This window comes from Enterobacter sp. PI-10 (genome assembly GCF_027947695.1).
Classification (GTDB): Bacteria; Pseudomonadota; Gammaproteobacteria; order Enterobacterales; family Enterobacteriaceae; genus Enterobacter; species Enterobacter vonholyi.
This window is the reverse complement of sequence record NZ_JAJNOG010000008.1, coordinates 57,672-170,483: the sequence shown is the minus strand read 5'-3', so window position 1 is coordinate 170,483 and position 112,812 is coordinate 57,672. Positions and strand designations below refer to the sequence as shown.

Annotated in this window: 111 protein-coding genes, 2 tRNA genes and 1 other RNA gene (2 of these 114 running past the window's edge); 54 read left to right on the top strand and 60 right to left on the bottom strand. The window is 55.9% G+C overall.

All coding sequences use genetic code 11. The features are described 5' to 3' along the window. The 4 genes in view from lsrB to lsrA are tightly spaced (at most 1 nt apart) and all read right to left on the bottom strand, a layout consistent with a single transcriptional unit that may run on beyond the window. On the bottom strand, positions 1 to 10 hold the beginning of the coding sequence (lsrB, locus tag LRM19_RS17150) for an autoinducer 2 ABC transporter substrate-binding protein LsrB (RefSeq protein WP_115876313.1). 992 nt of this gene lie to the left of the window's left edge; only the first 10 of its 1,002 coding nucleotides appear in the window; its start codon is at positions 8 to 10; its stop codon lies beyond the left edge, outside the window. A 1-nt stretch (position 11) separates the two neighbouring features. Beyond that, the gene (lsrD, locus tag LRM19_RS17145) at positions 12 to 989 is read right to left on the bottom strand and encodes an autoinducer 2 ABC transporter permease LsrD (RefSeq protein ID WP_271369499.1); all 978 of its coding nucleotides are present in this window, start codon (positions 987 to 989) and stop codon (positions 12 to 14) included. Next, entirely contained in the window at positions 990 to 2,021 is a 1,032-nt protein-coding gene (gene lsrC, locus LRM19_RS17140; protein WP_111964928.1) for an autoinducer 2 ABC transporter permease LsrC, read from the bottom strand. Further along, positions 2,018 to 3,505 carry an autoinducer 2 ABC transporter ATP-binding protein LsrA gene (gene lsrA / locus LRM19_RS17135; RefSeq protein WP_271369520.1) on the bottom strand — a complete coding sequence of 496 codons (1,488 nt, stop codon included), beginning with the start codon at positions 3,503 to 3,505 and terminating at the stop codon, positions 2,018 to 2,020. The genes lsrC and lsrA overlap by 4 nt, the downstream gene beginning before the upstream one ends. 215 nt (positions 3,506 to 3,720) lie before the next feature. Here lsrA and lsrR point away from each other — a divergent pair, with 215 nt between their 5' ends. The 3 genes from lsrR to LRM19_RS17120 all read left to right on the top strand — a co-directional run bounded on the left by lsrR (position 3,721) and on the right by LRM19_RS17120 (position 8,513). After that, positions 3,721 to 4,692, top strand: coding sequence for a transcriptional regulator LsrR (lsrR, locus tag LRM19_RS17130; protein WP_003862617.1), 972 nt, complete (start codon positions 3,721 to 3,723; stop codon positions 4,690 to 4,692). A gap of 33 nt (positions 4,693 to 4,725) precedes the next feature. Next, a complete protein-coding gene (gene lsrK, locus LRM19_RS17125) occupies positions 4,726 to 6,306 on the top strand; it encodes an autoinducer-2 kinase (protein WP_271369498.1) in 1,581 nt (526 codons plus the stop codon). A 185-nt stretch (positions 6,307 to 6,491) separates the two neighbouring features. Next, a complete protein-coding gene (locus LRM19_RS17120; RefSeq protein ID WP_271369497.1) occupies positions 6,492 to 8,513 on the top strand; it encodes an NADPH-dependent 2,4-dienoyl-CoA reductase in 2,022 nt (673 codons plus the stop codon). 41 nt (positions 8,514 to 8,554) lie between these two features. Here LRM19_RS17120 and rlmG read toward each other — a convergent pair whose 3' ends face one another. Continuing rightward, a complete protein-coding gene (rlmG, locus tag LRM19_RS17115) occupies positions 8,555 to 9,691 on the bottom strand; it encodes a 23S rRNA (guanine(1835)-N(2))-methyltransferase RlmG (protein WP_271369496.1) in 1,137 nt (378 codons plus the stop codon). A gap of 83 nt (positions 9,692 to 9,774) precedes the next feature. On the opposite strand from rlmG, the gene LRM19_RS17110 reads away from it, so the two are divergent. The 4 genes from LRM19_RS17110 to sstT all read left to right on the top strand — a co-directional run bounded on the left by LRM19_RS17110 (position 9,775) and on the right by sstT (position 14,027). Then, positions 9,775 to 10,278, top strand: coding sequence for a YgjP-like metallopeptidase domain-containing protein (locus LRM19_RS17110; RefSeq protein WP_023309281.1), 504 nt, complete (start codon positions 9,775 to 9,777; stop codon positions 10,276 to 10,278). 70 nt (positions 10,279 to 10,348) lie between these two features. Further along, complete coding sequence (locus LRM19_RS17105; RefSeq protein ID WP_271369495.1) at positions 10,349 to 11,347, top strand: Gfo/Idh/MocA family protein; 999 nt, start codon at positions 10,349 to 10,351, stop codon at positions 11,345 to 11,347. A 251-nt stretch (positions 11,348 to 11,598) separates the two neighbouring features. Continuing rightward, entirely contained in the window at positions 11,599 to 12,567 is a 969-nt protein-coding gene (locus LRM19_RS17100) for a TerC family protein (RefSeq protein WP_023309283.1), read from the top strand. 218 nt (positions 12,568 to 12,785) lie between these two features. Further along, positions 12,786 to 14,027 carry a serine/threonine transporter SstT gene (sstT, locus tag LRM19_RS17095; protein WP_271369494.1) on the top strand — a complete coding sequence of 414 codons (1,242 nt, stop codon included), beginning with the start codon at positions 12,786 to 12,788 and terminating at the stop codon, positions 14,025 to 14,027. Between the two features lie 86 nt (positions 14,028 to 14,113). Here the strand turns inward: sstT and LRM19_RS17090 are convergent, their stop codons facing one another. Then, on the bottom strand, positions 14,114 to 15,601 hold the full coding sequence (locus LRM19_RS17090; protein ID WP_271369493.1) for a UxaA family hydrolase: 1,488 nt from the start codon (positions 15,599 to 15,601) through the stop codon (positions 14,114 to 14,116). A gap of 17 nt (positions 15,602 to 15,618) precedes the next feature. Beyond that, entirely contained in the window at positions 15,619 to 17,031 is a 1,413-nt protein-coding gene (gene uxaC, locus LRM19_RS17085) for a glucuronate isomerase (RefSeq protein ID WP_115876322.1), read from the bottom strand. A 475-nt stretch (positions 17,032 to 17,506) separates the two neighbouring features. Between uxaC and LRM19_RS17080 the strand changes: the two genes are divergently transcribed. From LRM19_RS17080 to LRM19_RS17030, 11 genes are all read left to right on the top strand, one after another. Beyond that, positions 17,507 to 18,805 (top strand): MFS transporter, encoded by a 1,299-nt coding sequence (locus LRM19_RS17080; RefSeq protein ID WP_024906406.1) that lies wholly within the window; start codon positions 17,507 to 17,509, stop codon positions 18,803 to 18,805. A gap of 115 nt (positions 18,806 to 18,920) precedes the next feature. After that, the gene (gene exuR / locus LRM19_RS17075; protein WP_023615584.1) at positions 18,921 to 19,697 is read left to right on the top strand and encodes a transcriptional regulator ExuR; all 777 of its coding nucleotides are present in this window, start codon (positions 18,921 to 18,923) and stop codon (positions 19,695 to 19,697) included. Between the two features lie 344 nt (positions 19,698 to 20,041). Next, a complete protein-coding gene (yqjA, locus tag LRM19_RS17070; protein ID WP_008503144.1) occupies positions 20,042 to 20,704 on the top strand; it encodes a DedA family general envelope maintenance protein YqjA in 663 nt (220 codons plus the stop codon). A 2-nt stretch (positions 20,705 to 20,706) separates the two neighbouring features. After that, complete coding sequence (mzrA, locus tag LRM19_RS17065) at positions 20,707 to 21,090, top strand: EnvZ/OmpR regulon moderator MzrA (RefSeq protein ID WP_127732377.1); 384 nt, start codon at positions 20,707 to 20,709, stop codon at positions 21,088 to 21,090. A gap of 143 nt (positions 21,091 to 21,233) precedes the next feature. Then, the gene (locus tag LRM19_RS17060) at positions 21,234 to 21,602 is read left to right on the top strand and encodes a DUF1090 domain-containing protein (protein WP_023309291.1); all 369 of its coding nucleotides are present in this window, start codon (positions 21,234 to 21,236) and stop codon (positions 21,600 to 21,602) included. A gap of 31 nt (positions 21,603 to 21,633) precedes the next feature. Continuing rightward, the gene (locus LRM19_RS17055; protein WP_008503141.1) at positions 21,634 to 21,939 is read left to right on the top strand and encodes a DUF883 family protein; all 306 of its coding nucleotides are present in this window, start codon (positions 21,634 to 21,636) and stop codon (positions 21,937 to 21,939) included. Between the two features lies 1 nt (position 21,940). Continuing rightward, positions 21,941 to 22,339: a phage holin family protein gene (locus LRM19_RS17050; RefSeq protein WP_014885329.1), complete on the top strand. Its 399-nt coding sequence runs from the start codon at positions 21,941 to 21,943 to the stop codon at positions 22,337 to 22,339. Then, positions 22,336 to 22,632 (top strand): YqjK-like family protein, encoded by a 297-nt coding sequence (locus LRM19_RS17045; RefSeq protein WP_111964937.1) that lies wholly within the window; start codon positions 22,336 to 22,338, stop codon positions 22,630 to 22,632. The genes LRM19_RS17050 and LRM19_RS17045 overlap by 4 nt, the downstream gene beginning before the upstream one ends. 207 nt (positions 22,633 to 22,839) lie before the next feature. After that, a complete protein-coding gene (locus LRM19_RS17040; RefSeq protein ID WP_023309292.1) occupies positions 22,840 to 23,232 on the top strand; it encodes a DoxX family protein in 393 nt (130 codons plus the stop codon). A gap of 71 nt (positions 23,233 to 23,303) precedes the next feature. Next, on the top strand, positions 23,304 to 24,290 hold the full coding sequence (locus tag LRM19_RS17035) for a glutathione S-transferase family protein (protein ID WP_133295179.1): 987 nt from the start codon (positions 23,304 to 23,306) through the stop codon (positions 24,288 to 24,290). 106 nt (positions 24,291 to 24,396) lie between these two features. Continuing rightward, the gene (locus tag LRM19_RS17030) at positions 24,397 to 24,762 is read left to right on the top strand and encodes a DUF805 domain-containing protein (RefSeq protein WP_023294635.1); all 366 of its coding nucleotides are present in this window, start codon (positions 24,397 to 24,399) and stop codon (positions 24,760 to 24,762) included. A 41-nt stretch (positions 24,763 to 24,803) separates the two neighbouring features. Here the strand turns inward: LRM19_RS17030 and yhaJ are convergent, their stop codons facing one another. After that, a complete protein-coding gene (yhaJ, locus tag LRM19_RS17025) occupies positions 24,804 to 25,706 on the bottom strand; it encodes a DNA-binding transcriptional regulator YhaJ (RefSeq protein ID WP_008503135.1) in 903 nt (300 codons plus the stop codon). A gap of 104 nt (positions 25,707 to 25,810) precedes the next feature. Between yhaJ and LRM19_RS17020 the strand changes: the two genes are divergently transcribed. Continuing rightward, positions 25,811 to 26,512 carry a pirin family protein gene (locus LRM19_RS17020; RefSeq protein ID WP_271369492.1) on the top strand — a complete coding sequence of 234 codons (702 nt, stop codon included), beginning with the start codon at positions 25,811 to 25,813 and terminating at the stop codon, positions 26,510 to 26,512. Positions 26,513 to 26,601: 89 nt separating this feature from the next. Here the strand turns inward: LRM19_RS17020 and LRM19_RS17015 are convergent, their stop codons facing one another. The 9 genes from LRM19_RS17015 to garL form a co-directional block, all read right to left on the bottom strand. Next, positions 26,602 to 27,012 (bottom strand): Spy/CpxP family protein refolding chaperone, encoded by a 411-nt coding sequence (locus LRM19_RS17015; RefSeq protein WP_271369491.1) that lies wholly within the window; start codon positions 27,010 to 27,012, stop codon positions 26,602 to 26,604. 146 nt (positions 27,013 to 27,158) lie between these two features. Next, entirely contained in the window at positions 27,159 to 29,453 is a 2,295-nt protein-coding gene (gene pflB, locus LRM19_RS17010) for a formate C-acetyltransferase (protein ID WP_271369490.1), read from the bottom strand. 15 nt (positions 29,454 to 29,468) lie between these two features. Further along, on the bottom strand, positions 29,469 to 30,677 hold the full coding sequence (gene tdcD / locus LRM19_RS17005; protein WP_271369519.1) for a propionate kinase: 1,209 nt from the start codon (positions 30,675 to 30,677) through the stop codon (positions 29,469 to 29,471). Between the two features lie 30 nt (positions 30,678 to 30,707). Next, positions 30,708 to 32,039, bottom strand: a complete 1,332-nt coding sequence (gene tdcC, locus LRM19_RS17000; RefSeq protein ID WP_127732383.1) for a threonine/serine transporter TdcC — start codon at positions 32,037 to 32,039, stop codon at positions 30,708 to 30,710. Positions 32,040 to 32,048: 9 nt separating this feature from the next. Continuing rightward, entirely contained in the window at positions 32,049 to 33,038 is a 990-nt protein-coding gene (gene tdcB, locus LRM19_RS16995) for a bifunctional threonine ammonia-lyase/L-serine ammonia-lyase TdcB (protein WP_111965010.1), read from the bottom strand. Positions 33,039 to 33,138: 100 nt separating this feature from the next. Beyond that, positions 33,139 to 34,059, bottom strand: a complete 921-nt coding sequence (gene tdcA, locus LRM19_RS16990) for a transcriptional regulator TdcA (protein ID WP_008501504.1) — start codon at positions 34,057 to 34,059, stop codon at positions 33,139 to 33,141. A gap of 687 nt (positions 34,060 to 34,746) precedes the next feature. Then, an RNA gene (gene rnpB, locus LRM19_RS16985) (RNase P RNA component class A) lies at positions 34,747 to 35,123 on the bottom strand. A gap of 59 nt (positions 35,124 to 35,182) precedes the next feature. Beyond that, positions 35,183 to 36,073, bottom strand: coding sequence for a 2-hydroxy-3-oxopropionate reductase (garR, locus tag LRM19_RS16980; RefSeq protein WP_149367584.1), 891 nt, complete (start codon positions 36,071 to 36,073; stop codon positions 35,183 to 35,185). A gap of 21 nt (positions 36,074 to 36,094) precedes the next feature. Further along, a complete protein-coding gene (garL, locus tag LRM19_RS16975; protein ID WP_271369489.1) occupies positions 36,095 to 36,865 on the bottom strand; it encodes a 2-dehydro-3-deoxyglucarate aldolase in 771 nt (256 codons plus the stop codon). A gap of 374 nt (positions 36,866 to 37,239) precedes the next feature. Here garL and garD point away from each other — a divergent pair, with 374 nt between their 5' ends. Next, positions 37,240 to 38,811 carry a galactarate dehydratase gene (garD, locus tag LRM19_RS16970; protein ID WP_271369488.1) on the top strand — a complete coding sequence of 524 codons (1,572 nt, stop codon included), beginning with the start codon at positions 37,240 to 37,242 and terminating at the stop codon, positions 38,809 to 38,811. Between the two features lie 155 nt (positions 38,812 to 38,966). Here garD and rsmI read toward each other — a convergent pair whose 3' ends face one another. Next, on the bottom strand, positions 38,967 to 39,830 hold the full coding sequence (gene rsmI, locus LRM19_RS16965) for a 16S rRNA (cytidine(1402)-2'-O)-methyltransferase (protein WP_111964947.1): 864 nt from the start codon (positions 39,828 to 39,830) through the stop codon (positions 38,967 to 38,969). Positions 39,831 to 39,892: 62 nt separating this feature from the next. Between rsmI and LRM19_RS16960 the strand changes: the two genes are divergently transcribed. Genes LRM19_RS16960 through dolP form a run of 4 tightly spaced genes read left to right on the top strand, consistent with a single transcriptional unit; the run spans position 39,893 to position 43,620 of the window. Further along, positions 39,893 to 42,070 carry a penicillin-binding protein activator gene (locus LRM19_RS16960; RefSeq protein ID WP_271369487.1) on the top strand — a complete coding sequence of 726 codons (2,178 nt, stop codon included), beginning with the start codon at positions 39,893 to 39,895 and terminating at the stop codon, positions 42,068 to 42,070. Further along, positions 42,028 to 42,423: a YraN family protein gene (locus LRM19_RS16955; RefSeq protein ID WP_111964949.1), complete on the top strand. Its 396-nt coding sequence runs from the start codon at positions 42,028 to 42,030 to the stop codon at positions 42,421 to 42,423. Before LRM19_RS16960 ends, LRM19_RS16955 begins: the two co-directional genes overlap by 43 nt. Before the next feature lie 21 nt (positions 42,424 to 42,444). Beyond that, positions 42,445 to 43,035: a DnaA initiator-associating protein DiaA gene (gene diaA, locus LRM19_RS16950; RefSeq protein WP_003861754.1), complete on the top strand. Its 591-nt coding sequence runs from the start codon at positions 42,445 to 42,447 to the stop codon at positions 43,033 to 43,035. 9 nt (positions 43,036 to 43,044) lie between these two features. Beyond that, positions 43,045 to 43,620 carry a division/outer membrane stress-associated lipid-binding lipoprotein gene (gene dolP / locus LRM19_RS16945; protein WP_111964950.1) on the top strand — a complete coding sequence of 192 codons (576 nt, stop codon included), beginning with the start codon at positions 43,045 to 43,047 and terminating at the stop codon, positions 43,618 to 43,620. Positions 43,621 to 43,670: 50 nt separating this feature from the next. Here dolP and LRM19_RS16940 read toward each other — a convergent pair whose 3' ends face one another. Together LRM19_RS16940 and LRM19_RS16935 are read right to left on the bottom strand one after the other, a co-directional pair. Continuing rightward, positions 43,671 to 44,708: a permease gene (locus LRM19_RS16940; RefSeq protein ID WP_271369486.1), complete on the bottom strand. Its 1,038-nt coding sequence runs from the start codon at positions 44,706 to 44,708 to the stop codon at positions 43,671 to 43,673. A 39-nt stretch (positions 44,709 to 44,747) separates the two neighbouring features. After that, positions 44,748 to 45,392 carry an NAD(P)H-binding protein gene (locus tag LRM19_RS16935; protein WP_271369485.1) on the bottom strand — a complete coding sequence of 215 codons (645 nt, stop codon included), beginning with the start codon at positions 45,390 to 45,392 and terminating at the stop codon, positions 44,748 to 44,750. Positions 45,393 to 45,520: 128 nt separating this feature from the next. On the opposite strand from LRM19_RS16935, the gene LRM19_RS16930 reads away from it, so the two are divergent. Continuing rightward, positions 45,521 to 46,039: a type 1 glutamine amidotransferase domain-containing protein gene (locus LRM19_RS16930; protein ID WP_115876340.1), complete on the top strand. Its 519-nt coding sequence runs from the start codon at positions 45,521 to 45,523 to the stop codon at positions 46,037 to 46,039. Here the strand turns inward: LRM19_RS16930 and LRM19_RS16925 are convergent. Beyond that, positions 46,019 to 46,453, bottom strand: coding sequence for a YhbP family protein (locus tag LRM19_RS16925; RefSeq protein ID WP_008501485.1), 435 nt, complete (start codon positions 46,451 to 46,453; stop codon positions 46,019 to 46,021). The two genes, LRM19_RS16930 and LRM19_RS16925, sit on opposite strands and share 21 nt — an antisense overlap. Positions 46,454 to 46,467: 14 nt before the next feature. On the opposite strand from LRM19_RS16925, the gene LRM19_RS16920 reads away from it, so the two are divergent. Then, entirely contained in the window at positions 46,468 to 46,797 is a 330-nt protein-coding gene (locus LRM19_RS16920; protein ID WP_115876341.1) for a GIY-YIG nuclease family protein, read from the top strand. On the opposite strand, the gene LRM19_RS16915 is transcribed toward LRM19_RS16920, so the two are convergent. Together LRM19_RS16915 and ubiT are read right to left on the bottom strand one after the other, a co-directional pair. Then, the gene (locus tag LRM19_RS16915) at positions 46,784 to 47,287 is read right to left on the bottom strand and encodes a GNAT family N-acetyltransferase (RefSeq protein ID WP_111964955.1); all 504 of its coding nucleotides are present in this window, start codon (positions 47,285 to 47,287) and stop codon (positions 46,784 to 46,786) included. The genes LRM19_RS16920 and LRM19_RS16915 overlap by 14 nt on opposite strands. Continuing rightward, entirely contained in the window at positions 47,281 to 47,805 is a 525-nt protein-coding gene (gene ubiT, locus LRM19_RS16910) for a ubiquinone anaerobic biosynthesis accessory factor UbiT (RefSeq protein WP_271369484.1), read from the bottom strand. The genes LRM19_RS16915 and ubiT overlap by 7 nt, the downstream gene beginning before the upstream one ends. A 211-nt stretch (positions 47,806 to 48,016) precedes the next feature. Here ubiT and ubiU point away from each other — a divergent pair, with 211 nt between their 5' ends. From ubiU to LRM19_RS16895, 3 genes are all read left to right on the top strand, one after another. Further along, positions 48,017 to 49,012, top strand: coding sequence for a ubiquinone anaerobic biosynthesis protein UbiU (gene ubiU, locus LRM19_RS16905; protein ID WP_021242249.1), 996 nt, complete (start codon positions 48,017 to 48,019; stop codon positions 49,010 to 49,012). A gap of 7 nt (positions 49,013 to 49,019) precedes the next feature. Then, entirely contained in the window at positions 49,020 to 49,898 is an 879-nt protein-coding gene (locus LRM19_RS16900; protein ID WP_115876343.1) for a U32 family peptidase, read from the top strand. Positions 49,899 to 49,976: 78 nt separating this feature from the next. Beyond that, positions 49,977 to 50,984, top strand: a complete 1,008-nt coding sequence (locus tag LRM19_RS16895; RefSeq protein ID WP_271369483.1) for a luciferase-like monooxygenase — start codon at positions 49,977 to 49,979, stop codon at positions 50,982 to 50,984. A gap of 84 nt (positions 50,985 to 51,068) precedes the next feature. Here LRM19_RS16895 and mtr read toward each other — a convergent pair whose 3' ends face one another. The 12 genes from mtr to LRM19_RS16840 form a co-directional block, all read right to left on the bottom strand. After that, complete coding sequence (mtr, locus tag LRM19_RS16890) at positions 51,069 to 52,313, bottom strand: tryptophan permease (protein ID WP_115876390.1); 1,245 nt, start codon at positions 52,311 to 52,313, stop codon at positions 51,069 to 51,071. Between the two features lie 142 nt (positions 52,314 to 52,455). Continuing rightward, complete coding sequence (locus LRM19_RS16885) at positions 52,456 to 54,351, bottom strand: DEAD/DEAH family ATP-dependent RNA helicase (RefSeq protein ID WP_111964959.1); 1,896 nt, start codon at positions 54,349 to 54,351, stop codon at positions 52,456 to 52,458. Beyond that, positions 54,344 to 54,424 (bottom strand): protein YrbN, encoded by an 81-nt coding sequence (gene yrbN / locus LRM19_RS21240; RefSeq protein WP_100122156.1) that lies wholly within the window; start codon positions 54,422 to 54,424, stop codon positions 54,344 to 54,346. Before yrbN ends, LRM19_RS16885 begins: the two co-directional genes overlap by 8 nt. 107 nt (positions 54,425 to 54,531) lie before the next feature. Next, positions 54,532 to 55,416, bottom strand: coding sequence for a lipoprotein NlpI (gene nlpI / locus LRM19_RS16880; RefSeq protein ID WP_023309331.1), 885 nt, complete (start codon positions 55,414 to 55,416; stop codon positions 54,532 to 54,534). Between the two features lie 108 nt (positions 55,417 to 55,524). Then, entirely contained in the window at positions 55,525 to 57,663 is a 2,139-nt protein-coding gene (gene pnp, locus LRM19_RS16875) for a polyribonucleotide nucleotidyltransferase (protein ID WP_111964960.1), read from the bottom strand. 242 nt (positions 57,664 to 57,905) lie between these two features. Beyond that, a complete protein-coding gene (gene rpsO / locus LRM19_RS16870; RefSeq protein ID WP_003861789.1) occupies positions 57,906 to 58,175 on the bottom strand; it encodes a 30S ribosomal protein S15 in 270 nt (89 codons plus the stop codon). 154 nt (positions 58,176 to 58,329) lie between these two features. Continuing rightward, the gene (gene truB, locus LRM19_RS16865; protein WP_271369482.1) at positions 58,330 to 59,280 is read right to left on the bottom strand and encodes a tRNA pseudouridine(55) synthase TruB; all 951 of its coding nucleotides are present in this window, start codon (positions 59,278 to 59,280) and stop codon (positions 58,330 to 58,332) included. After that, positions 59,280 to 59,684, bottom strand: a complete 405-nt coding sequence (rbfA, locus tag LRM19_RS16860) for a 30S ribosome-binding factor RbfA (RefSeq protein WP_003024988.1) — start codon at positions 59,682 to 59,684, stop codon at positions 59,280 to 59,282. The genes truB and rbfA overlap by 1 nt, the downstream gene beginning before the upstream one ends. Before the next feature lie 89 nt (positions 59,685 to 59,773). Then, positions 59,774 to 62,461, bottom strand: coding sequence for a translation initiation factor IF-2 (gene infB, locus LRM19_RS16855; protein ID WP_271369481.1), 2,688 nt, complete (start codon positions 62,459 to 62,461; stop codon positions 59,774 to 59,776). A gap of 24 nt (positions 62,462 to 62,485) precedes the next feature. After that, entirely contained in the window at positions 62,486 to 63,988 is a 1,503-nt protein-coding gene (gene nusA, locus LRM19_RS16850) for a transcription termination factor NusA (protein ID WP_003861798.1), read from the bottom strand. 28 nt (positions 63,989 to 64,016) lie between these two features. After that, a complete protein-coding gene (gene rimP, locus LRM19_RS16845; RefSeq protein ID WP_014833432.1) occupies positions 64,017 to 64,469 on the bottom strand; it encodes a ribosome maturation factor RimP in 453 nt (150 codons plus the stop codon). A 207-nt stretch (positions 64,470 to 64,676) separates the two neighbouring features. Beyond that, positions 64,677 to 64,753: transfer RNA gene (locus tag LRM19_RS16840), tRNA-Met, on the bottom strand. 287 nt (positions 64,754 to 65,040) lie between these two features. On the opposite strand from LRM19_RS16840, the gene argG reads away from it, so the two are divergent. Continuing rightward, the gene (gene argG, locus LRM19_RS16835; protein WP_121932126.1) at positions 65,041 to 66,387 is read left to right on the top strand and encodes an argininosuccinate synthase; all 1,347 of its coding nucleotides are present in this window, start codon (positions 65,041 to 65,043) and stop codon (positions 66,385 to 66,387) included. Positions 66,388 to 66,573: 186 nt separating this feature from the next. Here the strand turns inward: argG and LRM19_RS16830 are convergent. The 6 genes from LRM19_RS16830 to rlmE all read right to left on the bottom strand — a co-directional run bounded on the left by LRM19_RS16830 (position 66,574) and on the right by rlmE (position 72,166). Beyond that, positions 66,574 to 66,660 (bottom strand) — tRNA-Leu (locus LRM19_RS16830). A 9-nt stretch (positions 66,661 to 66,669) separates the two neighbouring features. Then, a complete protein-coding gene (gene secG / locus LRM19_RS16825; RefSeq protein WP_023309338.1) occupies positions 66,670 to 67,002 on the bottom strand; it encodes a preprotein translocase subunit SecG in 333 nt (110 codons plus the stop codon). 223 nt (positions 67,003 to 67,225) lie between these two features. Beyond that, positions 67,226 to 68,563 (bottom strand): phosphoglucosamine mutase, encoded by a 1,338-nt coding sequence (gene glmM, locus LRM19_RS16820; protein ID WP_023309339.1) that lies wholly within the window; start codon positions 68,561 to 68,563, stop codon positions 67,226 to 67,228. Next, positions 68,556 to 69,404, bottom strand: coding sequence for a dihydropteroate synthase (gene folP, locus LRM19_RS16815; protein WP_127732403.1), 849 nt, complete (start codon positions 69,402 to 69,404; stop codon positions 68,556 to 68,558). The genes glmM and folP overlap by 8 nt, the downstream gene beginning before the upstream one ends. A gap of 98 nt (positions 69,405 to 69,502) precedes the next feature. Further along, positions 69,503 to 71,437, bottom strand: coding sequence for an ATP-dependent zinc metalloprotease FtsH (gene ftsH, locus LRM19_RS16810; RefSeq protein ID WP_010436002.1), 1,935 nt, complete (start codon positions 71,435 to 71,437; stop codon positions 69,503 to 69,505). 102 nt (positions 71,438 to 71,539) lie between these two features. Beyond that, positions 71,540 to 72,166 carry a 23S rRNA (uridine(2552)-2'-O)-methyltransferase RlmE gene (rlmE, locus tag LRM19_RS16805; protein WP_003861812.1) on the bottom strand — a complete coding sequence of 209 codons (627 nt, stop codon included), beginning with the start codon at positions 72,164 to 72,166 and terminating at the stop codon, positions 71,540 to 71,542. A 127-nt stretch (positions 72,167 to 72,293) separates the two neighbouring features. Here rlmE and yhbY point away from each other — a divergent pair, with 127 nt between their 5' ends. Then, positions 72,294 to 72,587: a ribosome assembly RNA-binding protein YhbY gene (gene yhbY, locus LRM19_RS16800; protein ID WP_003861814.1), complete on the top strand. Its 294-nt coding sequence runs from the start codon at positions 72,294 to 72,296 to the stop codon at positions 72,585 to 72,587. Positions 72,588 to 72,738: 151 nt separating this feature from the next. Here the strand turns inward: yhbY and greA are convergent, their stop codons facing one another. Continuing rightward, positions 72,739 to 73,215, bottom strand: a complete 477-nt coding sequence (gene greA, locus LRM19_RS16795) for a transcription elongation factor GreA (RefSeq protein WP_014171793.1) — start codon at positions 73,213 to 73,215, stop codon at positions 72,739 to 72,741. Positions 73,216 to 73,443: 228 nt separating this feature from the next. On the opposite strand from greA, the gene dacB reads away from it, so the two are divergent. From dacB to pmrB, 3 genes are read left to right on the top strand one after another with little or no spacing between them, the layout of a single operon-like run. Then, positions 73,444 to 74,877, top strand: a complete 1,434-nt coding sequence (dacB, locus tag LRM19_RS16790) for a serine-type D-Ala-D-Ala carboxypeptidase (RefSeq protein ID WP_271369480.1) — start codon at positions 73,444 to 73,446, stop codon at positions 74,875 to 74,877. A gap of 2 nt (positions 74,878 to 74,879) precedes the next feature. Beyond that, positions 74,880 to 75,542, top strand: coding sequence for a two-component system response regulator PmrA (pmrA, locus tag LRM19_RS16785; RefSeq protein ID WP_115876349.1), 663 nt, complete (start codon positions 74,880 to 74,882; stop codon positions 75,540 to 75,542). Continuing rightward, a complete protein-coding gene (gene pmrB / locus LRM19_RS16780) occupies positions 75,539 to 76,582 on the top strand; it encodes a two-component system sensor histidine kinase PmrB (protein ID WP_271369479.1) in 1,044 nt (347 codons plus the stop codon). The genes pmrA and pmrB overlap by 4 nt, the downstream gene beginning before the upstream one ends. Positions 76,583 to 76,615: 33 nt before the next feature. Here pmrB and cgtA read toward each other — a convergent pair whose 3' ends face one another. The 4 genes from cgtA to rplU all read right to left on the bottom strand — a co-directional run bounded on the left by cgtA (position 76,616) and on the right by rplU (position 79,457). Continuing rightward, positions 76,616 to 77,791, bottom strand: a complete 1,176-nt coding sequence (cgtA, locus tag LRM19_RS16775) for an Obg family GTPase CgtA (RefSeq protein WP_021242261.1) — start codon at positions 77,789 to 77,791, stop codon at positions 76,616 to 76,618. 15 nt (positions 77,792 to 77,806) lie between these two features. Beyond that, complete coding sequence (locus tag LRM19_RS16770) at positions 77,807 to 78,772, bottom strand: DMT family transporter (RefSeq protein WP_271369478.1); 966 nt, start codon at positions 78,770 to 78,772, stop codon at positions 77,807 to 77,809. Between the two features lie 96 nt (positions 78,773 to 78,868). Further along, on the bottom strand, positions 78,869 to 79,126 hold the full coding sequence (rpmA, locus tag LRM19_RS16765) for a 50S ribosomal protein L27 (RefSeq protein WP_004385076.1): 258 nt from the start codon (positions 79,124 to 79,126) through the stop codon (positions 78,869 to 78,871). A 19-nt stretch (positions 79,127 to 79,145) separates the two neighbouring features. Next, entirely contained in the window at positions 79,146 to 79,457 is a 312-nt protein-coding gene (gene rplU / locus LRM19_RS16760) for a 50S ribosomal protein L21 (RefSeq protein ID WP_003025032.1), read from the bottom strand. A gap of 257 nt (positions 79,458 to 79,714) precedes the next feature. Between rplU and ispB the strand changes: the two genes are divergently transcribed. Both ispB and sfsB read left to right on the top strand, forming a co-directional pair. Next, entirely contained in the window at positions 79,715 to 80,686 is a 972-nt protein-coding gene (gene ispB, locus LRM19_RS16755) for an octaprenyl diphosphate synthase (RefSeq protein WP_136195031.1), read from the top strand. Positions 80,687 to 80,915: 229 nt separating this feature from the next. Continuing rightward, positions 80,916 to 81,203 (top strand): DNA-binding transcriptional regulator SfsB, encoded by a 288-nt coding sequence (sfsB, locus tag LRM19_RS16750; RefSeq protein ID WP_111964968.1) that lies wholly within the window; start codon positions 80,916 to 80,918, stop codon positions 81,201 to 81,203. Between the two features lie 61 nt (positions 81,204 to 81,264). Here the strand turns inward: sfsB and murA are convergent, their stop codons facing one another. The 7 genes from murA to mlaF form a co-directional block, all read right to left on the bottom strand. Next, positions 81,265 to 82,524: a UDP-N-acetylglucosamine 1-carboxyvinyltransferase gene (gene murA / locus LRM19_RS16745; RefSeq protein WP_115876352.1), complete on the bottom strand. Its 1,260-nt coding sequence runs from the start codon at positions 82,522 to 82,524 to the stop codon at positions 81,265 to 81,267. Between the two features lie 50 nt (positions 82,525 to 82,574). After that, the gene (gene ibaG / locus LRM19_RS16740) at positions 82,575 to 82,829 is read right to left on the bottom strand and encodes a BolA family iron metabolism protein IbaG (protein WP_008501458.1); all 255 of its coding nucleotides are present in this window, start codon (positions 82,827 to 82,829) and stop codon (positions 82,575 to 82,577) included. 126 nt (positions 82,830 to 82,955) lie between these two features. Beyond that, complete coding sequence (gene mlaB / locus LRM19_RS16735; protein ID WP_048028841.1) at positions 82,956 to 83,249, bottom strand: lipid asymmetry maintenance protein MlaB; 294 nt, start codon at positions 83,247 to 83,249, stop codon at positions 82,956 to 82,958. Further along, complete coding sequence (gene mlaC, locus LRM19_RS16730) at positions 83,249 to 83,884, bottom strand: phospholipid-binding protein MlaC (RefSeq protein WP_045910107.1); 636 nt, start codon at positions 83,882 to 83,884, stop codon at positions 83,249 to 83,251. Before mlaC ends, mlaB begins: the two co-directional genes overlap by 1 nt. A gap of 18 nt (positions 83,885 to 83,902) precedes the next feature. Further along, a complete protein-coding gene (gene mlaD / locus LRM19_RS16725; protein ID WP_008501455.1) occupies positions 83,903 to 84,451 on the bottom strand; it encodes an outer membrane lipid asymmetry maintenance protein MlaD in 549 nt (182 codons plus the stop codon). 4 nt (positions 84,452 to 84,455) lie between these two features. Then, positions 84,456 to 85,238, bottom strand: a complete 783-nt coding sequence (mlaE, locus tag LRM19_RS16720) for a lipid asymmetry maintenance ABC transporter permease subunit MlaE (RefSeq protein WP_010436044.1) — start codon at positions 85,236 to 85,238, stop codon at positions 84,456 to 84,458. 7 nt (positions 85,239 to 85,245) lie between these two features. Then, complete coding sequence (mlaF, locus tag LRM19_RS16715) at positions 85,246 to 86,058, bottom strand: phospholipid ABC transporter ATP-binding protein MlaF (RefSeq protein ID WP_024906354.1); 813 nt, start codon at positions 86,056 to 86,058, stop codon at positions 85,246 to 85,248. Positions 86,059 to 86,285: 227 nt separating this feature from the next. Between mlaF and LRM19_RS16710 the strand changes: the two genes are divergently transcribed. The 11 genes from LRM19_RS16710 to npr all read left to right on the top strand — a co-directional run bounded on the left by LRM19_RS16710 (position 86,286) and on the right by npr (position 94,205). Further along, entirely contained in the window at positions 86,286 to 87,263 is a 978-nt protein-coding gene (locus LRM19_RS16710) for a calcium/sodium antiporter (protein ID WP_271369477.1), read from the top strand. A 13-nt stretch (positions 87,264 to 87,276) separates the two neighbouring features. Next, positions 87,277 to 88,263, top strand: a complete 987-nt coding sequence (gene kdsD / locus LRM19_RS16705; protein ID WP_032659705.1) for an arabinose-5-phosphate isomerase KdsD — start codon at positions 87,277 to 87,279, stop codon at positions 88,261 to 88,263. Between the two features lie 14 nt (positions 88,264 to 88,277). Next, positions 88,278 to 88,844 (top strand): 3-deoxy-manno-octulosonate-8-phosphatase KdsC, encoded by a 567-nt coding sequence (gene kdsC / locus LRM19_RS16700; RefSeq protein ID WP_271369518.1) that lies wholly within the window; start codon positions 88,278 to 88,280, stop codon positions 88,842 to 88,844. Beyond that, the gene (gene lptC / locus LRM19_RS16695; RefSeq protein WP_115876356.1) at positions 88,841 to 89,416 is read left to right on the top strand and encodes an LPS export ABC transporter periplasmic protein LptC; all 576 of its coding nucleotides are present in this window, start codon (positions 88,841 to 88,843) and stop codon (positions 89,414 to 89,416) included. The genes kdsC and lptC overlap by 4 nt, the downstream gene beginning before the upstream one ends. Beyond that, entirely contained in the window at positions 89,385 to 89,939 is a 555-nt protein-coding gene (gene lptA, locus LRM19_RS16690; RefSeq protein WP_271369476.1) for a lipopolysaccharide ABC transporter substrate-binding protein LptA, read from the top strand. The genes lptC and lptA overlap by 32 nt, the downstream gene beginning before the upstream one ends. A 6-nt stretch (positions 89,940 to 89,945) precedes the next feature. Then, entirely contained in the window at positions 89,946 to 90,671 is a 726-nt protein-coding gene (gene lptB, locus LRM19_RS16685; RefSeq protein ID WP_023309359.1) for an LPS export ABC transporter ATP-binding protein, read from the top strand. Between the two features lie 47 nt (positions 90,672 to 90,718). After that, complete coding sequence (gene rpoN / locus LRM19_RS16680; RefSeq protein ID WP_111964974.1) at positions 90,719 to 92,152, top strand: RNA polymerase factor sigma-54; 1,434 nt, start codon at positions 90,719 to 90,721, stop codon at positions 92,150 to 92,152. Between the two features lie 22 nt (positions 92,153 to 92,174). Continuing rightward, on the top strand, positions 92,175 to 92,462 hold the full coding sequence (hpf, locus tag LRM19_RS16675; RefSeq protein ID WP_111964975.1) for a ribosome hibernation promoting factor: 288 nt from the start codon (positions 92,175 to 92,177) through the stop codon (positions 92,460 to 92,462). Positions 92,463 to 92,544: 82 nt separating this feature from the next. Then, the gene (gene ptsN / locus LRM19_RS16670) at positions 92,545 to 93,036 is read left to right on the top strand and encodes a PTS IIA-like nitrogen regulatory protein PtsN (RefSeq protein ID WP_008501443.1); all 492 of its coding nucleotides are present in this window, start codon (positions 92,545 to 92,547) and stop codon (positions 93,034 to 93,036) included. Positions 93,037 to 93,081: 45 nt separating this feature from the next. Continuing rightward, positions 93,082 to 93,936 (top strand): RNase adapter RapZ, encoded by an 855-nt coding sequence (gene rapZ / locus LRM19_RS16665; RefSeq protein ID WP_008501442.1) that lies wholly within the window; start codon positions 93,082 to 93,084, stop codon positions 93,934 to 93,936. Further along, on the top strand, positions 93,933 to 94,205 hold the full coding sequence (gene npr, locus LRM19_RS16660; RefSeq protein ID WP_003861872.1) for a PTS phosphocarrier protein NPr: 273 nt from the start codon (positions 93,933 to 93,935) through the stop codon (positions 94,203 to 94,205). The genes rapZ and npr overlap by 4 nt, the downstream gene beginning before the upstream one ends. Positions 94,206 to 94,244: 39 nt before the next feature. Here the strand turns inward: npr and mtgA are convergent, their stop codons facing one another. The 5 genes from mtgA to lptF all read right to left on the bottom strand — a co-directional run bounded on the left by mtgA (position 94,245) and on the right by lptF (position 100,505). Beyond that, positions 94,245 to 94,970, bottom strand: coding sequence for a monofunctional biosynthetic peptidoglycan transglycosylase (gene mtgA / locus LRM19_RS16655; RefSeq protein ID WP_271369475.1), 726 nt, complete (start codon positions 94,968 to 94,970; stop codon positions 94,245 to 94,247). After that, a complete protein-coding gene (gene elbB, locus LRM19_RS16650) occupies positions 94,967 to 95,620 on the bottom strand; it encodes an isoprenoid biosynthesis glyoxalase ElbB (RefSeq protein ID WP_136195211.1) in 654 nt (217 codons plus the stop codon). The genes mtgA and elbB overlap by 4 nt, the downstream gene beginning before the upstream one ends. 233 nt (positions 95,621 to 95,853) lie before the next feature. Beyond that, the gene (gene arcB, locus LRM19_RS16645) at positions 95,854 to 98,187 is read right to left on the bottom strand and encodes an aerobic respiration two-component sensor histidine kinase ArcB (RefSeq protein WP_252093502.1); all 2,334 of its coding nucleotides are present in this window, start codon (positions 98,185 to 98,187) and stop codon (positions 95,854 to 95,856) included. Positions 98,188 to 98,322: 135 nt separating this feature from the next. Continuing rightward, positions 98,323 to 99,405, bottom strand: a complete 1,083-nt coding sequence (gene lptG / locus LRM19_RS16640; RefSeq protein ID WP_115876359.1) for an LPS export ABC transporter permease LptG — start codon at positions 99,403 to 99,405, stop codon at positions 98,323 to 98,325. Then, on the bottom strand, positions 99,405 to 100,505 hold the full coding sequence (lptF, locus tag LRM19_RS16635) for an LPS export ABC transporter permease LptF (protein ID WP_047650945.1): 1,101 nt from the start codon (positions 100,503 to 100,505) through the stop codon (positions 99,405 to 99,407). The genes lptG and lptF overlap by 1 nt, the downstream gene beginning before the upstream one ends. Before the next feature lie 266 nt (positions 100,506 to 100,771). Between lptF and pepA the strand changes: the two genes are divergently transcribed. From pepA to ahr, 5 genes are all read left to right on the top strand, one after another. Then, a complete protein-coding gene (gene pepA / locus LRM19_RS16630; RefSeq protein ID WP_023309366.1) occupies positions 100,772 to 102,283 on the top strand; it encodes a leucyl aminopeptidase in 1,512 nt (503 codons plus the stop codon). 86 nt (positions 102,284 to 102,369) lie between these two features. Continuing rightward, on the top strand, positions 102,370 to 102,813 hold the full coding sequence (gene holC, locus LRM19_RS16625) for a DNA polymerase III subunit chi (protein WP_008502815.1): 444 nt from the start codon (positions 102,370 to 102,372) through the stop codon (positions 102,811 to 102,813). Further along, complete coding sequence (locus LRM19_RS16620; protein WP_271369474.1) at positions 102,813 to 105,668, top strand: valine--tRNA ligase; 2,856 nt, start codon at positions 102,813 to 102,815, stop codon at positions 105,666 to 105,668. Before holC ends, LRM19_RS16620 begins: the two co-directional genes overlap by 1 nt. 123 nt (positions 105,669 to 105,791) lie before the next feature. Further along, complete coding sequence (locus LRM19_RS16615) at positions 105,792 to 106,295, top strand: GNAT family N-acetyltransferase (protein ID WP_271369473.1); 504 nt, start codon at positions 105,792 to 105,794, stop codon at positions 106,293 to 106,295. A gap of 83 nt (positions 106,296 to 106,378) precedes the next feature. Next, positions 106,379 to 107,398, top strand: a complete 1,020-nt coding sequence (gene ahr, locus LRM19_RS16610; RefSeq protein WP_021242270.1) for an NADPH-dependent aldehyde reductase Ahr — start codon at positions 106,379 to 106,381, stop codon at positions 107,396 to 107,398. 43 nt (positions 107,399 to 107,441) lie between these two features. Here ahr and LRM19_RS16605 read toward each other — a convergent pair whose 3' ends face one another. After that, positions 107,442 to 109,082, bottom strand: coding sequence for a dihydroxyacetone kinase subunit DhaK (locus LRM19_RS16605; RefSeq protein ID WP_127732420.1), 1,641 nt, complete (start codon positions 109,080 to 109,082; stop codon positions 107,442 to 107,444). Positions 109,083 to 109,219: 137 nt separating this feature from the next. Between LRM19_RS16605 and LRM19_RS16600 the strand changes: the two genes are divergently transcribed. Beyond that, a complete protein-coding gene (locus LRM19_RS16600) occupies positions 109,220 to 110,722 on the top strand; it encodes a helicase HerA-like C-terminal domain-containing protein (protein ID WP_115876361.1) in 1,503 nt (500 codons plus the stop codon). On the opposite strand, the gene LRM19_RS16595 is transcribed toward LRM19_RS16600, so the two are convergent. After that, positions 110,702 to 111,643 (bottom strand): TIGR01212 family radical SAM protein, encoded by a 942-nt coding sequence (locus LRM19_RS16595; RefSeq protein WP_271369517.1) that lies wholly within the window; start codon positions 111,641 to 111,643, stop codon positions 110,702 to 110,704. The genes LRM19_RS16600 and LRM19_RS16595 overlap by 21 nt on opposite strands. Positions 111,644 to 112,329: 686 nt before the next feature. On the opposite strand from LRM19_RS16595, the gene gltB reads away from it, so the two are divergent. Then, positions 112,330 to 112,812, top strand: the start of a protein-coding gene (gltB, locus tag LRM19_RS16590; protein WP_127732422.1) for a glutamate synthase large subunit. 3,978 nt of this gene lie beyond the right edge of the window; the window shows 483 of its 4,461 coding nt (coding positions 1-483); the start codon lies at positions 112,330 to 112,332; the stop codon falls past the right edge of the window.

Genomic DNA, 112,812 nt, shown 5'->3' with positions numbered 1-112,812 from the left:
TTGTTTTCATCTTACGCTCCGGATAGTTTTCTAAAGAGAGATCGCACCCATTCGAGGTGCAGACTCAGCGAACGTCCCATCACCACCACAACCAGCAGCGCCCCTGACAGCGCGCTCGACACCTGGTTGGGGATACCGACCATCTGTAAACCCTGCTGCAGATAGCCCACCAGCAGCGCCGCCAGCGCCGTACCGACAACCGAACCTGAACCGCCGTAGATATTGGCTCCGCCGAGCACGGCGGCGGTGAGCGCGGGCATCAGTAAATCGCGCCCAAGATCCGAACGCGCGGAGCCGAAATAGGAGACCATGACCAGCGCGGCAATCGCGGAGGCAACGCCCACCAGGCCGTACAGCGCGTAGGGCATGCCGTTCACCGACAGCGCCGCATAGCGTGCCGCACGCGGATTTTGGCCAATCAGGAACAGATGACGGCCAAAGCGCCCGCGGTGGGTAATGAGCCAGAAGAAGACGGTGATTACCGCGAACAAGACCAATGGGATCGGCAGGCCCAACACCGTGAGGTTAGCGAAGGCGGTAAAGCTGTCCGGGAAGCCGCCGATGCCCTCGTAGCCCGTGGCCCCCGCCATGCCGGAGAGCAGCAGCGCGCCGCCGCCGTAGAGGTAGAGCGTGCCGAGGGTGATAACTAAAGGGCTGATGCCGGTGTAGTGGATCAGCGCCGCATTCATCAGCCCGCACAGCAGGCCGAGCAGCAGCGTCAGCGGAACGGCGGCCGCCATCGGCCACCCCCCCTGCATCATCACCCCCAGCGCGATGGCGCACAGGCCAATGGTCGAGCCGAGGGAGATGTCGATCCCGCCGCTGACGATCACCAGCGTCAGCGGCAGCGCCACAATGCCGATGCAGATGAAGTCGCTGGTGCTGAACAGCAGCATGTTGATATCGAGCATGCGCGGGTTGATGGCGCCAAAGAGCAGGATCTCCAGCACCAGCAAAATCAGCAGCGCGCTTTCCCAGTTAAGCCTCATTTACGCCACCTCTTTTTTACGTTTGGGAAAGGGGGTGACGTGCTTTCCCCCTCTGTTACCCGGCTGGAAGCGACCGTACTTCAGCGCCCGCTGATGCCGCGCCAGCGCCTGGCGCAGACGCCCGTCGAGCACCAGCACGCCCAGCAGCACCAGCCCGGCGATAAAGTCGTTCCACCACGCCGGGAGCCTGAACAGCACCAGCACGGTGTCGATTTGCGTCAGGAAGAACGCACCGAGCAGCGCGCCAATCAGCGTCCCCGTGCCGCCCAACAGCGAAATGCCACCCAGTACGCAGGCGGCGATGGCCTTCATCTCCAGCCCGCTGCCGGTCTGGTTGGGCACAAAGCCAATCTGCGCGGCAAAGACGATCCCGGCGCAGGCCGCCAGCATGCCGTTGAGGGTGAAGGCGATCATACGGGTGCGGTTCACCGCCACGCCCAGCTGGCGCGCGGCGGCAAGGTTATCCCCCACCGCGTAGAAATCACGCCCGAACGCGGTGCGCGACAGCGTCCACGCGCCTGTGGCCGCGATGGTCAACACCACCATGCCAAGGGGCGACACGCCGACGGCGGCAGGCTCAGAGAGGGATTTCAACCCCGGCGGCAGCCCTTCAATCCACTTTCCTCCCGTCCAGAGCAGCATCGCCCCGCGGTACAGCCCCAGCGTGCCGAGGGTCGCGACAATCGCCGGAATGCGCAGCCCCACCACCAGAAAACCGTTGAACGCCCCGGCCAGCGCCCCGATCGACAGTGCGAAGAGAATGGAAACGGGCAGGCTGTAGCCGCCGTTCAGCGCCACGCCGACGGCGATGGCGGACAACCCGACCGTTGAACCGACGGACACGTCGATATTGCGGGTCAGCATTACCAGCGCCGCGCCGATGGCCAGCAGGATCAGGATCTGTGAGCTGGCGAAGATCATCCCCAGCGTCTGCAGGCTGAAGTAAGAGGGATTCAGCGCCACCAGCACGGCGAACAGCGCCAGAATGGCGAGAAACGCGCTCAGCTCGCGGTTTTTCAGTAAGGTCTTCATGATTGCCCTCCGAACGCCAGCGCCATCATGCGATCGAGGCTGACGGCGTGGCGCGGCAGTTCGCCGCTGAGCACGCCCTGGTGCATCACCAGCACGCGGTCCGCGAGGCCCGGAAACTCATCGAGATCGCTTGAGATCATCAGCACCGCCACGTTCTGCGCCGCCACGCTTTTGATAAGCTGGTAGATATCGGCGCGCGCCGAGACGTCCACGCCGCGCGTCGGCTCGTCGACGATCAGCAATAACGGGTTGGCCTCCAGACAGCGTGCAAGCAGCACCTTCTGCTGGTTGCCGCCGGAGAGCGTGCGCACGGTTTGATCCGCATGGTTGAGCTTGATCCCCAGCGCCCGGTGGTAGCGCTCCACCACCGCGGACTCTCTTTTCCGCTGCTGCCAGAGCGACGGCTCGTTCAGCGCCACGGTGTTCCAGCGGATCGGCGCGTCGAGGAACAGGCCGGATACCTGCCTGTCTTCCGGCAGGTAAACCAGGCCTTTTTCCAGCCGCAAACGCACCGGCTCGTTGGCGATCTCCTGGTTCTCCAGCCAGATGCGTCCCCCGCGTACCGGCCGCAGGCCGTAGAGGGTTTCGGCAAACTCGGTGCGCCCGGAACCCACCAGCCCGGCCAGGCCGACGATCTCCCCGGCGTAGATCTCAAGGCTCAGATCGATAAACCCTTCTCCGGTCAGGTCCTCTACCCGCAGCACCGGAAAATCCTGCGGCTGGGTGCGGCGGTTGCCCGGCAGCGCCAGCCACAGCTTTTGCGTATCGCTCAGGGATTTCTCGCGGCTCACCGGCGTCATGGCGGCGATCAGGGCGCTATCGTCAAACTGCGCGGTTTCGCCGCTCAGCACCACCGCGCCGTCGCGCATCACCGAGACGTGGCTCGAAAGCACGCGAATTTCCGGCAGCTTATGGGAGATAAAGACGATCCCGACGCCGAGTGCCTGCAGGGCGCGGATCTGACGAAACAGCCGTTCGGTTTCGCCCGGCGTGAGGGAGGCCGTGGGCTCGTCGAGGATCAGGATCCTGGCGTTGCGCATTAATCCGCGCAGGATCTCCACCATCTGCTGATCCGCCACCTCCAGGGTGCTGGCGGCGGCGTCGAGGTTGAGCTGGCACTGCAGCTGCTCAAGTTTCTCCGCCAGCCTTTTTTCCAGATCGCGTTCGCGCGGCAGGCGGAACAGGATGTTTTCCCGCACCGTAAGGTTGGGGAACAGCAGCGACTCCTGCGGCACCAGGTAAATGCCGAGCCTGTGCGCCTGCACGGGCGTCAGCCGCGCATATAACTGCCCCTCGACGGAAAGTTCACCGCTGTCCGGCGTCTCGACCCCGGCGATGATCTTCATCAGCGTCGATTTTCCCGCGCCGTTTCCGCCCATCAGCGCGTGCACCTGACCCGCAAGCAGCGTGAAATCAATGCCTTTCAGAACCGGCACGCCTGAGAACTGCTTGCTGATATTCCGCGCGTCGAGAAGTGGTGTCATCATCGCTCCGCTATTGAACAAATGATTTTTAGATTTAATAATGTTCAAAAGCGTAGACGGTGAACTATATTTACAACCGTGCAGGGATCACAGTTTTATCGATTGAGATTCAGATAAACCAGAAACGATCGAAATGATCCGTTTTGTCGCGTGGCTCACACTTTCCCTCTGCGTCATCACGAACATATGATCTAAATTTTTATAAGAGTTCAACTATGAGCGATAAACGCACTGCGGAAGAAGGACGGTTTGCCGGGCTGGCGCTGGCGGAAGAGGAGCTGGTGGCGCGCGTGGCCTGGTGCTACTACCACGACGGGCTGACCCAGAACGATATCGGCGAGCGGCTCGGGCTGCCGCGTTTGAAGATTTCTCGCCTGCTGGAAAAAGGCCGTCAGTCCGGGGTGATCCGCGTGCAGATTAACTCCCGCTACGAGGGATGCCTGGCGCTGGAAACCGAGCTACAGCAGCGCTTTGGCCTGAAGCTGGTGCGCGTGATGCCCGCCCTGAATACGCCGCCGATGAACGTGCGGTTAGGCATTGGCGCGGCGCAGTCGCTGATGGGCGTGCTGGAACCCGGCCAGCTGCTGGCGGTGGGGTTCGGTGAAACCACCATGAGCAGCCTGCAGCACCTGAGCGGCTTTATCAGCTCGCAGCAGATCCGCCTCGTGACGCTCTCCGGCGGCGTCGGGCCATATATGACCGGTATTGGACAGCTGGACGCCGCCTGCAGCGTCAGCATGATCCCCGCCCCGCTTCGCGTGTCTTCCGCCGAAGTGGCCGGGATCTTAAAACGTGAAACCAGCGTGCGGGACGTGATCCTCGCCGCCACCGCCGCCGATGTCGCGGTGGTTGGCATTGGTTCGGTCAACCAGCGCCGCGACGCTACGATACTGCGATCCGGCTATATCAGCGAAGGTGAACAGCTGATGTATGCCCGCAAAGGCGCGGTCGGCGACATTCTCGGCTATTTCCTCAATGCCGAAGGTGAATGCGTTGAGGAGCTGGAGATCCATAAAGAATTACTCGGCGTCTCGCTTGATGAGCTGGCGCAGCTGCCCACCATCGTTGGCGTAGCCGGAGGGGAAGAGAAAGCCGATGCGATTTATGCCGCACTGAAGGGTCGCCGTATCAATGGCCTGGTGACGGAGGAGACGACAGCCCGCGCGGTGCTGGCTCTGGCCAAATGAGAGCCCGCCCTGCGCTAACAGCGAGGCAAGCTCATGAGTTACCTTTTAGCGTTAGATGCAGGGACAGGCAGCGTTCGCGCCGTTATTTTCGATTTACAGGGCAACCAGATTGCCTTCGGTCAGGCCGAGTGGAAGCACCTGAGCGTTGAGAACGTGCCGGGGTCGATGGAGTTCGACCTTGAGACCAACTGGCAGCTGACCTGCAGGTGCATTCATCAGGCGCTGGAGCGTGGGCACCTGAGCGCGACAGATATTCAGTCCGTCGCCTGCTGTTCAATGCGCGAAGGGATCGTGCTGTATGACCGCAACGGCGAGGCCATCTGGGCCTGCGCTAACGTCGACGCCCGCGCCAGCCGCGAAGTGGCCGAACTCAAAGAGATCCACGATGACCGTTTTGAATCCGAAGTGTATGAGGTTTCTGGCCAGACGCTGGCGCTGAGCGCCATGCCGCGCCTGCTGTGGCTGGCGCACCATCGTCCGGATATTTACCGCAACGCCGCGACCATCACCATGATCAGCGACTGGCTGGCGGCGAAGCTCTCCGGCGAGCTGGCGGTCGACCCGTCTAACGCGGGCACCACCGGCATGCTGGATCTGTTTTCCCGCGACTGGCGTCCGGCGCTTCTCGACATGGCCGGGCTGCGCGCCGATATCCTCTCCCCGGTGAAAGAGACCGGCACCGTGCTGGGTGCCATCACCCATGAAGCCGCGCAGCAGAGCGGCCTGCGCGAAGGCACGCCGGTAGTGATGGGCGGCGGCGACGTGCAGCTGGGGTGCCTGGGGCTGGGCGTGGTTCGCGCCGGACAAACGGCGGTGCTGGGCGGTACCTTCTGGCAGCAGGTGGTCAACCTGCCGCAGGTGCGCACCGATCCTGAGATGAACATCCGCGTGAACCCGCACGTCATTCCCGGCATGGCGCAGGCGGAGTCGATCAGCTTCTTTACCGGGCTGACCATGCGCTGGTTCCGCGACGCCTTCTGCGCGGAGGAAAAGCTGATTGCCGAGCGGATGGGGATGGACACCTACTCCCTGCTGGAAGAGATGGCGAGCCGCGTGCCGGCGGGTTCCCACGGGGTGATGCCGATCTTCTCCGACGCGATGCATTTTAAGCAGTGGTACCACGCCGCGCCGTCGTTTATTAACCTCTCCATCGACCCGGAAAAATGCAACAAAGCGACGCTGTTCCGTGCCCTGGAGGAGAATGCGGCGATCGTCTCGGCCTGCAACCTGGCGCAGATTTCACGCTTCTCCGGCGTAACGTTTGAAAGCCTGGTGTTTGCGGGCGGCGGTTCCAAAGGCGCTCTGTGGAGCCAGATCTTAAGCGACGTCACCGGCCTGCCGGTGCGCGTGCCGGAAGTGAAAGAGGCGACGGCGCTCGGCTGCGCGATTGCGGCAGGTGCTGGCGCGGGGCTGTTTGCCGATATGGCCTCGACGGGCGAGCGGCTGGTGAAGTGGAGCCGCGAGTTCACGCCGAACCCGCAACACCGGGAGCTGTACGACGGCATGATGCAGAAATGGCAGGCGGTGTACGCCGACCAGCTCGGGCTGGTGGATAGCGGGCTGACGACGTCGATGTGGCAGGCTCCGGGGCTGGTGCGGGCAGCGGCGCCGTAAATAACGCCGGATGGCGCTACGCTTATCTGTCCTGGGGTTTTGTAGCCCCGGTAAGCGCAGCGCCACCGGGGAAGTTCTTTGAGATCTATCACAATCATTCGATCCCGCTTTTACCTTTCCGCTGCCGCTGGCTAAATTAGTAACTCATCCGACCACATAACAATAATTTTACACTGGAAGAGACTATGAGCCGCTACCCGTCGTTATTCGCCCCCCTCGATCTGGGGTTTACCACCCTTAAAAACCGCGTGTTGATGGGCTCGATGCACACCGGGCTGGAGGAGCATCCGGACGGGGCCGAGCGTCTGGCGGCCTTCTATGCCGAACGCGCCCGCCACGGGGTGGCGCTGATTGTCACCGGCGGTGTAGCCCCTACCCCTTCCGGCGTCGGCATGGAGGGCGGCGCGGTGCTGAACGATGCGTCGCAGCTGCCGCACCACCGCATTGTGACCGACGCGGTGCACAGCGAGGGCGGTAAAATCGCCCTGCAAATCCTGCACACCGGACGCTACAGCTACCAGCCTAACCTGGTCGCACCGTCGGCCATTCAGGCGCCGATCAACCGCTTTAAACCTCACGCCCTCACCCACGACGAGATCCTGGCGCTGATCGACGACTTTGCCCGCTGCGCGGCGCTGGCGCGTGAGGCGGGCTACGACGGCGTGGAGGTAATGGGCTCAGAAGGCTATCTGATTAACGAGTTCCTCGCGGCCCGCACCAACCAGCGCGACGACGAATGGGGCGGCGACTATGCCCGCCGGATGCGCTTTGCTGTAGAAGTCGTGCGCGCCGTGCGCGAACGTGCGGGCGCGGATTTTATTATCATCTTCCGCCTGTCGATGCTCGACCTGGTGGAGGGCGGCGGCACGTTTGACGAAACCGTGCAGCTGGCGCAGGCGATTGAAGCCGCAGGTGCGACGATTATCAACACAGGGATTGGCTGGCACGAGGCGCGCATTCCGACCATCGCCACGCCGGTGCCGCGCGCGGCGTTCAGCTGGGTAACGCGCAGGCTGAAAGGGAAAGTGTCTGTTCCGCTGGTCACCACCAACCGCATTAACGATCCGCAGGTGGCGGACGATGTGATTTCACGCGGCGATGCCGACATGGTCTCGATGGCGCGCCCGTTCCTGGCCGATGCCGAGCTGCTGTCCAAAGCGCAAAGCGGCCGTGCGGATGAGATCAACACCTGCATCGGCTGTAATCAGGCATGCCTGGATCAGATCTTCGTCGGGAAAGTGACCTCCTGCCTCGTCAACCCGCGCGCCTGCCACGAAACCAAAATGCCGGTGATCCCGGCGACAGCGAAAAAACGCCTGGCGGTTGTCGGCGCAGGGCCTGCGGGCCTGGCGTTTGCGGTCAATGCCGCCTCGCGCGGGCACAGCGTGACGCTGTTTGATGCGCTGGGGGAGATTGGCGGGCAGTTTAATATCGCCAAACAGATCCCCGGCAAAGAGGAGTTCTACGAAACGCTGCGCTACTACCGACGGATGATCGAGCTGACGGGCGTCGAGCTGCGGCTTAACCAGTTTGTCAGCGCGGCGGATCTGACTGATTTCGATGAGGTGATCCTGGCGAGCGGGATCGTACCGCGCACGCCTTCGATCGAGGGTATCGATCATCCAAAAGTGCTGAGCTATCTCGACGTGCTGCGTGACAAAGTACCGGTTGGCGAGAAGGTGGCGATTATCGGCTGCGGCGGGATCGGCTTTGATACCGCCATGTATTTGAGCCAGCCGGGCGAGGCGACCAGCCAGAACATTGCCGAGTTTTGCGTCGAATGGGGCATTGATACCAGCCTCAGCCAGTCCGGTGGCCTGCGCCCGGAAGGGCCGCAGCTGCCGAAAAGCCCGCGCCAGATCGTGATGCTGCAGCGTAAGGCCAGCAAGCCGGGCGAAGGGCTTGGCAAAACCACCGGCTGGATCCACCGCGCTACCCTACTCTCGCGTGGGGTGAAGATGATCCCGGCGGTAAGCTACGAGAAGATCGACGAAGAGGGTCTGCACGTCACGATCGGCGGCGAGCCGCAGCTGCTGCGCGTGGATCATGTGATTTTATGTGCCGGGCAGGAACCGAAGCGGGATCTGGCCGACCCGCTGCGCGAGGCCGGTAAAACAGTGCATCTGATTGGCGGGTGCGACGTGGCGATGGAGCTGGATGCGCGGCGGGCGATTGCGCAGGGGACGAAATTAGCTCTGGCGATCTAGGGCATTGCCCGGTGGCGCTGCGCTTACCGGGCAAAACAATCTTAACGACGACGTCCCAGCTTCACCGACTTCAGCACCACAAACTTGTTGTTCGTCGCAACGGTAACGCAGTTACCGAAAATCTTCTTCAGCTTGTGGAAGTAGTCCAGGTGGCGGTTGGCCACGATGTACAGCTCGCCGTTAATCTTCAGGCAGCGGCGCGCGTGGTGGAACATCTCCCACGCGACGTTATCCGTCAGGGCGTGCTTCTGGTGGAACGGCGGGTTGCAGAACACGGCGTTAAAGCGGAACGGCTCTACGCCGGACAGCGCGTTGTTGATCATAAACTCGCAGCGGTCCAGCGCGTCCGGCATGTTGGTTTCCACGTTCAGACGGCTGGAGGCCACCGCCATCGGCGATTCGTCGCTGAACACCACGCTGGCGTCCGGGTTCTTCGCCAGCAGCGTCAGGCCAATCACGCCGTTGCCGCAGCCCAGATCGACAATCTCACCTTCCAGATTTTCCGGCAGATGTTCCATAAAGAAGCGCGCGCCGATATCCAGACCGGTGCGGGAGAAGACGTTCGCGTGGTTGTGGATGGTCCAGTCGGTCCCTTCCAGCGTCCAGCTCAGGGTCTCTGGCGCGTCGGCCAGCTCCGGCGCGCTGAAGGTGCAGTTAATCAGGCGCGCTTTTTTCCACGCCAGCGTGGTGGTGGTTGGGCCGAGGACCTTCTCGAACAGCTCCAGCGTCGAGGTGTGAATATCGCGCGCTTTGGCACCCGCGATGATGCGGGTTTCTGGCGTCACGACCTTACGCAGCGCGCGCAGCTGCTGCTCCAGCAGCGCCATGGTTTTTGGCACTTTGATCAGCACCACGCCCGGCGCCTGCGGGTAGTCCGCGGTGCTGTCGAGGAACTTCACGCTGGACTCGTCGATGTCGTTATGGCGCAGGTTTTCACGCGTCGCCAGTTCGCTAAGGTAGGAATCGCCAATGCTGTAAGGCGTGTGCTCTGCCAGGGCGCAGCCCAGCGCGCCGAAGGCGTCATTCAGGATCAAAACCGGGCCGCGGATTTCAGTCTCATCCAACTGTTGCAGCAGATATTCATCCGCCGCTTCCCACGCCTGAAGCGGGTTAACGTCGTCCGTTTCCGGGAAACGTTTAAGGTTGAGTGAACGGAAACCGTTGTCTAAGTGGCTCATCGGCCCTCCTGAATGGTAAAATTTGGCGTATCCCTGAAAAGGGTGCGTGAGTATACCCGTTTTCGCATTAATTTGGGCTTTTGATGAACCAACTTACTTATCTCCAGGGCTATCCGGAGCATTTACTGACTCAGGTTCGCAGCCTGATTGCCGAGCAGAAGCTCGGCGCGGTGCTGGAAAAACGCTATCCCGGCACGCACGATTTCGCGACCGATAAGGCCCTCTGGCAGTATACGCAGGATCTGAAAAGCCGGTATCTGAAGAGCGCCCCGCCGATCAACAAGGTGATGTACGACAACAAGATCCACGTGCTGAAAAACGCGCTCGGCCTGCACACCGCCGTCTCACGCGTTCAGGGCGGCAAGCTGAAGGCCAAGGCGGAGATCCGCGTCGCGACGGTTTTCCGTAACGCGCCGGAGGCGTTTCTGCGGATGATCGTCGTCCACGAGCTGGCGCACCTGAAGGAGAAAGAGCACGACAAAGCGTTCTACTCCCTGTGCTGCCACATGGAGCCGCAGTACCACCAGCTGGAGTTTGATACCCGCCTGTGGCTTACGCATTTATCGTTAAATGGTAATGCGGAATAGCGCACGCGAATTGTCATGATGACGTGCTACAGTGGCTAAAGGTTCCCCGCTACGGAGTACGTAAACGTTTATGATACGTTTCGCAGTCATTGGAACGAACTGGATCACGCGCCAGTTCGTCGACGCCGCCCACGAAACCGGCAAACTGAAACTTACCGCAGTCTATTCCCGCAGCCTTGAGCAGGCGCAGAGTTTTGCCAACGATTATCTCGTTGAGCATCTCTTCACCTCGCTTGATGAGATGGCGCAAAGCGACGCCATTGACGCGGTCTATATCGCCAGCCCGAACTCCCTGCACTTCCCGCAAACGAAGCTGTTCCTCAGCCATAAAAAGCATGTGATTTGCGAGAAGCCGCTGGCATCAAATATTGAGGAAGTGGAGGCGGCCATTGCGCTTGCCCGCGAAAACCAGGTGGTTCTTTTCGAAGCGTTCAAAACCGCCAGCCTGCCGAATTTCCTGCTGCTGCAGCAGTCCCTGCCGAAAATCGGCAAGATACGCAAAGCCTTTATTAACTACTGCCAGTACTCGTCGCGCTACCAGCGCTATCTCGACGGCGAGAACCCAAATACCTTTAACCCGGCCTTCTCTAACGGTTCGATCATGGATATCGGCTTCTACTGCCTGGCCTCTGCCGTGGCCCTGTGGGGCGAGCCGCATGGCGTAACGGCCACCGCCAGCCTGCTGGAGAGCGGCGTGGATGCGCACGGTTTAGTGGTGCTGGACTACGGCGATTTCAGCGTCACGCTGCAGCACTCCAAGGTGAGCGATTCCGTGCTGCCGAGCGAAATTCAGGGCGAAGCGGGCTCGCTGGTGATCGAGAAGATCTCCGAGTGCCAGAAGGTGAGCTTTGTGCCGCGCGGCGGTAAAGCGCAGGAGCTGACGCAGCCTCAGCATATAAACACTATGCTCTATGAGGCAGAGGTCTTCGCCCGTCTGGTGGAAGACAACGAAGTGAATCACCCGGGTCTCGCGGTCAGCCGCACCACGGCGAAGCTGCAAACGGAGATCCGCCGTCAGACCGGCGTGGTGTTCCCGGCAGACGGCGTGAGCGCGGAAGCTATCGCGTAAAGCTGTGTAATGAAACGGCGCAGACCATTGACGAAACCAATGGTCTGACATATTTTGTTACCTGCAAAGGGGAGTAACTTCTTCGTCGGTGGATCGTCATTACGATGCGTGCAATACCGCATCCGGTCGCCGGGCAACCTTCGTGGTTGTAAGTGAGACCTTGCCGGAAGGCGAGGTCTATGCATAAAAAGCTAACGGCTATCGTCTTCTGACCATGGCCGTTTTTGTTTTTTATGTGTAAGGAAAATAGTATGCATTCTGTCGGCACTCCAATGTTGTGGGGCGGATTCGCGGTTGTCGTGCTCATCATGCTGGCGATCGACCTCTTTTTGCAGGGACGTCGCGGCGCGCACGGCATGACCATGAAGCAGGCCGCGGCCTGGTCTCTGGTGTGGGTTACCCTTTCCCTGCTGTTCTGTGCTGCCTTCTGGTGGTATCTGGCCTCGACCGAAGGCCGCGCGGTGGCCGATCCTCAGGCGCTGGCCTTCCTCACCGGCTATTTGATTGAAAAAGCCCTGGCGGTTGATAACGTCTTCGTCTGGCTGATGCTGTTCAGCTACTTCGCCGTGCCTGCTGCCCTGCAGCGCCGCGTGCTGGTCTACGGCGTACTGGGCGCGATTATCCTGCGTACCATTATGATCTTCGCCGGCAGCTGGCTGATTACCCAGTTCGAGTGGCTGCTGTACGTCTTCGGCGCGTTCCTGCTGTTCACCGGGGTCAAAATGGCGCTGGCGAAAGAGGACGGCTCTGCGATTGGCGATCGTCCGCTGGTGAAGTGGATCCGTGGACATCTGCGCATGACTGACAAGATCGAGAGCGAGCACTTCTTCGTGCGCAAGAACGGTCTGCTGTTCGCCACCCCGCTTCTGCTGGTGCTGATTCTGGTTGAGCTGAGCGACGTGATTTTCGCGGTGGACAGCATCCCGGCCATTTTCGCGGTAACCACCGACCCGTTCATCGTCCTGACCTCAAACCTGTTCGCGATCCTCGGTCTGCGCGCCATGTATTTCCTGCTGGCAGGCGCGGCGGAGCGCTTCTCGATGCTGAAGTACGGCCTGTCGGTGATCCTGGTGTTTATCGGTATCAAGATGCTGATCGTCGATTTCTACCATATCCCGATCGCCATTTCGCTCGGCGTGGTGTTTGGCATTCTGATCGTGACGCTGATTATCAATACCTGGGTTAACCGCCAGCACGATAAGAAGCAGCAGGTGGAGTAATTCGCTCACCCCGGCCCTCTCCCACAGGGAGAGGGTGAACACACTTTTGTAACGCAGTAGTTAAAAAATATGATGCAACACGTAAAATCCAGCATTTTACGCTTCCCTCCTTTCTTGCATTCCCTATACTCGACCAGGCAAACATTTACTTACATCCGGACATAAATGTGACTTAGAGCACATCCGGGATGGAACGCAATTTCACTTAAGGAACACCTATGACTACATCTTCGTCGGGTATGCTTGCGCGCCTCTCGCGCGGCAGCCTCGTTAAGCAAATACTGGTTGGCCTGGTGCTCGGCGTCGCGCTGGCATTGATCTCAAAACCTGCCGCAGAGGCAACTGGCCTTCTCGGTACCCTCTTCGTCGGCGCACTGAAAGCGGTCGCACCGGTGCTGGTTCTGACCCTGGTGATGGCCTCTATCGCGAATCATCAGCAAGGGCAAAAAACCAATATCCGCCCCATTCTGTGGATGTACCTGCTGGGCACATTCTCTGCGGCCCTGACGGCTGTGGTGGTGAGCTTTATCTTCCCGTCCACGCTGCAGCTGACCACCGGCGCAACCGACATTACGCCGCCGGCGGGTATCGTTGAAGTCATGCATGGCCTGCTGATGAGCATTGTTGCCAACCCGATCCACGCGCTTATCAACGCAAACTACATCGGGATCCTGGTATGGGCAGTCGGTTTGGGCTTTGCCCTGCGTCATAGTAACGACACGACAAAAAACCTGGTCAACGACCTTTCACACGCCGTGACGTTTATCGTGACGGTGGTCATCCGCTTTGCGCCGATAGGTATTTTTGGCCTGGTGGCGTCAACGCTGGCAACCACCGGTTTCGGCGCGCTCTGGGGTTATGCGCAGCTGCTGCTGGTACTGATTGGCTGTATGGCCGTGGTGGCACTGGTGATTAACCCGCTGCTGGTGTTCCTGCAGACCCGCCGCAACCCGTATCCGCTGGTGCTGATGTGCCTGCGCGAAAGCGGTGTGACCGCCTTCTTCACCCGCAGCTCGGCGGCGAACATTCCGGTCAATATGTCGCTGTGCGAAAAGCTCAATCTGGACCGGGACACCTATTCCGTCTCGATCCCGCTGGGGGCGACGGTCAATATGGCGGGGGCGGCGATCACGATTACCGTTTTAACCCTGGCGGCCGTGCATACGCTGGGTATTCCTGTGGATCTGCCTACTGCGCTGTTGCTGAGCGTGGTAGCGTCTCTCTGTGCCTGCGGTGCATCAGGCGTGGCGGGCGGCTCTCTGCTGCTGATCCCGCTGGCGTGTAACATGTTCGGCATTCCGAACGAGATCGCCATGCAGGTGGTTGCGGTAGGCTTTATCATCGGCGTATTGCAGGACTCCTGCGAGACCGCGATTAACTCCTCTACCGACGTGATGTTCACCGCCGCCGTATGCCAGGCGGAAGACGCGCGCCTGGCAAAGAACGCCCTGCGAGGTTAACAGCAAAACGGCAACCCTGAGGTTGCCGTTTTTAGTGTTTGTACCCTCTCCCTGTGGGAGAGGGTGAGGGCATCAGGCCGCATCGATTAAAGCGTCACACCACTCTTAAAGATCGCCAGCTCGCGGAAGTCGTTCTTCTCATTGCAGGTCTGCTTGCCGTTGGCAAATTCCACAATCGTGTCCACAAACTCTGTCAGCAATTCAGGCATCGCTTTGCCGTGTATCAGCTGGCCCGCATCAAAGTCGATCCAGTGCTTTTTCTTTGCCGCCAGCTCGCTGTTGGTGGCGATTTTCACCGTCGGCACAAAACCGCCGTAAGGCGTGCCGCGACCGGTACTGAACAGCACCATATGGCAGCCGGCGCCCGCCAGCGCGCTGGTGGCGACCGCATCGTTGCCCGGTGCACTCAGCAGGTTCAGACCGTGCGTTTTCAGGCGTTCGCCGTAGCGCAGAACATCCACCACCTGGCTCGCGCCCGCTTTCTGGGTGCAGCCGAGGGATTTCTCTTCCAGCGTGGTGATCCCGCCCGCTTTGTTGCCCGGCGACGGGTTCTCGTAAATGGGCTGATTGTGGGCAATGAAGTACTGTTTGAAGTCGTTCACCATGGTGACGGTCTTCTCAAACGTCTCTTCGTCGCGGCAGTGGCTCATCAGAATACGTTCCGCACCGAACATCTCCGGCACTTCAGTCAGCACCGTGGTGCCGCCGTTGGCAATGACGTAATCCGAGAAGCGACCCAGCATCGGGTTGGCGGTGATGCCTGACAGGCCGTCAGACCCGCCGCACTCCAGACCAAACTTCAGCTCGCTCAGTTTGCCCGGCTCGCGCTTGTCGTGGCGCATCACGTCATACAGCTGATGAAGCTGCTCAACGCCCGCTTCCACTTCGTCGTCCTGATGCTGACACACCATAAAATGCACGCGCGCAGGATCGAATTCACCCAGCGTCTCGCGGAAGGCGTCCACCTGATTGTTCTCGCAGCCCAGGCCGATCACCAGCACCGCACCCGCGTTCGGGTGGCGCACCATGTTTTGCAGCATGGTGCGGGTATTGATGTGGTCGTCACCCAGTTGGGAGCAACCGTAGGTGTGGCTGAACAGATGTACCCCGTCAGTGCCTTCGGCACTGTTGGTCTCTTTCAGAAAACGCGTCTGGATCTGCCGCGCGATGCCGTTGACGCAGCCGACGGTCGGGAGGATCCACAGCTCGTTGCGGATCCCCACCTCACCGTTAGCGCGACGGTAGATCTGTACTTCACGATCTGCCGCCTGACGCTCTTCCGCGGGTAAATCAGGTTGATAGCTGTACTCGTCCAGATCGCTCAGATTGGTGCGGGTATTGTGAGAATGAATATGTTCACCCGGCTCGATATCCGCTAACGCATGCCCAATCGGAAGACCGTACTTAATGATGTTGTCCCCTTTGGCGAGAGGCTTCACGGCAAACTTGTGTCCGCGAGCAATCGCCTGACGCAGGGTGACGCTCTGGTTATCAACGGTCACCACGTCGCCTTCATCGAGATCCGTCAGCGCGACGGCCACGTTATCCAGCGAATGGATTTTGATGTATTGCATATCAACCTCAAACGGCCCTAGTTCAGTTCAATGGCGAAGTAGTCACGCGCATTGTTAAAGCAGATGTTTTTCACCATTTCGCCCAGCAGCTGGATATCCGCTGGCGCTTCGCCTGCGTGCACCCAGCGGCCAATCATCTGGCACAGAATGCGGCGGAAATATTCATGACGGGTATAGGACAGGAAGCTGCGGCTGTCGGTCAGCATGCCGACAAAGCGGCTTAGCAGGCCAAGCTGCGCCAGCTGCGTCATCTGACGTTCCATACCGTCTTTCTGATCGTTGAACCACCAGCCGGAGCCGAACTGCATCTTGCCCGGCATCCCTTCGCCCTGGAAGTTGCCGACCATGGTACCCAGCACTTCGTTATCGCGCGGGTTCAGGCAGTACAGGATGGTTTTAGGCAGCAGATTTTGTTCGTTCTGTTTGCTCAGAAGTTTGGACAGCTCTTCTGCCAGCGGACGGTCGTTGATGGAGTCGAAGCCTACATCCGCACCCAGCAGCTTAAACTGGCGCTGGTTGTTATTGCGCAGCGCACCGATATGGTACTGCTGTACCCAGCCGCGACGCGCATATTCCGCACCGAGGAACACCAGTACCGCCGTTTTGAACTGCGCCACTTCGTGCTCGCTAAGCGATTCACCGGAGAGACGACGTGCCAGAATGCTGTCCAGCTCGGCCTCGTTTGATTCTGCAAACAGCACCACGTCCAGCGCGTGGTCAGAGACTTTACAGCCGTGCGCCGCGAAGTGATCCAGACGTTTGGTCAGCGCGGTTTGCAGGTCGGTGAAACGACGGATGTCGGTATCGGACACTTCCGCCAGCTTCGCCATGTAGTCGGCGAAGGTAGCCTGCTCAATGTTGAAGGCTTTGTCCGGGCGCCAGCTTGGCAGCACTTTGATATCAAAAGAGGTGTCTTTGGCGATAACCGCATGATGCTCCAGAGAGTCAATCGGATCGTCGGTGGTGCCCACCATCTTCACGTTCATCTGCTTCATGATGCCGCGCGCGGAGAAGTTATCCTGCGCCAGCAGGGCGTTGCAGCGCTCCCAGATTTCATCGGCGGTCGTTGGGGAGAGCAGTTTGCCGGTGATGCCAAACGGACGGCGAAGCTCAAGGTGCGTCCAGTGGTAAAGCGGGTTGCCGATGGTGTGCGGAACAGTCGCCGCCCAGGCGTCAAACTTCTCGCGGTCGGTCGCATCGCCGGTACACAGGCGCTCAGCCACGCCGTTGGTGCGCATGGCGCGCCATTTGTAGTGGTCACCCTTCAGCCAGATGTCATACAGGTTTTTGAAGCGATAATTTTCGGCAACCTGCTGCGGCGGTAAATGGCAGTGGTAGTCGAAAATCGGCTGGTCTTTTGCGTAGTCGTGGTACAGGCGGCGAGCAAATTCGGTATCTAACAGAAAATCGTCGGTCATAAACGGCGTCATTATCGTCTTCCTCATTACGGGAGCGCAGAAAGCGTATGTTCATATGCTGCAAAGTTATCACACCAATTTCCACCAGCCGACGTTTTTTTCGTGAGTGAGATCAATAAACGTCAACAAATAAATAACCCTCAATGGAGTAAACCCTTCTACAAGCCGCATCATTACTGGCTTTGCGCTCAGCAATTAATGTCCCCACAAAGAATCATACATTTGTGATGTCACTCACCTTTTAAAGTTGTATGACAAGTTATCTTTTCGCCGTCGCAAACTATAAGCCGACGGAATGCATTCCTGGTGTCAGATACACCAGATTTAACGGTACGGATACCGACTTATGCACGCTTACTTATGGCAAGGTTCGGGCCGTTCCGGGACATGCTCCCGGCTGCGCCCCTCCCGTTACACAACTGCTCCCGGAAACGGTCGAGAGGTTGCCGCGTTCTGGCGCGGAAATAACATAACGATGAGGTTTTAGATGCGTAAAATTAAAGGGTTACGTTGGTATATGATTGCACTGGTGACGTTAGGCACCGTGCTGGGCTACCTGACGCGTAACACCGTGGCAGCAGCAGCGCCAACGTTGATGGAAGAGCTGCATATCTCCACGCAGCAATACTCCTACATCATTGCCGCCTACTCCGCGGCTTATACCATCATGCAGCCTGTTGCTGGCTATGTGCTGGACATTCTCGGTACCAAAATCGGTTATGCCTTCTTCGCCATCGCCTGGGCGGTGTTCTGCGGAGCCACCGCGCTGGCGGGAAGCTGGGGCGGCCTGGCGCTGGCGCGCGGCGCGGTAGGTGCAGCTGAAGCCGCCATGATCCCCGCAGGGCTGAAAGCCAGCTCCGAGTGGTTCCCGGCAAAAGAGCGTTCCATTGCGGTCGGTTACTTCAACGTCGGCTCGTCCATCGGGGCGATGATTGCACCACCGCTGGTGGTGTGGGCTATCGTGATGCACAGCTGGCAGATGGCGTTCATCATCTCTGGCGTGCTGAGCTTTGCGTGGGCCATGGCGTGGCTGATTTTCTATAAACATCCGCGCGATCAGAAAAAATTGTCTGAAGAAGAACGCGAGTACATCATTGGTGGTCAGGAAGCGCAGCATCAGACCAACAACGGCAAAAAAATGACCGTCTGGCAGATCCTGGGCACCCGTCAGTTCTGGGGTATCGCCCTGCCGCGTTTCCTGGCCGAGCCGGCATGGGGTACCTTCAACGCGTGGATCCCCCTGTTCATGTTTAAAGTCTACGGCTTTAACCTGAAAGAAATCGCGATGTTCGCCTGGATGCCGATGCTGTTCGCTGACCTGGGCTGTATCGTGGGCGGATACCTGCCACCGCTGTTCCAGCGCTGGTTTGGGGTGAACCTGATTGTTTCCCGTAAAATGGTAGTGACCATGGGCGCACTGCTGATGATTGGCCCGGGCATGATCGGCCTGTTCACCAGCCCGTATGTGGCCATCGCCCTGCTGTGCATCGGCGGATTTGCTCACCAGTCCCTGTCCGGCGCGCTGATTACGCTCTCCTCTGACGTCTTTGGCCGTAACGAAGTGGCCACCGCCAACGGCCTGACAGGGATGGCCGCCTGGACCGCGAGTACGATGTTTGCGCTGGTGGTCGGCGCACTGGCGGATACCATCGGCTTCAGCCCGCTGTTCGCCGTGCTGGCTATTTTCGACCTGCTGGGCGCTGTGGTGATCTGGACGGTGCTGAAAAGCAAATCGGCAGAAGAGCTGGCGAAAGAGTCCCTCGGGAAACCGGCTACGCAAAGTTAGCGAAAATGCGTTTCACCGAAGCCGCCTCCGGGCGGCTTTTTTAATGGCAAAATCTGGAGAGTGGCACGCAAAAGTGGTATAACAAATCATCTGCCGTACCCTGCCTGGAGCGCATATGGAAATCACCGAACCACGTCGTTTATATCAACAACTTGCTGCCGAGCTGAAAGATCGCATCGAGCAAGGAGTCTATCTTGTCGGTGATAAACTTCCCGCCGAGCGCTTCATTGCGGATGAAAAAAGCGTCAGCCGCACCGTGGTGCGCGAAGCCATCATCATGCTGGAAGTGGAAGGCTACGTTGAGGTACGCAAAGGCTCCGGCATTCACGTGATTTCTAATCTGCCGAAACACTCTCCCGTCGCGGACGAAAGTCTGGAATTCGCCAGCTACGGTCCGTTTGAGCTGCTCCAGGCTCGCCAACTGATCGAAAGCAATATTGCTGAGTTTGCGGCGACGCAGGTGACCAAGCAGGACATCATGAAGCTGATGGAAATCCAGGAGAATGCCCGTAAGGAAAAATGTTTCCGCGATTCAGAGTGGGATCTGCAGTTTCACGTCCAGGTCGCCCTGGCAACCCAAAATACGGCGCTGGCGGCAATCGTTGAGAAAATGTGGACTCAGCGCGTTCATAACCCGTACTGGAAGAAACTGCACGACCATATCGATTCCCGTACCGTCGACAACTGGTGTGACGATCACGATCAAATCCTTAAGGCGCTGATTCGTAAAGATCCCCATGCCGCTAAGCTGGCGATGTGGCAGCATCTGGAAAACACCAAGCAGATGCTGTTCAATGAAACCAGCGACGACTTCGAATTTAACGCTGACCGCTATCTTTTCGCCGATAATCCCGTTGTTCATCTCGATACGGCCCCCAGTGCCGCAAAATAGATGACCTTCCCGCTGGCAGGCGCCTCGCTGCGCCTTCTGGCTCCAGTGGGTAAGCAAAACATATATAGTGTCAGCCTTTGTAAATCCCCTCGCTCACTTCCTGGGCTTACGCCAAAATCAACTCACGCCTGCAAATTCTGTGACGCAGAACGTTGGGCTTTGTTACAATTGGATTCACTTCGTTATTTTGTAAGTTAGTGCTTGCTAACCAGCCAATTAACAGGGAAACGTGTTGGCCACACCGCAATGTGTCCGCGAGCGACCATAATGAAATCACAACAATGTCGCCGTGCTGTTTGCCCCGGATAACAGGCGTGACGTTAACCGATTTCCAGGAACACTGAATGGAACTTTTGACCCAACTACTGCATGCCCTTTGGGCGCAGGATTTTGAAACGCTGGCCAACCCTTCCATGATTGGCATGCTCTATTTCGTCTTGTTTATGATCCTGTTCCTTGAGAACGGTTTGCTGCCTGCTGCCTTCCTGCCTGGTGACAGTTTGCTGGTGCTCGTCGGCGTGCTGTGTGCCAAAGGGGCGATGGCGTTTCCGCAAACTATTTTATTACTGACCGTCGCGGCCAGCCTCGGCTGCTGGGTGAGCTACATCCAGGGTAGATGGCTGGGCAATACCCGGATCGTCCAGAACTGGCTCTCGCACCTGCCTGCACATTATCATCAGCGGGCGCACCACCTTTTCCATAAGCACGGGCTTTCCGCGCTGCTGATTGGCCGCTTTATCGCGTTTGTACGTACGCTGTTGCCGACCATTGCCGGTCTGTCGGGGCTGAGCAGCGCCCGCTTCCAGTTCTTTAACTGGATGAGCGGTCTGTTATGGGTGCTTATTCTGACAACGCTCGGCTATGCGTTGGGTAAAACGCCGGTGTTTATGAAATATGAAGACCAGCTGATGTCCTGCCTGATGCTGCTGCCTGTGGTTCTGCTGGTCTTCGGCCTGATCGGCTCTCTGGTCGTGCTGTGGAAAAAGAAATACGGAGCCAGAGGCTAACGATGGCTATCTCACCGCTTGCCCTGCGCCGTTTTGCCTGTGCCGTGATTACACTGGGGGTGCTCAGCGCTATGCTTCTGGCATGGAGCGCGCTTTCGCACCAGGAATCCACGCTTGCCATTCGCCCGGTGAACCAGGGTGCCAGCGTGCCTGACGGTTTTTCTGTCTGGCACCATCTGGACGCGAACGGGATCCGCTTTAAAAGCATCACCCCACAGGACGATGTTTTACTGATCAAGTTTGATTCCCGAGCGCAAAGTGCCGCCGCAAAAGTGGTTCTCGACCGTACGCTGCCGCACGGGTATATCATTGCCCAGCAGGAAGATGAGAGCCAGCCTGCAGCCTGGCTCTCGTTGATTCGCGATACGTCGCATCGGTTTGGATAACTTCCAGGATTCCGAATCTTTTCACTCACTTTGGTGAATCCCCCGTTTACTTACTATGCTTAAGTACGCGGAGCACCCCTCGACTGTACTCCGCATAACTTTGGATAGCGGCTTACGCCGCAACACAATGGAAGGTTTCGATAATGAAATTCCGCATGACTCTGGCTCTGGCCCTTTTTTCTTTAAGCACAGCATCCTTCGCAAACTCTCTTTGTCAGGAGAAAGAACAGGATATTCAGCGTGAGATCGGTTATGCCGAAAAGCATAACAATCAGCACCGTGTTGACGGTCTTAAAAAAGCGCTGAGCGAAGTGAAAGCGAACTGTTCAGACAGCAAGCTTCGTGCCGACCACAAGAAGAAAATCGCTGAACAGAAGGACGAGATAGCCGAGCGCCGTCGCGACCTGCAGGAAGCGAAAGAGAAAGGGGATGCGGAAAAAATTGCTAAGCGCGAGAAGAAGTTGAAAGAAGCGCAGGACGACCTGAAAGCGCTGGAAGCTCGCGATTATTGAGTTAACGGAAATCTCAACAGGAGAGAGAATCATGTCAAAAGATACGACGTCTGAACATCTGCGCGCTGAACTGAAATCCCTGGCCGATACCCTTGAAGAGGTGCTGAACTCCTCTGCTGACAAGTCAAAAGAAGAGGTCAGCAAGCTGCGCAGCAAGGCGGAGCAGGCCCTGAAAGAGAGCCGCTACCGCCTGGGTGAAACCGGTGATGCACTGGCGAAACAGACCCGCGAAGCGGCTGCCCGCGCGGACGAATACGTGCGTGATAATCCATGGACGGGTGTAGGAATTGGTGCCGCAGTGGGTGTGGTACTGGGTGTCCTTCTGACGCGTCGTTGATATGGAAGATCCTCGTCACGCACAAGGGCCTGCTAACAACGTCCTCGGCATCGGCCAGCGTATTTTAACAACGCTGGTCGGGATTGCCGAAACGCGCGTCCGGCTGGCAGTGGTTGAGCTGGAAGAGGAGAAAGCCAACCTCTTCCAGATGCTGCTGATGCTCGGACTGACCATGCTCTTCGCCGCGTTTGGTCTGATGAGCCTGATGGTGTTAATCATCTGGGCCATTGACCCGCAGTATCGTCTTAACGCCATGATTGCCACCACCGTCGTTCTGCTGGTAGCAGCGTTGATTGGCGGTATCTGGACGCTGCGTAAAGCGCGTAAGTCCACGTTCCTGCGCCATACGCGTCAGGAGCTGGCTAACGACCGCGCCCTGCTGGAGGATGACAAGCCGTGAGTGGTAAAGCCGAACGTCAAAAGCGAAAAGCGTACCTGCTAAGCCAGATCCAGCAGCAACGGCTGGATCTGTCGGCCAGCCGTCGCGACTGGATTGACGCGACGCGACGGTTTGACCGAGGCTGGAACACCTTCCTGAGCCTGCGTTCATGGGCGCTGGTCGGCAGCAGCGTGATGGCTATCTGGACGGTTCGTCATCCAAATATGCTCATCCGCTGGGCGCGCCGTGGGTTTGGTGCCTGGAGCGCCTGGCGTCTGGTGAAAGCAACGTTGCGGCAGCAGCAATTACGCTAGCCTTCTCGCCGGGTGGCGCTGCGCTTACCCGGCAAAATCCTCCCCCTTCCTTACTCAATATCTTTGAAGAAGATTGACAGTTTTCCTTGCTAACAATTGCCACCCGCCCCGTTTATTATCCTCTCCATCGACAGCAACGACGCGGTATCTACCCGGAATTGCAGACAAATAACGTTCAGCCGCTGATGTGGTTTCCTGGAGAGTAAAATGAAAAAATTAGAAGATGTTGGTGTACTGGTAGCGCGTATTCTGATGCCAATTCTGTTCATCGTAGCAGGTTGGGGAAAAATCACCGGTTATGCGGGTACCCAGCAGTATATGGAAGCCATGGGCGTTCCGGGATTCCTGTTGCCACTGACCATTCTTCTTGAGTTCGGCGGCGGCCTGGCAGTCCTGTTCGGCTTCCTGACCCGCACCACCGCGCTGTTTACCGCAGGCTTCACCGTACTGACGGCGTTCATCTTCCACAGCAACTTTGCGGAAGGCGTGAACTCTCTGATGTTCATGAAAAACCTGACCATCGCGGGTGGCTTCCTGCTGCTGGCCGTCACTGGCCCGGGCGCATACAGCATCGACCGCGTTCTGAATAAGAAATGGTAAGCACGCTATACTGAATGAACTCAAAGCGAGGAGACATCTCCTCGCTTTTGCTATCTGAAGGAGGAGAAAAAATGGGACAACTCGTAGACGGCGTATGGCAGGATGTCTGGTATGACACCAAATCCACCGGAGGTCGCTTCAAGCGCTCAGTTTCGGCCTTCCGTAACTGGCTGACCGCCGACGGTGCCCCCGGCCCGAGCGGCGAAGGCGGCTTCGCGGCTGAGAAAGACCGTTATCATCTTTATGTTTCCCTTGCCTGCCCGTGGGCGCACCGCACGCTAATTGTGCGCAAGCTCAAAGGTCTCGAATCCTTAATTCCGGTTTCGGTGGTCAACCCACTGATGCTGGAAAACGGCTGGACGTTCGGCAGTGATTTTCCTGCGGCAACCGGCGACGAACTGTATCACCACGATTTCCTGTACCAGCTCTATCTGCGCGCCGATCCGCACTACACCGGGCGCGTGACCGTGCCTGTGCTGTGGGACAAGAAAAACCAGACGATTGTCAGCAATGAGTCTGCGGAAATCATCCGCATGTTCAATACCGCATTTGATGCGCACGGCGCTCGTGCCGGAGATTATTACCCGGTTGAACTGCGTGATAAGATTGACGAGCTGAACGGCTGGATTTACGACAACGTCAACAACGGTGTCTACAAAGCCGGTTTCGCCACCAGCCAGGAAGCGTATGACGAAGCGGTCGGGAAGGTGTTTGAATCACTGGAACGCCTGGAACAGATCCTGGGCCAGCATCGCTACCTGACGGGCGATCGCCTGACGGAAGCGGACATTCGCCTGTGGACCACGCTGGTTCGCTTTGATCCGGTCTATGTCACCCACTTCAAGTGCGATAAACACCGCATCAGCGACTACCTGAACCTGTATGGTTTCCTGCGCGACATCTACCAGATGCCGGGTATCGCGGAGACGGTCGACTTCGACCATATTCGCACCCACTATTTCCGCAGCCACAAGACCATCAACCCGACGGGTATTATCTCCATCGGCCCGTGGCAGAACCTGGATGAACCGCACGGGCGCGACGTCCGATTTGGATAAATATTAAGGGCATCAATAGATGCCCTTTTTTAATTCACAATCTCCATCTATCCTTACTTTGATTGCTTAGAAAACAAGTGATTGACCGATTATTGAGGCAAGGAAAATGGACTGGTATCTGAAAGTACTGCGCAACTACATTGGATTTGGTGGCCGCGCCCGCCGCAAAGAGTACTGGATGTTCGTTCTGGTGAACTTCATCCTCATCATGGTGCTGGGTATTGTGGATAAAATTCTTGGCTGGGAGCGGGCTGGCGGTGAAGGCGTGCTGACCACCATTTATGGCCTGTTAGTCCTGCTGCCATCGTGGGCGGTACTGTTCCGTCGGCTGCACGATACCGATCGTTCGGCGTGGTGGTTATTGCTGCTGTTGATCCCGATCGTGGGCTGGATCGTGATTTTGATTTTCAACTGTCAGAGCGGAACACCGGGCGAAAACCGCTTTGGTCCCGATCCTAAGATCGGCGCGTAAATTACTGCCCGGTGGCGCTTACGCTTACCGGGCCTGTACGCTTATTTGTTGTGGTGCGCAAAGAGCTTTGGAATTTCTCGCAGGCACCACGATTTGGCTTCGCCCATGCTGTCGCGACGCCACGCCATAATGATATCCACTTCGCTGGTGTACTCCGGGCTCACAACCCGCAGTCGTCCTTCCGCAATATCTTTTTCCACAAACGGGTACGGCATCGTCGCCACGCCCAGACCGGCCAGCAGCGCCTGCCGTTTGTCCTCCAGCGAGGTCACCGTCAGACGAGGCTGTTTATCCAGCAGCTGCACCGTCAGCACCGGACGCTCGCGCGCGGTATCCGCGACCGCCACGCCGCGATACTTCACGCGCGTCACTTCAGAGAGCGGCTCGGGTTCCTGATGAATCGGATGGTTGGGGGCGGCAACGTAAACGTTCATCACGCTGTAGAGCTTGCGCGAGTTGATTTCCGACGATGAGCGGAAGTGCATGTCCGGCGCAATAACGATATCTGCCCTGCCCGTCTCCAGACGTTCCCACGCCCCTGCCAGCACCTCGGTGATGATGGACAGCTGCGTATTGGCCTTCGCCGCCAGGCGGTCCACCAGCGGGAACAGCGCTTCGGTCGGCACCAGCGCTTCGGTCACGAGCGTGAGATGGGTTTCCCAGCCGCGCGCCAGCGCTTCAGCGTCTGTCGTCAGCTTGTCCGCCGCTTCCAGCAGTACGCGGCCGCGCTCCAGCAGCATTCGGCCGACGTTGGTGAATTTTGTTCGATGACCGGAGCGGTCAAAAAGCACCACGTCCAGCTCTTCTTCCAGCTTCTGCATGGTGTAGCTCAGCGCAGACGGAACGCGCCCCAGTTCATCGGCTGCCGCCGCAAAACTGCCGCGCCGGTCAATCGCGTCCATGACGCGAAGCGCCTCAAGCGTCAATGCTCTCTCTTTAGCCATCTCGTTCTCATTCAGGAAATTTGAACATACCGGGCAGAATATCTGGCTAACAATGAAGCGTCCATACCTTTACCATTGTTTTAGTGTAAAGAGAGGTCAAGTTTATGATTACGACAAGAACAGCTAAACAGTGCGGACAAGCCGATTTCGGTTGGCTGCAGGCCCGCTACACCTTTTCCTTTGGACACTACTTTGACCCTAAACTCCTCGGTTACGCTTCACTGCGCGTGCTGAACCAGGAAGTGCTCGCCCCGGGCGCCTCCTTCCAGCCGCGTACGTACCCGAAAGTCGATATCCTGAACCTGATCCTGGAAGGCGAGGCAGAATACCGCGATAGCGAGGGCAATCATGTCCAGGCAAAGGCTGGCGAAGCGTTGTTAATTTCCACACAGCCGGGCATCAGCTACAGCGAACATAACCTCAGCAAAGACAAAACGCTGACCCGCATGCAGCTGTGGCTCGACGCCTGCCCTGAGCGGGAAAATCCGCTGGTCCAGAAGTTAGATTTAACGGGCGATAAGCAGCAGCTGATTGCATCGCCGGACGGCAGTACAGGTAGCCTGCAGCTGCGCCAGCAGGTGTGGCTGCATCATATCGAACTGAAGAAAGGTGAACAGGCGAGCTTCCAGCTTCACGGTCCGCGCGCCTATCTGCAGTCTATTCACGGTACGGTGCATGCGGTGACGCACGCGGAAGAGAAAGAAGCCCTCACCTGCGGCGACGGGGCGTTTATTCGTGATGAAGCGAATATCACGCTGGTGGCAGATACGCCGCTGCGCGCGCTGCTGATTGATTTGCCGGTTTAGAGAATGCCCTCACCTTAACCCTCTCCCAACGGGAGAGGGAACCGCTCGAGCCTCGGCAGAATTATCCGGCGCCGTACGCGACGACGAAATCACTCTGCCAGCGCGTTGGCCATATCAGTTCTAATCTGTTTACGCTGTTCCGGCGTTAATACCTGGCTGACGTCGAAGTAATATTTCACGCGGTAATAACGGGTCTGCTCTTCAATGTTGCTAAAGGCGGCAAGCTGGCTTTTGACCGTGCTTTCGTCCCATTTACCCGCCTGGAACATGTCGACCAGCGCGCCGTCCTTCACGCCCGTCATCGGGATCTTGCTGACATTTTGTTCCAGCTGCTTATGCAGCTCTTCAATCTTCTTAACCTGCTCATTGCTGAGCTTCAGGTGCTGTACCAGCGGATCCTGCGATGGAGACGGAGCAGCCTCAACGTTCGCGGCCTGTGCCGTAAAACTGCACACTGCCAGCGAGGCGGCGACCAGCGCAATACGGGTCATTTTCATCATCTTACTGTCCTTACATGCTGTGATAGGAAAAGCGGGCATTGTTTTTCAAGAGCGGATGAATATGTGTGAGTAATTATATAAACAATTTTGTATGTTTCGCGGGCAAAAACATGCCCCCTGGGTTGAGGGGGCATGAGCACTTAGATTTAGATTGACTGGGTAAACGTTCGCGAAATCACATCCTGCTGCTGCTCGCGCGTCAGGGCATTAAACCGCACCGCATAGCCCGAGACGCGGATGGTCAGGTTCGGGTAGTTCTCGGGATGCGCAATGGCATCGAGGAGCATCTCCCGGTTCATCACGTTAACGTTCAGGTGCTGCCCGCCCTCAATAGACGCTTCGTGATGGAAGTACCCGTCCAGCAGCCCCACCAGGTTGGTTTTGCGCACCAGCTCGTCCTTGCCCAGCGCCTGCGGCACGATAGAGAAGGTGTAGGAGATCCCGTCTTTGGCATAGGTGAACGGCAGCTTGGCGACCGACGTTAACGAGGCCACCGCCCCTTTCCTGTCGCGCCCGTGCATCGGGTTTGCGCCTGGGGCAAACGGCGTGCCGCCGCGGCGTCCGTCCGGCGTGTTCCCGGTCTTCTGGCCGTAAACCACGTTAGAAGTGATGGTCAGGATCGACTGGGTCGGCACCGCGTTGCGGTAGGTTGGCAGCGCCTGAATTTTCTTCATAAAGCGCTCCACCAGGTCGCAGGCAATGCTGTCCACACGGTCGTCATTGTTGCCGTACTGCGGATAGTCCCCTTCAATCACGAAATCGACCGCGAGGCCGGTATGGTCGCGCACCGGCTTCACCGTAGCGTATTTAATCGCCGACAGGGAATCCGCCGCCACCGACAGCCCGGCAATGCCGCAGGCCATGGTGCGATAGACATCCCGGTCGTGCAGCGCCATCAGCGAGGCTTCGTAGCTGTACTTATCGTGCATGTAGTGAATGAGATTCAGGGCGCTGATGTACTGCACCGCCAGCCAGTCCATAAAGTGATCGAGACTCGCCATCACGGTGTCGTAATCCAGCACGTCGTCCAGCAGCGGCTCGGTTTTTGGCCCGACCTGGATCTTCAGCTTTTCGTCCACCCCACCGTTGATTGCGTACAGCAGCGTTTTGGCAAGGTTGGCGCGCGCGCCAAAGAACTGCATCTGCTTGCCGATCACCATCGGGCTGACGCAGCAGGCAATGGCATAATCGTCGCTGTTGAAGTCCGCACGCATCAGATCGTCGTTCTCATACTGCAGAGAAGAGGTGACGATCGATACCTGCGCGGCGTATTTCTTAAACGCGATCGGCAGCTGTTCTGACCAGAGGATCGTCAGGTTCGGCTCCGGCGCAGGTCCCATGGTGTGCAGGGTATGCAGATAGCGGAAGCTGTTTTTGGTCACCAGCGTGCGTCCGTCCAGCCCCATGCCGCCGATCACTTCCGTCGCCCAGATCGGATCGCCGGAGAAGAGCGTGTCGAACTCCGGCGTGCGCAGGAAGCGCACCATGCGGATCTTCATGATGAAGTGGTCGATCAGCTCCTGCGCCTGCACCTCGCTCAGCCGCCCCGCCTGCATGTCGCGTTCGATGTAGATATCGAGGAACGAGGCCGTGCGCCCCAGCGACATCGCCCCGCCGTTCTGGGATTTCACCGCTGCCAGGTAGGCAAAATAGACCCACTGCACCGCTTCCTGAGCGCCCATAGCCGGGCGCGAGATATCAAAGCCATAGTTGGCCGCCATCTGCTGGATCTGCAGCAGCGCGCGCCTGTGCTCCGCCAGCTCTTCGCGCAGGCGGATCGTTGCCTCCAGATCTTCGCCGCGCTCCAGCCTGCCCTGCAGATCGGCAAACTGAAGTTCACGTTCGCGTACCAGATAGCTGATGCCGTAGAGCGCCACGCGGCGGTAATCACCGATGATGCGTCCGCGCCCGTAGCCGTCCGGCAACCCGGTCAGCACGCCGGATTTACGACAGCGCATCATCTCCGGGGAGTAGACGTCAAACACACCCTGGTTATGGGTTTTGCGCAGCTCGGTAAAGAGATATTCAAACTGCGGATCCATCTCCCGCCCGTAGGCCTCAAACGAGCTGCGGATCATGTTGATCCCGCCGTACGGATGCAGGGCGCGCTTGAGCGGCTTTTCGGTTTGCAGGCCGACGATCGTCTCCAGATCCTGGTCGATGTAGCCAGGCCCGTGGGCCGTAATGGTGGTGGCAATGTTGGTGTCGAAATCTACCGGGGCGTGGGTGGCATTCTCCTGGCGAATGCCGACCATTACCTTCTGCCACAGCGCCGTCGTTGCAGGCGTCGCCTGCGCGAGGAAAGCTTCATCGCCTTCATAAGGGGTGTAGTTATGCTGAATAAAATCGCGGACGTTGACGGCGTTTTTCCATTCTTCACCGCGAAACCCGGCCCATGCGTCGCTGTAGGGTGCGACGCCCGTATCGATTGTTACATTCATGTGATTCTCGCTTTATCAGGCGTAAGCCGCGGCCGGGGTAACCTTCCCAAGACGGAGGGCGTCCAGCGCGATCATTTTTTCTTCGTTGGTAGGGATAACCGCGCAGGCCACGCGGGACGATTCGGTGGAGATCACGCGCTCACCCGCGCTGCCCGGCAGGGCATTTTTAGCGTCGTCGAGGTTGATGCCGAAGACTTTCAGATGTTCCACCACCAGCGCGCGAATCAGCGTTGAGTTTTCGCCAATGCCGCCGGTAAAGACCACACCATCCAGGCGGTGCAGCGACGCCGCGTGCCCGGCGATATGTCGCGCAATGCGGTGAACAAAGGTATGGATAGCCAGCTGCGCCCGCTCATTGCCTTCGTGCCAGGCTTTCTCCAGCGCGCGTAAATCGGAGGAGATGCCGGAGATCCCAAGCAATCCCGACTCTTTATTGACCACGCGCTCCAGATCCTCTAACGACTGGCCGGTCTGCTGGGCAATCCACGCCATCGCACCGAAGTCCACGTCGCCGCAGCGCGTCCCCATTACCAGCCCTTCCAGCGGCGTCATCCCCATCGAGGTGTCGACGCTTTCGCCGTTGCGCACCGCGCAGATGGACGCCCCGTTGCCGAGATGGGCAATCACCAGGCCGCTGTCATCGGGGGACAGCCCGAGAAGCGTATGCGCCTGCGCGGCCACGTAGCGGTGAGAGGTGCCGTGGAAGCCGTAGCGGCGCACGCCCAGCGCTTCAAAATAACGATACGGCAATCCGTACAGATACGCCTGCGGCGGCAGCGTCTGGTGGAAGCTGGTATCAAATACCGCTACCTGCTGCACGCCCGGGAACAGATGTTGTGCAGCTTCCACGCCGCTCAGGTTGGCGTAGTTATGCAGCGGCGCCAGCGGTGAGACCTGGCGGATCTGCTCAATCACCTCTTCCGTGATCAGGGTCGACTCGCTGAAGAGATTGCCCCCGTGAGCAATGCGATGGCCAATTAAGGCCACGCTGCTCATCAGGTTACGCTTCTCCAGCTCCAGGGCGATGGCAGCCAGCGCCCCTTCGTAGTCCTGGTGAGCCAGTCTGGCCGGCTCACCCCCGTTCACGGAAATAAAGGCCTTCTCGGTGTTGATCCCTTCTGCGATGCCCGTCATCAGGGCATCGCAGCTGCTGGCGTCGAGCACCGAAAACTTAACAGAGGACGATCCGCAGTTAATAACCAGTACAACCGGAAACTCAATCATCATGTGACTCCGCTCTTCCTGAGCAATGGTTTAGAACAGTTTGTAAACGATATTCAGAATGGTCAGCAGGCCGACCGCGGTAACGAAGACGTTCTCGGTACGCCCTTTGTATTTAGCCAGCGCTGGTGCTTTGCGGATGGCATACATCGGCAGCAGGCACAGCAGAGAGGCGATGATTGGTGCACCCATGGCTTCAATAAGGTCGAGAATGTTCGGGTTGGCGTAGGCCACAACCCAGGTGGAGCCCATGATGAACACCATGCTGATGGTGTTCAGTTTGCCGACAGAGACTTTCTTCTTATCGCCCTTGTAGCCGAACTTGAGGATCAGGCCATTCAGCCCTTCCAGCGTGCCCAGGTAATGACCGAAGAAAGATTTGAAGATAGCAACCAGCGCGATGATGGAGGCACCGTATTCCAGCACCGTCGCGAACGTCGATTTTGTCCCGGACATTGACGCAAAGTGGTTCGCCAGGTAAGAGAGCACCGGAATGTTCTGCGCCTTGGCGTCCGCCATGTTCTGCGGAGAGAGCGTAAACAGGCAGCTAAAGGCGAAGAACATCACCACAGCCACCATCAGCAGGCTGGCGCGGCCGATGATTTTGGAACATTTCTGCTCGGTGAACTCTTTACCGAACTCCGGCTCGTACTCTTCGCGCTTGGAGACCACGAAAGAGGAGACGATAGGCGAGAAGTTGAAGGAGAAGACCATGATGGAGATACCCAGCCACACCGTGACCAGAATGCCGTCATGGCCGGTGAAGGCGATATCACTCAGGTTGACCTGGTCGATCACCGCGGAGTTCCAGTAAGGGATCAGCGACAGGGAAATCAGCACCAGGCTGGCAATAAACGGGAACACCAGGAAGCTCATTACCTTCACCATCAGGTCTTTACCAAACCAGATAACAAAGGCCATCAGCAGCAGCAGGAACAGCGCCACCACGCCGCGGTTCAGCGCAGGCAGCTGGAGCTGGTTTTCCCAGAAGGTCATAAAGGTGTTGGTAATGGTGACGCCGTAAATCCACAGTAGCGGGCAAATGGCGAAGAAGTAGAGGAACGTAATGACCACCCCACCCGTCTTACCAAAGTGCTCTTCCACCGTTTCGGTGATGTTGCCTGAGACGTTGCTGCCGGAAAGACACAAACGCGCCAGCGCGCGGTGGCAGTAAAACGCAATCGGGAACGCGAGAACCAGCATCAGCAGGATGGGGATTAATCCGCCAAAGCCCGCGCGGATGGGGAAGAACAGCACGCCTGCGCCAATGGCGGTACCAAACAGGCCAAGCGTCCAGGTGGTATCAGACTTACGCCAGGAGGACGTTTTTGTCTGGCCAACGATAATGCTTTCTGTGTTGCTCATAGGTCACCTTTATGCGTCAACGAAGCCGGTAATTTGGGAAACACGGGAGAGATCGATATTGCCGCCGGAAATAATGCAGACGGTTTTACGACCCTGAATATAGTGATCAAGCCTGCCGCTTAATAACGCGGCACAGGCCAGCGCGCCGGCACCTTCTGTCACCACTTTATTTCGCTGAATAAGCGCGATCATGCTGTCGCGAATGTTGTCTTCGCTCACCAGCACAATGTCATCGACCAGTTCACGAACGATCTCAAAGGTTAATTTCCCCGGGCGAGAGACATCGCAGCCGTCGGCTAACGTGCCGGTAACGCGATGGTTGGTTATTTCTCCGGCATGCCAGGAGGCAGCCATTCCGTGCACGTTTTCAGACTGTACGCCGATGATATTAATGGTGGGATTGATGGATTTAATTGCCGTTGCAATTCCGGCAATGAGTCCACCGCCGCCGATAGGCACAATGACGTTATCCACGTCATATAAATCTTCAAGAATTTCCAGACCGATGGTGCCCTGCCCGGCGATGACTTTTGCATCGTCGTAAGGGGGAATAAAAATACGCCCTTCCATCTCGACGATTTCGCTGACTTTGGCGATGGTGTCGTTGAAGTTCTCGCCGTGCAGCACGACTTCCGCCGAGTAGTCGCGCGTCGCGGCCACTTTAGACTTCGGCGCCCCCATCGGCATCACCACTTTGCCGTCGATGCCAAGCATGGCGCAGGAGAGAGACACCCCCTGCGCGTGGTTCCCCGCGGAGCAGGCGACAACGCCTTTACGTTTTTCAGCGTCGGTCAGCGAGCTTAATTTGTTAAACGCGCCGCGGATCTTAAACGAGCCGGTACGCTGCATGTTCTCGAACTTCAGGAATATTTCGCCCTTACAGCGCTCGCTGAGATAATTCGAGCGAGGCATACCGGTTTTATATATTTTTCCTGCCAGTCGTTTTCTGGCGTCCTGAATATCTTCAATGGTTACAGGGAGATCGTAGGTAATATGCATAATATCCTCGTTATAATAATTCATTCTTTTCAGGCAAAGTCAGGGTGTCAGCGCGTTAACACGTTAACGCGCTGGGTGTTTTAAAATAGATACTAATTATTCATCGTCGTCTTTCGATATTCATCGACGAATATTGTTTTGCCAGCTCAACTAATACTGACGCCGATTTTTTAATCCTGTAATTTTTAGACCACACGGCGGCATAACGCGCCACGGGTAATTCATCTTCCACGGGCAGCACAATAAACTGGTCGGAACCGAATGGCGCAATCATGTCGCGGGGAATCACCGTCAGATAATCGGCATTCAGGACAAGGTTATAAATGGTGACGACCGAATCGGTCTGGACGATGTTTTCGATGCTGATGTGGTTGTCTTGCAGGGTGGTCAGAAGTTCTTTGTAGTAGCCCATATCGGTTTGCGGCATCACCCACTGCTCGTGCGTGAGCGATGCCAGTGTCGTCGGGCCGGTGCACGTTCGCGTTTTACTGGCGACCAGCACAAATTCGGACTCAAACAGCGGTTCGACGTGCAGATCCTGTAGCAACATTTCATCGCTCAGGGTGCCGATAGCGAAATCCAGACGACCGTCGCGAATGGCCGGAAGGAAAGATGAGAGCTGGGCTTCATACATCGAGACGCGTGCTTTCGGGAACACTTCCTTGAATTTTTTGATCATCTCAGACAGGAAGGTAAAGCCGATCAGCGACGGGTAGCCAAAGGAGACGTCCATAACGGTGCTGAAGCTCAGGCTGTTAATTTCACTCACCATGTTTTTCATTTCGCGGGTGATCGACTCTGAGTACGAGAGCAGAACCTGGCCCGCGGCAGTGAGTTTTACGCCTGTGTTTTTACGCACCATCACTTCCACGCCGAAGTAGGACTCAATATCGCTGATGATTTTGCTGACCGCAGGTTGCGTCAGGCCCAGCTGTCTTGCTGCAGAACCTATGGAGCCACTTTTAATGACTTCCTGAAATACCACGAGGTGCTGTGTTTTCGGTAGAATAATAGTGTTCATAATATTCTGCGCTTATTTCCCTATGACGGGGTGAATTCTACTCAATAATCTTTAAAGGGGTATGTGCTGTTACTCACAATTTGCTTTCCCGGCCCTTTAACCCACAGACCAAAAACAAAATAAAATCGTTATATTTCATTAATATACAACGATATAAATATGCTACTACGCTGATATTGATCAACAAAAATAGCGGTAATAAATTAATTTTATGGCGATAACCCGGATAAATTTTACCGTCCGGAAAAAATCAATAAAGACGATATTTCAGGCAATTAAAGGCCAATAAATAACCGCTATTTGTTTGAAACATTCTTTCAATTTATCAAGTTTTTCTAACGCGAATTTTCAGGCTTGCGGAAAAGAGTGGAATGCGTCACATATTCACGGGAGAAATGTATTTAATTTCAATATATGCATATCAAACAAGAAAAATTTTGCGATCATTAAGATAACAATATTAACAAATTACCAATACTGTAAATCTTCTGTTTTTTAGCGTGAAATTTTGTGATGACGATCGTCAACAGATGCAGGAGCGATACTGAAGGAGCAAAAACAGTGAAATGTGCTTAATGTCGCAAATATGAGAATTGATGTCGTTTGTTCGGTTGCCGGGCGGCGCAGCGCTTACCCGACCAGCAACATTCAGAAAGCAAAAACCCCGCCGAAGCGGGGTTTTTTAAGAAGTGAAACTGACCGATAAGCCGGGTTCTGTCGTGGACAGTCATTCATCTAGGCCAGCAATCGCTCACTGGCTCAAGCAGCCTACCCGGGTTCAGTACGGGCCGTACCATGTGAACCCCTATTTGGCCTTGCTCCGGGTGGAGTTTACCGTGCCACGGACTGTTACCAGCCGCGCGGTGCGCTCTTACCGCACCCTTTCACCCTTACCTGATCCCGCTTGCGCGGGCCATCGGCGGTTTGCTCTCTGTTGCACTGGTCGTGGGTTTCCCCCCCAGGCGTTACCTGGCACCCTGCCCTATGGAGCCCGGACTTTCCTCCCCTCCGCCCGTCTCCCCCGAAAGGGACGACGACGAAGCGGCGACTGTCTGGTCAGCTTCGGCGCGCAGTATAGAGGGTTTGCACGCCGCTGTCACCCTCAGGTATGGGAAAGCCGTGATTAACGCGCCACTTCCACCTTCGCCAGTTTTTCGTAATAGCATGCAATCGCGCTGTGATCTGCCGTGCCCAGGCCATCGGCACGCAGCGCCTGCATCATCTCCATAACTGCTGCGGTCAGCGGCAGCTGTGCGCCCACGCCGTGTGACGTATCCAGCGCGTTCGCCAGATCTTTAATGTGCAGGTCGATGCGGAATCCCGGCTTGAAATTACGATCCATCACCATCGGCGCTTTGGCATCCAGTACGGTGCTGCCCGCCAGACCGCCGCGAATGGCCTGATAGACAAGGTCCGGATTGACGCCCGCTTTGGTTGCCAGCGTCAGTGCTTCAGACATGGCGGCAATGTTGAGTGCCACAATCACCTGGTTTGCCAGCTTGGTCACGTTACCCGCCCCAATCTCTCCGGTGTGTACCACGGAGCCCGCCATCGCTTTCATCAGGTCGTAGTATCTATCGAAAACGGCTTTATCACCGCCGACCATCACCGACAGCGTGCCGTCGATCGCTTTCGGCTCACCGCCGCTGACCGGCGCATCCAGCATATCGACACCCTTTGCCTTTAGCGCCTCGCTGATTTCACGGCTTGCAAGCGGTGCGATAGAGCTCATATCGATCAGCACCAGGCCAGGCTTCGCGCCGTCGATAATGCCGTTTTCACCCAGCGCAACCTCTTTGACATGCGGGGAGTTAGGCAGCATGGTGATGATGACATCGCACTGCTCGGCAATGGCTTTCGCGGTGGTGGCTGTTTCAGCGCCAGCCGCTATCACCTCTGCCACGGCCTGCGGATTGTGATCGGATACCACCAATGAGTAACCCGCTTTGATGAGGTTCTTACTCATTGGTTTACCCATGATGCCCAGGCCAATAAAACCCACTTTCAGCGTCATAATCTGTTTCCTCAATGATGGTTATTTTTTAAAAGCGTCCGCTAATTTCTGCGTGGCCGAGCGGAATACGCCGAGGTCGCTGCCGACGGCAACAAACGTGGCTCCCCACTCCAGATAGCGACGGGCGTCAGCCTCAACCGGTGCCAGAATGCCGCACGGTTTGCCGTGTGCTTTAGCGCGGGCAAAAATGTGCTGGATCGCGCGCTGCACGTTAGGGTGGCTGGCATTACCCAGATGGCCAAAGGCGGCAGCCAGATCGCTTGGGCCAACGAAGATACCGTCCACGCCGTTGGTGGCTGCAATCGCATCGACGTTATCAACGCCCTGCTGGCTCTCAATCTGAACCAGAATGGTGATGTTGCTGTTGGACTGCGCGAAGTAGTCCGGCACGGTGCCAAACATATTGGCGCGATGCGAAACGGAAACGCCGCGGATCCCTTCTGGCGGATAGCGCGTAGAGGCTACGGCCAGTGCCGCTTGTTCTTCCGTCTCCACAAACGGGATCAGGAAGTTATAGAAGCCGATATCCAGCAGGCGCTTGATAATCACCGGCTCGTTGGTGGGGACACGCACTACCGGGGCGCTGTGGCTGCCTTTAAGCGCCATCAGCTGCGGAATAAAGGTGCTGATATCGTTCGGCGCATGTTCGCCGTCCAGCACCAGCCAGTCGAAACCAGCCAGGCCCAGCACTTCGGTGCTGATAGGATTTGCCAGCGCGGACCAGCAGCCAATCTGAATCTGGTGCGCCGCAAGAGCCGCTTTAAATTTATTCGGGAAGATATCGTTATTCATCGTATTTACCTTTTTAATTCCGCAGCCTTTTTCAGCATCATTTTATTTATTCAGACACCGCGCCAGCATGATATTTATTATTCTGCCGTATTCTGGCGTGATAAAAACGTCATTCAGTATAAGGCGCAATCCGCGACCGCACATTGTTTTAATGCTCAGGTATTACGGTATATTTTGATAAAAATTTTTGCATATGCACAAAGCACTGGGCGCTAATGCACAGAATCAAGGATTACGGGTTCTGAAGCGATCGGGATCACATTTTGCTATTCATTCTACTGACATGCTTTATTTCTGAAAGCCGCGTATTTATTTCTACCATTAGAAAAATGGCTGAATTTATTATCAGACTTTTTGCTGGAGAATACTGAACAATGGCCGACATTGAAATTCGACAGGCACCGCCGACGGCGTTTTATATAAAAGTGCACGACGCCGATAACGTGGCGATTATCGTCAACGACAATGGCTTAAAAGCGGGAACCCGCTTTCCGGACGGGCTGGAACTGATTGAGCATGTTCCGCAGGGACATAAAGTCGCCCTGGCGGATATTCCTGCTAACAGCGAAATCGTACGTTACGGTGAAGTCATCGGCTATGCCGTTCGATCTATACCTCAGGGTAGCTGGGTTGAGGAGTCGCTGGTGGCGCTTCCGGAAGCACCGCCGCTGAATACGCTGCCCCTGGCAACCCGCGTGCCGGAGCCGCTTCCTCCGCTGGAAGGCTATACCTTTGAAGGCTACCGCAACGCGGACGGCAGCGTCGGCACTAAAAATCTGCTCGGCATTACCACCAGCGTACACTGCGTGGCGGGCGTAGTGGACTACGTGGTGAAAATCATCGAACGCGATCTGCTGCCGAAATACCCGAACGTCGACGGCGTGGTTGGCCTGAACCACCTCTATGGCTGCGGCGTGGCGATTAACGCGCCCGCTGCCGTGGTGCCTATCCGGACCATCCACAATATCGCCCTGAACCCGAACTTTGGCGGCGAGGTGATGGTCATCGGTCTGGGGTGTGAAAAATTGCAGCCAGAACGGTTGCTTCAGGGGACCGAGGATGTCAAAGCCATCCCGGCAGACGAGGCCAGCATCGTGCGCCTGCAGGACGAACGTCACGTTGGTTTCCGCTCAATGGTCGACGATATTTTGCAGGTTGCAGAACGCCATCTGGACAAGCTCAACCGCCGCCAGCGCGAAACGTGTCCGGCGTCGGAGCTGGTGGTCGGAACCCAGTGCGGCGGCAGCGATGCCTTCTCCGGCGTGACGGCCAACCCGGCGGTGGGCTATGCGTCCGATCTGCTTGTTCGCTGCGGCGCCACGGTGATGTTCTCCGAGGTGACTGAAGTGCGTGACGCCATCCATCTGCTGACGCCGCGCGCCGTTAATAAAGAGGTCGGCAAGCGACTGCTTGAGGAGATGGCCTGGTACGATAACTATCTCGATATGGGCAAAACCGACCGCAGCGCCAACCCGTCTCCAGGCAACAAGAAAGGCGGCCTGGCAAACGTGGTGGAAAAAGCCCTTGGTTCGATTGCCAAATCCGGGCAGAGCGCGATTGTGGAAGTGCTCTCTCCGGGCCAGCGCCCGACGAAACGCGGCCTGATTTACGCGGCAACGCCGGCCAGCGATTTCGTTTGCGGCACGCAGCAGGTCGCGTCCGGCATTACGGTGCAGGTCTTTACCACCGGGCGCGGCACGCCGTACGGCCTGATGGCGGTACCGGTGATCAAGATGGCGACACGCACCGAGCTGGCAAACCGCTGGTATGACTTAATGGACATCAACGCGGGTACTATCGCGACCGGAGAAGAGAGTATTGAGGACGTGGGCTGGAAGCTGTTCCACTTCATTCTGGATGTCGCCAGCGGGAGGAAGAAAACCTTCTCCGATCAATGGGGATTACATAACCAGCTGGCGGTGTTCAACCCGGCACCGGTGACGTGATTTTCCGTCCCACATCTATCCCGCATTCAGGTAACCCGCCGGACACGCCGCAAACCTTCCAGGTTGAGGCGATACCTGTTGGCTAAAAGACGCATAACGATCCGTAGGCCGGGTAAGGCGTAGCCGGCACCCGGCAAAAACCGGCAGGGGATGCCTTACTCCCCCTGCTGCTCCAGCGCATACTTATACAGCGCATTTTTCTTCACGCCGTGAATTTCTGCCGCCAGCGCAGCGGCTTTCTTCAGCGGCAGTTCCGCCTGCAGCAGCGTCAGCGTGCGCAGCGCGTCGGCAGGAAGCGCGTCTTCTTCCGCCTTGTGCCCTTCGACAATCAGCACCATTTCACCCTTGCGGCGGTTTTCGTCTTCCTTCACCCACGCCAGCAGCTCGCCCACCGGTGCGCCGTGGATGGTTTCCCAGGTTTTAGTCAGCTCGCGCGCCAGCACCACATAACGGCCTTCTCCCCAGACGGTCACCATATCTTCCAGGCTCTCCAGCAGGCGGTGCGTGGATTCGTAGAAAATCAGGGTGCGCGGTTCCGCTTCCAGGTCTTTTAAGACGTCGCGGCGGCCTTTGGATTTGGCAGGCAGGAAGCCTTCATAGCAGAAACGGTCAGACGGCAGACCTGCAGCGCTTAATGCAGCAATCGCGGCGCACGGGCCGGGCAGCGGCACAACGCGAATACCGGCTTCGCGACAGGTACGCACCAGGTGATAGCCGGGATCGTTGATCAGCGGCGTACCGGCGTCGGAGACCAGAGCAATGTTCTGCCCCTCTTTCAGCTTCGCCACCAGCGTTTCGGCTTTTTGTTGCTCATTATGATCGTGCAGAGCAAACAAACGGGCGTTAATCGCGAAATGTTGCAGCAGCAGGCCGGTGTGGCGGGTATCTTCAGCAGCAATTAAATCAACAGCTTGCAGTACGGTGAGCGCACGTTGGGTAATATCAGACAAATTCCCGATAGGAGTAGGTACAATATAAAGCTGGCCTTGAGAATTATCTGCCGTTTCGTGTTGTTTCATTGTTTCGTCCGTATTGCCGATTTAATATTGAGCATTGCGTAAAAAAAATCACTGGATACAGTATGGTACCGTTAACGTTTCTTCGAAAAAAAGCCACGCGCAGCGTGCCGCTTCTGCTGGCAGCCCTGATTTTTGCAGGCTGTGGCACCCAGGCACCTGACCAGAGCACCGCCCATCTTCAGGGTTCTGCTCAGGCTGATTCTGGCTTTTATCTGCAGCAAATGTCGCAGAGTTCAAATGATACCAAGACCAACTGGCAATTACTCGCCATTCGTGCACTGCTGAAAGAGGGTAAAACCCAGCAGGCTGCCGAACTGTTTAACCAGTTGCCGAAAGATCTTAACGACGCCCAGCGTCGCGAGCAGAGCCTGCTCTCTGCCGAGCTGAAGGTCGCGCTGAAAGATTACGCCGCCGCGAAGAAGATCCTCGGGGACATTGACGTGAGCGCGCTGGATAAAAACCAGCAGGCTCGCTTCTGGCAGGCGGGCATTACCGCTGAGCAGGGGCGCCCTTCCCTGACGCTGCTCCGCGCCCTCATCGCACAAGAGCCGCTGCTCGGCGGTGCCGATAAGCAGAAAAATATTGATGCCACCTGGCAAGCGCTGGCTTCGATGACGCAGGAACAGGCGCAGGCTCTGGTCATCAACGCCGATGAAAACGTTCTTCAGGGCTGGCTGGATCTGCAGCAAATGTGGTTTAACAACCGCAGCGATCCAAAGATGCTGAAAGCCGGTATTACTGACTGGCAGACACGCTACCCGCAAAACCCGGGTGCGAAAATGCTGCCAACCCAGCTGGTGAACGTGCAGAACTTTAAGCCAGCGTCCACCAGCAAAATCGCCCTGCTTCTGCCGCTCAACGGCCAGGCGGCGGTGTTTGGCCGTACCATTCAGCAGGGCTTTGAAGCAGCGAAAAACGGCACTACGTCGGTCACCGGCAGCGCTGTTCCCGCTCAGGCAGCCCAGGCGGCTAACGTGAGTGATGTTGTCAGCCCATCCGCCGCCGAGACCAGCGACCTGACCACGGCGCAAGCTCCGGCGCAGGGCACGATGCAAAACCCGGTGACGGCCCCGACGACGCCTCAGGCTACAGCTGCACCGGCTACAACGGCACCAGCTACGGCAGCACCTGCGACCCAGGCTCCGGCCGAGACCCAAGCGGCACCAGCACCTGACGCAACGGCAGAACAGCCTCAGCAGCAGACTGCACAACCCGCGGCCCAGCCTGCCGCTCAGCCGCAGGCCGTAGCAACCACCAGCGCCAACCCGGGCGCTGAGGTGAAAATTTACGACACCAGCTCGCAGCCGCTTGACCAGGTTCTGGCGCAGGTTCAACAGGACGGGGCGAGCATCGTTGTCGGTCCGCTGCTGAAAAACAACGTGGAAGAGCTGATGAAGAGCAATACCACGCTGAACGTGCTGGCGCTCAACCAGCCTGAGCAGGTTCAGAACCGGGCCAATATTTGCTACTTCGCGCTTTCCCCTGAAGATGAAGCCCGCGATGCGGCGCGTCATATTCACGAGCAGGGTAAGCAGGCTCCGCTGCTGCTCATCCCACGCAGCGCGCTGGGCGATCGCGTGGCCAATGCCTTTGCCGATGAGTGGCAGAAGCTGGGCGGCGGCGTCGTGCTGCAGCAGAAATTCGGCTCCGTCTCTGAACTGCGTGCGGGCGTAAACGGTGGAGCGGGTATCGCGCTTAACGGCAGTCCTGTCACCGCGAGCCTGCCGCAGCAGCAGGGCGTGACGATTGGCGGCCTGACGATCCCGGCCCCGCCTACCGACGCGCAGATTAGCGGTGGCGGTAAAGTGGATGCGGCCTATATCGTTGCCACGCCGCAGGAGATCGCCTTTATCAAACCGATGATCGCGATGCGTAACGGCAGCCAGAGCGGCGCAACGCTCTACGCCAGCTCACGCAGCGCGCAGGGCACCGCCGGCCCGGATTTCCGTCTGGAAATGGACGGTTTGCAGTACAGCGAAATCCCGATGCTGGCTGGCAGCAATCCGGCGCTGATGCAGCAGGCGCTGAGTGCCGTACGTAACGATTATTCTCTGGCGCGTCTGTATGCGATGGGTGTCGATGCATGGGCGCTGGCGAACCACTTTACCCAGATGCGCCAGGTGCCGGGCTTTGAGCTTAACGGCAATACCGGCGATCTGACCGCCACCCAGGACTGCGTGATCAACAGGAAGTTATCATGGCTCAAATACCAGCAGGGGCAGATCGTCCCGGCCAGTTAAGCCGAAAAGAGACCGGCGATGCGTGGGAATTAAAGGCGCGTCGCTGGCTTGAAGGCAAAGGACTGCGTTTTATCGCCGCCAACGTCCGCGGGCGCGGCGGCGAAATCGACCTGATCATGAAAGACGGTCAGGTCACCGTGTTTGTAGAAGTCCGTTTTCGACAGTCTTCTCGTTTTGGCGGTGCTGCCGCCAGCGTGACGCTCGCCAAACAACATAAATTATTACAGACTGCCCACTTGTGGCTTGCCCGCCATAATGGGAGTTTTGATACTGTGGATTGCCGGTTCGATGTGATAGCCTTCACCGGAAATGAGATCGAATGGCTTAAAAACGCTTTTGGCGAAGACGCATAATTAAGATTTAAAAGGGATAACGTGCTCGAAAGAATTAAAGTGTGCTTCACAGAAAGCATCCAGACTCAGATTGCCGCGGCGGAAGCCCTTCCGGATGCTATCTCGCGTGCCGCAATGACGCTGGTGCAATCCCTGCTAAACGGCAACAAAATCCTCTGTTGTGGCAACGGCACGTCAGCCGCCAACGCACAGCATTTTGCTGCCAGCATGATCAATCGCTTTGAAACAGAACGCCCGAGTTTACCCGCCATTGCACTTAATACCGATAATGTGGTCTTAACGGCGATTGCTAACGATCGTCTGCATGACGAAATTTACGCAAAGCAGGTGCGAGCCCTGGGTCATGCGGGAGATGTGCTGCTGGCCATCTCCACGCGCGGCAATAGCCGGGATATTGTCAAAGCCGTTGAAGCTGCCGTCACCCGCGACATGACAATCGTGGCCTTAACCGGCTATGACGGGGGTGAGCTGGCGGGTCTGCTTGGGCCGCAGGATGTGGAAATCCGCATTCCTTCTCACCGGAGCGCACGTATTCAGGAGATGCATATGCTCACGGTGAACTGCTTATGTGACTTGATCGATAACACGCTTTTCCCTCACCAGGATGATTAAGGAGTTCTTATGAAGGCTTTATCGACCCTTGCAGTCCTTATGTCTGCATTACTGCTTCAGGGATGTATCGCTGCGGCCGTTGTGGGTACCGCCGCGGTAGGCACCAAAGCGGCAACCGATCCGCGCACCGTGGGAACGCAGGTGGATGACGGTACGCTGGAGCTGCGCGTCAACAGTGCGCTGTCGAAAGACGAACAAATCAAGAAAGAAGCGCGTATCAACGTGACGGCTTATCAGGGCAAAGTGCTGCTGGCAGGTCAGGCACCGAATCTGGAGCTCGCCTCTCGTGCGAAACAGATTGCGATGGGCGTAGAAGGGACCACTGAGGTGTTTAACGAAGTGCGTCAGGGCAAGCCAATTGGCCTGGGTGATGCCTCTTCCGATACCTGGATCACCACCAAAGTACGCTCCCAGCTGCTGGGCTCGGACCAGGTGAAATCCTCCAACGTGAAGGTGACGACAGAAAACGGTGAAGTGTTCCTGCTGGGTCTGGTGACCGAACGTGAAGGGAAAGCGGCGGCCGATATCGCCAGCCGGGTGAGCGGCGTGAAGCACGTCACCACCGCGTTTACTTACATCAAGTAAGCTACACCCGACTGTAAGCCCGGTAAGCGCTCGCGCCACCGGGCTTTTTTTCACATCAACGCAATACTCCCCACTATCACCCCGCTCAACGCCACTAGCCCTGCGGTCAGCCACAGCGCTTTCGCCGGGAATGACTTACGCAGCATAATCAGCGACGGCAGGCTGATGGCAGGCAGCGTGATGAGCAATGCCAGCGCCGGCGCGGTGCCCATACCGGCCAGCATCATGGTCTGAACAATGGGAATTTCTGCGGCTGTAGGGATCACAAACAGGCAGCCTGCAACGGCCATCGCAATGACCCACAACAGCGTGTTATCGATAGCGCCATCCGCATGCGGGAAGAGCCAGACGCGCGCCGCCCCGAGAACCAGTACCGCCAGGATATAGACCGGGATGGTGCTCCAGAAAAGCTGCCATAGCGCCTTGCCCCAGCGTGCGAAGAAACCGCCCTGCGGCTCGCTAACGTCCAGCTCAACAGACGCGGACTCTGGCGCCTTATCCTTCACCAGATTCTGCACCAGCGTCGCCACCACCAGCACGGTCAGCAGTCCGGCCACCAGACGAATGAACGCAAAATGCCAGCCCAGTACAAAGCCCATAAACACCAGCGTTGCCGGGTTGAGCAGCGGGTTGCCCATCCAGAACGCCAGCGCGCCGCCTATCGACACGCGCTGGCGACGCATCCCGGCAGCCACAGGCGCGGCGCAACAGGAGCACATCATCCCCGGCAGGGAGAAGATCGTTCCCAGCAGCGTACCCTGAAAGCGCGGCTGTCCAAGGGTTTTCACCAGCCAGTTGCGCGGGATCAGCACCTGAATCAGTGAACCTAGGATCACGCCTAAGACCGCGGCCTTCCAGACGGCAAGAAAGTAGACCATGGCATAGTCCCACGCCGCCTGAAGCGGGCTGGCATCAGCCTGAGCGAGAATAGATTTACCGATGCTGTGCGTTTCGGCGGCGGTGAAGGCTTTACCGTAGTACGGCTGCCATTTCACGTACCAGAGGCCAACAATGACCACGAGAAAAAAGAGTGCGGGCTTCCACCATTGAACAGGTGTTGCCGCCTGAGATGAAGACTGACCAGTCATAGCATTCCCCGGAGAGTATGAGTTATTAGCCGGGGGAGTTTACGCCTCGCCCTGCGCGATTTCACGCAGTTTTGCCGAAGGGATAATGTTTACGCCCGCTTTCGACGGGGCCATTCCCTCTTTTAACAGCGCACGCGCGACGTCCCGCGCCTCAATGGCTTTCCAGTTGCCGGGAAGGATGCGAAACAGCGGGGCCATGATCGACTCGTTAAAGCGGCGCTCGTCCCGGTGGCCGATCAGCATTGAGGGACGCACAATCGTCAGTTGCTCCCATTTCTGCGCAATCAGCGCATCCTCCATCTTGCCCTTCACCTTGTTGTAGAAGAAAGGCGATCCGGCACTGGCGCCCAGCGCGCTGACCACCAGAAAATGTCTGGCCCCCAGCTTTTTCGCCGTGAGCGCGGTGTCCACCACCAGCGTGTAGTCGGCGTGGATAAATGCCTCTTTGCTCCCCGCCTCCCGCCGCGTGGTGCCCAGACAGCAAAAGGCGATATCAATCGGGTCCTGCACCTGCGCCAGCGCATCCGTCAGCTGAGGATCGTGCGGGTTAAAGACGGCGGAGATGTCCGCCAGCGGTCGACGCGTCGGGGCAGCGATGTAGTTCACGCGGCGATCCTGAATCAGCAGCCGCAGCAGGTGATCGCCCACTAGCCCGGTAGCACCCGTAATCAATACCTGACTCATCTTATCCCCTTTACAGAATTGTCCGTTTGCGAACTCAGCGTCGTCGACCACACTTAGAAGTCTGTTACAGGTAAGTATTTACCACAAGCGGAGAAAAATCAGTCTGAAGCCAAAACAACGGAGGAAGCATGGGCAAGAAAATCGCAGTCTTGATTACCGACGAGTTTGAAGATTCAGAATTCACCTCTCCTGCAGAGGCGTTCCGCAAGGCGGGACATGAGGTCATCACCATTGAAAAAGAGGCGGGCAAAACGGTGACAGGCCATAAGGGCGAGGCCAGCGTGACCATCGACGAGACCATCGATAACGTTAGCCCCTCAGATTTCGACGCCCTGCTGTTACCCGGCGGCCATTCACCGGATTCCCTGCGCGGGGACGAGCGTTTCGTGACCTTTACCCGGGACTTTGTTTCTACCGGCAAACCGGTCTTTGCCATCTGCCACGGCCCGCAGTTGCTCATCAGCGCAGAAGTGGTCCGCGGGCGTAAGCTCACGGCGGTGAAACCGATCGTTATCGATCTCAAAAACGCGGGTGCTGAGTTTTACGATCAGGAGGTGGTCAACGACAAAGACCAGCTGATCACCAGCCGGACCCCGGACGATCTCCCGGCGTTTAACCGCGAAGCGCTACGCCTGCTCGGCGCGTAGCCAGTGCAGCTTCTTGCCAAAGCCCAGGGTGTTGTCGGTAAATTTCAGCTCATCGAGGCGGATTTCCCACACTGGGGCTTTTAGCGCAGCGGCAACCGGAAAGCGGCGCGTGTAGTGCTTACGACGCGCGTCGCTCTCTTCTCCGTCCAGACGACGGATCTCCCCTTTAAACTGCACGCCGCGGATCAGCGCGACCGTTTTCGGCTGGCCGTTCACCGTGCCCGCGACCTTAGCCTGCTGGCCGGTCATCTGCGCATGACGCGTTTTGTCTTCGCTCATAACATAAAACGCGACGCGCTCCGGATCGTAGTAGTAAAACGCGTTTGCGCACCACATCTCACCCTCGCTGTAGACGCACCAGGTGACGACGTGCTGCTTCGCCAGCCAGCGGTTGATGGCTGCCAGTGTTTCCATTTTCGTTCTCTCTCATGCTATGGTGCGTTCACCTTAACATACTGAATCTGTTTACCGTGTGCTGGTTTCTCTATCTTGTCCGAACCGCTGATAACGCACTCTACACCGGGATAACCACCGATGTGGCGCGGCGTTTTTTACAACATCAAACGGGGAAAGGGGCAAAAGCGCTGCGGGGGAAAGGGGAATTACAGCTCGCCTTTTCGGCGCCCGTCGGTGACCGATCGCTGGCACTCAGGCTGGAATACCGCATCAAACAGCTGACGAAGCGCCAGAAAGAGCGCCTCGTGACCGGAGACGGCTCCTTTGAGGCGCTACGCGAGAGCCTGATTAAAAGCGGTTGAAATGGTCGTGGTACTCGACAAGCCCATTGACGCCGTTAAGCGCGTCGTCCGCCAGACGGTGTACCTGGAAAGCGGATTCCGTACCCGGCCAGCGGCAGCGCAGATCGTAACGCGCGGCCTGCTCGAAGCCTAAACGGCCATAGAACGCCGGATCGCCCAGCGTTACAACGGCCGCATAGCCGAACTCATTGAGCGAATCCAGCCCTTCATAGACCAGCTGACGCGCCAGCCCTTGCCCGCGATAGTTTTCATCCACCGCCAGCGGCGCCATGCCTACCCACTGCAGCTCTTCGCCCTGAACGGTTACCGGACTGAAGGCAACATAGCCCACCACCTGACCTTCGTCATCGGTGGCAACCAGCCCCAGCGTAATCAGGCCGTCTTCGCGAAGATCGTGGACCAGTTGGGCTTCGGCATCGCTCGTAAAGGCTCGGCGCAACAACGCATCGATCCCCGGCGCATCAATCCCAATTTCGACTCGAATCAGCATGGCTCACCTACTGAAGTGTGTTTACCGTCCGGCGGGGTTTTCAGCCCGGCCTCAACGAAATCTGCCATTTGCATTAGCATCACGCGCAGCGCTTTCGGCATCTGCTCCAGCTCAATGGCATCCATTAAATTCTTCACGTACAGGCCCAGCTCCGTGTCGCCTTCAATCACCAGACGGCGCTGGAAGAAGAGCGTATCCGGATCCTGCTTGCGCGCGGCGATCATCAGCAGATCGCTGGCGTTGGCGCTAAAGCTCACGTCCGCCTCGGCGGTTTCGCGTACGATGAGCTGGTCATTCTCAACGGAGGTAAACCAGCGCAGCCCGATGTCACGCACCTCAATGCTTAACCAGCGGCCTTCCAGGAACTCCAGCTCGCCATCCTGCAGCGCCTGGCGGAACTGCCAGCTCAGGACCTGCTCCAGCACCTGGCGTTTAAGCGCGAACGGCGACAGCTTGACCGGCACGCTCAGCATTGATGGACCAAATTGTACGAGACGTGAACGCAGTTTATCCAGCACGAGCTTTACTCCCTGATATCTATAGTCCTGCTATTTTGCCATATCCGAAGCGCAACATAGCGGCGTAAATCAACAAACCATCGTCCGTCGTACCTCATTATTGGTGCCATCAATACGCCATTAGCTGCCTTAAATCAAAAATTGTCGCGTATGGGTTAATTAAAATCCCAGCTCGTTAACATTTTTGCGATCGACAACATCAGGATAAATTATGGAGCTGCTCTGCCCAGCCGGAAATCTTCCGGCGCTTAAGGCGGCCATCGAAAATGGGGCCGATGCGGTCTATATCGGGCTGAAAGATGACACCAACGCCCGCCATTTTGCCGGCCTCAACTTTACGGAGAAAAAGCTTCAGGAAGCCGTTAACTTCGTTCACCAGCACCGCCGCAAGCTGCATATCGCCATCAATACCTTTGCTCATCCTGACGGCTACGCCCGCTGGCAGCGCGCGGTGGATATGGCGGCACAGCTGGGTGCCGATGCGCTGATTCTGGCCGACCTCGCCATGCTTGAGTATGCGGCAGAACGCTATCCCCATATTGAGCGCCACGTCTCTGTTCAGGCATCTGCCACCAACGAGGAGGCCGTACGATTTTATCACCGAAACTTTGACGTAGCCCGCGTGGTGCTGCCGCGCGTGCTCTCTATTCATCAGGTTAAGCAACTCGCGCGCGTCACGCCAGTGCCGCTGGAAGTTTTTGCCTTTGGCAGCCTGTGCATTATGGCCGAAGGCCGTTGCTATCTTTCCTCGTATTTGACCGGAGAGTCACCGAATACCGTCGGGGCCTGCTCCCCTGCCCGCTTCGTTCGCTGGCAGCAAACGCCGCAGGGGCTGGAATCTCGTCTGAATGAGGTGCTGATTGACCGCTATCAGGATGGTGAAAACGCCGGTTATCCGACGCTGTGTAAAGGCCGCTATCTGGTCGACGGCGAGCGCTACCACGCGCTCGAAGAGCCTACCAGCCTTAATACGCTCGAGCTGCTGCCTGAACTGCTGGCGGCCAATATTGCCTCGGTGAAAATCGAAGGTCGCCAGCGCAGCCCGGCCTACGTGAGCCAGGTGGCGAAAGTGTGGCGTCAGGCCATCGACCGCTGCATGGCGGACCCGCAGAACTACGCCCCGCAGCAGGCCTGGATGGAAACGCTCGGATCGATGTCCGAAGGCACGCAAACCACGCTGGGCGCGTATCACCGTAAATGGCAGTGAGAAAATCATGAAATATTCATTAGGGCCGGTGCTTTACTACTGGCCAAAAGAGACGCTGGAAGATTTTTACCAACAGGCTGCCTCCAGCAGCGCCGATGTGATTTACCTCGGCGAAGCGGTGTGCAGCAAACGTCGCGCCACCAAAGTGGGCGACTGGCTTGATATGGCGAAAAACCTGGCCGGCAGCGGCAAACAGGTCGTGCTCTCCACGCTCGCGCTGGTGCAGGCCTCTTCTGAACTGGGCGAGCTGAAACGCTACGTAGAGAACGGCGAGTTCCTGCTGGAGGCGAGCGATCTCGGCGTGGTGAACATGTGCGCCGAACGCAGGCTGCCGTTTGTCGCGGGCCATGCCCTGAACTGTTATAACGCCGTGACCCTGCGCCTGCTGCTCAAACAGGGGATGACGCGCTGGTGTATGCCTGTTGAGCTCTCCCGCGACTGGCTGGCAAACCTGCTGACCCAGTGCGAAGAGTTGGGCATTCGTAACAAGTTTGAAGTTGAAGTGCTGAGCTACGGGCATCTGCCGCTGGCCTATTCCGCCCGCTGCTTTACCGCACGCTCGGAAGACCGTCCAAAAGACGAGTGCGAAACCTGCTGTATTAAGTACCCAAACGGACGCAGCATGCTGTCCCAGGAGAACCAGCAGGTGTTTGTTCTCAACGGCATTCAGACCATGAGCGGCTATGTCTATAACCTCGGCAACGAGCTGGCGTCTATGGACGGGCTGGTGGATATGGTGCGCCTGTCACCGCTCGATAACGGCGTGTTTTCGATGCTGGATGCCTTCCGCGCCAACGAAAACGGTGCTGCTCCGCTGCCGCTTACGGCAAACAGCGACTGTAACGGCTACTGGCGACGGCTCGCAGGACTGGAACTTCAGGCCTAAAAAAGGCTCACTTTGTTAACAACGGTTATCATTTTTTAATGCAGTATTAAAGATTCACCGTCGACAAAGTGAGCTGTTATGACTGACAAAACCATTCCGTTTTCGGTGCTGGATCTGGCGCCGATCCCACAAGGCTCCTCGGCAAGAGAAGCCTTTTCGCACTCTCTGGATCTGGCTCAGCTGGCCGAAAAGCGTGGCTATCACCGCTACTGGCTGGCCGAACACCACAACATGGTGGGCATCGCCAGCGCCGCCACCTCGGTACTGATTGGTTATCTGGCGGCAAACACCACCACACTGCACCTGGGATCCGGCGGCGTGATGCTGCCAAACCACGCTCCTCTGGTGATCGCCGAGCAGTTTGGCACCCTGAATACCCTCTATCCGGGCCGTATCGATTTAGGGCTTGGCCGTGCGCCGGGCAGCGACCAGCCGACTATGCGTGCCCTGCGTCGCCATATGAGCGGCGATATCGACAACTTCCCGCGCGACGTGGCCGAACTGGTGGACTGGTTCGACGCGCGCGATCCGAACCCGCACGTGCGTCCGGTACCGGGCTACGGCGAGAAGATCCCGGTGTGGCTGCTGGGCTCGAGCCTCTACAGCGCGCAGCTTGCCGCCCAACTGGGGCTACCGTTTGCATTTGCCTCGCACTTCGCGCCGGATATGCTGCATCAGGCGCTGCATCTCTACCGCACGAACTTCAAACCGTCCGAGCGTCTGGAGAAGCCGTACGCGATGGTGTGTATCAACATCGTTGCCGCCGACAGCAATCGCGACGCGGAATTCCTGTTTACCTCCATGCAGCAGGCGTTTGTGAAGCTGCGTCGCGGTGAAACGGGCCAGCTTCCGCCACCGGTGGAGAATATGCATCAGCTGTGGTCAGCCTCCGAACAGTATGGCGTGCAGCAGGCGCTGAGCATGTCGCTGGTAGGCGATAAAGCGAAAGTGCGTCACGGGCTGGAGGTGGTGCTGCGCGAAACGCAGGCGGATGAAATTATGGTTAACGGCCAGATTTTCGATCACCAGGCGCGTTTGCACTCGTTTGAGCTGGCGATGCAGGTGAAAGAGGAGTTGGTGGGGTAGGTTTTTGCCGGATGGCGGGTTCGCCTTATCCGGCCTACGCGATCCCTGTAGGCCCGGTAAGCGTAGCGCCACCGGGCTTTGCGTTTACTGATAGACAGGCAGCAGGTTAAAAGTCGACAGCACGTGGACCAGTGCGTTACCTACCCCAAACACCAGGATCAGTGCAATCATCGGCTTGCCGCCCCAGACGCGGAATTTCGGGCTGCCGAAGCGTTTACGTGATTTACGTGCCAGCAGCGCGGGCACAATTGCCGCCCAGATGGTTGCCGCCAGCCCTGCATAGCCGATGGCGTACAGGAAACCGTTCGGCCACAGCAGGCCGCCCACAATCGGCGGCAGGAAGGTCAGCAGCGCGGTTTTGAAGCGCCCCATCGCAGAATCATCAAAGCCAAACAGATCCGCCAGGTAGTCAAACAGGCCCAGCGTCACGCCGAGGAAAGAGCTCGCCACCGCAAAGTTAGAGAAGATAACCAGCAGCAGATCCAGGCTGCGGCTGTTCAGCACGCCGCTCAGCGCCTGCACCAGCACGTCAATGTTACCGCCCTTCTGGGCAATGCCGATAAATTCCGGACGCGGGATGTTGCCCATCGTCCCTAGCAGCCAAATCACATACAGCCCCAGCGCCAGCAGCGTTCCATAGACCAGACACTTCACAATGGTACGCGGATCTTTGCCGTAGTACTTCATCAGGCTCGGCACGTTACCGTGGTAGCCGAACGACGCCAGACAGAACGGCAGGGTCATCAGCAGGTAAGGCGTGTAGGAGGTGTTCACTTCGGCGACGTTAAACAGCGTGGCGGGCGTCACGTGCCCCAACAGACTGCCGAAGGTCAGGAAGAAGGTGATGACCTTCGCGCCCAGTACGATTGCCGTCATGCGGCTAACCGCTTTGGTACTCATCCAGACGATAAACGCCACAGCCAGCGCAAAACATAGCCCCGCCAGACGCGCCGGAACGTTCAGCGACATCTCCGAGAAGGTGTGATGCAGAATCGAGCCGCTCGCTGAAATATACGCGTAGGTGAGGATATACAGCACAAACGCGATGGACAGCCCGTTCACCAGATTCCAGCCTTTGCCCAGCAGATCTTTGGTGATGGTGTCGAAACTGGAGCCAATCCTGTAGTTCAGGTTCGCCTCGAGGATCATCAGCCCGGAATGGAGCATACAGAACCAGGTAAAGACCAGCGCGGCCAGCGACCAGAAGAACCACGCACCGGACATGACCACGGGCAGGGAAAACATCCCGGCACCTATAATGGTTCCGCCGATGATCACCACGCCGCCAAGCAGCGAAGGTGACGTTTGGGTGGTGGTTAGTGTCGCCATACAGCCTTTTCTCCAGTCAATCATACGGTTCTGCATTTTAATGTGACGCACTGTACCAGTACAAGAGTACAAAAGGAATAAAAAAAGCCCCGATCGCATGAATCGGGGCTGTATATTTTACTTTACGTCAGAAGCGTAAGGCTTACGCGTCACCGAAACGACGACGGCTGGTGCCTTCTTCACGACGCGGGCCACGGCTTTCGCGGCGCTCGCCGGAGAAACGACGGCCTTCACCACCGCGACCTTCGCTGCGACCGCCTTCACGACGCTCACCGCCGAAACCGCGACCACCGCCACGACGTTCGCCGCCACGGTCAGGACGTGGCTGCGCATCACCCAGCAGCTGCATGTTCATCGGCTTGTTCAGGATGCGGGTACGCGTAAAGTGCTGCAGCACTTCGCCCGGCATGCCTTTTGGCAGCTCGATGGTAGAGTGGGATGCGAACAGCTTGATGTTACCGATGTAACGGCTGCTGATGTCGCCTTCGTTAGCGATCGCGCCAACGATGTGACGAACTTCAACGCCATCATCACGGCCCACTTCAATGCGGTACAGTTCCATGTCACCTGCGTCGCGACGTTCACGACGTGGACGGTCTTCACCACCACGCTCTGGACGGTCACCACGTGGGCCACGATCGTTACGGTCGCCACGACGTTCGAAGCGATCGTCACGGTCACGGAATTCACGCTTAGGACGCATCGGCGCATCTGGTGGCACGATCAGGCTACGTTCGCCCTGAGCCATTTTCAGCAGTGCTGCGGCCAGGGTTTCCATGTCCAGCTCTTCGCCTTCAGCAACAGGCTGAATCTGCGACAGTAGCGCACGGTACTGATCCAGATCGCTGCTTTCCAGCTGCTGCTGTACTTTAGCGGCGAATTTTTCCAGACGGCGTTTGCCCAGCAGCTCTGCGTTTGGCAGGTCCGCTTCTGGAATGGTCAGCTTCATGGTGCGTTCGATGTTACGCAGCAGACGACGCTCGCGGTTCTCAACGAACAGCAACGCACGGCCAGCACGACCCGCACGACCGGTACGACCGATACGGTGAACGTAAGACTCGGAATCCATCGGGATGTCATAGTTAACAACCAGGCTGATACGCTCAACGTCCAGACCACGTGCTGCCACGTCGGTTGCAATCAGGATATCCAGACGACCGTCTTTCAGACGCTCCAGAGTCTGCTCACGCAGAGCCTGGTTCATGTCGCCGTTCAGCGCTGCGCTGTTGTAGCCACTACGCTCCAGGGCTTCAGCCACTTCCAGGGTCGCGTTTTTGGTGCGAACGAAAATAATCGCCGCATCAAAATCTTCCGCTTCCAGGAAACGTACCAGCGCTTCGTTTTTACGCATGCCGTACACAGACCAGTAGCTCTGGCTGATGTCCGGGCGAGTGGTTACGCTGGACTGAATACGCACTTCCTGCGGATCTTTCATGAAGCGTTTGGTGATACGACGAATCGCTTCTGGCATGGTGGCAGAGAACAGCGCGGTCTGATGACCGTCCGGGATCTGCGCCATGATGGTTTCGACGTCTTCGATGAAGCCCATACGCAGCATTTCATCTGCTTCATCCAGCACCAGGCCGCTCAGTTTAGAGAGGTCCAGAGTACCGCGCTTCAGGTGATCCAGCAGACGGCCCGGCGTACCGACAACAATCTGTGGACCCTGGCGCAGGGCGCGTAACTGCACGTCATAACGCTGGCCGCCGTACAGGGCTACCACGTTTACGCCGCGCATATGTTTAGAGAATTCCGTCATTGCTTCTGCAACCTGAACAGCCAGTTCACGGGTTGGAGCCAGGACGAGGATCTGCGGTGCACGCAGGTCCGGATCAATGTTGTTCAGCAGCGGCAGCGAGAATGCTGCAGTTTTACCGCTACCAGTCTGGGCCATGCCCAGCACGTCACGACCAGAAAGCAGGTGTGGGATACACTCAGCCTGGATCGGAGATGGTTTTTCGTAACCCAGATCGTTAAGGGCTTCAAGGATAGGAGCCTTCAGGCCCAGATCTGCAAAAGTGGTTTCGAATTCAGCCATGTAGTACGAGTGCCTCAATGTCAATGGCGGCCAGTCTACTTAGCTCATCGTGAAAATGATTAGCAATTTTCATTGAAAAGTGTGAACCGGCTCAAAGTAGGTGTATTGACGAACAACAACGCCCTCACCAGTTAAGGTGATGGCAATCAAAAGATTACGGGCTGATGTTTATGTCGTCAGCTATTGCTGGTCCGATTCTGCCAGGTCGTCATGCTCCTGGCCCAAGAGCGATAATTCCAACAATGCATAACGGTGCTCAACGAAGTTGTGTACGTTGTTAGCAACCGCTAATTTGAACAGTGCCGTAGCGCTGTCCATATCCCCCAGACTTAGGTAGTACTTACCTAAATAGAAGTTGGTTTCACTGAGATGCTCAGCGAGCGAGGTGTTATCCGTTGCGTCCGCCTTGAGGCGTTCCATCAGCGTTGCTTCGCTAATGTTGCCCAGGTAGAACTCGACAATGTTCCATCCCCACTGTTCCTTGTCCGATTTATCGAAGCGCTGTTTCAGTGCCTCTTTTGCCTGCTTCTCATCGAGCTTCCGCTCAACGATGTAAAGCCACAGGCTACGGAAAGGATCATTAGGATCGTCTTGATAAAACGCCAGCAGATCATCTTGCGCTAACTTATCACGACCGCCGTAATACAATGCGATACCGCGATTCAAGTGCGCGTAGTTGTAAGTTGGATCAAGCTCAAGTACAGAATCAAACGCTTCATAGGCAGCATCAAAATTGCCTGCCTGCGTTAAATAAATGCCTAAGTAATTGAATACTTCAGGCATATCAGGTCGGATAGCCAGCGCTTGTGAAAAATCATTTCGCGCCAGTGCCCTCAGACCAAGACTATCATACAACACTCCGCGCTCATATAAAAGCTGTGCGCGTTCTTCATCGGTTAAAGCCCGACTGGCAAGTATTTGTTCCATGCGTGCCAGAATCACTTCTTGCTGCAAAGTCGGTTGCAATGGCACTGCGAGGACTTCGCTCTTACGCCAGGCAGAGTTGCTGCATCCTGCCAGCGTTAAAGCTGTCGCAACGAAACACCAGCGCAAAAAAGGCTTCATTTCCCACTCCCGAAGACAACTATTGGATGAACGTCCTGTCCCCCGGTGGCTTAACAAGGCGTCCTGCCTGATAATAGGCCCTCCGCAAAGCGGAGGGCAAATGGCAACTTACTCGCCTTGCTGTTCTGCTGCCTGTGCTTCTGGCGCAGCAGCTGGCTGAGACTGCTCGGTTGCTTCTTTAATGCTCAGACGGATACGGCCCTGGCGATCAACTTCCAGAACTTTAACCGGTACTTCCTGACCCATCTGCAGGTAATCGGTCACTTTCTCAACGCGCTTGTCAGCGATCTGAGAAATGTGAACCAGACCTTCTTTACCGCCACCGATGGCAACGAACGCGCCAAAGTCAACGATACGGGTCACTTTACCTGCGTAGACGCGGCCCACTTCGATCTCTGCAGTGATTTCTTCGATGCGACGGATCGCGAATTTCGCTTTCTCGCCGTCGGTTGCTGCGATCTTCACAGTACCGTCATCTTCGATTTCGATGGTGGTGCCAGTCTCTTCGGTCAGCGCACGGATTACGGAGCCGCCCTTACCGATAACATCTTTGATCTTGTCTGGGTTGATCTTGATGGTGTGGATACGTGGAGCGAACTGAGAAATGTCGCCACGCGGCGCGTTAATCGCCTGTTCCATCACGCCCAGGATGTGCAGACGCGCACCTTTAGCCTGGTTCAGAGCAACCTGCATAATCTCTTTGGTGATACCTTCAATTTTGATATCCATCTGCAGCGCAGAGATACCGTCGCGGGAACCCGCCACTTTGAAGTCCATATCACCCAGGTGGTCTTCGTCACCCAGAATGTCAGACAGAACAACGAAGTTGTCGCCTTCTTTCACCAGGCCCATTGCGATACCCGCAACGGCGGCTTTGATTGGCACGCCTGCATCCATCAGCGCCAGAGAAGCACCACATACTGAAGCCATGGAAGAGGAACCGTTGGATTCGGTGATTTCAGACACCACACGTACGGTGTACGGGAATTTGTCTGCTTCTGGCATTACTGCCAGCACGCCACGCTTCGCCAGACGACCGTGACCAATTTCACGACGCTTCGGCGAGCCAACCATACCGGTTTCGCCTACGGAGTACGGAGGGAAGTTGTAGTGGAACAGGAAGCTGTCAGTGCGCTCGCCCATCAGTTCGTCGATGATCTGTGCGTCACGTGCCGTACCCAGAGTCGCGGTAACCAGCGCCTGCGTTTCGCCACGGGTGAACAGCGCGGAACCGTGAGTACGTGGCAGAACGCCAGTACGCACGTCAAGTCCACGGATCATGTCTTTTTCACGGCCATCGATACGCGGCTCGCCTGCCAGAACGCGGCTACGAACAACGTTTTTCTCGATTGCGTGCAGGATTTCGCCAATTTCGTTAGCGTCCAGCGTTTCGTCTTCGGCAACCAGGGTCGCGGTTACTTCAGATTTGATCACGTCAACCTGAGCGTAACGCTCCTGCTTGTCAGTGATGCGGTACGCATCGCTCAGACGAGATTCTGCCAGAGCTGCAACGCGTGCGTTCAGCGCGTCGTTTGCCGCTTCTGGCTGCCAGTCCCAACGTGGTTTACCGGCTTCTTTCACCAGATCGTTGATGTTCTGGATAACGATCTGCTGCTGGTCATGGCCGAAGACCACAGCACCCAGCATCTGGTCTTCGCTCAGCAGTTCAGCTTCGGATTCAACCATCAGCACAGCTGCTTCAGTACCCGCAACAACCAGGTCCAGCTTACTTTCTTTCAGCTCTTCCTGAGTTGGGTTCAACACGTACTGGTCGTTGATGTAGCCAACGCGCGCGGCACCGATTGGGCCATTGAATGGAATACCAGACAGTGACAGGGCAGCGGATGCGCCAATCATGGCAACAATGTCTGGGTTAACCTGTGGGTTAACGGAAACAACGGTCGCGATAACCTGTACTTCGTTAACGAAGCCTTCCGGGAACAGCGGACGAACCGGGCGGTCAATCAGACGCGCGATCAGGGTTTCGCCTTCGCTTGGACGGCCTTCACGACGGAAGAAGCCACCCGGGATTTTACCGGCAGCGTAGGTACGCTCCTGGTAGTTAACGGTCAGCGGGAAGAAGTCCTGACCTGGTTTAGCTTTTTTCTGGCCAACAACGGTAACGAATACCGCTGTGTCATCCATGCTTACCATAACGGCAGCAGTAGCCTGACGAGCCATCATGCCGGTTTCCAGCGTGACGGTATGTTGACCATACTGGAATTTACGAACGATCGGATTCAGCAAAGTTCTGTCCTTTCTTAAATGTTTGAAAGCACACCACCGGTGTGCTGTCGTTTTAACCCGACCTTCTTCGCATCCTCGCGACTAATGACAACCAACACCCCCATGGGTGAAGCCTCTCATTAGCCGCGCGAACCTCTGCAATGAAGATCATTTATAGCAACAATACAATAGTTTCCAGTGAATTGCTGCCGTCTGGTTGAAAAAAGGGGCCATCAGGCCCCCTTTTCTGAAACTCGCAAGAATTAGCGACGCAGACCCAGACGCTCGATCAGCGCGGTGTAGCGTGCAACATCTTTACGTTTCAGGTAGTCGAGCAGTTTACGACGCTGAGAAACCATACGCAGCAGACCACGACGGCTGTGGTGATCTTTTTTGTGCTCTGCAAAGTGACCCTGCAGGTGGTTAATCTGTGCAGTCAGCAGTGCAACCTGAACTTCGGTAGAACCGCTGTCGTTAGTACCACGACCAAACTCAGAAACGATTTTAGCTTTAGCTTCAACGCTTAGAGACATTTTCAAACTCCAAAGTATAAAGAATGTAAGGATGCCGATCTCTAATTCAGCGATCCCATGTACGCCCCGCAGATTGTTAAACAATTTACCAGGCGTTAAGCGGCGATATTCTACTCGTCTCCCCTGCTTATCGCAAGGTGAGCCGTTATCACCGTCACGCGTCGACCGGATATTCGACGACCAGACGACGCGGCGCAACGCGCCCTTCGCCATCCATTTCGCCCATACCGATGAATTTCCCTTCGTCACCTTCGGTCACACGTACCAGGCCTTCCAGCGGCGCTTCCGCCGTACGAACCGGGTTGCCGTTCTTAAAGTAAACGGACGATGTTAAAGGAAGATTAACGACCGGGAAGTCCGCTGCCGGACTGTCCATCGGCATTAGCAGTGGATCCAGCAAATCCGCCGGCGCGATCCCCTGCGCTTCCGCCTGTTCTACCAGCTCGCGCAGATGTTCCAGGGTCACCATCCGCTCCACCGGGTACTTGCTCACAGCCAGACGGCGCAGGTAAATCACATGCGCGCCGCAGCCCAGCTTTTCACCGAGGTCGTCAATGATGGTGCGAATATAGGTCCCTTTCGAACAGTGTACTTCCAGCTCCAGCTCATCACCTTCGTGGCGAATAAACAGCAGCTCATACACGGTAATCGGACGGGCTTCACGCGGGACTTCAATGCCCTGGCGCGCATATTCGTAGAGTTTTTTTCCCTGATACTTCAGCGCCGAATACATCGACGGCACCTGCATCGTGTCACCACGGAAACTCTCCAGCGCCGCATCAAGCTGTTCCGCGCTGAACGTCACCGGTCGCTCTTCAACTGCCTGACCATCCGCGTCGGAGGTATCCGTGCGCTGGCCCAGCTTAGCGATAACGCGGTAACGCTTATCGGAGTCGAGCAGGTATTGGGAAAACTTTGTCGCCTCTCCCAGGCAGACCGGCAGCATGCCGGTTGCCAGCGGATCGAGCGCGCCGGTGTGGCCCGCACGGTTGGCGTTATAAATACGCTTAACTTTTTGCAGCACGTCGTTGCTGGAAGCGCCCTGGGGTTTATCCAGCAGCAGCACACCATGCACGTCGCGACCACGACGACGAGGACGACTCATCAGTCCTCCTTGCTGTCGTCCGCCGGGTTAACACGACGCTCATCGTCATGTTTAACCACGCTGGTCACCAGGTTGGACATACGCATACCTTCAACCAGCGAGTTGTCGTAGAAGAAGGTCAGTTCAGGCACGATACGCAGGCGCATCGCCTTGCCGAGCAGAGAGCGGATGAAACCAGACGCTTCCTGCAGCGCTTTAATGCCGTTTTTCACTGCCGCTTCGTCCTGATCGTTCAGGAAAGTAACGAACACTTTTGCATAGGCCAAATCGCGGGACATTTCGACACCGGAAACGGTGGTCATCATGCCGACGCGCGGGTCTTTGATTTCACGTTGCAGAATGAGCGCGATCTCTTTCTGCATTTCCTGCGCTACGCGCTGAGGGCGACCAAATTCTTTCGCCATAATAAATTCTCCAGACAAAAAAGGGGCTAAAGCCCCTTTTTGAAATTATTGCCGGGTGGCGCGAGGCGATCCCGGCTTACAATCGAAAATTAAGCGATGGTACGCTGAATTTCGATGATCTCGAACACTTCGATCATATCGCCAACGCGAACGTCGTTGTAGTTCTTCACGCCGATACCACATTCCATGCCGTTACGGACTTCGTTAACGTCATCTTTGAAGCGGCGCAGGGATTCCAGCTCGCCTTCGTAGATAACCACGTTGTCACGCAGTACGCGGATTGGGTTGTGACGCTTGATGTTACCTTCGGTAACCATACAGCCCGCGATTGCACCGAATTTCGGTGATTTGAACACGTCACGTACTTCAGCCAGACCGATGATCTGCTGTTTCAGCTCAGGAGACAGCATGCCGCTCATCGCTGCTTTCACTTCGTCGATCAGGTTATAGATGACGGAGTAGTAACGCAGATCCAGGCTTTCGGCTTCAATCACTTTACGCGCAGACGCATCCGCACGAACGTTGAAACCAACCAGGATAGCGTTGGACGCAGCAGCCAGGGTCGCGTCGGTTTCGGTGATACCACCTACGCCAGAACCGATGATCTTCACTTTCACTTCGTCGGTAGACAGTTTCAGCAAGGAGTCGGAGATCGCTTCCACAGAACCCTGAACATCGGCTTTCAGAACGATGTTCACTTCGTGAACTTCGCCATCGGTCATGTTGGCAAACATGTTCTCGAGTTTAGATTTCTGCTGACGAGCCAGTTTAACTTCACGGAATTTACCCTGACGATAAAGTGCCACTTCACGCGCTTTCTTCTCGTCACGCACCACGGTCACTTCGTCACCAGCAGCCGGAACACCGGACAGACCCAGGATTTCAACTGGAATGGACGGACCTGCTTCCAGCACTTCCTGACCCAGTTCGTTACGCATTGCACGAACGCGACCGTATTCGAAACCGCACAGAACGATATCGCCTTTATGCAGCGTACCTTCGCGAACCAGAACGGTAGCAACCGGGCCACGTCCTTTATCCAGGAAGGATTCGATAACCGCACCGCTCGCCATACCGTTACGGATGGCTTTCAGCTCCAGAACTTCGGCCTGCAGCAGGATCGCGTCCAGCAGTTCGTCGATACCGGTACCCGCTTTCGCAGACACGTGTACGAACTGGCTTTCGCCGCCCCACTCTTCCGGCAGAATACCGTACTGGGAAAGTTCGTTTTTAACACGATCGGGATCCGCTTCTGGCTTATCGATCTTGTTCACTGCAACCACAACCGGCACACCCGCTGCTTTCGCGTGCTGGATAGCTTCGATGGTCTGCGGCATGACGCCGTCGTCTGCAGCAACAACCAGAACAACGATATCCGTCGCCTGAGCACCACGAGCACGCATTGAGGTAAACGCGGCGTGACCCGGGGTATCCAGGAAGGTGATCATACCGTTGTCAGTTTCTACGTGGTATGCACCGATGTGCTGGGTAATACCACCCGCTTCGCCAGAGGCAACCTTGGTAGAGCGAATGTAGTCAAGCAGAGAGGTTTTACCGTGGTCAACGTGACCCATGATGGTCACTACCGGTGCGCGCGGTTCTGCCGCAGCACCTGTGTCACGGTCGCTCATTACCGCTTCTTCCAGCTCGTTTTCACGACGCAGGATAACTTTGTGACCCATTTCTTCCGCAACCAGCTGTGCAGTTTCCTGATCGATCACCTGGTTGATGGTTGCCATAGCGCCCAGCTTCATCATCGCTTTGATGACCTGAGAGCCTTTAACCGCCATCTTGTTCGCCAGTTCGCCAACGGTAATGGTTTCGCCGATCACAACGTCACGGTTAACGGCCTGAGCTGGCTTCTGGAAGCCCTGCTGCAGAGCGGAACCTTTACGCTTGCCGCCTTTACCGCCACGAACAGCCGCGCGTGCTTCTTCACGGTCAGCTTTAGATTCAGCGTGCTTGTTGCCTTTTTTCGCCGGACGCACTGCTTTTGCATTACGACCACGGCCACGACCGCCTTCAACTTCACGATCGTTATCATCTTCAGCCTGACGCGCATGCTGAGAAGTGGTCACGTGATAGTCGCTGGTGTCTTCAGACTGCTCAACGGTATCAACACCGTTCTTCTCATTTTCTTCAGCCATACGACGCGCTTCTTCGGCGACGCGGCGAGCTTCTTCTTCCAGCTTACGGCGGGCTTCTTCTTCCGCTTTACGCTTCAGCTCGGCAGCTTCATTTTCACGGCGGGCTTTTTCAGCCTGGGCGGTTTTGGTCATTTCGTCTGTCTGTTGATTGCTCACTTTGTCTTTTTCCGCAGCGTCACGCTTCACTTTATCACTTGCGTCGCGTTTCGCTTTTTCTGCGGCCTCACGTTCAGCTTTTAATTCTGCTTCACGTTTGGCGGCTGCTTCCGCCTCACGCTGAGCTTGTTCTTCCGCTTCACGCTGTGCCTGCTCTTCCGCGGCAAGGCGTTCTGCCTCTTGCGGATCACGTTTTACAAAGGTGCGCGTCTTGCGGACTTCAATTTGTACCGATTTGCTTTTACCACCGGTACCAGGGATGTTTAACGTGCTACGCGTTTTGCGCTGCAGCGTTAACTTGTCAGGCGTAGAACCGTGTTCACGGTTCAGGTGCGTTAACAAGGTTTGTTTTTCTTGCGCGGTCACCGAGTCATCAGCGGACTTCGGGATCCCTGCATCAGCAAATTGCTGTACCAGGCGGTCCACGGAGGTCTGAATCTCAGCAGCCAGCGATTTTACAGTTACATCAGTCATGCTGTTCCTTCCTGCTACAGTTTATTACGCTTCGTCGCCGAACCAGCAAATATTACGTGCGGCCATGATGAGCTCGCCGGCTTTCTCGTCGGTTAAACCTTCGATATCAGCCAGGTCATCAACGCCTTGCTCAGCGAGATCTTCCAGCGTACAAACACCACGGGCAGCCAGCTTGAACGCAATCGCACGATCAAGACCTTCCAGATTCAGCAGGTCATCAGCCGGCTTCTTATCGCCAAGGCTTTCTTCCTGAGCCAGTGCCAGGGTGGTCAGTGCGTTTTTAGCGCGTTCACGCAGGGCTTCAACGGTTGGTTCATCCAGACCGTCAATTTCCAGCAGCTCTTTCATTGGCACATAGGCCAGTTCTTCCAGCGTAGAGAAACCTTCTTCTACCAGAACAGTGGCGAAATCTTCGTCAATATCCAGGTATTTGGTGAAGGTATCGATCGCCGCATGGGCTTCAGCCTGATGCTTAGCCTGCAGGTCATCAACGGTCATGACGTTGAGTTCCCAGCCGCTCAGCTGTGACGCCAGGCGTACGTTCTGACCGTTACGGCCGATTGCCTGCGCCAGGTTGCCCGCTTCAACAGCGATATCCATGGTGTGTTTGTCTTCGTCAACAACGATAGACGCCACATCAGCTGGAGCCATTGCGTTGATCACGAACTGCGCCGGGTTGTCATCCCACAGAACGATATCAATTCGTTCACCGCCCAGCTCAGTAGAAACAGCCTGGACGCGCGCACCGCGCATACCGACGCAAGCACCGACCGGGTCGATACGCTTGTCGTTGGTTTTCACCGCAATTTTCGCACGGGAGCCCGGATCGCGAGCCGCCGCTTTAATCTCAATAACTTCTTCACCGATTTCCGGTACTTCAATACGGAACAGTTCTACCAGCATTTCTGGTTTAGAACGGGTCACGAAGAGCTGTGCACCACGCGCTTCAGGGCGAACGGCGTACAGAACACCGCGAATACGGTCGCCTGGACGGAAGTTTTCACGCGGCAGCATATCTTCACGCAGGATCACGGCTTCAGCGTTACCCGGCAACCCTTCGGATTTGATCTCCAGGGAGATGTTGTCGCGGTTCACTTTCTTCACCACACCGGTGATGATCTCGCCTTCCTGATCGCGGAACTGATCGACAACCAGCGCGCGCTCGGCTTCGCGCACTTTCTGCACGATAACCTGTTTAGCGGTCTGGGTGGTGATACGGTCGAAGGTCACAGATTCAATCTGATCTTCAACGTAGTCACCCACGTTCAGACTTTCGTCTTCGAAACGGGCGGCTTCCAGCGTGATCTCTTTGGTCGGCTGGGTCACTTCTTCAACGATTACCCAACGACGGAATGTATCGAAGTCACCGCTTTTACGATCGATTTCTACGCGAACATCGATCTCTTGTTCGTATTTTTTCTTGGTTGCTGTAGCCAGTGCACTTTCCAGCGCTTCGAAAATCTTCTCACGCGGCAGTGATTTCTCATTGGAGACGGCTTCAACAACAGCCAAAATTTCTTTGTTCATCGCGGGCTTTTCACCTCAATCCAGACTGTTAAAAGTGGGGAACCAGGTTCGCCTTCTGGATATTACTCAGCGCGAACACTTCATCTTTGCCTTCGACTGTCACCGTGATCATTTCACCATCAACGGCTTTGATAATTCCCTGCCATTTACGGCGGTTCTGTACGGCCATACGCAGAACGAGAGCCACTTCTTCACCGGTAAAGCGCACATAGTGCTCGGCCGTGAACATCGGGCGATCGAGGCCAGGTGAGGAAACTTCCAGGTTGTACGCAACGGTAATTGGGTCTTCAACATCAAGAACCGCACTCACCTGGTGGCTGACATCAGCACAATCATCAACATTGATGCCATCTTCACTATCAATATAGATGCGCAGCGTCGATGTACGGCCGCGAACGAATTCGATGCCGACCAGTTCGTAGCCCAGTGCTTCGACCGGTGCAGTAATCATCTCTGTTAATTTTTGCTCTAATGTGGACAAGCCCACCCCCAAGACATAAAAAAAGGGCGTAAAGCCCAGTTATTCTGTAGTCAGATAACAAAAAACCCCGATAAATCGGGGCTTTAGATAACTGAACCCTATAGCCACAACTGTGGCCTGGAGCACTTTCCTAAAGAATTTTTTCAAATCCAGCTACGAAGGCTCTAAGTCTTCACAGTATATTTGAAAAAGAACTTTATGGGAAAGTGGTTGCGGGGGCCGGATTTGAACCGACGACCTTCGGGTTATGAGCCCGACGAGCTACCAGGCTGCTCCACCCCGCGCCTGAAACGTGGCAAATTCTACGCGTTTTGGACAGAATTTGCAAATAATGCTGGGATTTGGTACCGAAGACGGGACGTAAAATCGGCGTTTAGTATATTGATAGTTGACCCCACCTGTCAAGGCGACTTCCGCCAGATCGATCGGACCAAAATTTTTACAAAAAACGCACGAGTCTCTTCCGGTCTTCGCCAAAAGATGATTAAATGAATACTCACTTATTTTGCATAAAAATGCACAAGAGAGCGAAAGCGGTCTCTAATCAGTCAATCAAGCAGGGTTTTATTCTATGACGACGATTCTCAAGCATCTTCCGGTAGGACAACGTATTGGCATCGCTTTCTCAGGCGGCCTGGATACCAGCGCTGCACTGCTGTGGATGCGCCAGAAGGGAGCGGTTCCGTATGCTTATACTGCGAACCTGGGTCAGCCGGATGAGGACGACTATGATGCCATTCCTCGTCGCGCTAAAGAGTATGGTGCAGAGAACGCGCGCCTGATTGACTGCCGTAAGCAACTGGTCGCGGAAGGTATCGCAGCTATTCAGTGTGGTGCATTCCATAACACAACCGGCGGTCTGACCTATTTCAACACCACTCCGCTGGGCCGCGCGGTTACCGGCACCATGCTGGTTGCGGCGATGAAAGAAGACGGCGTCAACATCTGGGGTGACGGCAGCACCTATAAAGGAAACGATATTGAACGTTTCTATCGTTATGGCCTGCTGACCAACGCCGAACTGCAGATCTACAAACCGTGGCTGGATACCGACTTCATCGACGAGCTGGGTGGTCGTCATGAGATGTCCGAGTTTATGATTGCCTGCGGCTTTGACTATAAGATGTCAGTCGAGAAAGCCTACTCCACCGACTCCAACATGCTGGGTGCGACGCACGAAGCGAAAGACCTGGAATTCCTGAACTCCAGCGTGAAGATCGTTAACCCGATCATGGGCGTGAAGTTCTGGGACGAGAACGTCAAAATCCAGGCTGAAGAAGTTACCGTACGTTTCGAACGCGGCCATCCGGTAGCGCTGAACGGTAAAACCTTCTCAGACGATGTTGAGCTGATGCTGGAAGCTAACCGGATTGGCGGTCGTCACGGCCTGGGCATGAGCGATCAGATTGAAAACCGTATCATCGAAGCGAAAAGCCGTGGCATCTATGAAGCCCCGGGTATGGCACTGCTGCACATCGCTTACGAGCGCCTGCTGACCGGTATTCACAACGAAGATACCATTGAGCAGTATCACTCTCATGGCCGTCAGCTGGGTAAACTGCTGTATCAGGGCCGCTGGTTCGATCCTCAGGCACTGATGCTGCGTGATGCCCTGCAGCGTTGGGTGGCAAGCGCGATCACCGGTGAGGTGACCCTGGAACTGCGTCGCGGTAACGACTACTCCATTCTGAATACGGTGTCTGACAACCTGACCTATAAAGCAGAGCGTCTGACCATGGAGAAAGGTGAATCCGTGTTCTCACCGGACGATCGTATTGGTCAGCTGACCATGCGTAATTTGGACATTACCGATACCCGCGAGAAGCTGTTCAACTATGTTGAGAATGGCCTGCTCTCCACGAATTCCGGTAACGGCCTGCCTCAGGTTGAAAACCTGGAGCATAGCGATAAGAAGTAATCGCTGATGTAGCATGCAAAAGGCGTCCTGGGGACGCCTTTTTTATTTGGACTTTCGTAGGGCGGGTAAGCGCAGCGCCACCCGCCATTTTGCCCGGTGGCGCTGCGCTTACCGGGCCTACGAAAAACAACACATAATCTACAGACGAAAAAAAAGACGTCTTTCGACGTCTTTTTTCTGGAATATTGGTACCGAGGATGGGACTCGAACCCACAAGCCCGTTAGGGCACTACCACCTCAAGGTAGCGTGTCTACCAATTCCACCACCTCGGTACAGAATACTTAGTGCGGGATATCGCTGGTTGGCTTAGCCGGTGCAGCTGGCTGAGTCTGCTCAGTTTTCGCTGGCGCGCTCAGATTTTCCCACTCGCTTCCTTTGCTGGTCTTGTTGCTGTTGATATTGCCAAGCACTAGGCTGATGATGAAGAACAGCGTAGCCAGAATCGCCGTAGTGCGGGTCATGAAGTTCGCAGAACCACTTGAACCGAACAGCGTACCGGAAGCGCCTGCTCCGAAGGAGGCTCCCATATCAGCGCCTTTACCTTGCTGCAGCATAATCAGCGCTACGAGAGCGATGGCTACAATAAGGAAAACAACTAAAAGAGCTTCGTACATAATCAACCTGTTCCTTGCGGATTTGCCGCATACCAATGCTTCGACCAATTAGCAGGATTTCTGTTTCCCACTGAAGCGGGTGTGAATACTAACCAAAGCGAATCACCTTCGCAAGGGCATTTTCGACGCATTGTATCAACTGCGGAAAAAAACAGCAAAAAGCCATTAATTGCTTAAAACAAAGGCGGCAAACGCCGCCTTTTTAAACATTTAGCGTGCAAGATTATGCAGCTTTTACAGCATCCGCAATACGGTGCGCGAATTCGGTTACCTGCGCTTCGTCTTCACCTTCCACCATCACGCGGATCAGCGGTTCAGTGCCGGATTTACGCAGCAGCACGCGTCCACGATTGCCGAGGGCCGCTTCAACGTCAGCCATCACCGCTTTGACGTTCTCATTTTCCAGCGGATCGCCTTTACCGGCAGTAAAGCGTACGTTTACCAGGATCTGTGGGAACATTTTCATGCCGCTGCACAGGTCGTGCAGGCTCATATGGTTGCGCGCCATAGCGGCAACCACCTGCAGCGCGGCCACAATACCGTCACCGGTGGTGGTTTTGTCGAGCAGGATCACGTGACCCGAGTTTTCTGCACCGATACGCCAGCCCTTCTCCTGCAGTTTTTCCAGCACATAGCGGTCACCCACCTTCGCGCGGACAAAAGGAATACCGAGCTGTTTCAGGGCCAGTTCCAGGCCCATGTTACTCATCAGCGTACCTACCGCACCGCCGCGCAGCTGGCCCTGACGCAGGCCCTCACGGGCAATAATGTAGAGGATCTGATCGCCGTCGACCTTGTTACCTTCGTGGTCGACCATGATCACGCGGTCACCGTCGCCGTCAAGCGCAATACCCAGATCGGCTTTTTCTGCCAGAACACGCGCCTGCAGGGCACGAACGTCAGTTGCCCCCACCTGCTCATTAATGTTCAGACCATCCGGCTCGCAGCCAATGGTGATTACTTTCGCACCCAGTTCGCGGAAGACATTCGGGGCGATGTGATAGGTCGCGCCATTTGCACAGTCCACCACAATTTTCAGATGAGCCAGGCTCAGCTCATTCGGGAAGGTACCTTTACAGAATTCGATATAGCGACCCGCCGCATCGACGATACGGTTCGCTTTACCCAGCTCTGCGGAATCAACACAGGTAATCTCTTTTTCCATCTCAGCTTCAATAGCTTCTTCCACGTCATCCGGCAGCTTGGTGCCATCAATGGAGAAGAATTTAATGCCGTTGTCGTAGAACGGGTTGTGAGAAGCTGAAATGACAATCCCCGCTTCCGCACGGAAGGTGCGCGTCAGATACGCGACTGCAGGCGTTGGCATTGGGCCCGTAAAGGAGGCGGACAGTCCCGCAGCCGCCAGACCCGCTTCCAGGGCGGACTCCAGCATATAGCCCGAAATACGGGTGTCTTTACCGATGATTATTTTACGTGAGCCATGACGCGCAAGCACTTTACCAGCAGCCCAGCCGAGCTTCAGGACAAAATCAGGGGTGATGGGAGCATCGCCTACGCGCCCACGGATACCGTCGGTACCAAAATATTTACGATTACTCATAGCGTTTGTTTTCCTTCGCTGCCAGTGTGGCTTCCACCACACGCATGGCTTCTACTGTTTCTTTGACGTCATGGACACGAATAATGTGCGCACCCTGCATCGCCGCAATCACCGCGCAGGCCAGGCTGCCGCTCAGGCGTTCGCTCGGCCCCACGTTCAGCAACTGCCCAATCATCGACTTTCTCGACATTCCCACCAGTAACGGCAGGCCAAAATGATGGAATTCCGATAAGCGCGCAAGCAACGCATAATTGTGGGAGAGATTTTTACCGAAACCGAACCCCGGGTCGAGCAGCAATTTCTCTTTTGGGATACCTGCACGTTCACAGCGTTCGATATGCTCAATAAAGAAGCGATTTACGTCGGCAAAGACATCGTCATACTTCGGCGCGTCCTGCATAGTTTTTGGTTGGCCCTGCATATGCATCAGGCAAACCGGCAGCCCCGTTTCCGCAGCCGCCTCAATCGCCCCCGGTTCGGTAAGTGAACGGATATCATTGATAATGTGAGCGCCTACTCTCGCCACTTCACGGATCACCTCCGGTTTGGAGGTGTCAACGGAGATCCACACTTCAAACCGCTGTGCGATTGCTTCAACGACCGGCACCACGCGCGCCAGCTCTTCTTCCACAGACACGTCCGCCGCGCCTGGACGCGTCGATTCGCCGCCAACGTCAATGATGGTGGCACCCGCATTAATCATTAAATTCGCGTGCTTAACCGCCTCGATAAGCGTGTTATGCGCACCGCCGTCAGAGAAGGAGTCAGGGGTAACATTCAGGATCCCCATCACGTGGGGATGTGAAAGATCGAGATGCGAGTCCTGAGCGAATAATTTCATGGCGAAATCCCTGGTATCTATATCGTTAAACAGAAATGAAAAACCCCGGAGCAAGCTCCAGGGTTTGAGGTACAGACAAACGCTTCAACAGCAGTGGCTTACTTATCGCCCAACTGTTCTGACATGGTGTTGCCCGGATTTGGCGTACGCGGTTCATCAACCGGACGCGGCGCACGCGGGGTGCCATTGTTGTCAGAATTATTGGAAGCACCTGGGTCTTCCCAGCCTGCTGGCGGACGCACTTCACGGCGCGCCATCAGGTCGTCAATCTGCGGTGCATCGATGGTCTCATATTTCATGAGCGCATCTTTCATCGAATGCAGGATGTCCATATTGTCGTTCAGGATCTGGCGCGCACGCGCATAGTTACGTTCTACCAGAGATTTAACTTCCTGGTCGATGATACGTGCCGTCTCATCGGACATATGTTTCGCTTTAGCCACAGAACGGCCCAGGAATACTTCACCCTCTTCCTCTGCGTACAGCAGCGGACCGAGTTTGTCGGAGAAGCCCCACTGAGTCACCATGTTACGCGCCAGGTTTGTCGCCACTTTAATGTCGTTGGACGCACCGGTAGAAACATGTTCCACACCGTAGATAATCTCTTCTGCCAGACGACCACCGTAGAGGGTAGAAATCTGGCTTTCCAGTTTCTGACGGCTGGCGCTGATAGCGTCGCCTTCAGGCAGGAAGAAGGTCACACCCAGCGCACGACCGCGCGGAATAATCGTCACTTTATGCACCGGGTCGTGTTCCGGCACGAGGCGACCAATAATCGCATGACCCGCTTCGTGGTATGCCGTGGACTCTTTCTGCGCTTCCGTCATCACCATGGAGCGACGTTCCGCACCCATCATGATTTTGTCTTTCGCTTTCTCAAATTCCACCATCGATACGACGCGCTTGTTACCGCGAGCGGCAAACAGAGCAGCTTCGTTGACCAGGTTAGCCAGGTCCGCACCGGAGAAGCCTGGAGTACCGCGCGCAATGATTGCCGCATCGATATCTGGCGCCAGCGGCACGCGACGCATGTGAACTTTCAGAATCTGTTCACGACCGCGAACGTCCGGCAGACCCACAACAACCTGACGGTCGAAACGGCCTGGACGCAGCAGCGCAGGGTCAAGTACGTCCGGACGGTTAGTCGCCGCGATAACGATGATACCTTCGTTACCTTCGAAGCCGTCCATCTCAACCAGCATCTGGTTCAGCGTCTGTTCACGTTCATCGTGACCACCGCCCAGACCTGCGCCACGCTGGCGGCCTACGGCGTCGATTTCATCGATGAAGATAATGCACGGTGCTGCCTTCTTGGCCTGCTCGAACATGTCACGCACACGAGATGCACCGACACCCACGAACATTTCGACGAAGTCAGAACCTGAAATAGTAAAGAACGGCACCTTCGCTTCGCCCGCGATGGCTTTAGCCAGCAGGGTTTTACCGGTACCCGGAGGGCCAACCATCAGCACCCCTTTCGGGATCTTACCGCCCAGCTTCTGGAAACGGCTCGGTTCACGCAGGTATTCAACCAGTTCACCGACCTCTTCTTTCGCTTCGTCACAACCGGCGACGTCAGCGAACGTGGTCTTGATCTGGTCTTCCGTTAGCATACGCGCCTTGCTCTTACCGAACGACATGGCACCTTTGCCACCGCCGCCCTGCATCTGGCGCATAAAGAAGATCCAGACGCCGATAAGAAGCAGCATCGGGAACCAGGAAATGAAGATAGAAGCCAGCAGGCTTGGTTCTTCTGGCGGCTCACCTACCACCTTGACGTTTTTGGTCAGAAGGTTATCAAGCAGCTTAGGATCGTTCACCGGGATGTAAGTCGTGTAACGGTTACTATCTTTCTTGGTAACGTTGATCTCACGTCCGTTGATACGCGCTTCGCGAACCTGGTCCTGATTGACCTCCTGCAGGAAGGTAGAATAATCCACCTTGCGGCCATTCGACTCGCTGGGCCCAAAGCTCTGGAATACTGACATCAGCACAACGGCAATGACCAGCCAGAGTATTAGGTTTTTCGCCATGTCACTCAAGGGATTAACCTCATATTACAACTGTGTTAAAAACAGCGTCAGGATACTCTATATCCAGTTTCATTCAAACTTTCGCCTGAAATCTACCGGTTATCATTTTCGCCCGGTCGCTACAATATACACTTCTCGGGAACGGGCCCGGGAAGAGTCCGGCTTACGAACTTTAACCTTCGCAAACAGGGAGCGAATTTCCTTAAGATACTCCTCGAAACCTTCGCCCTGAAACACCTTCACAACAAAACTACCACCAGGCGCTAGTACATCACGACACATTTCTAACGCTAGCTCCACCAGATACATGGCGCGGGGGATATCCACCGCCGGTGTTCCGCACATATTTGGTGCCATATCTGACATGACAACCTGGACCTTACTATCACCTACACGATCAAGTAACGCTTTCAGCACTAATTCATCACGAAAGTCGCCCTGAAGGAAGTCGACACCGACGATGGGATCCATTGGTAAAAGATCGCATGCGATGATTCGGCCCGTTCCGCCGATCTGCGTTACCGCATACTGGGACCATCCGCCAGGTGCCGCACCGAGGTCAACAACCGTCATCCCCGGCTTAAAAAGTTTGTCACTTTGCTGTATTTCATCAAGTTTAAACCAGGCACGGGAACGTAACCCCTTTTTCTGTGCCTGTTGAACATATTTATCGCTAAAGTGTTCCTGAAGCCAGCGGCTGGAGCTGGCAGAACGCTTTTTACCTGTCATTTAACATTTCCGTCCTGGTTCATCGTTACCTGCCTGTGACGTAAATTTCTACGCAGCTATTTGGCGATATAAGGGAGATGGCGGTAGAATGAACCGTTTTCAATCCCAACGTAAGCAAAAATATACGATGAATCTGAGTACTAAACAAAAACAGCACCTTAAAGGTCTGGCACATCCGCTCAAGCCTGTAGTGATGCTTGGCAACAATGGTTTGACCGAAGGGGTGCTTGCCGAGATTGAACAAGCGCTGGAACACCACGAGCTGATCAAGGTGAAAATCGCCTCTGAAGACAGAGACACTAAAAACCTGATCGTGGAAGCCATCGTGCGCGAAACCGGCGCCTGTAATGTACAGGTCATCGGTAAAACGCTGGTGCTCTACCGCCCATCTAAAGAGCGTAAAATCTCGCTGCCACGCTAAGGATATCCTGAATTAAACACATTTTCTGTGTGAAACGAGGGATTTCTGTCAGCAGGCGAGCAAAATGCCATGCTCCTTGAGTTGATAAAAGGCCGCTATGCGGCCTTTTTCTTTTCTTTACAATGTATCAACATCTTAGTAGAGAAGCGAATTACAGGTATTCAACCTTAATAATTTCGTATTCCACTTCACCGCCAGGAGTGCGGATGGTGACAACATCGTCCTGCTCTTTGCCAATCAGGCCGCGAGCAATCGGAGAGTTCACTGAAATCAGGTTCTGTTTGAAGTCTGCTTCATCATCACCCACGATGCGATAGGTCTGCTCTTCGTCGTTGTCCAGGTTCAGCACGGTCACAGTTGAACCAAAGATCACACGCCCGTTGTTAGGCATTTTGGTGATATCGATAACCTGTGCATTGGACAGTTTTGCTTCGATATCTTTAATACGCCCTTCACAGAAGCCCTGCTGCTCACGCGCGGCGTGGTATTCAGCGTTCTCTTTCAGGTCGCCATGCTCGCGCGCATCCGCGATAGCGGCGATGATTTCAGGACGACGCACGGATTTCAGGAAATCCAGCTCTTCGCGCAGTTTTTCGGCACCACGTAAGGTCATCGGAATAGCTTGCATTTGTTATACCTCTTAAACATTCCTGTTGGGAGCAGTGTTCCCTGCTCCTGCCCACCTAAGCGGGCAAGAAGCAAAAAGAAAACCGACCCGGGAGCAATGCCCCAGGCCAGCAGCAATTTTTCAATTTGATATGCATTTTACCGCGAAGTTCACTATGGGTCATCGTTTACTTTGCAGTGCTATGCACCGTAGTATGACGGTTTGTTTTCGGGTTGTTAGCGCGAGATTATGCGATTTTCCAGATTTATCATCGGATTGACTACCAGTTTAACGTTCACCGCCCAGGCCGCGAATGTTGATGAGTACATTAATCAGCTCCCCGCAGGCGCGAACCTTGCCCTGATGGTGCAGAAGGTTGGCGCACAGGCTCCCGAGATTGACTATCACAGTCAACAGATGGCGCTGCCTGCCAGTACCCAAAAGGTGATCACTGCCCTCGCCGCCTTGCTCCAGCTCGGTCCTGACTTCCGTTTTACTACCACACTCGAGACCAAAGGTAACGTCGAGGGTGGCGAACTGAAAGGCGATCTTATCGCCCGTTTTGGCGGCGATCCGACCTTTAAGCGCCAGGATATCCGCAATATGGTTGCGGTACTGAAAAAAACCGGCGTGCAGAAAATTGACGGCAATGTGCTGATCGATACCTCCATCTTTGCCAGCCACGATAAAGCCCCGGGCTGGCCGTGGAACGACATGACGCAGTGCTTTAGCGCCCCGCCCGCCGCCGCGATTGTTGACCGCAACTGCTTCTCGGTTTCGCTTTACAGTGCGCCAAAGCCGGATGATTTAGCGTTTATTCGCATAGCGTCCTACTACCCGGTCACCATGTTTAGTCAGGTCCGCACGCTGGCCAAGGGCTCTCCTGATGCACAGTACTGCGAACTGGATGTGGTGCCTGGAGATCTTAACCGCTTCACCCTTACCGGCTGCCTGACGCAGCGCGCCGATCCACTGCCCCTGGCCTTTGCGATACAGGATGGGGCAAGCTATGCGGGTGCCATTCTGAAAGATGAACTGAAGCAAGCGGGCATAACTTATACCGGCACGCTGCTTCGTCAGACGCAGGTCAACCAGCCCGGCACGATCATCGCCAGCAAACAGTCTCCTCCGCTGCACGATTTACTGCGGATCATGCTGAAAAAATCGGACAACATGATTGCCGATACGGTGTTTCGCATGATTGGTCACGCGCGTTTCGGCGTGCCGGGAACCTGGCGCGCGGGTTCAGACGCGGTTCGGCAGATCCTGCGCCAGCAGGCCGGAATCGATCTGGGTAATACCATCGCCGTCGATGGCTCCGGACTATCGCGTCATAATTTGATCTCTCCGGCCACGATGATGCAGGTGCTTCAGTACATTGCACAGCACGACACTGAGCTAAACTTTATTTCAATGCTGCCGCTGGCCGGGCATGACGGTTCTCTGCAGTACCGTGCCGGGCTTCACGCTGCCGGTGTGGATGGTAAAGTCTCCGCGAAAACAGGCTCACTGCAGGGGGTTTACAACCTTGCAGGCTTCATCACTACCGCCAGCGGACAACGCATGGCATTCGTGCAGTATCTTTCCGGCTATGCCGTCGAACCGACCGACCAGCGCAATCGTCGTATTCCGCTTGTTCGCTTCGAAAGCAGGCTTTATAAGGACATCTATCAGAATAACTAGCGATGAAACTACTCATAGTTGAAGACGATCTGTTATTGCAGGAGGGGCTGGCGCTAGGTCTGGCCAATGAAGGGTACGCCCTCGACTGTGCTGGCACCGCAGCGGAGGCGGACTCTCTGATTCAGAGCGGCGAATACAGCCTGGTGATCCTCGATTTGGGCTTGCCTGATAAAGACGGCGCCACGCTGCTCGGCCAGTGGCGACGTCGCGGCATCGCCAACCCGGTATTGATCCTGACGGCACGAGATGCCCTTGAAGACCGTATCGCTGGCCTCGATGCAGGCGCTGATGATTACCTGGTGAAGCCTTTTGCGCTCGCGGAGCTGCAGGCTCGGGTGCGAGCGTTGATTCGCCGCTATCAGGGCCATAGTGATAACTTACTGACCGACGGCGATATTACGCTGAATTTGCAAACCCAGCAGGTGCTGCGCCAGGATCAGGCCGTAGAGGTGACGCCAAAAGAGTTCGCCTTGCTTACGCGTCTGATCATGCGGAGCGGGCAAACGGTACACAGAGAAACGCTCCAGCAGGATATTTACTCCTGGCAGGACGATCCCGGCTCAAATACCCTTGAGGTTCACATCCATAACCTGCGGCGTAAACTCGGCAAAGACAGGATCAAAACCGTTCGCGGCGTCGGCTATCGTCTGGAGAGCCAGAAATGAACAGCATGCGTCGGCGTTTGATGGTGCTGCTGGCGGTGATTCTCCTGTTTTTCCAGCTGATAAGCGTTATCTGGCTCTGGCATGAAAGCCGTGAACAGATTGGTTTTCTGGTCAACGAAACGCTGTCAGCAAAAGCGCGCAATAATCACGTTGAGAAAGAGATCCGCGAAGCGATTGCCTCGCTGCTGGTTCCTTCCCTGGTGATGGTCGGCTTTACCCTGCTCTTCTCCTTCTGGGCGGTCACCTGGATAACCCGACCGCTGAATAAACTCCGCGACAGTCTCGCTAACCGTTCGGCCGATAACTTAACCCCGCTTCCTATGTATTCCGACATGGAAGAAATTGGCGCGGTGACGACCTCCCTGAACCAGCTGCTGGCACGACTGGATAGCACCATTCAGCAGGAGCGTCTCTTCACCGCAGACGCCGCACACGAGCTGAGAACGCCTCTGGCCGGCATCCGGCTTCATCTTGAGCTCATGGCGCAGTCAGGCGCGCCTCAGGCCGCGACGTTAATTAGCCGTATCGATCAGCTCATGCATACCGTCGAACAGCTACTAATGCTGGCCCGTGCCGGACAGGCAATGGCGAGCGGGCACTACGAAACCGTGAACTGGACGGAAAATATCGTTGAACCTCTCGGCCTGGGCCATGAAGCCAAAGAGCATACGGTGATTTGGCCCGCTAAAAGCGCGCTCACGGTTCAGGGAGACGCCGTGCTCCTGCGCCTGATGCTGCGCAACCTGCTGGAAAACGCAGGGCGCTACAGCCCGCCGGGGACAATGATTACAGTGACATTAACCGAGGTCGACGGGGGGACGCAGATCAGCGTTATCGATCAGGGTCCAGGGATTGATGAAGCGCACCGAGTGTCAATCACCGAGCCATTCCGCCGTCTTGACCAGCGCTACGGAGGAAGCGGTCTGGGCCTGAGTATCGTGCAGCGCATCGTCCAGCTACACCACGGCAGGCTGACCCTTGAAAATGGCGCTGAAGGCGGTTTAATCGCCAGCTGCTGGCTGCCCACAACGCTTCAATAAAAAAGCCCCCATAATGGGGGCTTTGAACAGATATTAGTGCTTGTAGATGAACTCGACGCCTTCTTCGTCGTCTTCATCCCAGTCATCGTCCCAGTCTTCATCGTCTTCTTCCGCTTCCAGCTCTTCGAGCTGCTGGCGGTGGTAGTCATCCCACATGAATTCGACTTTTTCAGGCTGTTTGACTTCTTCCGCCTGAACAATTGGGTTCTCAATGATGAATGTCATCACATCCCAGCACAGATCCTTCACGCCAACCTGGCTTGCCGCAGAGATCAGGTAGTACTTATCTTCCCAACCCATCGCTTCGGCAATGGCTTTCGCTTTTGCTTCCGCTTCGGCTTTGTCCATCAGGTCGATCTTGTTGAAGACCAGCCAGCGTGGTTTATTCGCCAGTTTTTCGCTGTATTTTTCCAGCTCGCCCACGATGATACGGGCGTTTTCAACCGGATCGGAACCGTCGATAGGATCGATATCGATAAGGTGCAGCAGCACGCGGCAGCGCTCAAGGTGCTTCAGGAAGCGAATCCCCAGACCCGCCCCTTCCGCGGCGCCTTCAATCAGACCCGGGATATCGGCAACCACGAAGCTCTTCTCGTTATCCATACGGACAACACCCAGGCTTGGTACCAGCGTGGTAAACGGATAGTCTGCCACTTTTGGCTTGGCCGCAGAGACGGCGCGAATGAACGTCGATTTACCGGCGTTTGGCATACCCAGCATGCCCACGTCTGCCAGAAGCATCAGCTCCAGCTGCAGGTCGCGCTTATCGCCCGGCGTACCCATCGTTTTCTGACGCGGCGTACGGTTAACGGAAGATTTGAAACGGCTGTTACCCAGACCGTGCCAGCCGCCTTTCGCCACCATCAGGCGCTGACCGTGTTTGGTCATGTCACCCATAGTTTCACCGGTCCCCTGGTCAATCACGCGCGTACCGACCGGAACTTTAATGGTGACGTCTTTACCGCGTTTCCCGGTACAGTCACGGCTCTGGCCGTTTTGGCCACGTTCAGCGCGGAAGGATTTTTCGAAACGGTAGTCGATCAGCGTGTTGAGGTTCTCATCCGCCTCCAGCCACACGTCCCCACCATCCCCGCCGTCGCCGCCATCAGGACCGCCACGTGGGATATACTTTTCACGGCGGAAGCTCACGCAACCGTTGCCGCCATCACCAGCCACGACCAGGATCGTCGCTTCATCAACAAACTTCATTTTACTCTCCGTAACTCATTCGCCTGAGCGGGGGACTACTACAACCGCTTCATTTTTGCGCCAACGTCCCCAAAGACGATGACCAATGGCGGAATACATCGCGCCCGCAACCACGACAAACGCACCGAGATAACCCAACAGGTTGAGCATCGGTCTGACGAAGACATCGGGCCAGGCCATTGATAACAAATCTGAAAATAACAGCGTAAACAGCGGAGTAAGCGTAATTAACGCGCTCACCTGTGCTGCTTGCCAGCGCGCCATCGCTTCGGCCAGCGCGCCATAACCGACCAGCGTGTTCAGCCCACAAAAAATGAGGCACGCCAGTTGCCAGTCGCTAAGCTGGGAAATCACTCCCGGCTTTGCTAATGGCAGCAATGCCATTGTACACAAAGTGTACAGCAAAAAGAGGATCTGCTGTGAGGCAAGACGACGCAATAACACCTTTTGTGCGACGCCATAGCTCACCCAGACCGTTGCTGCCCCCACACCGAAAATTACACCCCATGTGTAATCCGTCAGGCGAGTGAAAATCTCAATCAGACTGGTGTTGAAGAACATCACCAGACCGCATAGCAGCATGCTCGCCCCGATAATCTGCGTACCACGCATCTTTTCCTTGAGGATTAAGACGCTGGCAACCATCATGCCAACCGGTGAAAGCTGACCTATCACCTGCGACGCCGTGGGGCTGAGATATTGCAGGGAAGAGCTGAACAGGATGAAGTTACCGAACAGACCGCCCGTCGCGATAGCCAGCAATACCAGCCAGCGCGGTTTACGGAAGAGCCGCAAGGGTGGAAGCTTACCTTTGATTGCCAGAATGGCCCCGAGGCCGATGCTTGCCATCAGAAAGCGATAAAAAACCACCGTAGGCGGCTCCATCACTTCCAGTACCTGCTTCATTGCAATTGGCAGCGCACCCCAGCACATTGCGGTAGTGAGCGCCAAAAGAATACCAATGCCGGCCTGCTGCTTCATGCCCGTTTTCCCTACAGAAAAAATTACCGGGTTTCCAATGTAAAAAGCCCCGCAACAGGTTGCGGGGCTTTAATCCGTTACCGGACCGAGAAAACCTTACTCAGCAACGATGCTGATGTATTTACGGTTGTTCGGGCCTTTAACTTCAAATTTCACTTTACCGTCTGCTTTAGCAAACAGAGTGTGGTCACGACCGCAACCTACGTTGTTGCCAGCGTGGAATTTGGTACCACGTTGACGAACGATGATGCTACCCGCCAGAACGGATTCGCCACCGAAACGCTTAACGCCCAGGCGTTTAGCTTCTGAATCGCGACCGTTACGTGTGGAGCCGCCAGCCTTTTTATGTGCCATTTAAATATCTCCTCAGGTCTTAGGCGCTGATGCCAGTAATTTTCACATCAGTGAACCACTGACGGTGGCCCTGCTGCTTACGGTAGTGCTTACGACGACGAAACTTAACGATTTTAACTTTCTCGCCACGACCGTGTGCAACAACTTCAGCTTTGATAACGCCGCCATCAACGAAAGGAACGCCGATTTTGACTTCTTCACCGTTTGCGATCATCAGAACTTCAGCGAACTCAACAGATTCGCCAGTTGCGATGTCCAGCTTTTCCAGGCGAACGGTCTGACCTTCGCTTACTCGGTGTTGTTTACCACCACTTTGGAAAACCGCGTACATATAAACTCCGCTTCCGCGCACGTCCTCGTATGAATCAGAGTGCGCTATAAATATTCACAATAGGGCGCGAATATTACGCAAAACGCGAGCCTTTGACAAGTGCTACCGTCAATACATGAAGAAAAAAAACACAACACGTACGGTAACGTTTATCTGAGCCGTTTTTTCAGTACAATCAGCACTACTATTGATAAACCGAAACCCTTCGTTACCCCATTGAAGATGGGATCAACAGGATAAAAAGCCCGGCTTTTGCGATGAATTTAGAAAAAATCAACGAGTTAACCGCGCAAGATATGGCGGGTGTGAATGCAGCAATCCTGGAGCAACTCAACTCTGACGTTCAACTGATCAATCAGTTGGGTTATTACATCGTCAGCGGCGGCGGTAAACGCATTCGTCCGATGATTGCCATTCTGGCTGCCAGAGCCGTTGGCTATCAGGGAAATGCCCACATCACTATCGCAGCGCTCATCGAATTTATCCACACTGCGACGCTTCTGCATGACGATGTGGTGGATGAATCGGATATGCGTCGTGGCAAAGCCACGGCAAACGCCGCTTTCGGGAACGCAGCCAGCGTCCTGGTGGGGGATTTTATTTATACCCGCGCCTTCCAGATGATGACCAGTCTGGGCTCCCTTAAAGTGCTGGAAGTAATGTCCGAAGCCGTAAACGTCATTGCTGAAGGCGAAGTGCTGCAGCTGATGAACGTGAACGATCCTGACATCACCGAAGAAAACTACATGCGCGTGATCTACAGCAAAACCGCGCGCCTGTTTGAAGCGGCGGCCCAGTGTTCCGGCATTCTGGCTGACTGTACCGAAGCACAGGAAAAGGGCCTGCAGGACTATGGCCGCTATCTGGGTACGGCATTCCAGCTGATCGATGATTTACTGGACTACAGTGCGGACGGCGAGACGCTCGGCAAAAACGTGGGCGATGACCTGAACGAAGGCAAACCGACCCTGCCGCTGCTGCATGCTATGCGGAACGGAACAGCCGACCAGTCGAAAATGATCCGCGAAGCGATTGAGCAGGGAAATGGTCGCCATCTTCTGGAACCTGTACTGGAAACCATGGCTATCTGCGGATCGCTGGAATGGACGCGTCAGCGTGCGGAAGAAGAAGCCGACAAAGCCATCGAAGCGCTTCAGGTTATTCCAGACAGTCCGTGGCGCGAGGCACTGATTGGTCTTGCCCACATCGCCGTCCAGCGCGACCGTTAATCCCCTTGTATCTCCCCGCAGCGATAGCGGGGAGTTCCTGTACACGCCTGTAAATTCCGTGTTCATGTAAATTCATCGGTTTAGAGACCGCATGAATAAAGCCATGTCTTATTCTGAATATCCCATCAAGTAACGCGAACTTTTTAGAACAAGAAGTTGAAATGGGTATAGTAAACCCCGTCGTTTCAGAAGAAACGGCGTAGGTGAATCCGAACTTAAGGACGGCGTTATGGATACGAAATTTATCGACTGGCACACGGCTGATATTATTGCCGCACTGCGCAAAAAAGGCACTTCACTGGCAGCAGAGTCCCGCCGCCATGGACTGAGTTCTTCAACTCTGGCAAACGCCCTCACCCGCCCCTGGCCCAAAGGAGAATTAATTATCGCAACGGCACTGGATACGCATCCGTGGGTGATTTGGCCTTCACGCTACCACGATCCCATTACCCATGAATTTATCGACAGATCGCGCATGATTCGCCAGAGAAGAGTAAAAAGAGAACCGCAGGAATAACGCGTTTTTTGACAGGAACAGCAACCCCCCGGTCATTTCTGGCAGGGGGCTGCCGGAACGATTACTCGCCCTTCACACGCTCGATGTTGGCACCCAGCGCGCGCAGTTTATCTTCGATACGCTCATAGCCACGATCGATGTGATAGATACGATCCACAATCGTTGTACCTTCCGCGATACAACCCGCCAGCACCAGGCTTGCAGACGCACGCAGATCGGTTGCCATCACCTGAGCGCCGGACAGCGTCTCAACGCCATGGCAAATCACGGTATTACTTTCGATCTCAGCACGTGCACCCATACGGATCAGCTCCGGTACGTGCATAAAGCGGTTCTCGAAAATGGTTTCTGTGATGAAGCCAGTACCCTCGGCGACCAGGTTCAGCAGGGTGAACTGCGCCTGCATGTCAGTTGGGAACGCCGGGTGTGGCGCCGTACGCACATTGACTGCTTTTGGACGCTGGCCATGCATATCGAGGCTGATCCAGTCTTCACCGACTTCAATATCCGCACCCGCATCGCGCAGTTTCGCCAGCACCGCATCCAGGGTATCTGGCTGCGCGTTGCGACAAACAATCTTACCGCCAGAAATCGCCGCTGCGACCAGGAATGTACCGGTTTCGATACGGTCCGGCAGAACGCGATACACGCCACCGCCCAGACGCTCAACGCCTTCGATGGTGATACGGTCGGTACCCTGGCCGGAGATCTTCGCACCCAGCGCCACGAGGAAGTTGGCGGTATCCACAATCTCCGGTTCACGCGCGGCGTTTTCGATGATGGTGGTGCCTTCTGCCAGCGTCGCCGCAGACATAATGGTGACCGTTGCGCCCACGCTCACTTTGTCCATGACAATGTGCGCGCCTTTCAGACGACCATTAACGGACGCTTTAACGTAACCTTCTTCCAGCTTGATCTCTGCGCCCAGTTTTTCCAGACCAAAGATGTGCAGGTCAACCGGACGCGCACCGATGGCGCAACCGCCCGGCAGAGAAACCTGACCCTGACCAAAACGCGCCACCAGCGGGCCAAGCGCCCAGATGGATGCACGCATGGTTTTCACCAGATCGTAAGGTGCTGAGAAGTTGTTCACCTTGCTGGCGTCGATCCAGACGGAACCGTTACGCTCAACTTTCGTGCCCAGCTGGGTGAGCAGCTTCATGGTGGTGTCGATATCTTTCAGCTTAGGTACGTTCTGAATTTCTACCGGCTCTTCAGCCAGCAGCGCAGCAAAGAGGATTGGCAGCGCGGCGTTTTTCGCGCCAGAAATTGTGACTTCGCCCTGGAGACGCGTTGGCCCCTGTACACGAAATTTATCCATTGTGTGCTCTCTTATAAATTCAACCGTGCTGCGGGCCTGTCGCCCTCAGCTCAAAAACCGTTTAGTTTGCGATCGCGTGCCCACTCTTGCGGGGTGAACGCTTTAATTGACAGGGCGTGGATGCGGTTATCCGCAATATATTCCATCAGCGGCGCGTACACAGCCTGCTGTTTCTTCACACGGCTCATACCGTCGAACATCTCACCCACAGCAATAACCTGGAAGTGACTGCCATCGCCAGTGACGTGGGCTTCCTGAAGGGAGAGTGCATTCATCAGCACTGTCTGGATTTCATGATTTTCCATGGGTTCTTAATCATCTGATAGTGAAAACAAGCCCAACATCTTAGAGCAAAGTGGCGTCGTCTTAAACAAGCAAAAAGCCCCGACGATGAAACTGTCAGGGCTTTCGGAAGTAACGCACTGAAAATATTAACGAGGCAATACGTCCTGAGGGAGATTGTAGAGCTGCGCAAGGGTCACGACATTCTCGCTCGCGCCGCGAAGCGTGACGCTCGCCCCCTGCTTTTTCCCTACCGCAACCAGATGGGCAAGCAGCGCAACGCCTGCCGTATCCACCCGCGTGACGTCAGTTAAGTCAATGAGCGTCACGCCCTGCATGGCCTCATGGCGTTTATCCCATAAGGGGTTCAGCAGATCCTGATCCAGCTCACCGGACAGCTTTAATGTCTCGCCTTCACGCGACCAGCTGAGTTGCTGTGACATTACTTCTTCTCGTCCAGCGTGATTTTCTGACGAGCAATGGACTGCAGCTGCGCGGTCAGGCCATCAATCCCCTTGGTGCGCAGCAGGTCGCTCCACTCGTTCTGTTTGGTGGTGATCATGCTTACGCCTTCGGCGATCATGTCATACGCCTGCCAGTGGCCGGTCTGGCTGTTTTTACGCCACTGGAAATCCAGACGCACCGGCGGACGGCCGTTAGGATCGTTGATCGTTACGCGAATAGGGACGATGGTCGCATCACCCAGCGGCTGCTCCGGGGCGATCTGATAGGTCTGACCGTGGTACATCGCCAGCGCCTGACCATAAGCCTGCTTCAGGTATTCACGGAAAGCGGCAAAATAGGCCTCACGCTGCGCCGGGGTCGCGTCTTTGTAATAGCGGCCCAGCACCAGCGCTCCCGCATATTTGATCTGCACATACGGCAGCAGCTCCTGGTCAACCACGTCACGCAGGTAATCAGGATTAGCACGAATCTTAGGCTGCTCGTTTTTAAGACGATCGAAGGTTTTCTTCGCGGCCTCGTCCATCAGTTTGTACGGGTTACTCTGATCCGCCGCGTGCACCGCGGTGAGAGGGGCGATGACCAGCATGGCAACCATTAACAGTCGTTTAAACATGAATGACTTCTCCTGATATTAATTCGCAGCACCTGGGGTCGGCGCGGCATTGGTATGGTCTTCACTCTGCGCAGGGGCATTGTCAGACTTTTTATCATCCCCTTTACTGTTGTAAAGGAACTGACCAATCATATCTTCCAGCACCATGGCGGACTTGGTGTCCTGGATCACGCTCCCGTCCTTAAGGATAGTCGTTCCCAGCTCGGGGTCTTCAAAACCGACGTTAAGCGCCAGATATTGTTCGCCCAGCAGACCGGAAGTCCGGATAGACAGGGAGCTGGTGTCCGGAATGTGGTTGTAACGCTCTTCGATATCCATCGCGACGCGCGGCAGATAGGTCTTCTCATCCAGCGTAATGTCAGATACGCGGCCGATCACCACGCCGCCAATACGGACCGGTGAACGCGCCTTCAGCCCGCCGATGTTATCGAAGGTGGCATAGATGCGATACGTCGGCTCGGTGCGTACAGACGTGATATCTGCCGCTCTCAGGCAGATAAACAGCGCGGCCAGCAGCGCCAGCAGCAGGAATACACCGACCCAAATTTCATTTTTTCTCGTTTGCATGAACTCAATTCCCAAACATCAGTGCGGTGAGCACAAAATCCAGACCCAGTACGGCCAGCGACGAATGAACGACTGTACGTGTAGTAGCGCGGCTAATGCCCGCCGACGTCGGAATGGCATCGTAACCATTAAACAATGCAATCCAGGTAACCGTAATGGCAAATACCACGCTCTTAATCAGGCAGTTAACCAGATCCATTCGCAGGTCAATGGCGTCCTGCATGGCAGACCAGAAGAAACCGGCATCGATGCCTTTCCAGTGCACGCCAACCAGCGAACCGCCCCAGATACCCACGGCGACAAACAGTATCGTCAGCAGCGGTAAAGAGATGACCCCCGCCCAGAAACGCGGCGAGATCACGCGACGCAGCGGATCGACCGCCATCATCTCCATGCTGGAGAGCTGCTCGGTCGCGCGCATCAGGCCAATTTCAGCGGTTAAGGCTGACCCCGCGCGCCCGGCGAACAACAGCGCCGCCACAACGGGCCCCAGTTCACGCAGCAGCGAGAGCGCCACCAGCATCCCGAGGCTGGTTTCCGCACTGTAGGTTGTCAGAACCAGGTAGCCCTGCAGACCCAGCACCATCCCGATAAACAGACCGGAGACAATGATGATGAGCATCGACAGCACGCCGACATTATAAAGCTGCCGCACCAATAGCGGCGCGTGCTTACGGAATTCCGGCTTGCCGACCAGCGCGTTGAATAACATCAATCCGGCACGCCCGAACGTCCTGATGGTTTTTATGCCACGGTGTCCGAGAGCGGCCAACGCATTTAACAGCATGAGTGGCTTAACTCCCTATTCCCAGTAAATCGTCACGATAGTCGCCCGCCGGGTAGCGGAACGGCACAGGGCCATCGGCAATACCGTCAAGGAACTGCCGCACGCGTGGATCGCAATTTTCCTGCAGCGCCTGGGCGCTACCGTGTGCGACGATCTTTTTGTCCGCTACGATGTAGGCGTAATCGGCAATGCTCAGCACTTCAGGTACATCGTGAGACACCACAATGCAGGTGACGCCAAGCGCGCTATTCAGTTCAGAGATGAGCTTCACCAGCACGCCCATCGTGATGGGATCCTGCCCGACAAACGGTTCGTCGAACATGATTAAATCAGGTTCTAGTGCGATGGCGCGCGCCAGCGCGGCGCGGCGCGCCATGCCGCCGGACAGCTCCGAAGGCATCAGCTTCGCAGCACCCCGCAAGCCAACGGCTTCGAGCTTCATCATCACCGTGCTTTTCAGCAGTTCAGGTGGCAGACTGGTATGCTCGCGCAGCGGATAAGCCACGTTATCAAAGACGTTCATGTCGGTGAACAAGGCGCCCGACTGAAAGAGCATGCTCATGCGTTTGCGGACAGTATACAGGCGCGAGCGCGACATCTCCGGGATGTTTTCGCCATCAAAGAGGATTTCACCGCTATCCGGTGGGATCTGCCCACCAATAAGGCGAAGCAGGGTCGTTTTACCGATCCCGGACGGCCCCATAATGGCAGTGATCTTGCCACGCGGAACGGTCAACGAAATATCATCAAATATCAATCTGTTGGCGCGAGAAAAACTCACCCCGCGGACATCGACTAAATTCGCCATGGTTTGGCTCATTTATAGTTCCTTTCTTATCCTGCTCACGTTAAGGCATGTAGCCTGAATCAGCCCTAAACTCAGCATTTTTACAGAATAATAACCGTAGAGGTTAGCGAAAGCTGGCATTTGTTTTACTTTTCCGGCGCATAAAGTCAAAATTAGGAATTCGTTACGCCTCAGACTGTATGCAGTCCAGCCGTTCACGCGCGATGGACCGACGAGTATACCTGAAGAAAGGACTTTTGATGCTTTTAGCAACAGCACTGTTAATAATTGGTTTACTTTTGGTCGTCTACAGTGCTGACCGTTTAGTATTTGCTGCATCTATCCTGTGTCGCCTGACGGGCGTACCGCCTGTCGTCATCGGGATGACCGTGGTCAGTGTCGGAACGTCACTTCCTGAAATCATCGTCTCTGTCTCGGCATCGCTGCATGGTCAGTTAGACCTTGCAGTAGGCACCGCGATTGGCTCTAACATCGTCAATATACTCTTGATTTTAGGCCTGGCCGCACTGCTCCATCCATTTCGCGTGCATTCTGATGTTCTGCGCCGTGAATTGCCGCTAATGTTAATCGTAAGCCTGTTGGCAGGCTGCGTATTTTACGATGGCGTACTGAGCTACAGCGACGGTATTTTCCTGCTGGCGCTGGCCGTCATTTGGTTGCTGTATAGTGTTAAAATCGCCCGTCAGGCGGAAAAACAGGGTCAGGATAGCCTCACGCGTGAGCAGGTCGCCGAACTTCCGCGAGAAGGCACGCTGCCTGTTGCCCTGCTCTGGCTTGGCGTTGCGCTGCTCATCATGCCGATGGCAACGCGTATGGTCGTGGATAACGCGACGGTGCTGGCGAACTATTTCGCCATCAGTGAACTTACCATTGGTCTGACGGTGATTGCCATCGGTACCAGCCTGCCGGAGCTGGCCACGGCCATTGCGGGGGCACGTAAAGGCGAAGATGACATTGCCATTGGTAATATCATCGGTTCCAACATATTTAATATCGCCATTGTGATGGGCCTTCCGGCCCTCATTACGCCAGGGCCCTTTAATCCCCTGGCATTCTCGCGTGACTACGGCGTGATGTTATTGGTCAGCGTGATATTTGCCCTGCTCTGCTGGCGGCGGCAACGACAGATCGGCAAAGGCGCAGGCGCGCTGCTGACGGGTGGATTTATCGTATGGATGGCGATGCTGTACTGGCTCTCGCCTCTTCTCTCTGGGTAAACGGAAACGCATTATGTCGCAAATAGAATTGCAGCCGGGTTTTGACTTTCAGAAAGCAGGCAAAGAGGTTCTGGAGATTGAACGTGAAGGTCTGGCGCAGTTAGATCGGTACATTAATCAGGATTTTAGTCTGGCATGTGAGAAGATGTTCTACTGTGCCGGCAAAGTCGTGGTGATGGGGATGGGTAAGTCCGGCCACATTGGCCGTAAAATGGCGGCAACATTTGCCAGCACCGGAACCTCTTCCTTCTTTGTACACCCGGGGGAAGCCGCGCACGGCGACCTGGGTATGGTCACGCCGCAGGATATCGTCATCGCACTATCTAACTCCGGTGAGTCCAATGAAATTCTGGCGCTGATCCCGGTACTGAAACGACTGCAGGTGCCGCTTATTTGCATGACCAGCCGTCCGGAAAGTAGCATGGCGCGTGCGGCGGATATTCACCTGTGCGTGAAAGTGCCTAAGGAGGCCTGTCCGCTCGGCCTGGCGCCAACGTCCAGCACCACCGCAGCGCTGGTCATGGGTGATGCGCTTGCCGTCGCACTGCTTGAAGCCCGCGGTTTTACGCCGGAAGATTTCGCGCTTTCCCATCCGGGCGGCGCGCTGGGGCGCAAGCTACTGCTTCGGGTAAACGATATTATGCACACCGGGGATGAGATCCCTCACGTCAGCAAAGAAGCCTCCCTACGTGATGCGCTGCTGGAAATCACCCGTAAGAATCTGGGTATGACGGTCGTGTGCGACGATCTGATGAAAATTCAGGGTATCTTCACCGATGGCGACCTGCGCCGCGTGTTCGACATGGGTGTTGATGTCCGAACCCTGGGCATTGCCGACGTGATGACGCCGGGCGGTATCCGCGTGCGTCCGGGTACGCTGGCCGTGGATGTGCTGAACCTGATGCAGTCCCGCCATATCACCTCCGTTATGGTTGCCGATGGCGACCAGTTGCTGGGTGTGGTACATATGCATGATCTGCTGCGCGCAGGCGTAGTGTAATGAAGGATAAGACAATGAGTAATGCGGGTGCATCCCTTGCAACCTGTTATGGCCCGGTCAGTACCCAGATGATGACAAAGGCGAAAAACATTCGTCTGCTCATCCTGGATGTGGATGGCGTACTCTCCGATGGCCTGATTTACATGGGCAATAATGGTGAAGAGCTGAAAGCATTTAACGTCCGCGACGGCTATGGTATCCGCTGTGCGCTGACCTCGGGTATGGAGGTGGCTATCATCACCGGGCGAAAAGCTAAACTGGTAGAAGACCGCTGTGAAACCTTAGGCATTACCCATCTGTATCAGGGGCAGTCCGATAAGATGGCGGCGTTTAAGGATTTACTGGGTAAACTGGCTATCGCACCGGAAAACGTGGCCTACGTCGGGGACGATCTGATTGACTGGCCCGTGATGGCTGAGGTCGGGCTGAGCATCGCCGTTGCCGATGCGCATCCGCTGCTGATCCCGCGCGCTGACTACGTTACCCACATCAACGGGGGCCGTGGTGCCGTACGTGAAGTCTGCGATCTGCTCCTGCTGGCGCAGGGCAAGCTTGATGAGGCCAAAGGGCAATCAATATGAGTAAAACCAGACGCTGGATTATCATTTTGCTTTCGCTAGTCGCACTGGTATTGATTGGCGTGAACCTTGCCGATCGCGACGATACGCAAACGGAAGTGGTTAACAATAGCGATCCAACCTATAAAAGCGATCACAGCGAAACCGTGGTCTACAGCCCGGAAGGCGCGCTGAACTATCGCCTGATTGCCCAGCATGTTGAATATTTTTCAGATGACGGTATTTCGTGGTTTACCCAACCGGTGATGACCACATTCGATAAAGACAAAGTGCCGACGTGGTCAATTAAGTCAGATCGGGCCAAACTGACAAATGACCGTATGCTTTATCTGTACGGCCACGTTGAAGTCAACGCCCTGACCGCTGACTCGCAACTGCGAAAAATTACGACGGATAATGCCCAGATCAACCTGGTAACCCAGGACGTGACGTCGCAGGATCTGGTCACACTGTATGGCACAACATTTAATTCCAGCGGTTTGAGAATGCGCGGGAACTTACGCAGCAAGAACGCCGAGCTGATTGAAAAGGTTAGAACCTCCTATGAAATTCAAAACAAACAAACTCAGCCTTAAAGTAATTATCGCCAGCGCGATGCTGGCGACCAGTCTCCCCGCGCTTGCTTTAACGGGCGATACCGACCAGCCGATTCATATCGAGTCCGACACCCAGTCTCTCGATATGCAGGGTAACGTCGTCACCTTCACGGGTAACGTCGTCATGACCCAGGGCACCATCAAAATTAACGCTGACAAAGTGGTCGTTACCCGTCCGGGTGGCGAGCAGGGCAAAGAGATCATTGATGGTTATGGCAACCCGGCAACCTTCTACCAGATGCAGGACAACGGCAAGCCGGTGAAAGGCCGCGCCTCACATATGCACTACGAGCTGGCGAAGGACCTGGTAATCCTGACCGGAAACGCGTATCTGGAACAGCTGGACAGCAACATTACCGGCGACCAAATCACCTATCTGGTGAAAGAGCAAAAAATGCAGGCCTCCAGCGAGAAAGGTAAACGCGTCACGACCGTACTGGTTCCGTCGCAGCTGCAGGACAAAGGCAAGGGCCAGGCCCCGGCACAGAAGAAGAGTAACTAATCCGTTATGGCAACATTAACTGCAAAAAACCTCGCGAAGGCCTATAAGGGCCGCCGTGTCGTAGAAGATGTCAGTTTGACCGTCAACTCTGGCGAAATCGTGGGGCTGCTTGGCCCTAACGGTGCGGGTAAAACGACAACCTTCTACATGGTCGTTGGCATTGTGCCGCGCGATGCCGGCAACATAATCATTGACGATGAAGACATCAGTCTTCTGCCGCTTCACGCGCGCGCGCGTCGCGGGATCGGCTATCTGCCGCAGGAAGCCTCCATTTTCCGTCGACTTAGCGTTTACGACAACCTGATGGCGGTCCTGCAAATTCGTAACGATCTGACCAGCGAACAGCGTCAGGATCGTGCCAACGAGCTGATGGAAGAGTTCCACATTGAGCATCTGCGCGACAGCCTCGGTCAGGCACTCTCCGGGGGCGAACGCCGTCGCGTTGAGATCGCGCGTGCGCTGGCCGCAAACCCTAAATTTATCCTTCTGGATGAACCGTTTGCGGGTGTTGACCCGATCTCGGTTATCGACATTAAACGTATCATTGAACACCTGCGCGACAGCGGGCTTGGCGTACTGATCACCGACCACAACGTCCGTGAAACGCTGGCCGTGTGTGAACGCGCCTATATTGTGAGCCAGGGCAATCTGATCGCCCACGGTACGCCACAGCAGATCCTCGAAGACGATCATGTTAAGCGCGTCTATCTTGGGGAAGACTTCAGACTCTGATAGGGTAGAGGTAACGTAACGCCGAACCGGAGAAAAATGCTCTGAACATGAAGCAAGGTTTGCAATTAAGGCTCAGCCAACAACTGGCGATGACGCCGCAGCTACAGCAGGCAATTCGCCTGTTGCAACTGTCCACGTTAGAACTTCAGCAGGAGCTCCAGCAGGCGCTGGACAGCAACCCCCTGCTGGAACAAACCGATCTTCATGACGAGGTAGATACTCAGCAGTCACAGGACACTGAAGCGCTTGATACCGCCGACGCACTCGAACAAAAAGAGATGCCCGACGAGCTTCCGCTGGATGCCAGCTGGGATGAAATCTACACTGCCGGAACGCCTTCCGGTACGCGTGCGGACTACCAGGATGATGAGCTACCGGTCTATCAGGGAGAAACCACCCAGTCGCTGCAGGATTACCTGATGTGGCAGGTGGAACTCACTCCCTTCTCCGATACCGACCGCGCGATTGCCACCTCAATTGTCGATGCCGTTGACGACACCGGCTATTTGACCGTCACGCTTGACGATATTCTGGAAAGCATGGGCGACGAAGAGATAGAGCTTGAGGAAGTTGAAGCCGTTCTGAAGCGCATCCAGCGTTTCGATCCGGTAGGCGTAGCCGCAAAAGATCTGCGCGACTGCCTGCTGATCCAGCTTTCTCAGTTCAGCAAAGAGACGCCATGGCTCGACGAGGCGCGCGTGATCATTAGCGATCATCTGGATCTGCTGGCGAACCACGATTTCCGCACCCTGATGCGCGTCACGCGCCTGAAAGAAGATGTGCTGAAAGAAGCGGTGAATCTGATCCAGTCACTCGATCCACGCCCGGGACAGTCTATCCAGACCAGCGAGCCTGAGTACGTTATTCCGGACGTGCTGGTCAGAAAACACAATGGCCGCTGGGTCGTTGAACTGAATTCAGACAGCATCCCTCGCCTGCAAATCAACCAGCAGTATGCCTCCATGTGCACCAGCGTGCGTAACGACTCCGACAATCAATATATTCGTAGCAATCTTCAGGAAGCGCGATGGCTGATCAAAAGTCTTGAGAGCCGAAATGATACGCTGCTACGCGTCAGCCGCTGTATTGTCGAACAGCAGCAGGCTTTCTTTGAGCAGGGCGAAGAGTATATGAAACCGATGGTGCTGGCGGATATCGCCCAGGCCGTCGAGATGCATGAATCAACCATTTCCCGTGTCACCACGCAGAAGTATCTGCACAGTCCACGCGGTATTTTTGAGCTTAAGTATTTCTTCTCCAGCCATGTGAATACCGAGGGCGGCGGCGAAGCGTCGTCAACGGCCATTCGTGCCCTGGTGAAGAAGTTGATCGCCGCGGAGAACCCCGCGAAGCCGCTAAGCGACAGTAAGTTAACCACCATGCTGTCCGATCAGGGTATTATGGTGGCACGTCGTACTGTTGCGAAGTATCGAGAGTCTTTATCCATTCCGCCGTCCAACCAGCGTAAACAGCTGGTCTGACACAACCGATAAGGAAGACACTATGCAGCTCAACATCACTGGACAAAACGTCGAAATTACTGAGGCTTTACGCGAATTCGTGAACGCGAAGTTTGCAAAACTCGAGCAGTATTTCGAAAGGATCAATCAGGTCTATATTGTGTTGAAAGTGGAGAAAGTGACTCATATCTCGGATGCCACCCTGCATGTTAACGGGGGTGAACTGCATGCCAGTGCGGAAGGGCAAGACATGTACGCTGCTATCGACGGCTTGATTGATAAGCTTGCGCGACAGCTCAATAAACATAAAGATAAACTGAAACAACACTAATTGTCCGGGCAGTTAACGGGTGCAGGACGGCCTGTTGTGAAACACAACAGGCCATTTGTACAGTTAGCGCTTAGGTGAAATTATGATGAACAACGATTCCGCTCTTCAACTGAGCAATGTCCTTAACCAGGAATGTACCCGCAGTGCGGTTCACTGCCAGAGCAAAAAACGTGCGCTGGAGATCATCAGTGAACTGGCTGCTAAACAGCTGGGCCTGCCGCCGCAGGTGGTGTTCGAAGCGATTCTGACCCGTGAAAAAATGGGCAGTACCGGTATCGGCAACGGCATCGCGATCCCACACGGCAAACTGGAAGAGGATACCCTGCGTGCCGTTGGTGTGTTTGTGCAGCTTGAAACACCCATCGCCTTCGATGCCATTGATAACCAGCCCGTCGATCTCCTTTTCGCGCTGCTGGTGCCTGCCGATCAGACGAAAACCCACCTGCATACGCTGTCGCTGGTCGCAAAACGTCTGGCCGATAAAACTATTTGCCGTCGACTGCGCTCGGCCCAAAGTGATGAAGAGCTCTACCAAATTATCACTGAAGCAGAAGGCAATCAGGATGATGCATAACCAGGAGATGGCCTTCACATCTGTTGTCCTGAGGAGAAACGGAACATGGTGCTGATGATTGTCAGTGGCCGTTCAGGGTCGGGGAAATCCGTTGCTCTGCGCGCGCTGGAAGACATGGGTTTTTACTGCGTTGATAACCTGCCGGTCGTGTTGTTGCCCGATCTGGCCCGTACGCTTGCGGAGAGACAAACCTCTGCAGCCGTCAGTATCGACGTCCGTAACATGCCTGAATCGCCAGAGATCTTCGAACAGGCAATGAGCAACCTGCCTGACACGTTCTCGCCTCAGCTGCTGTTCCTTGATGCAGACCGCAATACGCTAATCCGTCGCTACAGCGATACCCGTCGCTTGCACCCGCTTTCCAGTAAGAACCTCTCTCTGGAGAGTGCTATCGATGAAGAGAGCGACCTGCTGGAGCCACTGCGTTCTCGTGCCGACCTGATTGTCGACACCTCTGAGATGTCCGTTCACGAGCTGGCAGAAATGCTGCGTACCCGGTTATTGGGTAAACGCGAGCGTGAACTGACGATGGTGTTCGAATCCTTTGGCTTCAAGCACGGTATCCCGATTGATGCGGATTATGTTTTCGACGTGCGCTTCCTGCCGAACCCGCACTGGGATCCGAAGCTGCGTCCCATGACCGGCCTGGACAAACCCGTCGCGGCCTTCCTCGACCGGCACACAGAAGTACACAATTTTATCTACCAGACGCGAAGCTACCTTGAGCTATGGTTACCTATGCTGGAGACAAACAATCGTAGCTACCTGACGGTAGCGATTGGCTGTACCGGTGGTAAACATCGTTCGGTTTATATCGCCGAACAGCTGGCCGACTATTTCCGCTCGCGCGGTAAGAACGTTCAGTCCCGTCATCGCACGCTGGAAAAACGTAAAACATGACCGTAAAACAGACCGTTGAGATCACCAATAAGCTGGGCATGCACGCCCGCCCGGCGATGAAGCTGTTTGAGCTGATGCAGGGTTTCGATGCAGAGGTTCTGCTGCGAAATGACGAAGGCACCGAAGCGGAAGCGAACAGCGTGATCGCGCTGCTGATGCTGGATTCCGCCAAAGGGCGCCAGATTGAAGTCGAAGCCACCGGACCTCAGGAAGAGGAAGCGTTGGCAGCGGTGATTGCGCTGTTTAATGCAGGGTTTGACGAAGATTAAGGTCAGCTATTAAGGCGGGTAGCGCTGCGCTTACCCGCCCTACATTAATTTATTGCTCTCCATAAACCCTTCCCCTCCCAACTGACGCATCTGGCGCATGATCCACGCCTGACGGCTACGCACGTACCCTGACGGGGCATTGGCTTTAAAACGGATGGGATTAGGCAGAACAGCCGCGAGCAGCGCCGCCTCCGACATGCTCAGCTTGCTGGCGGGTTTATTAAAATAGCGTTGAGATGCAGCTTCAACACCAAATACCCCGTCACCAAACTCGGCAACGTTGAGATACACGGTCAGAATGCGTTTTTTGCTCCAGACCGTTTCCATCCCCAGGGTCAACCCCGCTTCCAGCCCCTTTCGCACCCAGCTGCGGCCGTCCCACAGAAACAGATTTTTGGCCGTCTGCTGCGACAAGGTTGACGCACCGCGCACGCGGTTTTCATGACGTTCATTATGGGCTAGCGCCTTCTCAATGGCCGCAACGTCGAATCCCCAGTGCTCCGGGAATTTTTGATCCTCCGCCGCGATGACCGCGAGCCCCATGAGCGGTGAGATCTCGTCCATGCTCACCCAGTCAGAATGGGCAACATAGCCGAAATCACCGCTGAGCCACGCGCCGAGCTGACGCTCAACCATCACGGCAGAGAACGGGACCGGCATAATGCTGAACAGGGCGAGTCCACCGCCCCAAAACACCGCCAGCACCAGAACGATGCGCAACAGGATACGTTTTACCCACGCGCCAGCACCGGATTGACGACTCATTCAGCCAGCACCAGCACTCGGGCGACCAGCTTTTCGATCCCCATAGCCGCTTCTGCAATATTCTGCGCCAGCATATACGCAGGCGTGGTGACTATTTTGTTATCTTCATCAACCACAATGTCATCCACCGGGCACGGAACGTGTTCGCCCCCCATTTCCTCGACGATTTCCGCGGTATCAATATCCGTCCCGATGGTCAGGCGCAGCGGGAAATCAAAAATCCTGGGCAACATCGCCGGTGCGATACAGATAAAGCCCAGCGGTTTCCCTGCCGCATGCATGGCCTGCGACAGCGCTTTGAGATGAGGATCGATCTGACACTCCGCGCCCTGCTCGGCAAAGGTACTGAGATTTTTGGCCGCGCCAAATCCTCCCGGCACAATGAGCGCATCAAGCTCTGCGGCGTCTGCCTGAATAAGAGGATGGATATCACCTCGCGCAATACGCGCGGCTTCAATCAGCACGTTACGGGTTTCCGCCATTGGTTCACCGGTCAGATGGTTAATCACATCCGACTGATTTTTGTCTGGCGCAAAACAAATAACCTCCGCTCCCTGCTTAGCCAGGGCCAGCAGCGTGATTACGGCTTCATGTATCTCAGAACCATCGTAAACACCGCATCCGCTCAGCACGACACCAATCTTTTTCATCATGACAATCCTTTTCTGCAACTTGCTGAAGCACATTAATAATTTTGATTAAAACGCTATGCTTCACACATTTCACTGATTCATGTAACAAATCATTTAAGATTTGCTATCTTATCTGCGTGCGGCCTAAATTTTTCAGGCAGCGCCCTTTCGAAAATAACTTTAAAAAAACAGGCGCAGCCACGATTTCCCTGGTGTTGGCGCAGTATTCGCGCACCCCGGTTAAGCCGGGGTCATTTTTTTCTGGCGTCGACCCAGGCTTTAAGCACCGCAACATCGTTTTGCCACTCTTGTTTCATCTCTTCAACCCAATCACCCACGTTATCTTCCCATGCAGGTAAATCAGGCGACTGAATCTGTTGACCCAGTTGCTGAAGATGGCGCAAACCGACCGAGCCGGCGGCACCTTTGATTTTATGTCCTTCTTCGACGATGCCTTTCTGGTCCCGGGCCGTCAGGTTTGATTCCAGAACGCTCAGATAGCCCGGCATCATTTTTTCGAAGACCGCCAGACCATCGGTAATAAGTTTCGGGCCTACCAGATCGATATACTGCTCCAGCATCGCGGTATCGAGTATCGTTTGGGCTTTTGCGCTATCAACAGACGTCATGGTGCTCTCCTCTTCATCACGGGTATCCCAGAACTTCTTAATCATGGCGGTCAGAGCAGGCACCGCCAGCGGCTTGCTGAGTACATCGTCCATACCGGCATCGAGATACTCTTTTTTATCTTTTAGCACGTTCGCCGTCAGCGCCACCAGCGGCGGCAGTTCGTCGGCCGCGTACTGACGCGTCAGCTCACGCGAGATATCCAGCCCGGTCATATCCGGCAGCTGGATATCAAGCAGCACAAGGTCGTATTCGCCCGGTTCAAACATCTCCAGTGCGGCCTTACCGGTCATCGCGACATCCACGCTGTTGCCCAGTTTTTCCAGCACCGAGCGAGCCACAATCACGTTCAGCTCAATATCCTCCACCAGCAGAACGTGCAGGGCAGGCAGCGGCATATCGTCATTTTCGAAGGTATCTTCTACCTCTTCCGCCACCGCCGGCGCATGGACCGTCAGCGTGAAGGTTGACCCTTTGCCCGGCTGGCTGGCAACGGTGATATCGCCGCCCATGCTCTTCGCCAGACGTTTAGAGACCGCCAGGCCAATGCCTGTTCCGGTCGCCGGTTTTCCGCCGTTGCTGTCCTTCACCTGGTAGTACATGGCAAAGATTTTGTCCTGCTCCTCCTGCGGAATACCAATCCCGGAATCCTCCACCTCGAAGTGCAGCATATCTCCTTCGTCATAGCGTATGCGCACCGCCACCTGCCCCTTCTGGGTAAATTTCACCGCGTTGCTGATAAGGTTCCACAGGATCTGGCGCAGACGCGTGCCGTCAGTCACCACTTTATGCGGCAGCGGCAGGGTTGGCTCCATGACAAAACTCAGTCCTTTCTGCTGCGCCTGCAGGCCAGACAGGTTTTCGAGATCGGCAAGGAAGCTGGTGAAATCAACAGGCTGATTATCAAGCTGAACTTTACGGCGCTCCATCTTATCCATATCAATAATATCGTTGAAGATATTACCCAGCGTGACCGCTGAGACATGAATAGTCTTGAGGTATTTTTCCTGCTCTGCGGTCAGGTCGGTATCCAGCAGAATACGGCTCAGCCCGACAATGCCGTTAAGCGGCGTGCGCAGCTCGTGGCTGATGGTCGAGATAAAGGTGGTCTTGTCGCGACTGGCGCGCTCCAGGGCATCCTGATAGCGCTTACGCTCGGTGATATCGCGGCCAAAGCCCATCAGGCCGTGGCGTTTCCCCACGCGGTCATAGTACGGCACCTTACGGATCTCAAAACAGGCTTTGCGTCCGTCCGGGTAATCCAGCCACTGTTCATAGGTCAGCGAGACGTTATGACGGAAGACTTTTTCGTCGGTCTCCATGACCTTGGCCGCCGCCTCTTCAGAGTAAACGTCCTGCGGCTTCAGGTGAATCAGCTGCTTCTCGCTTTTCCCGGTGAGTAACTCCATCGCCCGGTTACAGCCGGAAAACTCTTTATCTTCATTGCGGTAAAACACCAGGTCCGGCGACGCATCGAGGAACGACCGCAGGAAAGAGGATTGCTGCTCAAGCTGGATCTGCGTGACCTCGCGCTCTTTCATTTCGATTTTCAGCTGCTCCAGCGTGGCCTGACGTTCGGCTTCCGCCTTCTCACGATCGGAGATCTCCTGATTCAGCTGCGCAATGTTGTCTTTGAGCTGGACGTTGAGCTTCAGGTCGCGCTCGCGCATCTCTTCCAGTTTATCGACCAGCTTAGACAAACGCTGACGGGACTCTTCCAGCTGTTCAACCACCACGGAAAGGAAATAGACCGCCCAGGGGGTAATGAGCAAGCCAAAGAAGATGGAGCGGATGACGTCGATACTCTCGACCTGACCATGCAGAACCATAGTAACGGCCATTTGCACGACAATGGCCAGAACGACCAGCGCCAGCGCAAGCAGCATGGAGAAACGCACCAGCCCAAGCTTCATCATCAGGTCGACGTAATACTGGGCAAGCATTCGAATTTGCTTCATAGAGGATCCCTTCACGACGTTATCGCTCAATAATACTCAAATTCAGGGCGAGGCGTTGAAGGTTGTGAGAAAAAGTGCGGGATGAAACAGGAGATTAGCCTCGCTTCCGGGTAACCGGAAGCGAGGAGAGGTCATTCAGGAGCGTTTCAACATCAGCCAGAGGCTGATCAGGAGGAAGCTGGCGCTTGGCAGCAGCGCACCAATTATCGGCGGAATGCCATAAACCAGCGTCAGCGGACCGAAGATCTGATCGAGCACGTAGAACACAAAGCCGAAGCTGATGCCGGTCACGACGCGAACCCCCATCGGCACGCTGCGCAACGGACCGAAGATAAACGACAGCGCCATCAGCATCATTACCGCCACGGACATTGGCTGGAAGATTTTGCTCCACATGTTGAGCTGATAACGTCCCGCATCCTGCCCGCTCGACTTCAGATATTTCACATAGTTGTGCAGACCGCTGATGGAGAGCGCGTCAGGATCCAAGGCAACAACACCGAGCTTGTCAGGCGTCAGGTTGGTCTTCCACGTGCCGGTTACCGTCTGAGAACCCGTAATCTGTTTCGGATCGGTCAGGTCGGATTCATCAACCTGGGACAACCGCCACTGCTTATGTTCGGCGTCAAATTTCGCCGAAGAGGCGTGGCGAACGGACTGCAGACGGCGCTGGTCATCGAAAGCGTAGATGCTCACCCCGCCTAGTTCATCATTCCCCTTCACCCGTTCGATGTAGACGAAGTTTTTACCGTCTTTAGCCCATAAACCTTGCTGAGTCGAGAGCAGTGAACCACCGTACATGGCCTGAGCACGGTAGTTACGCGCCATCTGTTCACCCTGAGGCGCAACCCATTCGCCAATCGCCATGGTCAACAGCACCAGTGGGATTGCGGTTTTCATCACCGACAGCGCAACCTGCATACGGGTAAAACCCGAGGCCTGCATTACGACCAGCTCGCTGCGCTGCGCCAGCATTCCCAGCCCCAGCAGCGCCCCCAGCAGGGCCGCCATCGGGAAGAAGATCTGCACATCTTTCGGCACGCTGAGCAGGGTATACATCCCCGCGCCCAGCGCGTCATAGCTCCCCTGCCCGGCTTTTTTCAGCTGATCGACAAATTTGATAATGCCGGAGAGCGACACCAGCATGAACAACGTCATCATGATGGTGGTAAAAATGGTTTTACCGATATAGCGATCAAGAACGCCAAACGCCTGCATTAGATGGCTCCTTTACGCGAGAATCGGGCACGTATACGGCGCACAGGCACCGTATCCCACAGGTTTAACCCCAGCGCCAGTAAGATGTACAGGCTGTTGACGAACCATGTCCAGACCATAGGGTCCAGCTTACCCTTCGCGCCGTTGGAACGAATCGAGGTTTGCAGCAGGAAATAGATCAGGTAAAGCAGCATCGCCGGCAGCATAGAGAGCACGCGTCCCTGACGCGGGTTCACCACGCTCAGCGGAACGACAATCAGCGCCATCATAAACACGGTGAAGACGAGCGTGATACGCCAGTGGAACTCAGCGCGCGCCCGGTCAGTATCGGTATTCCAGAGGGTACGCATGTCCATTTGCTCGGTATCCGTTGGATCGAGCGCCACGGTCTGATGGCCGATAATGGCCTGATAGTTCTGGAAATCGGTAATACGGAAGTCGCGCAGCATCGCGGTGCCTTCGAAACGGGTACCCTTGTTCAGCGTCACGACCTGTGAACCATCTTTGCGCTGAGCAAGCTGACCGGAGTCTGCAACCACCACTGAAGGACGCGCGTTTCCTTTGGGACGCAGCTGCGCAAGGAAGACGTCGTTGAATTTACTGCCGTCAACGCTCTCAATAAATAGCACGGAGTTTCCGTCGGTTGCCTGCTGGAACTGCCCCTGGGCTAACGCCGCCATGCCGGGGTTGGCTTTCGCTTCGGCCAGCACTTCGTCCTGATGGCGGGAAGACATGGGCCCCGCCCACATCACATTCACCGCCGCAACGATACCCGTGAACAGCGCCAGTATCATGGCGGCTTTCACCAGGACCGCTTTGCTCAGGCCGCAGGCGTGCATCACCGTGATTTCACTCTCGGTGTAGAGTTTCCCAAGCGTCATGAGCAGGCCAAGGAAAAGACTTAGCGGCAGGATAAGCTGCGCCATTTCCGGGATCCCTAAACCAAGCAGGGAAAGTACCAGATTTGTTGGAATTTCGCCGTCAACGGCCGCACCGAGGATCTTAACCAGCTTCTGACAGAAAAAAATCAGCAGCAGGATGAAAAGGATCGCCAGTTGGCTTTTGAGCGTCTCCCGCACCAGATATCTTATGATTATCACTTTAAATACGCCCGTAAAAACCCGTCTCTTTGCTGGAAAATCGCTTGTTTCATGGCTTAAACGTCATTTATTCTCTTGAGTCGTCGAAATCATCGCTAAGATTAAAACATCCGGCGGATTCACGCTTCAGGATTGTTTCTGACGTGTCGAAACCGTAGTAACGTAAGATTAACACGAAGTCACCACAACAGCGGACATGAGTTACGAAAGGTTTCAATTCTATCCGTAGCTGCCGCCGTTGTCTTTAAGATTCAGGAGCGTAGTGCATGGAGTTCAGTGTAAAAAGCGGTAGCCCGGAGAAACAGCGGAGTGCCTGCATCGTTGTGGGCGTCTTTGAACCACGCCGACTCTCCCCGATCGCCGAGCAACTCGATAAAATCAGTGACGGCTATATTAGCGCCCTGCTGCGCCGTGGCGAACTGGAAGGCAAACCTGGGCAGACGCTGTTACTGCACCATGTTCCGAACGTACTGTCAGAGCGTATTCTGCTGATTGGCTGCGGCAAAGAACGCGAGCTGGATGAACGTCAGTATAAGCAGGTGATTCAGAAAACAATCAATACGCTGAATGATACTGGCTCAATGGAAGCCGTCTGCTTCCTGACCGAGCTGCACGTCAAAGGGCGTAACACCTACTGGAAAGTGCGTCAGGCGGTTGAAACGGCAAAAGAGAGCCTGTACAGCTTCGATCAGCTGAAAACCAATAAAAGCGAGCCGCGTCGTCCGCTGCGTAAAATGGTCTTTAACGTGCCAACCCGTCGTGAACTGACCAGCGGTGAACGCGCTATTCAACACGGTCTGGCCATTGCAGCCGGCATTAAAGCGGCTAAAGATCTCGGCAACATGCCGCCGAACATCTGTAACGCGGCGTACCTGGCTTCTCAGGCGCGTCAGCTGGCCGACGCCTACAGCAAAAACGTCATTACCCGCGTCATCGGCGAACAGCAGATGAAAGAGCTGGGGATGCACTCTTATCTGGCGGTCGGTAACGGCTCGCAAAACGAATCCCTGATGTCGGTCATTGAGTACAAAGGCAACCCGTCCGAAGACGCACGCCCGATTGTGCTCGTCGGTAAAGGCCTGACCTTCGACTCCGGCGGTATCTCCATCAAGCCTGCCGAAGGCATGGATGAGATGAAGTACGACATGTGCGGTGCGGCGGCGGTTTACGGCGTGATGCGGATGGTTGCGGAACTTCAGTTGCCTATCAACGTGATCGGCGTTCTGGCGGGCTGCGAAAATATGCCTGGCGGCCGCGCCTATCGTCCGGGGGACGTTCTGACCACCATGTCCGGCCAGACCGTTGAAGTGCTGAATACCGACGCCGAAGGCCGTCTGGTACTCTGTGACGTGTTGACCTACGTTGAGCGCTTCGAGCCGGAAGCGGTGATTGACGTCGCCACGCTCACCGGAGCCTGTGTGATTGCGCTGGGCCATCACATTACCGGCCTGATGTCGAACCACAATCCGCTGGCGCACGAGCTGATTGGTGCGTCAGAGCAGGCCGGGGACCGCGCATGGCGTCTGCCGCTGGGTGACGAATATCAGGATCAGCTTGAGTCTAACTTTGCGGACATGGCGAACATTGGCGGACGTCCTGGCGGGGCGATCACCGCGGGCTGCTTCCTGGCGCGCTTCACCCGCAAGTACAACTGGGCGCACCTGGATATCGCGGGCACCGCGTGGCGCTCCGGCAAGGCCAAAGGCGCAACCGGTCGCCCGGTAGCGCTGTTGTCGCAGTTCCTGCTCAATCGTGCGGGTTTTAACGGCGACGAGTAAGTCAAAACGGCAGTAAACCGTAGGCCGGGTAAGGCGAAGCCGCCGCCCGGCTTAAGCATTTAAAGTGAGCACAAGAAGCACCATATATGAAGAATGCAACGTTCTACCTTCTGGACAACGACACCCATCAGGATGGCCTCAGCGCCGTCGAACAGCTGGTGTGTGAAATTGCCGCAGAACGTTGGCGCGCAGGCAAACGCGTGTTGATAGCCTGTGAAGATGAGCAGCAGGCGATTCGTCTCGATGAAGCGCTGTGGGCCCGCCCGCCGGAGAGTTTTGTTCCGCATAACCTGTCAGGCGAAGGTCCGCGCGGCGGGGCACCGGTTGAAATTGCCTGGCCGCAAAAGCGCAACAGTAGCGCGCGCGATATTCTGATTAGCCTGCGGATAGATTTTGCAGATTTTGCCACCGCTTTCACAGAAGTGGTAGACTTTGTCCCTTACGAAGAATCTTTGAAACAACTGGCGCGCGAACGCTACAAAGCGTACCGCCTGGCTGGTTTTAACCTGAATACGGCAACCTGGAAATAATGGAAAAGACATATAACCCACGCGATATCGAACAGCCGCTTTACGAGCACTGGGAACAGCAGGGCTATTTCAAGCCTAACGGCGACGAAAGCAAAGAGTCCTTCTGCATCATGATCCCGCCGCCGAACGTCACCGGCAGTTTGCATATGGGTCATGCTTTCCAGCAGACCATCATGGACACCATGATCCGTTACCAGCGCATGCAGGGCAAAAACACCCTGTGGCAGGCGGGGACTGACCACGCGGGTATCGCGACCCAGATGGTGGTTGAGCGTAAAATTGCCGCTGAAGAAGGAAAAACCCGCCACGACTACGGTCGCGACGCTTTTATCGACAAAATCTGGCAGTGGAAAGCGGAATCTGGCGGCACCATTACCCGTCAGATGCGTCGTCTCGGCAACTCCGTGGACTGGGAGCGCGAGCGCTTCACCATGGATGAAGGCCTGTCCAATGCCGTTAAAGAAGTCTTCGTTCGCCTGTATAAAGAAGACCTGATTTACCGCGGCAAACGCCTGGTAAACTGGGATCCGAAACTGCGCACCGCAATTTCTGACCTGGAAGTGGAAAACCGCGAGTCTAAAGGCTCCATGTGGCACATCCGCTATCCGCTGGCCGACGGTGCAAAAACCGCCGACGGCAAAGATTACCTGGTGGTCGCGACCACCCGTCCGGAAACCCTGCTGGGCGATACCGGCGTGGCCGTTAACCCGGAAGATCCGCGTTATAAAGATTTGATCGGCAAATTCGTGGTGCTGCCGCTGGTAAACCGCCGTATTCCGATTGTGGGCGACGAACACGCCGACATGGAAAAAGGCACCGGCTGCGTGAAAATCACCCCGGCGCACGACTTCAATGACTATGAAGTGGGTCGTCGTCACGCCCTGCCGATGATCAACATTCTTACCTTCGACGGCAATATCCGCGAAAGCGCAGAAGTGTACGACACCAAAGGCAACGAATCCGACGTTTATTCCAGCGACATCCCGGCGGAGTTCCAGAAGCTGGAACGTTTTGCCGCGCGTAAAGCGATCGTGGCTGCCGTTGACGCACTGGGCCTGCTGGAAGAGATCAAGCCTCACGACCTGACCGTGCCGTACGGCGACCGTGGTGGCGTGGTAATCGAGCCAATGCTGACCGACCAGTGGTACGTGCGTGCCGACGTGCTGGCGAAACCGGCTGTGGAAGCGGTTGAGAACGGCAGCATTCAGTTCGTGCCGAAGCAGTACGAAAACATGTACTTCTCCTGGATGCGCGATATTCAGGACTGGTGTATCTCTCGTCAGCTGTGGTGGGGTCACCGTATCCCGGCATGGTACGACAATGAAGGCAACGTCTACGTTGGTCGCAGCGAAGATGAAGTGCGTCAGGAAAACAACCTGAGCGCGGATGTTGCCCTGCGTCAGGACGAAGACGTGCTGGACACCTGGTTCTCCTCCGCGCTGTGGACCTTCTCCACCCTTGGCTGGCCAGAAAACACCGACGCGCTGCGTCAGTTCCATCCAACCAGCGTGATGGTGTCCGGTTTCGACATCATCTTCTTCTGGATTGCCCGCATGATCATGATGACCATGCACTTCATCAAAGACGAAGACGGCAAGCCGCAGGTTCCGTTCCATACCGTCTATATGACCGGTCTGATCCGCGACGACGAAGGCCAGAAGATGTCCAAGTCCAAGGGGAACGTTATTGACCCGCTGGACATGGTTGACGGTATCTCTCTGGAAGAGCTGCTGGAAAAACGTACCGGCAACATGATGCAGCCGCAGCTGGCGGAGAAAATCCGCAAGCGCACCGAGAAGCAGTTCCCGAACGGGATTGAGGCTCACGGTACCGACGCCCTGCGCTTCACCCTGGCGGCACTGGCCTCTACCGGCCGTGACATCAACTGGGACATGAAGCGTCTGGAAGGTTACCGTAACTTCTGTAACAAGCTGTGGAACGCCAGCCGCTTCGTGCTGATGAACACCGAAGATCAGGATTGTGGCTTCAACGGCGGCGAAATGACGCTGTCTCTGGCTGACCGCTGGATCCTGGCGGAATTCAACCAGACGGTGAAAGCGTTCCGTGAGGCGCTGGACAGCTACCGCTTCGACATCGCGGCGGGCATCCTGTATGAATTCACCTGGAACCAGTTCTGCGACTGGTATCTGGAGCTGGCGAAGCCGGTCATGAACGGCGGCACTGAAGCGGAACTGCGCGGCACGCGCAACACGTTGATTACCGTTCTGGAAGGCCTGCTGCGCCTGGCGCACCCGGTTATTCCATTCATCACCGAGACCATCTGGCAGCGCGTGAAGGTGATTGCCGGCATCAACGCAGATACCATCATGCTGCAGCCGTTCCCGGAATTCGATGCGGCGAAAGTGGATGAAGCGGCATCAGCGGATACCGAGTGGCTGAAGCAGGCGATCGTTGCGGTACGTAACATCCGTGCTGAAATGAACATTGCCCCTGGCAAACCGCTGGAGCTGCTGCTTCGTGGCTGCAGCGAAGCTGCCGTTCGTCGCGTCACAGAGAACAACACCTTCCTGAAAACTATGGCGCGTCTGGAAAGCATCACCGTGCTGCCTGCGGATGACAAAGGTCCGGTTTCCGTGACCAAAATCATCGACGGCGCCGAGCTGCTGATCCCGATGGCGGGTCTGATCGACAAAGACGCCGAGCTGGCTCGTCTGGCGAAAGAAGTGGCAAAAGTCGACGTGGAAATTGGCAAAATCGAAAGCAAGCTGGCGAACGAAGGCTTTGTCGCCCGCGCGCCGGAAGCGGTCATCGCGAAAGAGCGTGAGCGTCTGGTTGCCTTCGCCGATGCGAAGACCAAGCTGATTGAGCAGCAGGCGGTTATCGCTGCCCTGTAATGCTTTTACCCCTTACGCTTCAGAGCGTAAGGGGTATCCTTCCTGAAAACTCCTCGCTTGCACTCCCCTTTCTGCGGTGCTATTAACAGCAGTTATGTGTCAATTTTTGTAATGAGTAATGCTATGAGCGTGATTACCCCCGTCGCGACGACGATGCGCCGGATCGCTGAGCAGGACAACCCGGCTATCGCCGCCGTTATCCGCACCGTTTCTGCCGAATATGGCCTGACGGCTGACAAAGGCTACACGGTTGCCGACCCGAACCTGGACGCGCTTTACCAGCTCTACAGCCAGCCAGGGCACGCCTACTGGGTAATCGAGCAGAACGGCCAGGTTGTCGGAGGCGGCGGCGTGGCGCCCCTCAGCTGCAGCGAGCCGGATATCTGCGAGCTGCAGAAAATGTATTTCCTGCCAACGGCACGCGGACAAGGACTGGCAAAAAAGCTGGCGCTGATGGCGCTGGACCACGCGCGAAAGCAGGGTTTTACCCGCTGCTACCTTGAAACGACCGCCTTCCTCAAAGAGGCCATCGGCCTGTATGAACATCTGGGCTTTGAGCATATCGATGCGCCGCTGGGCTGTACCGGCCACGTTGATTGCGAAGTCAGAATGCTGAAAAGTCTGTAACTTTCGTTCCTGCCCTCTTCTGTTAAGCGGCTGTAAACTGAATGCTCTACACTCTCAGTTCACACCACAACGGGGGAAACACGATGTCGAAGATAAAAAGCTACGCCGCACCGCAGGCGGGTGCAGAACTTGAGCTGTACGAGTACGATGCGGGCGAACTAAAAGCAGAAGACGTCGAAGTACAGGTTGATTACTGCGGGATCTGCCACTCGGATCTCTCGATGATCGACAACGAATGGGGCTTCTCCAGCTATCCGCTGGTTGCCGGACACGAAGTCATTGGCCGCGTCGTGGCGCTCGGTAGCGCCGCGCAGGACAAAGGGCTGAAAGTGGGCCAGCGCGTGGGCATTGGCTGGACGGCACGCAGCTGTGGTCACTGCGATGCCTGTATCAGCGGCAATCAAATCAACTGCCTCGAAGGCGCCGTTCCCACCATTCTCAACAAAGGTGGTTTTGCCGATAAACTGCGCGCCGACTGGCAATGGGTCATCCCGCTGCCGGACAGCATTGATATCGAATCCGCCGGTCCGCTGCTGTGCGGCGGTATCACCGTCTTCAAACCGCTGCTGATGCACCATATCACCGCTACCAGCCGCGTCGGCGTCATTGGTATCGGCGGACTGGGGCATATTGCCATTAAGCTGCTGCACGCGATGGGCTGTGAAGTCACGGCGTTCAGCTCGAACCCGGCCAAAGAGAAAGAAGTGCTGGCGATGGGGGCGGATAAAGTGGTGAATAGCCGCGATCCGCAGGCGCTGAACGCGCTGGCGGGCCAGTTTGATCTGATCATCAACACCGTTAACGTGGATCTCGACTGGCAGCCGTACTTTGAAGCGCTGGCCTACGGCGGTAACTTCCACACCGTGGGTGCGGTGATGAAGCCGCTGCCGGTTCCGGCGTTTACCCTGATCGGTGGGGATCGCAGCATATCCGGTTCTGCTACCGGTACGCCGTACGAGCTGCGCAAACTGATGAAATTCGCCGGACGCACCAAAGTGGCGCCGACCACCGAACTGTATCCAATGTCGAAAATCAACGAAGCGATCCAGCACGTGCGCGACGGTAAAGCCCGCTACCGCGTGGTGCTGAAAGCGGATTTCTGATGTGAGTTTGCCGGGTGGCGGCTTCGCCTTACCCGGCCTACTTTCACTGCTGCGCCAATACGTTAAATACTTCCGCTACCGCGACCGCTCCCGGATCCATTACCCCATCCAGGTTCTCTTTATTGACATACGACGAGCGTCCCGCGCCGGCTTTCGCCATTTTCGCCGTTGCTTCGGCACCATGCTGTGCAGCCTTCGCCGCTGCCTCGATATCTCCCTTCAGCAACGCCTCCAGCGCCGGTTGCAGCGCGTCGATCAGCGTGCGATCGCCGAGATCTGCCCCGCCGTACTGCTTCATCTGCGCCAGTCCGCTGAGCAAGGCCTCAGGGAGTGGCTGACCATCGTGAAGCTTTTGCCCGGCCGCAGTGAAGAAGATCGACATCAGCACCCCGCTCGACCCGCCCATCACCGTCGCCAGCCGCTCGCCAACCAGCAGCAGCAGCTTAGACACATCATTAAGCGGGAGCGTGTTCTCCTCCAGTCGCTGCGCAATATCCCGCGCCCCTTGCGCAAAGGTGGAGCCGGTATCGCCATCACCCACTTTCGCATCCAGCGCGTTCAGGCGGTTTTCCAGCTGGATCAGCGTTTTTGTCACTGAGAAGACACACGCTCCTACCTGCGGATTGTCCGATGAGGTATATTCCACTCGATCATGAATGGCGCTGTGCTCAACGGTACGCAGTGGCGCAAACGCCACGGGCTTCTGCCAGCCCAGCGTCTCGACATCAGCGTAAATCGCCTTTTCGAAGAAATCAGTGAGCTTCAGCAGCGTCAGCGAAAAGCCTTTCATATCCAGCGCGCTGACCAGCGGCGCTGGGCCAATCAGGTACGCGATGTTCTCTTTCAGCGCCGAGTGCGCCAGCTCTTTGGTCAGCAGCGCCATCTCCAGCGCCGATACGCCGCCAAGATTGTTAATCAATACCGCAAAACGCCCCTCGCCCGCCTGCGCGCGTAACGGCGTCACCAGGGTGTCGATAATGGCTTTGCTGTTTTGCGTATCCACCACGGAAGCCCCGGGCTCGCCGTGAATGCCCAGGCCCAGCTCGACATGGCCTTGTTTAATCCGCCCCTCTTCATCGTCGCTGCCCGGCAGGTTGCACGTTTGCATCGCCACGCCCAGGCTCCAGAGGTTATCGCAGGCCTGTTGCGCAATATCCCGCACCTCGCTCAGCGATTTCCCCTGCTCCGCCGCATAGCCCGCAATCTTGTGCACCAGTGCCGTACCGGCAATACCGCGCGGCTGCTTGTTATCCGGCAGCGCGATATCGTCCGCCACGATCACCATCTCCACCTTAAGACCGTAACGTTTAGCCTTTTCCGCCGCCAGACCAAAGTTCAGGCGATCGCCGGTGTAGTTTTTTACGATCAGCAGACAGCCCCGGTCGCCCGTGACCGCCACAATGGCATTCAGCACCGCATCCACGCTCGGCGAAGCAAAAAGATCGCCACACACTGCCGCCGTCAGCATCCCTTTGCCGACAAACCCGGCGTGCGCGGGTTCGTGGCCTGAGCCGCCGCCGGAGATCACCGCCACGCGGCTTTTGTCCCAGTCGCCGCGTGCGACGATCCTGATGGCCGGATCGATATCAAGCTTGACGAGATTAGCGTGTGGTGCAGAAAGCAGTATGCCTTCAATGGCATCGTTGACCAGCTGTTTGCGATCGTTAAAGAAGAATCTGGACATAGTTTCCCACTATTTTGTGAACCGTATGCAAAAGCATAGTCCGCGCTGGATAATGCGCCGCAAAGTCAGGAATTTACTCAACCAAATTGCGGCCAGGTTGCCTATACTCCACCCAGGACTAAGAGAGGAAGCGCATCATGAGTACACCATTGTTAATTGCCAGGACGCTGGAAAAAGAGCTGTATTTACTGCCCGCGATGGCGAACCGCCACGGTCTGATCACCGGAGCGACCGGGACGGGGAAAACCGTCACCCTGCAAAAGCTGGCGGAGTCACTTTCAGAGATTGGCGTACCGGTCTTTATGGCTGACGTGAAAGGCGATTTAACCGGTGTGGCTCAGGATGGGACGGCATCTGAAAAACTGCTCGAGCGGCTGAAAAATATTGGCATCACGGACTGGACCCCGCACGGTAACCCGGTGGTGGTGTGGGATATCTTTGGTGAGAAAGGCCACCCGGTGCGCGCCACCGTCTCCGATCTCGGCCCACTGCTGCTGGCCCGTCTGCTTAACCTCAACGACGTGCAGTCCGGCGTGCTGAATATTATCTTCCGCATTGCCGACGATCAGGGACTGCTGCTGCTTGATTTCAAAGATCTACGCGCCATTACGCAATACATCGGCGATAACGCCAAATCCTTCCAGAACCAGTACGGCAATATCAGCAGCGCCTCGGTGGGCGCTATTCAGCGCGGTCTACTGACGCTTGAGCAGCAGGGCGCTGAGCATTTCTTTGGTGAACCCATGCTGGATATCAAAGACTGGATGCGCACCGACAGCAGTGGCAAAGGCATTATTAACATCCTGAGCTCAGAGAAGCTCTATCAGATGCCGAAACTCTATGCCGCCAGCCTGCTGTGGATGCTCTCCGAACTGTACGAACAGTTACCGGAAGCGGGCGATCTGGAAAAACCGAAGCTGGTGTTCTTCTTTGACGAAGCGCATCTGCTGTTTAACGACGCGCCGCAGGTATTGCTGGATAAGATCGAACAGGTTATCCGCCTGATCCGCTCCAAAGGCGTCGGCGTCTGGTTTGTCTCGCAAAACCCGTCGGATATCCCCGACAACGTGCTCGGGCAGCTCGGCAACCGCGTGCAGCATGCCCTGCGCGCCTTTACGCCAAAAGATCAGAAAGCGGTGAAAGCCGCCGCGCAAACCATGCGCGCCAATCCTGCCTTTGATACCGAAGCGGCGATTCAGGCGCTAGGCACCGGTGAAGCGCTGATCTCGTTCCTGGATGCGAAGGGCAGCCCGTCTGTGGTAGAACGCGCCATGGTGATCGCGCCTTGCTCGCGCATGGGGCCGGTGACCGACGATGAGCGCAACGGCCTGATTAACCACTCTCCGGTTTACGGGAAATACGAAGACGAGGTGGATCGCGAGTCCGCGTTCGAGATGCTGCAAAAAGGGGTCCAGGCGACAACGGAATCGCAGGATGCGCCTGCCGCTAAAGGGCAATCTGTCGCCGTCGATGACGGCATTCTCGGTGGGCTCAAAGACATTCTGTTCGGCAGCACCGGGCCGCGCGGCGGCAAGCGCGATGGAGTGGTGCAGACCATGGCGAAAAGCGCAGCCCGACAGGTCACCAATCAAATCGTGCGCGGCATGCTGGGGAGTTTGCTAGGCGGCCGTCGCCGCTAGACGCGGAATCCAGGGGCGGCCCAGCGCCGAACCCTGTACGCCGTTCTCCTGCAGATAGCGGTCAATTTCCACCATCCCCGTCCAGCGGTTTTCACACCATAGCGGTGCCAGAAGCGTTGGACGGCGGGCACTGGCCGAGATGCGATGGTAGACAATCTCCGCTGGCGTGTGGCGAATCATCTCCCCCGCCGTCACCGTATAGTCCTCAAGCTCGATACCGCTTAACCGCCCGGCCTCCCAGGCTTTCGCCATAATGCTGCCCTTCACGATATGCAGCGGGTGCAGCTTAATGCCGTCCACGCCGGTTTCAACCACCTTTTCCAGCGTTTCAAGACCATGCTGTTGACCCTCGCCGGGTAACCCAACAATCAGATGCGAGCAGACCTTCAGCCCGCGCTCTCGGGCCAGGCGCGTGGTGCGCTGGTAGCAGGCGAAATCATGACCACGGTTAATACGGTGCAGCGTTTTGTCGTGCGCGGTCTGCAAGCCCAGCTCCAGCCAGATCTCGTAGCCTTGTTCTTTGTACTCGCTGAGCAGGTCCAGCACCGCGTCCGGTACGCAGTCCGGGCGTGTGCCCACGCACAGCCCAACAATATTGGCCTGGCTGACGGCCTGCTGATACATCGAACGCAATACCTGCACCTCCGCCCACGTGCTGGTGTAGGCCTGGAAATAGGCCAGATATTGCTTCGCGCGGTTCACCAGGCTGGCCTGATGGGCAAGCTGTTCAGCGATAGATTTATGCCGCTGGGCCTCGTCAGCAAAGGACGCAACGTTACAGAAGGTGCAGCCGCCGCGCCCGATGGTGCCATCGCGATTCGGGCAGCTAAACCCGCCGTGCAGCGTCAGCTTATGAACCTTTTGCCCGTACCGCTGCAAAAGATCCCCACCAAACATATTGACTAATTTCTGTAACTGCATAATCTGATAGACCGTCCCGGAGAAAGGGGACAAGCCTGCCACTTTTAGCCTCTGTCGGCGATGACCTGGATCAATCGCCCTGGACGGCCTTTATCCATATGAATAAATACTCACGATTACTGCAATTTCATTCACGCCGCCTGTGATTACTTTTCCTTATGTTCTGATTGTTTTTTTCATTTATAGCGCCACCACTGAAAAACAGTGGGTTTATGCGGGTTTGCATCCATTGCCAGATTATTGTTCTGCTATAAAACCGCTATTCAGCACGCTACATTGATAATACCGCTTTCATATAGTGAGTCAGATCACACTCCGCTGCTCGCTCTCAGGTCATTCAATCAATGTAAAAATAGTTAAATACCATTATAATACAATCACATAGGATATCTTTAGCACATTTTTGTATAAATAAGATTGCCATTTGACCTGTGTACCAATTCCCGATAAGTTGGAAATCCGCTGGAAGCTTTCTGGATGAGCGGCCTGCTCATCATATTTATGCAGTAATTGAGATTCCCTCTGAAGCAAGTCCTCAAACTTGTTTACCTGCGCGAAAGGATGAAAAAGAGGGCGAATGCGAGGTCCGCGTATGAAACGCAAACCCCGTCGCCATGCTCTTTCTGTGCCTGTGCGCCACGGTAAAGTTCAGTGGGAGCCCGACGAGCCTGGGGAGGTTCACTGATATGTTGTACGATAAATCCCTTGAGAAGGATAACTGTGGTTTCGGCCTGATCGCCCACATAGAAGGCGAACCTAGCCACAAGGTAGTGCGTACTGCTATTCACGCACTGGCCCGTATGCAGCACCGTGGCGCCATCCTTGCCGATGGTAAAACCGGCGACGGTTGCGGCCTGCTGCTGCAAAAACCGGATCGTTTCTTCCGCATCGTGGCGGAAGAGCGCGGCTGGCGTTTAGCCAAAAACTACGCTGTCGGCATGCTGTTCCTGAATCAGGATCCTGAAAAGGCTGCCGCCTCACGCCGCATCGTCGAAGAAGAACTTCAGCGTGAAACCCTGTCGATTGTCGGCTGGCGCGATGTGCCAACCAACGAAGGGGTGCTCGGTGAAATCGCCCTCTCCTCGCTGCCTCGTATTGAACAGATTTTCGTCAACGCGCCTGCGGGCTGGCGTCCACGTGATATGGAACGCCGTCTGTTTATCGCCCGC

What these genes read in the sequence shown, in the direction of transcription:
- lsrD (WP_271369499.1), bottom strand. Translation starts at nt 989, where the DNA reads ATGAGGCTTAACTGGGAAAGCGCGCTGCTGATTTTGCTGGTGCTGGAG.
- lsrC (WP_111964928.1), bottom strand. Translation starts at nt 2,021, where the DNA reads ATGAAGACCTTACTGAAAAACCGCGAGCTGAGCGCGTTTCTCGCCATT.
- lsrA (WP_271369520.1), bottom strand. Translation starts at nt 3,505, where the DNA reads ATGACACCACTTCTCGACGCGCGGAATATCAGCAAGCAGTTCTCAGGC.
- lsrR (WP_003862617.1), top strand. Translation starts at nt 3,721, where the DNA reads ATGAGCGATAAACGCACTGCGGAAGAAGGACGGTTTGCCGGGCTGGCG.
- lsrK (WP_271369498.1), top strand. Translation starts at nt 4,726, where the DNA reads ATGAGTTACCTTTTAGCGTTAGATGCAGGGACAGGCAGCGTTCGCGCC.
- LRM19_RS17120 (WP_271369497.1), top strand. Translation starts at nt 6,492, where the DNA reads ATGAGCCGCTACCCGTCGTTATTCGCCCCCCTCGATCTGGGGTTTACC.
- rlmG (WP_271369496.1), bottom strand. Translation starts at nt 9,691, where the DNA reads ATGAGCCACTTAGACAACGGTTTCCGTTCACTCAACCTTAAACGTTTC.
- LRM19_RS17110 (WP_023309281.1), top strand. Translation starts at nt 9,775, where the DNA reads ATGAACCAACTTACTTATCTCCAGGGCTATCCGGAGCATTTACTGACT.
- LRM19_RS17105 (WP_271369495.1), top strand. Translation starts at nt 10,349, where the DNA reads ATGATACGTTTCGCAGTCATTGGAACGAACTGGATCACGCGCCAGTTC.
- LRM19_RS17100 (WP_023309283.1), top strand. Translation starts at nt 11,599, where the DNA reads ATGCATTCTGTCGGCACTCCAATGTTGTGGGGCGGATTCGCGGTTGTC.
- sstT (WP_271369494.1), top strand. Translation starts at nt 12,786, where the DNA reads ATGACTACATCTTCGTCGGGTATGCTTGCGCGCCTCTCGCGCGGCAGC.
- LRM19_RS17090 (WP_271369493.1), bottom strand. Translation starts at nt 15,601, where the DNA reads ATGCAATACATCAAAATCCATTCGCTGGATAACGTGGCCGTCGCGCTG.
- uxaC (WP_115876322.1), bottom strand. Translation starts at nt 17,031, where the DNA reads ATGACGCCGTTTATGACCGACGATTTTCTGTTAGATACCGAATTTGCT.
- LRM19_RS17080 (WP_024906406.1), top strand. Translation starts at nt 17,507, where the DNA reads ATGCGTAAAATTAAAGGGTTACGTTGGTATATGATTGCACTGGTGACG.
- exuR (WP_023615584.1), top strand. Translation starts at nt 18,921, where the DNA reads ATGGAAATCACCGAACCACGTCGTTTATATCAACAACTTGCTGCCGAG.
- yqjA (WP_008503144.1), top strand. Translation starts at nt 20,042, where the DNA reads ATGGAACTTTTGACCCAACTACTGCATGCCCTTTGGGCGCAGGATTTT.
- mzrA (WP_127732377.1), top strand. Translation starts at nt 20,707, where the DNA reads ATGGCTATCTCACCGCTTGCCCTGCGCCGTTTTGCCTGTGCCGTGATT.
- LRM19_RS17060 (WP_023309291.1), top strand. Translation starts at nt 21,234, where the DNA reads ATGAAATTCCGCATGACTCTGGCTCTGGCCCTTTTTTCTTTAAGCACA.
- LRM19_RS17055 (WP_008503141.1), top strand. Translation starts at nt 21,634, where the DNA reads ATGTCAAAAGATACGACGTCTGAACATCTGCGCGCTGAACTGAAATCC.
- LRM19_RS17050 (WP_014885329.1), top strand. Translation starts at nt 21,941, where the DNA reads ATGGAAGATCCTCGTCACGCACAAGGGCCTGCTAACAACGTCCTCGGC.
- LRM19_RS17040 (WP_023309292.1), top strand. Translation starts at nt 22,840, where the DNA reads ATGAAAAAATTAGAAGATGTTGGTGTACTGGTAGCGCGTATTCTGATG.
- LRM19_RS17035 (WP_133295179.1), top strand. Translation starts at nt 23,304, where the DNA reads ATGGGACAACTCGTAGACGGCGTATGGCAGGATGTCTGGTATGACACC.
- LRM19_RS17030 (WP_023294635.1), top strand. Translation starts at nt 24,397, where the DNA reads ATGGACTGGTATCTGAAAGTACTGCGCAACTACATTGGATTTGGTGGC.
- yhaJ (WP_008503135.1), bottom strand. Translation starts at nt 25,706, where the DNA reads ATGGCTAAAGAGAGAGCATTGACGCTTGAGGCGCTTCGCGTCATGGAC.
- LRM19_RS17020 (WP_271369492.1), top strand. Translation starts at nt 25,811, where the DNA reads ATGATTACGACAAGAACAGCTAAACAGTGCGGACAAGCCGATTTCGGT.
- LRM19_RS17015 (WP_271369491.1), bottom strand. Translation starts at nt 27,012, where the DNA reads ATGATGAAAATGACCCGTATTGCGCTGGTCGCCGCCTCGCTGGCAGTG.
- pflB (WP_271369490.1), bottom strand. Translation starts at nt 29,453, where the DNA reads ATGAATGTAACAATCGATACGGGCGTCGCACCCTACAGCGACGCATGG.
- tdcD (WP_271369519.1), bottom strand. Translation starts at nt 30,677, where the DNA reads ATGATTGAGTTTCCGGTTGTACTGGTTATTAACTGCGGATCGTCCTCT.
- tdcC (WP_127732383.1), bottom strand. Translation starts at nt 32,039, where the DNA reads ATGAGCAACACAGAAAGCATTATCGTTGGCCAGACAAAAACGTCCTCC.
- tdcB (WP_111965010.1), bottom strand. Translation starts at nt 33,038, where the DNA reads ATGCATATTACCTACGATCTCCCTGTAACCATTGAAGATATTCAGGAC.
- tdcA (WP_008501504.1), bottom strand. Translation starts at nt 34,059, where the DNA reads ATGAACACTATTATTCTACCGAAAACACAGCACCTCGTGGTATTTCAG.
- garR (WP_149367584.1), bottom strand. Translation starts at nt 36,073, where the DNA reads ATGACGCTGAAAGTGGGTTTTATTGGCCTGGGCATCATGGGTAAACCA.
- garL (WP_271369489.1), bottom strand. Translation starts at nt 36,865, where the DNA reads ATGAATAACGATATCTTCCCGAATAAATTTAAAGCGGCTCTTGCGGCG.
- garD (WP_271369488.1), top strand. Translation starts at nt 37,240, where the DNA reads ATGGCCGACATTGAAATTCGACAGGCACCGCCGACGGCGTTTTATATA.
- rsmI (WP_111964947.1), bottom strand. Translation starts at nt 39,830, where the DNA reads ATGAAACAACACGAAACGGCAGATAATTCTCAAGGCCAGCTTTATATT.
- LRM19_RS16960 (WP_271369487.1), top strand. Translation starts at nt 39,893, where the DNA reads ATGGTACCGTTAACGTTTCTTCGAAAAAAAGCCACGCGCAGCGTGCCG.
- LRM19_RS16955 (WP_111964949.1), top strand. Translation starts at nt 42,028, where the DNA reads ATGGCTCAAATACCAGCAGGGGCAGATCGTCCCGGCCAGTTAAGCCGA.
- dolP (WP_111964950.1), top strand. Translation starts at nt 43,045, where the DNA reads ATGAAGGCTTTATCGACCCTTGCAGTCCTTATGTCTGCATTACTGCTT.
- LRM19_RS16940 (WP_271369486.1), bottom strand. Translation starts at nt 44,708, where the DNA reads ATGACTGGTCAGTCTTCATCTCAGGCGGCAACACCTGTTCAATGGTGG.
- LRM19_RS16935 (WP_271369485.1), bottom strand. Translation starts at nt 45,392, where the DNA reads ATGAGTCAGGTATTGATTACGGGTGCTACCGGGCTAGTGGGCGATCAC.
- LRM19_RS16930 (WP_115876340.1), top strand. Translation starts at nt 45,521, where the DNA reads ATGGGCAAGAAAATCGCAGTCTTGATTACCGACGAGTTTGAAGATTCA.
- LRM19_RS16925 (WP_008501485.1), bottom strand. Translation starts at nt 46,453, where the DNA reads ATGGAAACACTGGCAGCCATCAACCGCTGGCTGGCGAAGCAGCACGTC.
- LRM19_RS16920 (WP_115876341.1), top strand. Translation starts at nt 46,468, where the DNA reads ATGCTATGGTGCGTTCACCTTAACATACTGAATCTGTTTACCGTGTGC.
- LRM19_RS16915 (WP_111964955.1), bottom strand. Translation starts at nt 47,287, where the DNA reads ATGCTGATTCGAGTCGAAATTGGGATTGATGCGCCGGGGATCGATGCG.
- ubiU (WP_021242249.1), top strand. Translation starts at nt 48,017, where the DNA reads ATGGAGCTGCTCTGCCCAGCCGGAAATCTTCCGGCGCTTAAGGCGGCC.
- LRM19_RS16900 (WP_115876343.1), top strand. Translation starts at nt 49,020, where the DNA reads ATGAAATATTCATTAGGGCCGGTGCTTTACTACTGGCCAAAAGAGACG.
- LRM19_RS16895 (WP_271369483.1), top strand. Translation starts at nt 49,977, where the DNA reads ATGACTGACAAAACCATTCCGTTTTCGGTGCTGGATCTGGCGCCGATC.
- mtr (WP_115876390.1), bottom strand. Translation starts at nt 52,313, where the DNA reads ATGGCGACACTAACCACCACCCAAACGTCACCTTCGCTGCTTGGCGGC.
- LRM19_RS16885 (WP_111964959.1), bottom strand. Translation starts at nt 54,351, where the DNA reads ATGGCTGAATTCGAAACCACTTTTGCAGATCTGGGCCTGAAGGCTCCT.
- yrbN (WP_100122156.1), bottom strand. Translation starts at nt 54,424, where the DNA reads ATGAAAATTGCTAATCATTTTCACGATGAGCTAAGTAGACTGGCCGCC.
- nlpI (WP_023309331.1), bottom strand. Translation starts at nt 55,416, where the DNA reads ATGAAGCCTTTTTTGCGCTGGTGTTTCGTTGCGACAGCTTTAACGCTG.
- rpsO (WP_003861789.1), bottom strand. Translation starts at nt 58,175, where the DNA reads ATGTCTCTAAGCGTTGAAGCTAAAGCTAAAATCGTTTCTGAGTTTGGT.
- truB (WP_271369482.1), bottom strand. Translation starts at nt 59,280, where the DNA reads ATGAGTCGTCCTCGTCGTCGTGGTCGCGACGTGCATGGTGTGCTGCTG.
- rbfA (WP_003024988.1), bottom strand. Translation starts at nt 59,684, where the DNA reads ATGGCGAAAGAATTTGGTCGCCCTCAGCGCGTAGCGCAGGAAATGCAG.
- infB (WP_271369481.1), bottom strand. Translation starts at nt 62,461, where the DNA reads ATGACTGATGTAACTGTAAAATCGCTGGCTGCTGAGATTCAGACCTCC.
- nusA (WP_003861798.1), bottom strand. Translation starts at nt 63,988, where the DNA reads ATGAACAAAGAAATTTTGGCTGTTGTTGAAGCCGTCTCCAATGAGAAA.
- argG (WP_121932126.1), top strand. Translation starts at nt 65,041, where the DNA reads ATGACGACGATTCTCAAGCATCTTCCGGTAGGACAACGTATTGGCATC.
- secG (WP_023309338.1), bottom strand. Translation starts at nt 67,002, where the DNA reads ATGTACGAAGCTCTTTTAGTTGTTTTCCTTATTGTAGCCATCGCTCTC.
- glmM (WP_023309339.1), bottom strand. Translation starts at nt 68,563, where the DNA reads ATGAGTAATCGTAAATATTTTGGTACCGACGGTATCCGTGGGCGCGTA.
- folP (WP_127732403.1), bottom strand. Translation starts at nt 69,404, where the DNA reads ATGAAATTATTCGCTCAGGACTCGCATCTCGATCTTTCACATCCCCAC.
- ftsH (WP_010436002.1), bottom strand. Translation starts at nt 71,437, where the DNA reads ATGGCGAAAAACCTAATACTCTGGCTGGTCATTGCCGTTGTGCTGATG.
- rlmE (WP_003861812.1), bottom strand. Translation starts at nt 72,166, where the DNA reads ATGACAGGTAAAAAGCGTTCTGCCAGCTCCAGCCGCTGGCTTCAGGAA.
- yhbY (WP_003861814.1), top strand. Translation starts at nt 72,294, where the DNA reads ATGAATCTGAGTACTAAACAAAAACAGCACCTTAAAGGTCTGGCACAT.
- greA (WP_014171793.1), bottom strand. Translation starts at nt 73,215, where the DNA reads ATGCAAGCTATTCCGATGACCTTACGTGGTGCCGAAAAACTGCGCGAA.
- dacB (WP_271369480.1), top strand. Translation starts at nt 73,444, where the DNA reads ATGCGATTTTCCAGATTTATCATCGGATTGACTACCAGTTTAACGTTC.
- pmrA (WP_115876349.1), top strand. Translation starts at nt 74,880, where the DNA reads ATGAAACTACTCATAGTTGAAGACGATCTGTTATTGCAGGAGGGGCTG.
- pmrB (WP_271369479.1), top strand. Translation starts at nt 75,539, where the DNA reads ATGAACAGCATGCGTCGGCGTTTGATGGTGCTGCTGGCGGTGATTCTC.
- cgtA (WP_021242261.1), bottom strand. Translation starts at nt 77,791, where the DNA reads ATGAAGTTTGTTGATGAAGCGACGATCCTGGTCGTGGCTGGTGATGGC.
- LRM19_RS16770 (WP_271369478.1), bottom strand. Translation starts at nt 78,772, where the DNA reads ATGAAGCAGCAGGCCGGCATTGGTATTCTTTTGGCGCTCACTACCGCA.
- rpmA (WP_004385076.1), bottom strand. Translation starts at nt 79,126, where the DNA reads ATGGCACATAAAAAGGCTGGCGGCTCCACACGTAACGGTCGCGATTCA.
- rplU (WP_003025032.1), bottom strand. Translation starts at nt 79,457, where the DNA reads ATGTACGCGGTTTTCCAAAGTGGTGGTAAACAACACCGAGTAAGCGAA.
- ispB (WP_136195031.1), top strand. Translation starts at nt 79,715, where the DNA reads ATGAATTTAGAAAAAATCAACGAGTTAACCGCGCAAGATATGGCGGGT.
- sfsB (WP_111964968.1), top strand. Translation starts at nt 80,916, where the DNA reads ATGGATACGAAATTTATCGACTGGCACACGGCTGATATTATTGCCGCA.
- murA (WP_115876352.1), bottom strand. Translation starts at nt 82,524, where the DNA reads ATGGATAAATTTCGTGTACAGGGGCCAACGCGTCTCCAGGGCGAAGTC.
- ibaG (WP_008501458.1), bottom strand. Translation starts at nt 82,829, where the DNA reads ATGGAAAATCATGAAATCCAGACAGTGCTGATGAATGCACTCTCCCTT.
- mlaB (WP_048028841.1), bottom strand. Translation starts at nt 83,249, where the DNA reads ATGTCACAGCAACTCAGCTGGTCGCGTGAAGGCGAGACATTAAAGCTG.
- mlaC (WP_045910107.1), bottom strand. Translation starts at nt 83,884, where the DNA reads ATGTTTAAACGACTGTTAATGGTTGCCATGCTGGTCATCGCCCCTCTC.
- mlaD (WP_008501455.1), bottom strand. Translation starts at nt 84,451, where the DNA reads ATGCAAACGAGAAAAAATGAAATTTGGGTCGGTGTATTCCTGCTGCTG.
- mlaE (WP_010436044.1), bottom strand. Translation starts at nt 85,238, where the DNA reads ATGCTGTTAAATGCGTTGGCCGCTCTCGGACACCGTGGCATAAAAACC.
- mlaF (WP_024906354.1), bottom strand. Translation starts at nt 86,058, where the DNA reads ATGAGCCAAACCATGGCGAATTTAGTCGATGTCCGCGGGGTGAGTTTT.
- LRM19_RS16710 (WP_271369477.1), top strand. Translation starts at nt 86,286, where the DNA reads ATGCTTTTAGCAACAGCACTGTTAATAATTGGTTTACTTTTGGTCGTC.
- kdsD (WP_032659705.1), top strand. Translation starts at nt 87,277, where the DNA reads ATGTCGCAAATAGAATTGCAGCCGGGTTTTGACTTTCAGAAAGCAGGC.
- kdsC (WP_271369518.1), top strand. Translation starts at nt 88,278, where the DNA reads ATGAGTAATGCGGGTGCATCCCTTGCAACCTGTTATGGCCCGGTCAGT.
- lptC (WP_115876356.1), top strand. Translation starts at nt 88,841, where the DNA reads ATGAGTAAAACCAGACGCTGGATTATCATTTTGCTTTCGCTAGTCGCA.
- lptA (WP_271369476.1), top strand. Translation starts at nt 89,385, where the DNA reads ATGAAATTCAAAACAAACAAACTCAGCCTTAAAGTAATTATCGCCAGC.
- lptB (WP_023309359.1), top strand. Translation starts at nt 89,946, where the DNA reads ATGGCAACATTAACTGCAAAAAACCTCGCGAAGGCCTATAAGGGCCGC.
- rpoN (WP_111964974.1), top strand. Translation starts at nt 90,719, where the DNA reads ATGAAGCAAGGTTTGCAATTAAGGCTCAGCCAACAACTGGCGATGACG.
- hpf (WP_111964975.1), top strand. Translation starts at nt 92,175, where the DNA reads ATGCAGCTCAACATCACTGGACAAAACGTCGAAATTACTGAGGCTTTA.
- ptsN (WP_008501443.1), top strand. Translation starts at nt 92,545, where the DNA reads ATGATGAACAACGATTCCGCTCTTCAACTGAGCAATGTCCTTAACCAG.
- rapZ (WP_008501442.1), top strand. Translation starts at nt 93,082, where the DNA reads ATGGTGCTGATGATTGTCAGTGGCCGTTCAGGGTCGGGGAAATCCGTT.
- npr (WP_003861872.1), top strand. Translation starts at nt 93,933, where the DNA reads ATGACCGTAAAACAGACCGTTGAGATCACCAATAAGCTGGGCATGCAC.
- mtgA (WP_271369475.1), bottom strand. Translation starts at nt 94,970, where the DNA reads ATGAGTCGTCAATCCGGTGCTGGCGCGTGGGTAAAACGTATCCTGTTG.
- elbB (WP_136195211.1), bottom strand. Translation starts at nt 95,620, where the DNA reads ATGAAAAAGATTGGTGTCGTGCTGAGCGGATGCGGTGTTTACGATGGT.
- arcB (WP_252093502.1), bottom strand. Translation starts at nt 98,187, where the DNA reads ATGAAGCAAATTCGAATGCTTGCCCAGTATTACGTCGACCTGATGATG.
- lptG (WP_115876359.1), bottom strand. Translation starts at nt 99,405, where the DNA reads ATGCAGGCGTTTGGCGTTCTTGATCGCTATATCGGTAAAACCATTTTT.
- pepA (WP_023309366.1), top strand. Translation starts at nt 100,772, where the DNA reads ATGGAGTTCAGTGTAAAAAGCGGTAGCCCGGAGAAACAGCGGAGTGCC.
- holC (WP_008502815.1), top strand. Translation starts at nt 102,370, where the DNA reads ATGAAGAATGCAACGTTCTACCTTCTGGACAACGACACCCATCAGGAT.
- LRM19_RS16620 (WP_271369474.1), top strand. Translation starts at nt 102,813, where the DNA reads ATGGAAAAGACATATAACCCACGCGATATCGAACAGCCGCTTTACGAG.
- LRM19_RS16615 (WP_271369473.1), top strand. Translation starts at nt 105,792, where the DNA reads ATGAGCGTGATTACCCCCGTCGCGACGACGATGCGCCGGATCGCTGAG.
- ahr (WP_021242270.1), top strand. Translation starts at nt 106,379, where the DNA reads ATGTCGAAGATAAAAAGCTACGCCGCACCGCAGGCGGGTGCAGAACTT.
- LRM19_RS16605 (WP_127732420.1), bottom strand. Translation starts at nt 109,082, where the DNA reads ATGTCCAGATTCTTCTTTAACGATCGCAAACAGCTGGTCAACGATGCC.
- LRM19_RS16600 (WP_115876361.1), top strand. Translation starts at nt 109,220, where the DNA reads ATGAGTACACCATTGTTAATTGCCAGGACGCTGGAAAAAGAGCTGTAT.
- LRM19_RS16595 (WP_271369517.1), bottom strand. Translation starts at nt 111,643, where the DNA reads ATGCAGTTACAGAAATTAGTCAATATGTTTGGTGGGGATCTTTTGCAG.